Origin of the sequence: Pseudomonas sp. Leaf59 (assembly GCF_920984685.1) — a bacterium.
Classification (GTDB): domain Bacteria; phylum Pseudomonadota; class Gammaproteobacteria; order Pseudomonadales; family Pseudomonadaceae; genus Aquipseudomonas.
The window spans coordinates 1-112,578 of the sequence record NZ_CAKLBR010000018.1 but is presented as its reverse complement, the minus strand read 5'-3'; the positions used below and the strand labels follow the sequence as shown (position 1 = coordinate 112,578).

Here is a 112,578-nt window from a genome sequence, read left to right as displayed (position 1 = left end):
TACTCAGTCGCCAGTCAAATTGCGACTCGGCGCCGACAAAACGCGAGCTGTTGCCATTGCTCGCAATGTATTGGTTGTTGCGTAGCGGCGAGCTGATCATGTCAGTGATTTCGTCATAGAACAGCTTCACGTCCAGGTTCAACCCGAGGTCGGCAAAGAAGCCGTTATAGCCCAGTTCCCGCGATTTCATCAGCTCTTTATCGAGGTTGCCCGGCCCCCGTGTCACCACAAAATATTGCCCGGCGTTCTGCCCATAGGCCGGCGAGCTGAGATGGTTGACGCGGTAGCTCCAGTTGACGTTGTTCTCGAACATGTCCGGCGAGCGGATGGCCTCGGAGTACACCGCGCGCAGGCCGTGGCGCGGGTTGATCAGGTAGTTCAGCGCCATTCGCGGCGTCAGTGAGTGACCGCTCAGGCGCGTGTCTTCATACATGGCGCCGCCCTGCAGCAGCCAGTGTTCGCTGGCACGCCATTCGAGTTGGCCGAACAGGCGCCAGGTGACGTCGTCGAGAGTGCCGTTGAAGTAGGTGTCGGAATCGGCACGGTCATAGCGATAATTCATACCGCTGACCAGGCGCAGGCTGTCGGACAGGCTGAGGGTGTCCTGAATCTCCAGATCGTAGCGGCTTTCGCGGGTGCTCTGGTCGATGTCGCCGCACACGTTCTGGCTGGCACCATTGCGCCATTGGTCCAGCACCTGGTTGCCCAGCGCCTGTTCGGCGGTGCTGCCCGGCGGTGCGCTGCCCTGGCTGTAGGTGTCCATGTGCCGCGCCAGCAGTTCGGCGTAATTGGGATTGAGTTGCCACAGGCGGGTCAGCTCCGGGCTGAACGAGACTTTCGCATCGCAGGCCTTCCAGACCTGGCGGCGCTCCCACTGCTGGGCCGAGCCCTGGATATACAGACTGTGGTCGGGGTTGAAATCGATGTTCCAGCGCAGTGAGCCGGCGTAGTCCCTGGCATTGACGTCGGAGTTATTGCCGCCTTCGGTAATCCCGGCGAACACCGGTGTGTAGGTATAAGGACGCTGGTTGGTGCCCTCCTTGGCGTTCAACTGCCAGTCGAGGCTCTGTTGCGCATTCAGCGTCTGGCTCACGGCCAGGCTGAAGCGGCTCAGGCGGCGACTGTCGCGGCGGTCGGCGCCTGTGGCGTCGCTGTCGAAGCCATCATCCTGCTGGCCGGACATCGACAAGCGCAAATCGCCGGTTTCCCAGCCCAGGCCCTGGCTGGCGTAGACATCGTTGATCCCCCGTTCGCCGCGCTGCACCTTCACCCGTGTGCCCCGGCTGTTGGCCGGTGAGCGCGTGAGGATGTTGACCACCGCCATCAGCGCATTGGCGCCATAGCTGACGGTGTTGGGGCCACGGAACACTTCGATGCGCTCGATATCTTCCATGGCCACCGGAATATCGCTCCAGTCGACGGTGGCGAGGCCCGCGCGGTACACCGAACGGCCGTCGATCAGCACCTGCATGCGCCGCGCATCGCTGGCGCTGGTGCCGTGATAATTCACGGCGGCCTGATTGCCGGTGGTGTAGCCGACCATCATGCCCGGCACCAGCCGCAGCAGCTCGGCGATATCCCGTGCGCCGCTGGCCTTGATCAATTCGCTGTCGATCACCGTCATGCTGCCGGGCACGGCGGCGGCCGATTGTTTGAGACGTGTGGCGGTGAGCACCTGCGGCAACGGCTGGCTGTCGAGGAACAGGTCATCGGCGCATGCAGCAGCGCTGCACAACAGCATCAACAACAGGGATGAGCGGGGAGGAGGGCCCGGATACACGGCACGGCCTTGATCATTGCGGATAGCCGCCCATGTTAACTGAGGTGAGGCCTTATGCCAGTCGTTGAAATTGCAATTCGTTCATCCAATTGTGGCATTTTCCGACAGGCGCACGAATTGACGCGGGGGCTGGCTGCAATTGAGCCGCTCCGTATAATGCGGCCATTGCCACTGGTATGGATTAACGGATTGCATATGACTGAACAGCGCCCTATCGCGGTCCTGGGAGGCGGAAGTTTTGGTACCGCCGTGGCTAACCTGCTGGCCGAGAATGGCCACGCGGTGCGCCAGTGGATGCGAGATCCCGAGCAGGCCGAGGCCATTCGCGTGCACCGGGAAAATCCCCGTTACCTTAAAGGCATCAAAATTCATGAGGCGGTCGAGCCCGTCACCGACCTGCTGGCGACCCTGGAGGCCTGCGACCTGTGTTTTGTCGCGCTGCCCTCCAGCGCCCTGCGCTCGGTGCTGGCCCCCCACGCCGAACGCCTGGCCGGCAAGCTGCTGGTCAGCCTGACCAAGGGCATCGAGGCGCAGACCTTCAAACTGATGAGCGAAATCCTCCAGGAGATCGCTCCACAGGCACGCATCGGCGTGCTGTCCGGGCCGAACCTGGCGCGGGAAGTGGCCGAGCACGCGCTGACCGCCACGGTGGTGGCCAGTGAGGACGAGCACTTGTGCGAACGCGTCCAGGCCGTGCTGCATGGCCGTACGTTTCGCGTGTACGCCAGCGGCGATCGGTTTGGCGTCGAGCTGGGCGGGGCGCTGAAAAACGTCTACGCCATCATCGCCGGCATGGCCGTGGCCCTGGGCATGGGCGAAAACACCAAGAGCATGCTGATCACCCGCGCCCTGGCGGAAATGACCCGCTTTGCGGTCAATCAGGGCGCCAATCCCATGACCTTCCTGGGCCTGGCGGGCGTGGGCGACCTGATCGTCACCTGCTCCTCGCCCAAAAGCCGCAACTATCAGGTCGGCTTCGCGCTGGGCCAGGGCCTGAGCCTGGACGACGCGGTGACGCGCCTGGGTGAGGTGGCCGAAGGGGTCAACACCCTCAAGGTGCTCAAGGCCAAGGCTCAGGAAGTGGGCGTCTATATGCCGCTGGTGGCTGGCTTGCACGCGATTCTGTTCGAGGGTCGCACCCTGGAGCAGGTGATTGAGCTGCTGATGCGCGCCGAGCCGAAAACCGATGTCGACTTTATTTCCACCAGTGGTTTCAACTGAGGAACGCGTCATGAACGATCCCAAAGCAGCCCCCAAGTATGAGTCCATTGTGCTGCGCATCCTTTGGATGCTGGTGTTCGCCCTGGTGTGGCAGGTCGCGCAGTTTCTGCTCGGCGCGCTGGTGGTGGTGCAGATGGTATACCGTCTGGTCTACGGCGCGCCGAACCTGGGCCTGATGAACTTCGGCGACAGCCTCAGCCAGTTCCTGGCGCAGATCGGCCGCTTCGGCAGCTTCCATACCGAGCACAAGCCCTGGCCCTTCGCCGATTGGCCGACCCCGCGCGCACCCGAAGGCGAGGCCGCCCACAGCGTGCCACCGGCGCCGCACCCGGTGCGCGATGAGGAGCCAAAGCTGTGAAGCTGTGGATTCTGCGCCACGGCGAGGCCCAAGCCCACGCGCGCAGCGACGCCGAGCGTAGCCTCACCGAGCACGGCCGTGGCGAAGTGTTGCGCAGTGCTGCGCACCTGATCGGCCAGCCCATCAGCGCCATCATTGCCAGCCCTTACGTACGGGCGCAGCAAACCGCGCAGCTGGTGCGCGAGGCCCTCGGTTTTCAGGCCGATATCCGCACAGTGCCGTGGTTGACGCCGGACGCTAATCCGCCTCAGGTGCTGGAACACCTCGACACCGATGACAATGTGCTGCTGGTCAGCCATCAGCCTCTGGTGGGCAGCCTGATCAGCTTTTTGCAGCACGGCCATCTGCGTCAGTCGCAGCCGATGCACACCGCGAGCCTCGCGGAACTGGAAGGCGATTTTCCGCTGGCGGGGCTGATGAGTCTGGTCAGCGTGAAAAATCCGTAGGCCATCCTGATAACAACAACAGAAAGGACACTCCCAATGAGCCTGTGGCGCACCCAACCGAACATCGAACACCTCAATACCCTGCAGAAAAACACCATCGGTGAACTGCTGGACATCCGCTTCGAAAGCTTCGATGAGCACTCCCTGACTGCAAGCATGGTGGTCGACCACCGCACCCATCAGCCCTACGGCCTGCTGCACGGCGGCGCGTCGGTGGTACTGGCCGAAAGCGTCGGCTCCATGGCCGCCTACCTGTGCATCGATGCCAGCAAGTTCTATTGCGTGGGCCTGGAGGTCAACGCCAACCACCTGCGCGGTGTGCGCAGCGGGCGGGTGACGGCGGTCGCCACGGCGATTCATATCGGACGCACCACCCAGGTATGGGACATTCGCCTGACCAGCGACGAGGGCAAGGCCAGTTGCGTATCGCGTCTGACCATGGCCGTCGTGCCACTGGGCGAGAACCCGCCGGCGCGATAGGCGTGGCGTGAGTGCCATCATTCCTGGCAGTTACGGTCATTGCCGTACACGCCAGGCATGGGGACAATCGCTCCACTGTCTGTGCAGAGGGTTCGGTATGTCGCAGCACGTGTTTTTTGCCCACGCCAATGGTTTCCCGTCGGCCACCTATGGCAAGTTGTTTGCCGGCCTGGCGCCGGAATACGAAGTGGCTCACTTGCCCCAGCACGGTCACGATCCCAGGTTCCCGGTGGATGACAACTGGCAGAATCTGGTGGATGAGTTGATCCATCATGTTGAGCAGCAACCCCAACCGGTGTGGGGCGTGGGCCATTCACTGGGTGGCGTGCTGCATCTGCATGCGGCCATGCGCTGCCCGCAGCTGTATCGCGGGGTGGTGATGCTCGACTCGCCGGTACTCACGCGTGCCGACCGCTGGGTGATCCGCGCGGCCAAGCGTTTTGGCTTTATCGACCGTCTCACGCCAGCCGGGCGCACTCTGGGTCGCCGCGAAGAATTTACCGACCTGGCTGCTGCGCGCAGTTACTTTGCAACCAAGACGCTGTTTCGCGGGTTCGACCCGGACTGCTTCGAGGCTTATCTGCAGCATGGCCTGTACCCGGTGGGCGATCGCCTGCGGCTGCGCTTCGACCCGGCCACCGAAATCAGCATCTACCGCGGCGTGCCCCACACCAGCCCGGGACAGGTGCGTCAATTGCGGGTGCCGTTGGCGATGGTGCGTGGCCGCCAGAGTCGGGTGGTGATGCGTCACCATGCCAGCGGCGTCGACCGCCTGCCCATGGGCGAAACGCTCACCGTGCCTGGTGGCCATATGTTCCCCCTCGAACACCCACAGGACACCGCTGCCTTGATCAAAACCCTGTTCGCCCGCTGGGAAAACCGTGAGCGCAGTTGCGCATGAGCACGCCCGTCGAAGAAGTACGTCTGAGCCTGCCGCATATCGAATTGGCCGCCCATCTGTTCGGCCCCGAGGACGGCTTGCCGGTGATCGCCCTGCATGGCTGGCTGGACAACGCCAACAGCTTTGCGCGTCTGGCGCCGAAACTCACGGGCTTGCGCATCGTCGCCATTGATATGGCCGGCCATGGTCACTCGGCGCATCGCCCGACGGGCGCCGGTTATGCCTTGTGGGATTACGTGTTCGATGTGCTGCAGGTGGCCGAACAACTGGGCTGGAAACGTTTTGCATTACTTGGCCACTCCCTCGGCGCCGTCGTGTCCACCGCCCTGGCCGGGGCTTTGCCGGAACGGGTCACGCACCTGGGCTTGATCGACGGCGTGATCCCGCCAACTGCCGGCGGCGAGCATGCCGCCGAGCGCCTGGGCGTGGCATTGCAGGCGCAACTGAGCCTGCAGGACAAGCGCAAACCGGTCTACACCACCCTGGACCGTGCGGTTGAGGCGCGCATGAAAGGCCTGGTGGCCGTCAGCCGCGAAGCCGCCGAATTGCTGGCCCAGCGGGGCCTGATGCCGGTGCCTGGCGGTTACACCTGGCGCACCGACAGCCGCCTGACCCTGGCTTCGCCGATGCGCCTGACCGACGAGCAGGCGATGGCGTTCGTACGTCGCGTGGCTTGCCCTGCGCAGTTGATCGTGGCGGCAGAGGGCATGCTGGCGAAACATCCCGAATTGCTTTCCCAGCTGCCTTTCTCGGCGACCACGCTGCCGGGCGGCCATCATTTACACCTGAATGATGAGCCCGGCGCGGTTCTTGTTGCAGACTGTTTCAATCGGTTCTTCTCCGCGCCTTGACTTGGTGCGGTCAACTGCCGAGGCTGGGCGGATTGAAAGGGAGTCAACCATGAACAATCCAAACATAACGCCTGCTTGCACTGGCCCAGGCTCACCGATCCGATGAGCCTGGGTAAACGATGTTTCCGTGTTCTGGGGCTGGGTATGTTCAGCCCGCTGGTATTCGCCGCCGATGTACCGGGCAGTCAGGATCTGCCTGCCGTCGCCCGTCAGGTCGACGCGCAGATCGTCGATTACCGCCCGGCTGAAGAGAAAGAGCGCATCTACCCCATGGGCGCGATCCGCAGGATCAGCGGCCAATTGCGTTCCGAGGGCCAGGCCACCGCCCGTGGACAAGCCACGGCCATCACCTATGAACTGCCCGCCGAACACACATCGAGCGCCGCGTTTACCGCCACGCGCGAAGCGTTGCAGGCCAACGGCGCGCAATTGCTGTTCTGGTGCCAGGCCCGTGACTGCGGCGAGAGCAGCCTGTGGGCCAATGAAGTGTTCGGCAACGCCAAGCTGGTGGGCGCCGACGGTCAGCAGGAATACCTGCTGTTGCGCCTGGCAGCCCCGCAGGACAATTCCCTGGTGGCGCTGTATGGCATCACGCGAGGCAATCGCCGCGCCTATCTCCACGTCGAGCAACTCGATTCCGCCACGCCGCTGGGTACGCTGCTGCCCACCTCCGCAACACTGCTGCGTGAGTTGAAAAGCACCGGCGAACTGGACTTTCCCGCGTTGGCCGCCGAGCCGGATGCCACCTGGCTGACGCTGATTTCCCGAGCACTTAACCTCGACACCAACTTGCGCATCAGCTTGAGCGGCGCTTCGGCCGAGGCCTGGCGCCAGGCGCTGGTTGGCAGCGGCGTACGCGCAGCCCGCCTGGAAACCGGCAGCGGTGACACTAAAGGCTTGCACCTGCATCTGATACGCTGAGCGTCCCCGGGCGAACGGACCCGTGCCGTTCGCCTAAGCTATGTTCCTGAGACCTTCCTTTCGAGATTTTCCATGCCCAATAATGATCGCCTGCTGGTGCAAATCCTGCTGCTGGTGCTGTTTGGTGCCAGCTTCTGGGTGATGGCGCCGTTCTGGTCGGCGCTCTTCTGGGGCGCGGTGCTGGCTTTTGCCAGTTGGCCGCTGATGCGTCTGCTGACCCGTGCGCTGGGCGGGCGCGAGTCGCTGGCCGCCGGCATCCTGACCCTGGGCTGGATGCTGTTGGTGGCGCTGCCGCTGGTGTGGCTGGGCTTCAACCTGGCCGACCATGTGCGCGATGCCACGGTATTGATCAAGGATATCCAGGTCGATGGCCTGCCCGAAGCGCCCACCTGGCTGGGTTCTATCCCGCTGGTGGGCGAGCGGCTGGTGGGCATGTGGGACAGCATCGACGAGCAGGGGGCCGCGCTGATGATCAGCATCAAGCCGTACCTTGGCCAGGTGGGCAACTGGCTGCTGGCGCGCAGTGCGCAAATTGGCGGCGGCATTCTCGAACTGACCTTGAGCCTGGTCTTCGTGTTCTTTTTCTACCGCGACGGGCCACGCCTGGCGATGTTCGCCCACCGTCTGCTGGAACGCCTGATCGGTGAGCGGGCCGGCTACTACATCGAACTGGTGGCCGGCACCGTGCAACGGGTGGTCAATGGCGTGATCGGCACGGCCGCCGCCCAGGCGCTGCTGGCGCTGATCGGCTTCCTGATCGCCGGCGTGCCCGGCGCGCTGGTACTGGGCATCGTCACCTTCCTGCTCAGCCTGATTCCCATGGGTCCGCCGCTGGTGTGGATCCCGGCTACGGCATGGCTGGCGTGGAAAGGCGACTACAGCCACGCGATATTCCTCGGCATCTGGGGCACGTTCATCATCAGCGGCGTGGATAACGTGCTCAAACCCTACCTGATCAGCCGCGGCGGCAACCTGCCGTTGGTGATCGTGCTGCTTGGCGTGTTCGGCGGCCTCATCGCCTTTGGCTTTATCGGCCTGTTCATCGGCCCTACCTTGCTGGCAGTGGCGTACAGCCTGCTGATGGACTGGAGCGCGAGCCAGGCCCAGGAGCGGCGGGAAACATAAGTCTGCAAATTACACTGTGGGTGGGGCGCCGTGAGCGAGTTTGTTGTGGCGAGCGAGCTTGCCCCGCGCTGGGGTGCGCAGCAGCCCCAAAACCATGCTCTGCGCAGTGTCAGGTACAGCGCGTTTACCTTGATGGGGGGGCGCCGCGCACCCCAACGCGGGGCTAGCCCTAATGCCGTTCAGTTAAGCCAGCGTGATGCTCGAAGCAATGAGCGGTGCGACTTTTCGGTGTATATATCGGTTTGTGCGGTAACGGCGACTTAGGGTTCCGCCCTTACGGCGGCTCACTTTTGAAAAGCGCAAAAGTAAGCAAAACGCTCTTGCCCCAACACTCGGCACCTCGCCCAGGCTCGGTGTGCCTAAGATCAAGATCAAAAGCGCGGCGGCCTGAGAGCCGACCGGAATGGTTTGCGAACGCTGTACAAAATGTGGGAGGGGGCTTGCTCCCGATGGCGTCGGCCCAGCAAACATTGATGTTGAAGACACACCGCTTTCGCGGGCAAGTCGAATCGTCGCACCGCCGCTTGCACAGGGGAGCTGCGCTTAACTGACTGGCATTAGGGCAAGCCCGTTCGCCACAACAGAGCGGCCTGCCGCAGAGGCTCCCGTTTGCTGCGCCACCTTCCTATCAGGATTCAAGCCCGAGGCAGCCACATCACCGCCGTCAACCCACCTCCCGGGGTTTCCTCCAGGCTCAGGCGGCCGCCGAGGCGTTCGACCGCTTCCCTGGCAATCGTCATGCCCAGGCCGACGCCGCCGGAGTTGCGGTTGCGCGAGCCTTCCAGGCGAAAGAACGGCTCGAACACGGCCTCGCGCTGATCCGCCGCGATCCCCGGGCCGTGGTCGATGACACGAATCATCAGGGCCTCGCGGCTGTCCGTCAGTTCCACGCGTGCGCCGCCGGCGTAGCGCAGCGCGTTGTCGATCAGGTTGTTGAGGCCCGAACGCAGGGCCATCGGTTGTACCTGCAGCGGCGTGCATGAACCCGCGTATTGCACGTCGCAACCCTGGTCCTGGGCGTTTTCGCTCAGTGACTCCACCAGCGCCTGCACATCGAGCCAGTGCCGGGTTTCGCTGGTGCGCTGTTCGTGCAGGTAACTCAGGGTGGCGTCGAGCATGCCGATCATGTCGTCCAGGTCCTGGCGCATCTGGCCTTGCAGGCGGGTGTCTTCGATCTGTTCCAGGCGCAGCTTGAGGCGCGACAGCGGCGTGCGCAGGTCATGGGACACGGCGCCGAGCATGCGCGCGCGCTGGCTCACCTGCTCGCGAATGCGCCGTTGCATGAGGTTGAAGGTCGAGGCCGCCTGTCGTGCCTCGCGGGGGCCGGACTCGTTGAGCGGCGGGCTGTCGAGGTCCAGGCTCAGGCGCTCGGCCGCTTCGCTCAGGCGCTGGATCGGCCGGCTCAGCAGTTTGGCGCCGTACCATGCGGCGATGATCAACGTGATGACCTGAAACGTCAGCGGCACGACCGGGCCGCCAAACCACGGGCGTTGGCGCTTCTGGTGCACGGGCGTGAAACTGCCATCGGCCATCTGCACATACAGGTCGCCGGTGGGCGGCGGGGGCGGGCCATAGTGGTGAAACCAGAAAATCGTCAGCCCGTGGGCCAGCACAATTGCCACCAGCAGCACCCCGAACAGCCGCCCGAACAGCGTGTTGAAGGCGTTGCGCATCAGCCGATATCCCGTGCGTCGAACAGGTAGCCTTCACCGCGCACGGTCTTGATCAACTGCGGCGCTTTTGGATCGTCGCCCAGTTTCTGGCGCAGGCGCGACACCAGCAGGTCGATGCTGCGGTCGAAGGCTTCGATGGAGCGACCGCGCGCAGCGTCCAGCAATTGCTCGCGACTGAGTACGCGACGCGGACGCTCGATGAACACCCACAGCAGGCGGAACTCGGCATTGGACAGCGGCACCACCAGGCCGTCGTCGGCCACCAACTGGCGCAGGACGCTGTTGAGGCGCCAGTTGTCGAAGCGAATATTCGCGCGCTGCTCGGTGCGGTCATCGCGCACCCGGCGCAGGATGGTCTGGATGCGCGCCACCAACTCGCGAGGCTCGAATGGCTTGGACATGTAATCGTCGGCGCCCAGCTCCAGGCCGATGATGCGGTCGGTGGGCTCGCAGCGTGCGGTCAGCATCAGGATCGGGATGTCCGACTCGGCGCGCAGCCAGCGGCACAGCGACAGGCCGTCCTCGCCCGGCAGCATCAGGTCGAGCACCACCACATCGAAGGTGCCGGCCTGCATGGCCACGCGCATCGCGGCGCCGTCATTGACGCCAGTGGCGAGAATATTGAAGCGCGCCAGGTAATCGATCAGCAGTTCGCGGATCGGCACATCATCATCGACAATCAGGGCACGGGTATTCCAGCGCTTGTCGTCGGCAATTACCGCGTCTTTGGGCGCGTCGTTTATGGCGGAGGGGGTCTGCATAGTGCGGTCATCTGCCTGGTGGATACGCTCAGCATAGGCGCCCAGCCCCATGGCTGGAAGTGCTGGACGCTCGGTCGTGGGCGCGAGGCTAGCGCCGGGGCGTGTTGAGGGCATGTCGTGAATGTATCGGCGCCGACACAAATGCAGAAAAGCCAGTACCGTCGGTATTTACCGATCACCGGATCCCGCAACGGCGCCGCTTGCGCTACAATCCGCGCCGATTTCGACTTGCCTGAGAGCCCATGCCAATGTCCGTCTGCCAGACGCCTATCATCGTCGCCCTGGATTACCCTACCCGTGAAGCCGCACTGCAGCTGGCCGACCAGTTGGACCCCAGGCTTTGCCGGGTCAAGGTCGGCAAGGAACTGTTCACCAGTTGTGCGGCAGACATCGTCGGTACCCTGTGCGACAAGGGTTTCGAGGTGTTCCTCGACCTTAAATTCCACGACATTCCCAACACCACCGCCATGGCGGTCAAGGCGGCGGCCGAGATGGGCGTGTGGATGGTCAATGTGCACTGCTCCGGCGGTCTGCGCATGATGAGCGCCTGCCGTGAAGTGCTGGAGCAGCGCAGCGGCGCCAAACCGTTGTTGATCGGCGTGACCGTCCTCACCAGCATGGAGCGTGAAGACCTGGCCGGCATCGGCCTGGATATCGAGCCCCAGGAGCAAGTGCTGCGCCTGGCGGCCCTGGCGCAAAAAGCCGGGCTCGACGGTTTGGTCTGTTCGGCCCTGGAAGCCCAGGCGCTGAAGACGGCGCACCCGTCGCTGCAATTGGTGACGCCAGGGATTCGTCCGGCGGGCAGCGCGCAAGACGACCAGCGGCGCATCCTCACTCCGCGCCAGGCCCTGGACGCGGGCTCGGACTACCTGGTAATCGGCCGTCCGATCAGCCAGGCCGCCGATCCGGCCAAGGCGCTGGCAGCGGTCGTCGCTGAAATAGCCTGATACTCAGGGCAAACACAGAAAAAATGTGGGAGGGGGCTTGCTCCCGATTGCAGTGTGACAGTCGACACAGGCATCGACTGATCCACCGCTATCGGGCGCAAGCCCCCTCCCACAGGTGTACTCAGGTCTCAGAGAGAGTGCCTCAGCTGACCTTGAGCACCAGCTTGCCGAAGTTCTCGCCATTGAACAGCTTCATCAACGTCTCGGGGAATGTCTCCAGCCCCTCGACGATATCCTCCTTGCTCTTGAGCTTGCCCTGAGCCATCCAACCGGCCATTTCCTGCCCGGCGGCGGCGAAGTTGGCGGCATGGTCCATCACCACGAAGCCTTCCATGCGCGCGCGATTGACCAGCAATGACAGGTAGTTGGCCGGGCCTTTCACCGCTTCCTTGTTGTTGTACTGGCTGATGGCGCCGCAAATCACCACCCGCGCTTTCAGCGCCAGACGGCTGAGGACGGCATCGAGAATATCGCCGCCGACATTATCGAAATACACGTCCACGCCTTTGGGGCACTCGCGCTTGAGGGCGGCGGGCACGTCTTCGCTTTTGTAATCGATGGCCGCGTCGAAACCCAGCTCATCCACCAGGAACCTGCACTTGTCGGCGCCACCGGCGATGCCGACCACACGGCAGCCCTTGAGCTTGGCGATCTGCCCGGCAATGCTGCCTACTGCGCCAGCGGCGCCCGAGATCACCACGGTTTCGCCGGCCTTGGGTGCGCCGGTGTCCAGCAGCGCGAAGTAAGCGGTCATGCCGGTCATGCCCAGGGCCGACAGGTAGCGCGGCAATGGTGCCAGGGTCGGATCGACCTTATAGAAGCCACGTGGCTCGCCGACGAAGTAGTCCTGCACACCCAGCGCGCCGTTCACGTAATCGCCGACGGCAAATGTCGGGTTGTTCGAGGCAATCACCTTGCCCACGCCCAACGCGCGCATCACTTCACCAATGCCGACCGGCGGAATGTAGGACTTGCCCTCGTTCATCCAGCCACGCATTGCCGGGTCCAGGGACAGGTATTCGTTGTGTACCAGCACCTGCCCGTCGCCAGGCGTCCCCACCGGGACTTCCTGATAGGTGAAGGTGTCACGCGTGGCCGCGCCGACCGGGCGTTTGGCGAGCAGGAACTGGCGGTTGGTCTGGTCAGTCATGGCAGGGACTCTTGAGAAATGAACCCCGAGTGATAGACCTGCGGTGGCGTGAATGCAAGTGTTTGCCCGACGTGCGAATGCTCGCCGATAGACCGGAATGATAGTGCTGCCGTTGCACTTATCACTGCGATCCATGCAGCCACAACCGGGCTTTTGATAGTGCTGACGCGCCAGGTCTGGCCTTGGCTAGACTCGGCCTACAGTTATCTCTCCCACAGGATCTTTGCCATGAGCATGACATTTTCCGGCCAGGTCGCCCTGGTGACCGGCGCCGCCGCCGGTATCGGCCGCGCCACCGCGCTGGCGTTTGCCGCCGAGGGTTTGCAGGTGGTGGTCGCTGATCTGGATGTGGCGGGCGGCGAGGGTACGGTCACGCTGATTCGTCAGGCCGGTGGTGACGCGGTGTTTGTGCGCTGCAACGTTACCCTCGAAGAGGATGTGCAGCAGTTGATGGCGCGCACCATCGCCGCCTATGGCCGGCTGGATTACGCGTTCAATAATGCCGGCATCGAAATCGAGAAGGGCAAGCTGGCGGACGGTAGCCTGGACGAGTTCGATGCCATCATGGGGGTCAACGTCAAGGGCGTGTGGCTGTGCATGAAGCACCAATTGCCGCTGCTGCTGGCCCAGGGCGGCGGGGCGATCGTCAATACCGCGTCGGTGGCCGGGCTGGGCGCGGCGCCGAAGATGAGCATTTATGCGGCCTCCAAGCATGCGGTGATCGGCCTGACGAAGTCGGCGGCGATTGAGTACGCGAAAAAGAAAATCCGCGTCAACGCGGTGTGCCCGGCGGTGATCGACACCGACATGTTCCGCCGTGCGTGGGAAGCCGACCCACGCAAAGCCGAGTTTGCCGCAGCCATGCACCCGGTGGGGCGCATCGGCAAGGTCGAGGAAATTGCCAGCGCCGTGTTGTACCTGTGCAGTGATGGCGCGGCCTTTACCACGGGGCAGGCCTTGGCGGTGGACGGTGGCGCGACGGCGATCTAGGACGTGATCCCGCCGGCCATTCGAAAACGCCGGGGGTGGTTGTGGGGCGTTTCCAGAACGGACGAACGCCGCTTCGAATGTGTGTCATCAGGTAAATAATTCAATAAAATCAATACTTTAATAAGAATTCAAAAAGGGCCTGAAGGGGCTTCTGTGCTTAACTGCTCGGGTTGAATAACTGACAGTTCAAGTGAGTGGCTCATGGATTTAGGGATCGATCGACAAGCCCTTGTACCGGTGGTGCAGCAAATCGTCAGCGCGGTGGCCGAGTGGATCCGCAGTAATGGAGTCAGCCCCGGCACGCGTCTGCCCTCCATTCGGCAATTGGCCCTCGATAACCTGCTCAGCCAGTCCAACGTGGTCGAGGCGCTTGAGCGGCTGGTGGCTCAGGGGCTGCTGGCCTCCAGCAAAGGCTCCGGGTTTGTGGTGGCGCCGCCGCCGGTATTTTACGAACCTGCGTGGCATGAAGGTGCGGAACGCGAGTGGGGGGCCTTCACCGACAGCCCCCTGGGGGAGCTGAAACTGGGCTGCGGCTGGTTGCCGGACGACTGGCGCGAAAGTGATGACCTCAGTTATGCGATCCGCGAAGTCAGCCGTACCGATACCGCCGGCCTGTTCAACTACAGCACGCCCCTGGGGTTGCCGGCGTTGCGCGAGCAATTGCTCAAGCGCCTGAACCAGATTCAGGTGAGCAGCAACCTGGAGTGCATTCTCACCACCCACGGTGCCAGCCATGCCCAGGACCTGCTCATCCGCACGCTGCTCAAGGCCGGGGATGCGGTGGTGGTCGAGACGCCGGGCTATGGCAACCTTTACCGTCAATTGGCGTTTCACGGCGTCACGCGGCTGGAGGTACCCCGCACCTGTTCCGGCCCGGATATTCCTGCGCTGGAAGCGCTGCTGCAACGTCATCGGCCCAAGTGCCTGTTCACCAGCAGCCTCTATCACAACCCCACCGGGTCCAGCCTGAGCCGCGATGTGGCCGAGCGCTTGCTGGCACTTGCGCGCCGCAACGACTTCCTGATTATCGAGGAGGACGTCTACGGTGACCTGCAACATGCCAGTTGCACACGGCTGGCGGCACTGCCCCATGCTGATCGCGTCATCTATGTATCGAGCTTTTCCAAGACCCTGAGCAGCGCCTTGCGCGTGGGCTATCTGAGCGCGGGCGCCTCGCTCATTGCGCAACTGGCTCACCTCAAGACGCTGACCGGCATCGGCACCTCGCGTTTCGCCGAAGCCGTCGTGACGACGTTGCTGGCCAACGGCACTTACCGAAAGTGGGCGCAACGCTTGCGCAAGCGCTTGAACGCGCAGATGGCCGCCACCCTGCAAGTGCTGGAAGACGAGGAATGGCAAGTGTTCACCGTGCCCGCTGGCGGCATGTTTTTATGGGCGCGGCCAGGGTTGGGCGACCCCTCGCGGGTGCAGGCCTGCGCCCGGCAGTTGGGTGTGCTGTTGACGCCAGGCGCGCTGTTCAATCCGGCGGGTGAGTCCAGCGATTGGCTGCGCATCAATGTGGCCCATGCGGGTGATCAGCGCGCGCTGGCGTTATTCCGCGCGATGGGGCCGGCCAGATCGACCTCGACCATTCTGAAAACGACCAGTACGTAGCTTTTTGCCATTATTGTGGCGTCAATGACTTGTGTTCAGGGCCCTGTGGTTGCCAATCTCGCTGCTGATAAACCGGGCGTGTGGCATCCGCCATTGCTGGAGGGGCAAGTGCAATGATTTCGGGCGTGCAACGACGTTTCGCCAACCTCGGTATGGCGAAGAAGCTGGGCTTGGGTTTTGCGCTGGTATTGCTGCTGACGGCGCTGGTGGCTGCGATTGGCGTGTGGTCCCTGCACGCCGTTGGCCAGCGTTTCGATGGGCTCAAGCGTATGTCGTCACTCAACGACGGCTTGCTCAAGGTGCGTTTGATCGAGCAGGACTACGCGCTGCACGCCGACCCCAAAGCGGTGGATGCCCTGCATGAACGTGTCGATGCACTGGCCGCGCTGGCGGCCAGTCTCAAGGTGCAGTCGGCGGCCAATGGGCCGGTGATGACCGATGTCGAGCAGGCCCTCGGCGCCTACCGCAAGGCATTCGACGAGTTTGTCGAACTGACCCAGACCAAGGACCTGGCGCTGGAAATGGCCAGTTGGTCGGTGTCCAGCGTGGCCAATAACCTCGACGTGTTGCAGTCGGGCCTGGCGGACGATGGCGCCGAAGGCCTCAAGGAGAGTCAGGGCCGCGAAGGCGCCGAGCTGATTCAGCAGGCGGGGCAGATCAGTCAGGTATCGCGCTTGATGCTGCAGGCGATGAACGAAGCCCGGCTGCGTTTGGACCAGAGCCGCCGCGCGGATGCCGAGGACGCCGAGCAGGGCAAGATCGAACAGGCCGAGCAGGCGCTGGCCCAGGTCGAGCAGTTGAAAACGTCGGTCAAGGACGCCGGCTATCAGACTGTACTCAATGAGGTCTCCGGGCATATCGCCGCGTTCAGCGAAAAGCTCGGTGAATACACCGACCTGCTGGCCCAGGAAAAAGGGGTCTACAAACAATTGCATGAGCGCGCCGATCAGGTGGTCAGCCGGGTCAACCAGGCGTATGACGCCGAAGACCAGTCGATGCAGGCGCAGTTGGTCAAAAGCACGCTGCTGATCATCGGCTCGTCTGCGCTGGCATTGCTGGTGGGGCTGATGGCAGCGTGGCTGATTACCCGTTTGATCGTCGCGCCGCTGCGCAGCGTGATCGCAGTGGCCAGACAGATTGCGGCCGGCGACCTGACCGGCCGCATGGAGGTCAGCCGCCGCGATGAAATCGGCCAGTTGATGCAGGCGATGCAGCAGATGGGTAATGGCCTGAGCCAGATGGTCAGCGGGCTACAAGCCGGCATCGAGCAATTGGCCAGTTCGGCGCAGTCGTTGTCCAGCGTTACCGAACAGACCAACATCGAAGTCAGCAGCCAGAAGGAAGAAACCGAGCAGGTCGCCACGGCGATGAACCAGATGACCGCCACCGTGCACGACGTGGCGCGCAATGCCGAAGAGGCTGCGCAAGCCGCGCAGACCGCGGATGAGAAGGTCGACAGCGGCCAGCAGGTGGTACGCCTGAGTCTGCAGCGCATTGAATTGCTCGCCACCTCCAGCACCAGTGCCAGCGCCAGTATCGAAAGCCTCAGTGCCGAGATCCAGCACATCGGCACGGTTCTGAGCGTGATCAAGAGCGTGGCCGAGCAGACCAACCTGCTGGCCCTGAACGCAGCCATCGAAGCCGCCCGCGCCGGTGAGCAGGGGCGGGGTTTTGCGGTGGTGGCCGACGAGGTGCGAGCGTTGGCCAAACGGACCCAGCAATCGACGGAAGAAATCGAGCGGCTGGTGAGTACCCTGCGCAATGCGGCGCAGTCGTCGGTGCAGCAGATCCAGCAGAGTGGCGAACTGGTGAAGCTGGCGGTGAGTGACGCGCTGGAAACCGAAAGTGCCCTGGGCAGTATCGCGACGGCCGTGTCCTTGATCCAGCAGATGAACCAGCAGATTGCCGCTGCCGCCGAGGAGCAAAGCTCGGTGGCCGAAGAGATCAACCGCAGCGTCACCAGCATCCGGGCGAGTGCCGATCAGTCGGCATTGAGCATGCAGGGCAACGCTGCGTCGAGCATCCAGCTGGCGCAGTTGGGGGCCGAACTCAAGGGCATGGTAGGGCACTTCCGCCTTTGATCGCCGCGCAGCACGGCGATTAAAGAGGGAGGGCAGTCAGGCGTGGTTGGCGAGGAACGTCAGCAGCGCTTCATTGACGAAATCCGGGTTCTCCCGACTCGAAATATGCCCGGCATCGGGGATCAGCGTCAGGGCGCAGCCGATCAGCTCGGCCATTTCGGCGGACTCGGCCGGTGGGCGCGGTTTGTCTTGCTCGCCGCACATCACCAGCGTGGTATCTGCATCCAGGCGCGGCAGCTGTTGCAGGATGTCGTCACGGCTGAAGATCAGGCGGCCCAGGGGCACGATGCTGTGTACCAGGCGCTCTCTGGGGAAAGCCTGCAAGGCGCTGCGAAAACCCTGGTAGAGCGCGGATTCGCGGTCGATATCGGCACGAAAGAAGATCGGCGCGACCACATCCAGCAATGGCTCGGGAATGGCGCCGGCGTCTTCGATCATCTTGAACAATGAGAAATAGTACTGGCGGGTGGCTTCCGGTTCGGCACCGAGGTAGGTGTCCATCAGCACCACGCTATTGATGCGCTCCGGGGCCCGCAATGCGAGGCGTGCGCCCCACATGCCGCCGACCGACAGGCCGACGAGGTTGACCTGGGAGATTTCCAGCTGGTCCAGCAGGGCCAGGGTCTGGCGAGCCAGGTCGTCGAGGGACTGGGTTTGCGGGGGCAGCGTGCCTGATTCGCCGTGGCCCCATAGTTCGGGGACGATGACGCGATATTGCTGCGACAGGGCTTCGATCTGGGGTGCCCACATGGTGTAGTCCCAGAGGTAGCTTGAGCCCAGCAGGACGACTGGGCCGGCACCCTGGTCGAGGTAGTGGAGGGGTTGTCCATCAATTATGGCGACAGGCATGTGGGGGCCTCGGGCTGGCGGGAGTTAGGGGACTTTTTTACGCTAGTCGGGGGCGGGGGGATAGGTGCAAAGTGATGGCACTGCGCGGGCTTTTACGGGGAGATTTTGTGGGGCACGGTCGAATGTGGGAGGGGGCTTGCTGCCGATGGCGGCCTATTGTGTATATCTCCGTTGCTGCGGTAACGGCGGACATTGGTTCCGCCCTTAAGGCGGGTCACTTTTGGAAAGCGCCGGAATGCCGGCCCAGGCAAAAGTAGCCAAAGGCTCTTGCCCCACCTCTCGGCACCTCGCTTAGCCACGGATTCAAGCCTGCGTTCGGCCAGCGTGGTTGACGGGGCGCCTGAGATCAAGAGCAATAGCGGATCAGTCGTAGATTGCCTTCTTCTTCCACGCTGCGTCGGCGTCGTCGACTTTCAGGCCTTCGGTCAGTTCGTTGACTTCGTCTTCGGCGGGCTGGCTGTTGGTCAGGACGGTGGAGTTGGCGCGGGCCAGTTGGGATTCGAGCATTTTCAGTTGGGTGCTGTAGAGCGCCGGTTCCGGTTGTTTGCGCAGGTATTGCACGCCGCGCTCGAAGGCCAGGCGTGCCTGGCCGGGTTGGCCTTGCAGCAATGCGTGCTGGCCGAGGTTGTTGAAGAACTCGATATGCAGCAGCACCAGGAGGTGACGAATTTCGCGGATCCAGTGCTTGGCTTCGTTGGCCGGCAGGAACCCATCCTGAGCTGCGCGGGTGACTTGGCCGTGCAAGGCTTCGAGGAGGAAGCGCACGTCCTTGGCCTTGGCTTCGGTCTGGATCGGCGCGGGCGGGTTGGCGACCGGGATTGATTCGCCCTGGGCGATCAGTGCATCGAGTTCGCTGATCCGCGCCTTGAGTGCCGCGCTGGACCTGTTGAGGTTGAGCAGGCGCTGGTTGACGTTGAGCTCCAGGCGGGTGAGCAACAGCTTGAGCGCCGGGGTCATCAACTGGCCGGGGAAGGTCTCGGTGATTTCGCCGCAGCGACGCAACCGGTCGTTGAGTTCGATCTCAGTGCGTTTCTTTTCCAGCTTGTTGTTTTCCACCACGTGGTTCATGTAGCCAATGGCGATCAATATTACGATCCCGACTACTACCAGCAGGGTGATCATGAGTGGTGTCACCGGCGTGACCTCTTAATAGGGGTTTGCTGTGGAGTGTAGTGACTGGGCCGTCCGGCGGATAGGACTGTTCGACCGGTTGCCCAGGTACCTTCTTCTATATAGGTATAGCGCTCGATGAATGGGCGCACATTGCCATCATCTGTTGGAGCGAACTATAGCGCCTTGTCGGGCGCCAGAATATAGGCGCCGGGTTGCGGGGCGGCGCAACGCCCGTGCAGGCGCGTAAACACGGGGGAAGTCATTGATTTAAATAAATTTATCCTTGGGGGTTGACGACCTTTCAATCCATCCATAGAATGCGCGCCACTTACAGCGTAAAGCACACAGCGAAACGCGGTAGGGAGTGAATGTTGTACGTGTGTCCCCTTCGTCTAGTGGCCTAGGACACCGCCCTTTCACGGCGGTAACAGGGGTTCGAGTCCCCTAGGGGACGCCATATGCGGGAATAGCTCAGTTGGTAGAGCACGACCTTGCCAAGGTCGGGGTCGCGAGTTCGAGTCTCGTTTCCCGCTCCAGTTTTTAAGCAGTGTTGCTCTCGGGCGGCACTGAGTGAAACCAGGACCACGTCTTCGGATGCGGCCTCTGGGCACTGAAATACACACCATGTGTTTCAGTAGCGTGTCCCCTTCGTCTAGTGGCCTAGGACACCGCCCTTTCACGGCGGTAACAGGGGTTCGAGTCCCCTAGGGGACGCCATTTGCGGGAATAGCTCAGTTGGTAGAGCACGACCTTGCCAAGGTCGGGGTCGCGAGTTCGAGTCTCGTTTCCCGCTCCATATTCAACGAAAACGCCGATCAGAGATGATCGGCGTTTTTGTTTGTGCGTTTTTTGATCCCATGCATACCAACCTCTGCTTGGGTGGGCTGGAGAGCGAAAAACTTACCCTGCGTGTAGGGTTTTTTGTGAAGTGCGTAAGAACGTTCTGTACTTCGCTTCGGGTAGCTGTGCCCGGGGGGCTGTGTGTCTACTCTGACCGCCCCATTCTCCCCGTTCACTTCAGAGAACTGCCCGGATGTTTCAACTCGACTTTTATTCGACTCTGGTCGCTGCCTCCCTGGTGCTATTGCTGGGGCGCTGGCTGGTGGCTCGCATCGGTTTTTTACGCACCTACAGCATTCCCGAGCCGGTGGCCGGCGGGTTACTGGTGGCCGCGCTATTGGTGGTGTTGCGTTTAATGGCGGGTGTTGAAGTTCGCTTCGATGCATCGCTGCAAGCGCCTTTGATGCTGGCGTTTTTCGCCACCATTGGCCTGAATGCGGACTTCGCCAGCCTGAAGACAGGTGGGCGCATACTCGGCATTTTCCTGTTGGTGGTGACGGGCCTGCTGGTGCTGCAAAATGCCATGGGCATCGCGCTGGCCAAGGTGCTCGGGCTCGACCCACTGATGGGTTTGCTGGCTGGCTCCATCACCCTGTCCGGTGGACACGGCACAGGTGCGGCCTGGAGCGCGGTGTTCAGCGACAAGTACGGCGTGGCCTCGGCCTCCGAGCTGGCGATGGCGTCGGCGACCTTTGGCCTGGTACTGGGCGGCTTGATCGGTGGGCCGGTGGCGAGACTGCTGATCAAGCGGGTCCAGGTGCCTGGCGTCGAGCAGGCGTTGCCGCGCCTGCCCAAGGGCTTTGAACAACCCCATCGCGAACGCATGATTACCTCGTCCTCGTTTATCGAGACCCTGGCGCTGTTGGCGATAAGCCTGCAGGTGGGTACTTTCCTCAGCGGGTTGATCCAGGGCACGGCGTTCGAGTTGCCAACCTTCGTCTGTGTGCTGTTCGTGGGCGTGGTGTTGCGCAACGGCCTGTCGGCGCTGGGTTGGCACCAGGTGTTCGAACGTGAGGTGTCGCTGCTGGGCAATGTCAGCCTGTCGTTGTTCCTGGCGATTGCCTTGATGTCGCTCAAGCTGTGGGACCTGGCTGCCCTGGCCTTGCCGATTGTGATTCTGCTGGCGGTTCAGGCGCTGTTGATGGCGCTGTTCGCGATATTCGTGACCTTCCGCGTGATGGGCAGCAATTACGATGCGGCGGTATTGGCGGCGGGGCACTGCGGGTTCGGCCTGGGCGCCACGCCCACTGCGATTGCCAATATGCAGGCCGTGACTCAACGCTTCGGGCCCTCGCAGATCGCCTTTCTGGTAGTGCCGATGGTGGGCGCGTTTTTCATCGACATCACCAACGCGGTGGTGATCAAGCTGTATCTGGCGCTGCCGTTCCTGGGCGCGGGCGGGTGAGGGGGGCACACTACGTCGCTGACAAAAACGCCGATCAGGATTGATCGGCGTTTTTATTTGTCAGAGTTTTGGCAACTGACCTATGCGGCCCATCATTTCAGTCACGATCTGCAGGTCCAGCAGGAACTGCTCGACGGTCTTGAATTCGCCGTCGGTGTGCCCGGTGTACTTGGTTTCCGGGCGCGCCAGACCAAATTGCACACCATTGGGCAGATCGTGCACGGACGTGGCGCCGGCAGAGGTGCCGAACGTGTGCGCCATGCCGAGGTTTTCGGTGGACACCGCCAGCAGGGCCTTCACCCATTCACCTTCGGGGTTGCGGTACATCGGCGTGTTGAGCGAGCAGGTGAAACTCACGTTGACCTTGGCATGCGCGTTCCAGGCGTTCAACTTCTGCTCGATCTGCGCCTTGAGCGCTTCCGGTGATTTGCCTTTCGGCGCGCGCAGATTCACCGCCAGCTTGAAAGCCTTGTCGTCCTGGCTGACGAAGGTCAGCGAGGTGGTCAGCGGCCCCATGAACGCATCGGAAAAGCCCACCCCCAGCTTGCCACCCAGGTAATCCAGGCCCCAGTTGTCGGCTGCGTACCGCGCGGCGTCGGTGATGTGGTTGTGCTTGAGCGCGATCTTGCCGTCGACGCTGTGGATCAACTCCAGCATGCGCGCCACCGGATTGACCCCGGATTGCGGCGCCGAGGAATGGGCAGACACGCCCGTGACGGTGAGCTTGACGTCCTTGCCGTCGACCTTGGCGCTTACCTGGAAATCACCGCCGTTGCGCTCGGCGTATTGAGTGCCGGCCTGCTGCAGGGCGGCGGCCAGTTCTGCAGGTTTATCGCTGATCAGCGTGGCCACCGACGCTGACGGAATCTGGTTGGTGGCCTTGCCGCCGGTCATGGAGATGATTTCTGCGCCGCTGCCTTCGCCCTTGCGCACCGGGAACGTGGCCATGACGGTGCCCGAGCCTTTCTCGGCAATCACCACCGGGTAGCCGCCGTCCAGTGCCAGGTTGTATTGCGGCACCGGGTTACGCGCGAAGTAGTAGGGGATGGCATCTCCGGCGGTTTCTTCAGTGGTGTCCACCAGCAACTTGAAGGTGCGCGCCAGCGGCAGTTTTTCTTCCTTGATCACTTTCATCGCGTACATCGCCACCACGATGCCGTTCTTGTCATCCTCGGTACCACGACCGTACATGCGGTCACCGATCAGCGTGACCTTGAACGGGTCAAGCCGGGTGCCGTCCTTGAGCACCCAATTCTCCGGCGTCACCGGGACCACATCGGCGTGGGCATGGATGCCCACCAGCTCATCGCCACTGCCTTCCAGGGAGATCTCGTACACCCGGTTGTCAACGTTGCGGAAGGTGAGGTTGAACGACTTGGCCAGCGTCTGGATCCTGTCGGCGATCTTGAGAAATTCGGGGTTTTTGTACTGCGGCAGACCGTCGACGTTGAAGGTTGGAATCTCTACCAGCTCGCGCAGGGTTTCGAGAGCGGCCTTGCCGTATTTCGCACGGGTGTAAATGCCGAGCAGGCGGTGGATTTCGTTTTGTTGGTCGGCGGTGAGGGTTTTGTTGTCGAGAAACGCGTTGATCGCCGGACCTGTGTCAATAGTCTTGCCCAGGTCATCTTTATGCAGAGCACCGAGGAAACTGCGGAAATCAGTGGCCGGCGTTTCGCTGAAATTTTTCAGGATCGCGGCACTTTGCTCGGGAGTGATGTTGGCAAAAGCGGAGGGGGTGACGCTCGAAAGGCTGGCGGCCAGGAGGGTCGCTACGGCCAGTTGCTTGAGTGGAAAGTGCATGGAGAGTCGCATTCCTTTGCAGGTACTGGAGACGTTTCTGACCGATCTGTCAGAAACATTTCCACACATTACCATCACTCAGGCGCAGCGTGCGCTCAAAAGTGCGGGAGGTTTTTGCTCCCACATCGGATTTATCAGACTTGCGACAATCAGTGCTTGCTCTGGTCGTCCGGCATGGCCAGCAGCTGCTTTTCCTGGTTCCAGTCGAACGGTTCATCATTCAGCTCGGCTTCATGACGGCGTTCTTCCAGCGCCTGGTACAGGTCCAGTTCTTCGTCGGGCATGAAGTGCAGACAGTCGCCGCCGAAGAACCACAGCAGGTCGCGTGGCACGAGGTGGGCGATTTGCGGGTAGCGCAGGATGACCTGGCTCATGAGGTCCTGGCCCAGGTACTGGCTTTCGATCGGGTCGATCGGCAGCAGGGCGCGCAGTTCGTCGAAGCGCTCCAGAAACAGGGTGTGGCTTTCCTCGGGCACTTGTTCGGCTTCGCCAACGGCAACCAGGATGCTGCGCAGGTGGTCGAGCAAGACGAGATGATCGGCAACGACGTTGGACACGCGATAAGTCCTCTAAAGCAAAAACGGGCGCGAGAGTATATAGCTCAAGCGCCCGTAATTATATGACCGCAGGTATCAGCGGACCTTGCCTTCAGCCTGGGTCAGCTCTTCCTTGCTGAAATCATCCACGTCGATCACCTTGCGTCGCGCCGCTTCGGCGTCGCGCAGGGTCTGCGCTTCGGCCGGTTGCAGCACGCCCGCTTGCAGGGCGGCGTCGATGGCGTGTTCGCCGGCAGTCGGTTTGACCTGGCCACTTTTCAACGCGCTGTGCAGTTTCTTTTGCAGCGGATGGCTGGCGCCGAGCAGGTCGTAGGCATGCTGCAGGGCGCCGACTGGATCCTGCGCCGATTGCGGGCGGTAGCAGCCTGCAAGAAGCTCTTCAAGCGTCGGGTCGCCCTTGGCGCGGCCAATCACTGCTGCCACTTCTGCATCCAGTGCATCAGATGGCCCGGTGTGGCGCCGTCCGAACGGGAACACGATCACTCGCAACAGGCAGCCCAGCACCTTGTTCGGGAAGTTGCTCAGCAGTTCATCCAGCGCACGCTCCGACTCGCCGAGGCTTTCTTCCATGGCCCAGGCAAACAAGGGCTCCAGGTGATCCGGTGAATCCAGGTCGTGGTAACGCTTGAGCGCCGCCGAGGCCAGGTACATATGGCTCAGCACATCGCCCAGGCGCGCCGACAGGCGTTCGCGGCGTTTGAGCTCGCCACCGAGCAGCATCATGCTCAAGTCGGCAAGCAATGCGAAGGCCGCCGCCTGCCGGTTCAAGGCGCGGAAATAACCCTGGCTCAGGCGGTTGCCCGGGGCTTTCTCGAAGTGGCCAAGGCCCAGGTTCAGCACCAGGGTGCTGGCGGCGTTGCTGACGGCAAAACCGATGTGCTGCATCAGCAGGCCGTCGAACTCCTTGAGGGCCTGGTCACGGTCTTCACGCCCGGCCAGCGCCATTTCCTTGAGCACGAACGGGTGGCAGCGAATCGCGCCCTGGCCGAAGATCATCAGGTTGCGCGAGAGGATGTTGGCGCCTTCCACCGTGATGAAAATCGGCGCGCCCTGCCAGCTGCGGCCCAGGTAGTTGTTGGGGCCCATGATGATGCCCTTGCCGCCGTGCACGTCCATGGCGTGGGTGATGCACTCGCGGCCACGTTCGGTCAGGTGGTACTTGAGGATCGCCGACAGCACCGAGGGCTTTTCCCCCAGGTCGACGGCGTTGGCGGTGAGCATCCGCGCGCTGTCCATCAGCCAGGCGTTACCGCCGATACGTGCCAGGGACTCCTGAATACCTTCGAATGCCGACAGCGGTACATTGAACTGTTCGCGCACCTGGGCGTACTGGCCAGTGACCAGACTGGTGAACTTGGCGGCACCGGTGCCGACGGCCGGCAATGAGATCGAGCGGCCCACCGACAGGCAGTTCATCAGCATCATCCAGCCCTTGCCGAGCATCTCCTGACCACCGATGAGGTATTCCAGGGGAATGAACACGTCCTTGCCCGAGTTGGGCCCGTTCATGAACGCAGCGCCCAGTGGCAGGTGGCGACGGCCGATCTCCACGCCCGGGGTGTCGGTGGGAATCAGCGCGAGGCTGATGCCGAGGTCTTCTTCCTCGCCCAGCAGGTGATCCGGGTCATGGGCCTTGAAGGCCAGGCCCAGCAGGGTCGCCACCGGGCCGAGGGTAATGTAGCGTTTCTCCCAGTTCAGGCGCAGGCCGAGGGTCTCCTTGCCCTCCCATTCACCTTTGCAGATCACCCCGGTGTCGGGCATGGCGCCCGCATCGGAGCCGGCCAGCGGGCCGGTGAGGGCGAAGCACGGGATGTCATCGCCGCGCGCCAGGCGTGGCAGGTAGTGGTTGCGTTGTTCGTCAGTGCCGTAGTGCAGCAGCAGTTCGGCCGGGCCCAGGGAGTTGGGCACCATCACCGTGGACGCGAGGTCGCCGCTGCGGGTGGCGAGTTTCATCGCCACCTGGGAGTGGGCGTAGGCGGAAAAGCCCTTGCCGCCGTACTCCTTGGGAATGATCAGCGCGAAGAAACCGTGGGTCTTGATGTGCTCCCAGGCGGCGGGCGGCAGGTCCATGGCCTGGCCGATTTCCCAGTCGCTGACCATGGCGCAGAGTTCTTCGGTGGGGCCGTCGATAAACGCCTGTTCTTCTTCGGTCAGTTTTACCTTGGGGTAGGCCAGCAACTTGTCCCAGTCGGGGCGGCCGCTGAACAGTTCGCCGTCCCACCACACCGTGCCGGCGTCGATGGCGTCACGCTCGGTTTCGGACATCGGCGGCAAAACTTTCTGGAACCAGCTGAACAGCGGCTTCGTGAAGTATTGCCGGCGCAGGTCGGGCAGCAGCAGGGGCGCGGCCACCAGAGCGATCAACACCCACAAGATCAGCAGCAGCCAACCCGGTGCGTGGCTCCAGGCGCCCATCGCCAGCAGGTAAACGGCAACCACGCCCAGGGCGGGCAGCGGGGCGACGCGGCGGTGTGCCAGGTAGGCAATGCCGACCACCAGCACCAGTATCCACAACAACAGCATATTCAATCCTCCGTGAAACCAGGGGCGAACCACCAGGGAGCTTAGTCGGCATGCGAGCAAGCGGGGTGATCAAGGTGTTACCACGTGTTCAATACAGTTCCAGTCGCTTACTGGGTAGTGACCGTCCGGTGCGGGGGGAGTTCGTATGAAAACGTACCGGAACTCGTGCGGACTTATCTGACCTGGCAGTCATGCAGTACCGTTTTACGACCCAGGCGTCGTATGCTGCGGTTTCTATTACAACATGTTGTCCATTCACCCAATCAGGGAGCGGTCATGCTGAAGATCTGGGGTCGTAAAAATTCGTCAAACGTCAGGAAAGCGCTGTGGTGCGCCGAGGAACTCGGCCTGGACTACGAGGCGATTGATGCAGGCGGGGCATTCGGGGTCGTCGACACGCCGCAATACCGGGCATTGAACCCCAACGGCCGGGTGCCGATGATCGAAGACGGCGACTTTGTGCTGTGGGAATCCAACACCATCGTGCGCTACCTCTGCGCCAAACACGCGTCGGAATTTTACCCGGCTGACCTGCAAGCCCGCGCCAACGCGGAAAAATGGATGGACTGGACCACCTCGACCCTGGCCGATCCGTTCAAAGCGGTGTTCTGGGGCATCGTGCGCACTGCGCCGGAAAAACGAAACCCGGACAGCATCAATGCCGGGCGCGAGGCCTGTATCGATGCGCTCCACACCGTTGAGCAAGCGCTCGCCGGGCAACCTTATCTGTCCGGCAACGCGTTCGGCATGGGCGATATTCCCCTCGGCTGCTTCATCTACGCCTGGTTCGAAATGCCCATCGAGCGCCCGGCCATGCCGCACCTGGAGGCCTGGTACCAGCGCCTGCAACAGCGCCCGGCCTTCCGCAAGGCAGTGATGACTGCGTTGACTTAATACCCACTATTAATGCGCTTGACTGTACTTGTGTGACGCGGGCACTCACCATGCCCGCCATGCACCCCGGTTGAACTACCTGCGGTGCGCCTTCATCTACCCTTTCCATTCCCTTCTTTTGGTGCGTATTCCGATATGAGTTCCGCTCTGTCCATCCGGCAGCTAACCAAAACCTACGGCAACGGTTTCCAGGCCTTGAGTGGTATCGATCTGGACGTTGCCGAAGGTGATTTCTTCGCCTTGCTCGGCCCCAACGGTGCCGGCAAATCCACCACCATCGGTATTCTCTCCACCCTGGTCAACAAGACCAGCGGCACGGTGAACATCTTCGGTCACGACCTGGACAAATCCCCGGCGGCGCTCAAGCGCTCCATTGGCGTGGTGCCCCAGGAATTCAACTTCAACCAGTTCGAAAAAACCTTCGACATCGTTGTGACCCAGGCCGGTTACTACGGCATCCCGTCGAAAGTCGCCAAGGAGCGCGCCGAGCAGTACCTGACCCAACTGGGCCTTTGGGACAAACGTGACGTGCCGTCGCGCTCGCTGTCCGGCGGCATGAAACGCCGTCTGATGATCGCCCGCGCACTGGTGCATGAGCCGCGCCTGCTGATCCTCGACGAGCCCACTGCCGGCGTTGACATCGAACTGCGCCGCTCCATGTGGACCTTCCTCACCGAGTTGAACGAGAAGGGCATCACCATCATCCTCACCACTCACTATCTGGAAGAGGCCGAGCAACTGTGCCGCAACATCGGCATCATCGACCACGGCACCATCGTCGAGAACACCAGCATGCGTAATCTGCTGGGCCAACTGCACGTGGAAACGTTCCTGCTCGACCTGAAAAACCCGTTGTCGGCGCCGCCGCAGTTGCTGGGCTACCCGAGCCGCCTGGTGGACAGTCGCACCCTGGAAGTCCAGGTGGACAAGGCCATGGGCATCACCGCGCTGTTCACGCAGTTGGCGACCCAGAACATCGAAGTGCTGAGCCTGCGTAATAAAACCAATCGCCTTGAGGAGTTGTTCGTGTCCCTGGTGGAGAAAAATCTGGCGAAGGTGGCGGTATGAGCTCCGAACTGCAACCCAACCTCGTCGCGCTGCAAACCATCGTCTATCGCGAAGTGAAGCGCTTCACCCGGATCTGGCCGCAGACGCTGCTGCCGCCGGCGATCACCATGGTCCTGTACTTCGTGATCTTCGGTAACCTGATCGGTCGGCAGATCGGTGACATGGGTGGTTTCACCTACATGGAGTACATCGTGCCGGGCCTGATCATGATGTCGGTGATCACCAACTCCTACGGCAACGTGGTCTCCAGCTTCTTCGGCAGCAAATTCCAGCGCTCCATCGAAGAGCTGATGGTGTCGCCGGTTTCGCCGCACACCATCCTGATCGGCTACACCGCAGGCGGCGTTCTGCGCGGCTTGATGGTCGGCGTGATCGTGACCCTGCTGTCGCTGTTCTTCACTCACCTGCAGGTGCACCATCTGGGCGTCACCATTCTGGTGGTGGTGCTGACGGCGACGATCTTTTCGCTGCTGGGGTTTATCAACGCGGTGTTTGCACGCAATTTCGATGATATCTCCATCATCCCGACCTTCGTGCTCACGCCGCTGACCTACCTGGGCGGGGTGTTCTACTCCATTACCCTGCTGCCGCCATTCTGGCAGACCGTGTCGCTGGCCAACCCGGTGTTGCATATGGTCAATGCTTTCCGCTACGGCATTCTGGGTGTGTCGGATATCAGGATCAGCGTGGCGATCACCTTCATGATCGTTGCCACTATTGTCTTGTACTTCGGCTGTGCACGGTTGCTGGTGAGCGGGCGCGGGATGCGTACATAACTGCTGACCTTAACCAGGCCAAAAATGTGGGAAGGGGCAAGCCCCCTCCCACTTTTGGATTTGGGTAGGGCCTCTACTTTTTCAATGCCAGCTCGATCAGGGCGTGCAGCTCTTGCACGGTGAGCGGCGCCGCTGAAAACAGAATTCGAAATACCGTCGGCGCCGCGATCAGATTGATCAAGTGGGCCACGCTCGGTGGGTTGCTGTCGGGATAGCGATCGACAATCACTTGAAGCTGCCCGCTGAGGATGCTCACGCAGCAGCCCGGGGTCACGCTGCATTGCAGGTCGCGCATCATGTTGCGCCCTGGCTCGGAGCTCATCTCATCCAGATACTGCTCGGCCCAGGCCTGCACATCGCCGCGCAGGCTGCCGGTGTTGGCCGGCTCACTGTCCGGGCGCATGCGGGCCAGGGCCACATCCGCGAGCAACACACCAAGGTCACCCCAACGCCGGTAGATGGTCGAGGGCGTGACACCTGCACGTGCGGCGATCATCGGCACCGTAACACTGGAACGCTCATGGGTTTCCAGCAGTTCACGCGCCGCCGAATGAACGGATTCTTGTACCCGGGCACTACGGCCCCCCGGGCGGAGGCCTTCTTTTATCGCCATGGTTGCGACCTTAACACAAAGAATTTGCTTTAAGAGCCAGCCGGTAGCACACTCCGCAAAAGCAAAATATTAGCTTTAGCGGAGCGTGCCCATGTCCAGTCCCACCTCTCATCGTCCCAGCCTGGTGTTCCTCGCGATCACCTTGCTGACGTTCCTGGCCGCTTCCAGTGCGCCGACGCCGCTGTATCACCTCTATCAGGAAGGTCTGCATTTTTCGGCGGGCATGCTCACGCTGATCTTCGGGGTGTACGCCATGAGCCTGCTGGCAGCGTTGTTGACCGTGGGTTCGTTGTCGGACTACCTCGGACGCAAGCCGGTGATTTTTGCCGCGCTGGTCCTGAATATGCTGGCGATGTTGCTGTTTATCAATGAAGGCAGTGTGGCCTGGCTGATTGCTGCGCGCACCCTGCAAGGGTTTGCCACCGGCATGGCCACCGCGGTGTTGGGCGCGGCGCTGCTCGACAGCGACCGCCAGCAGGGCCCGTTGGTCAACAGTGTGGCGCCGTTGCTGGGCATGGCGTGTGGGGCGATGGGCAGCAGTTTGCTGGTGGAGTTCGCGCCGCTGCCGACCCAGTTGATCTACTGCACATTGTTGCTGCTGATGGTATTGCAGGCCGTGTATGTGTGGCGTCTGCCGGAAAGCGTGAGCCGTATCCCGGGTGCATTGGCCTCGTTGCGTCCGACCCTGCATGTGCCGCCTCAGGCACGCCGGGCGTTGTGGCTGTCGTTGCCGGTGGATGTGGCGGTGTGGGCGATGGGCGGGTTCTACCTCTCCCTGGCGCCGTCGCTGGTGCGGGCGGCCACCGGCTCGACGTCCAACCTGATCGGTGGCGGCCTGGTGGCGGTGCTGACCTTGAGTGGCGCGCTGATGATCCTCACCCTGCGCAATCGACCCGCGGACAAGGTGCTGCGCCTCGGCGCCGGGTTGCTGGCCATCGGCGTGGCCCTGATCCTTACGGCGGTGCATAGCGCCAGCCTGCCGCTGTTTTTCATCGCCACCCTGATCGCCGGCAGCGGCTTTGGCGCAGGCTTTCTGGGCGCCTTGCGCAGTGTGGTACCGCTGGCCTTGCCCCATGAGCGGGCGGGCTTGATGTCGGCATTTTATGTGCTGAGTTACCTGGCGTTCTGTTTGCCGTCGTTATTGGCGGGCAACCTGATTCGACGTTTTGGCTTGATCGCGACCACCGACGGTTATGGCGCGGTGCTGATCCTGCTGGCGTTGGGTGCCCTGGCTGCGCTGATGTGGCAGAACCGGCAGTCGGTGCATATTGGTAAAACAGATAACAGTTAGAGATATTACCCGTTATATAGATATTCGCTCAGCTTCTATGATGGCCTCCACCTCATACGAGGAAGAGGATCGCCAGCATGACCTGCCCGAATACCATCAGCTACAAGCCGTTCAGCCACCTGACCCGACCCCGGGAAGTGATTCGCCAGTTCACCCCCAACTGGTTCGCCGCCACCATGGGCACCGGCGTGCTCGCGCTGGCCCTGGCCCAATTGCCGGTCAACCTGCCCGCGCTGCGCACGCTGGGTGAAGGGTTATGGCTGTTCACCAGCGGCCTGTTCATCCTGTTCAGCGTGTTGTATGCCGCGCGCTGGGTGATGTTTTTCAACGAGGCGCGGCGCATTTTCGGGCACTCCACGGTGTCGATGTTCTTCGGCACGATCCCCATGGGCCTGGCGACCATTCTCAACGGCCTGCTGGTGTTCGGCCTGCCGCGCTGGGGCGGCGATGTGATCGCGGTGGCCGAAGTCATCTGGTGGCTCGATGTGGCGATGGCCCTGGCTTGCGGCGTATTGATCCCATTCATGATGTTCACCCGCCAGGAGCACAGCATCGACCAGATGACGGCCGTCTGGCTGTTGCCGGTGGTCGCTGCTGAAGTCGCGGCGGCGAGCGGTGGGCTGCTGGCGCCGCACCTGGCGGATGCGCATTCGCAGTGGGTGATGCTGGTGACCAGCTATGTATTGTGGGCGTTTTCCCTGCCGGTGGCGTTCAGCATCCTGACCATCCTGATGCTGCGCATGGCCCTGCACAAATTGCCACACGCGAACATGGCCGCCTCGAGCTGGCTGGCGCTTGGACCCATCGGCACCGGCGCCCTGGGCATGTTGCTGCTGGGTGGCGACGCGCCAGCGATTTTTGCTGCCAACGGCTTGCCCGGAGTCGGCGAGATGGCCAACGGCCTGGGCCTGGTGGCGGGCATCACGCTGTGGGGCTTCGGTTTGTGGTGGATGCTGATTGCCGTGTTGATCACCCTGCGTTACCTGCGCGCCGGTATTCCGTTCAACCTCGGCTGGTGGGGTTTTACCTTTCCATTGGGGGTGTATGCGCTGGCAACGTTGAAGTTGGCGAATCTGCTGCACTTGGGCTTCTTCAGCGTATTTGGCAGCGCACTGGTGTTGGCGTTGGCGCTGATGTGGCTGATCGTGGCCAGGCGTACCGTGCAGGGCGCCTATAAAGGTGAGCTTTTTGTTTCACCTTGCATTGCAGGGTTAGCGAATAAGTAGGCAGAGTTAGGTAAAGTCGTGGCCTGACTCGATAACAGGCCACGCAGGAACACGGACGATGAGCCACCCCTCGCAATTCACCTTGCTGCGCACCCGGCGTTTCCTGCCGTTTTTCATCACCCAGTTGCTGGGCGCATTCAACGACAACATCTTCAAGCAATCGCTGATCCTGGCGATTCTCTACAAGCTGACCCTCGACGGTGATCGCTCGATCTGGGTCAACCTCTGCGCCTTGCTGTTTATCCTGCCGTTCTTCCTGTTCTCGGCACTGGCCGGGCAGTTTGGCGAGAAATTCAACAAGGACGCGTTGATCCGCGCGATCAAGATCGGCGAAATCGTGATCATGGCCGTGGGCGCCACTGGCTTTCTGATCAATCACCTCGAGCTTATGTTGCTGGCGCTGTTCGCCATGGGCACGCACTCGGCGCTGTTCGGCCCGGTGAAGTATTCGATCATGCCCCAGGCCCTGCACGACGATGAACTGGTGGGCGGCAACGGTCTGGTGGAGATGGGCACCTTCCTCGCCATCCTCGCCGGCACCATTGGCGCGGGCATCATGATGTCATCCGCCCATTACGCACCGTTGGTGGCCAACGCGATTGTTGGCGTGGCGGTGCTGGGCTATCTGGCCAGCCGCAGCATTCCACGGGCGGCGGCGTCCACCCCGCAGTTGCGCCTGGACTGGAACATTTTCACCCAGTCGTGGGCCACCTTGCGCATGGGGCTTGGGCAGACGCCGGCGGTGTCGCGCTCGATCGTCGGTAACTCATGGTTCTGGTTTGTCGGGGCAATCTACCTCACGCAGATCCCGGCCTACGCCAAGGAGTGGCTGTACGGCGACGAAACCGTGGTGACGCTGATCCTCACGGTGTTCTCGGTGGGCATCGCGCTGGGCTCGATGCTCTGCGAAAAACTCTCCGGGCGTAAGGTGGAGATCGGCCTGGTGCCGTTCGGTTCGTTCGGCCTGACGGTGTTCGGCCTGCTGCTGTGGTGGCATTCCGGCGGCTTCCCGCAGAACGTCCAGCCCAACGACTGGCTGGCGGTGCTCGGCTACGGCCAGGCGTGGTGGGTGCTGTTCGATATTCTCGGCCTGGGCGTGTTCGGCGGTTTCTACATCGTGCCGCTGTATGCGCTGATCCAGTCGCGCACTGCCGAAAACGAACGTGCGCGGGTGATTGCCGCCAACAACATTCTCAACGCGTTGTTCATGGTGGTGTCGGCCATCGTGTCGATCCTGCTGCTGAGCGTGGCCAAGCTGTCGATCCCCGAATTGTTCCTGGTGGTGTCGCTGCTCAATATCGCGGTCAACACCTACATCTTCAGGATCGTCCCCGAGTTCACCATGCGTTTCATGATCTGGCTGCTCAGCCATTCCATGTACCGCGTGGAGCATCGCAACCTTGAACAGATCCCGGACGAAGGCGCCGCCTTGCTTGTGTGCAACCATGTGTCGTTTGTCGACGCGCTGTTGATCGGCGGCGCGGTGCGTCGGCCGATCCGGTTCGTGATGTATTACAAGATCTACCGCCTGCCGGTGCTGAACTTCATCTTCCGCACCGCGGGTGCTATCCCGATTGCCGGGCGGCATGAAGATATCCAGATCTATGAACAGGCCTTCACGCGCATTGCGCGGTATCTGCAGGAGGGCGAACTGGTGTGCATCTTCCCCGAGGGCAAGTTGACCGCTGACGGCGCGATGAATGAGTTTCGCGGTGGGCTGACGCGCATTCTCGAGGAGACGCCGGTGCCGGTGATTCCGATGGCGTTGCAGGGGTTGTGGGGCAGCTTTTTCAGCCGTGATCCGCACAAGGGGTTCTTTCATCGCATCTGGTCGCGGGTGGTGCTGGTGGCGGGCGAGCCGGTATCGGTCGAGTCGGCAACGCCTGCGCACTTGCAGGCGGTGGTGGGTGGGTTGCGCGGGAGTATCAGGTAGTTTTGTGTCGGCAGTGAGGGCCTCATCGCAGGCCAGCCAGCTCCCACATTTGAAATGCATTCCACGTGTGGGAGGGGGCTTGCTCCCGATAGCGGCAATGGCTTAGGTGGAGATCTTGAGGCCAATGAGCCCGCAGATAATCAATGCCACACTCGCCAGCCGAAACAGCGCCATGGATTCCCCAAACAGGATAATCCCGGCAATCACCGTGCCCACCGCACCCACTCCGGTCCAGATGGCGTAGGCAGTGCCCAGCGGCAGTTCCTTCATGGCCAGGCCCAGCAAGCCAAGGCTGATGGCCATGGCGGCAATCGTCAGGGCAGTGGGCAGTGGTTTGCTGAAACCGTCGGTGTACTTCAACCCGACGGCCCAGCCGACTTCAAACAGGCCGGCAAAAAACAGGATGATCCAGGACATGATGACCTCGCTTTCTCAGGCGGGGTCGTCCCCGGATTCGGCGCTTTGACAGCGTCGCGAGGTCGTCCCCGCGAAGCTCGGTAGAGTGCCGAAGATTGATCGATCGATCAAGTTTGCGGCGCGTCCTCCAGCAGACGACGGTCTTCTTTCTCGCTCATGCGGCGGAAGTAGGTCGACAGCAACGCCCCGGAAATATTGTGCCAGACGCTGAACAACGCGCTCGGTACCGCCGCCAGTGGCGAGAAGTGCGCGCTGGCCAGTGCCGCGCCCAGCCCGGAATTCTGCATGCCCACTTCCAGTGCCAGCGATTTTCGTTGCGCCAACGGCAGCTTGAACACGCGCGCGGTAAAGTAGCCCAGCAGGTAGCCGAAACTGTTGTGCAGTATCACCACGGCCATGATCAGCAGGCCCGACTCGGCGATCTTCGCCTGGCTGGCAGCCACCACTGCGGCGACGATGATCACGATACTGATCACCGACACCAGCGGCAGCACGTCAACCGCATGGCGCACCCGCGCGCCGAGCACGCGTTGCGCCAGCACGCCGAGTATGATCGGCAGCAGCACCACCTGCAGGATCGACCAGAACAGCTCCATGAACGACACCGGCAGCCAGGCCGAGGCCAGCAGCCAGATCAGCGCCGGCGTGAGCAGCGGGGCGAGGAGGGTGGTGACGGCGGCAATCGCCACCGACAACGCCAGGTCGCCCCGGGCCAGCCAGGTCATCACGTTGGACGAGGTGCCGCTCGGGCAGCAGCCGACCAGGATCACGCCGACGGCAATTTCCGCTGGCAGGTTGAAGGCCCGGCACAGCAACCAGGCTACGCCCGGCATGATTACAAAATGCGCGACCACGCCCAGGGCGACGCGCCACGGGTGGCGAGCGACCTCGGCGAAGTCTTCGAGTTTGAGGGTCAGCCCCATGCCGAACATCACCAGGCCCAGCAGCGGGACGATGGCGCTTTTCAGGCCGATGAACCAGCCGGGTTCGAGGAAGGCGAGCACCGCGAAGATCAACACCCAGTAAGCGAAGGTATTGCCGACGAAGCGGCTCAGTGCGGCGAGTGCGCGCATGGGGATGTCCTTGTTATTGGATTCTTGAAGTGTCAACACACATCAAAGGTGGGAGCGGGTTTGCTCGCGAAAGCGGAGGATCAGTCAGCCAATATATTGACTGGCTCACCGCCTTCGCGAGCAAGCCCGCTCCCACATTTGATCTTCACATGGCTTTAGATGCCCTGTGGGCTCTCTTCGCCGCCCAACGCTTCGATCAGCGCCGGCAGGAAATCACCGAACGTCAGCATCATCAGGGTAAAGCTGGCGTCGAGTTGACCCAGGGCTTCGTCGCCGCCGTCCTGTTCGGCCTGGTCCTGCAGCAGGTCTTCGAACTTCAGGCGCTTGACGGTCATCTTGTCGTCGAGCATGAACGACAGCTTGTCCTGCCAGGCCAGCGACAACTGGGTCACCACTTTGCCGGTGGTCAGGTGCAGCTGGATCTCTTCGCTGGTCAGGTCCTGGCGCTTGCAGCGCACGATGCCGCCGTCTTCGTGGGTGTCGCGCAGTTCGCATTCGTCGAGCACGAAGAAATCGTCGGCCGGCTTCTGGGTGGTGACCCAGTCGGTCATGATCGCGGTCGGTGCGGTTTTCACCGTGAGCGGGCGTACCGGCAGGGTGCCGATCACTTCGCGCAGGGTCGACAGCAGGTCTTCGGCGCGTTTCGGGCTGGCCGAGTTGACCAGGATCAGGCCCTGTTTCGGCGCGATGGCGGCGAAGGTCGACGAGCGACGAATGAAGGCCCGGGGCAGGAACGCCTGGATGATTTCATCCTTGATCTGATCGCGTTCCTTCTTGTAGACCTTGCGCATCTGCTCGGCCTCGATCTCTTCGACTTTCTCCTTGACCGCATCACGTACCACGCTGCCCGGCAGGATACGTTCTTCCTTGCGCGCAGCGATCAGCAGGAAGTCGCCGCTGACGTGAACCAGAGGCGCGTCCTCACCTTTACCGAAAGGGGCGACGAAACCGTAAGTGGTCAGCTCCTGGCTTGCACACGGGCGCGCCAGTTTGGTGGCCATGGCCGCTTCCAACGCCTCGGCATCAACAGGCAGATCTTGGGTCAGGCGATAGATAAGCAGGTTCTTGAACCACATGGGGTGAGTCTCTCCTCTATACAAAGGAGGGCATTATTCTCTTGATATGGCCGCAGGCCAACCCTGCGTAAGCCATTGGAAGCGCTGAAAAAAAAGATTCAAGAAAGTGCTTGCCAGACCCAGGGTCGCTCCGTAGAATGCGCGCCACACCGAAACGAAGGGTGATTAGCTCAGCTGGGAGAGCATCTGCCTTACAAGCAGAGGGTCGGCGGTTCGATCCCGTCATCACCCACCATTCGCTTTACGTGTTACGCGCAGCGGTAGTTCAGTCGGTTAGAATACCGGCCTGTCACGCCGGGGGTCGCGGGTTCGAGTCCCGTCCGCTGCGCCATATTCGGTTACCTGGAATGCTGAACGCCAGGTAGCCACGGAAAGCCCGCTTAATCGCGGGCTTTTTATTGTCCGAAATATGGCAAACAGTCGTGAATGAATCTTTTTTTAAATAAAGTGCATTTAAATCAAGACATTACGATTTTTTGGTGTATGATGCGCCCACACCGAAACGAAGGGTGATTAGCTCAGCTGGGAGAGCATCTGCCTTACAAGCAGAGGGTCGGCGGTTCGATCCCGTCATCACCCACCATTCGCTTCATGTGTTACGCGCAGCGGTAGTTCAGTCGGTTAGAATACCGGCCTGTCACGCCGGGGGTCGCGGGTTCGAGTCCCGTCCGCTGCGCCATATTCGCTTCCACTAAGGCCAACAGAGCGCCTGGAAGCCACGGAAATAGCGGCCTTGTGCCGCTTTTTTCGTTTCTGAAGTCCACTGGACTTCCTCTCCAGCCACGGTTTTCACGTACACCGCTGGCATAGCCTTTTGCGATTTCCTGTGTCATGTGTCGAGCACCTGCTGTCTGGCAATTTCCTGATTGCGCAGAATGAACCGCTGCAACTTGCCACTGGGGGTCTTGGGCAGGTGTTCGACGAACTCGATTTCCCGTGGGTAAGCATGTGCGGCCAGGCGCTGTCGCACATGCAGGCGCAGTTCTTCAGCCAACTCGGCGCTGGGCGGATACTGGCTGCTCAGCACCACAAACGCCTTGATCAGCTCGGTGCGTTGCGGGTCGGGTTTGCCGATCACGGCGGTTTCGACCACCGCCGGGTGTTCGATCAGTGCGCTTTCCACATCGAAAGGCCCGACGCGGTAGCCGGACGTGGTGATCACGTCATCGGTACGCCCGACGAAGCTGATACTGCCGTCGTCATTGAGCTCGACGATATCTCCGCTCAAGTAATAACGGCCGACAAAGGCTTTGGTCGGCATACCCAGGTACCCGCCGAACCAGCACAGGGGCGAGCGCTCGCGATCGACTGCCAGTGTCCCAGGCTGGCCGGTCGGCAGTTCCCGATGAGTTTTATCCAGCACGACAATACGGTAACCGGGCACCGCATAACCGGCCGAGCCCTCGCGTATCGGATGGCGCAGCGCGTGGTGATTGCACAGCACCATGCCGATTTCGGTCTGGCCATAGTGATCGTGAATGACCACCCCGAGTTCTTCGGCAAACCAGCGGATGACCTGCGGGTTGAGCGGCTCGCCGGCGCTGCTCACCACCCGCAGTTGGCCACGCACGGCGTCGGCGAACTCAGCCCCCGCCGCGATCAGCAGGCGATAGGCCGTCGGCGAGCCTGCCAGGTTGTTGATGGCGTACCTGGCAATGACGTGTTGGGTACTTTGCACCGTGAACGGGCCGTCATAGAACAACGTGGCGTGTCCAAGCGCCAGCGGGCCGGTCACGGCGTAATACAGGCCATAGGCCCAGCCGGGGTCGGCAAGGTTCCAGAATCGGTCTCCCTCACGCAGATCAATCGCATCACGCATGTAACCCTTGAAGGCAAGGATGGCGCTCAACGGTACCTCCAGCGGTTTGGCCGGCCCTGTGGTACCCGATGTGCACATCAGCAGGAAGGGTGCACTGGCGTCCAGCATTACAGGGGCGCAATCCTCAGGCTGGCGGCCAACAATGCCCCAGAAGTCGTGGTCACCCGCGTTGATCGAGACATCACCGGCCACGACGATGTTGGGGCAGTCAGCAATGTCGTCCAGCTTGGCGCGGTTGTGCGTGTCGGTCACGATCCAGCGGGCGCCGGAGCAGCCCAGCCGCTGTTCGATCGCCTTGGGGCCGAAGGCGGTAAACAGCGGCTGGTAAACAGCGCCGATGCGCCAGGTCCCTAACACAGCAATCAACAGTTCAACCGTGCGTGGCATCAGGCCGGCCACGCGGTCCCCGGGCTTGACCCCTTGCTCGCGCAGAAAGTTGCCGAAGCCTGCCGCGTGGGCTTGCAGCTCGCAAAACGTATAGCGCGCGGCACGGCCATCCTGCGCTTCGCAATACAGCGCCACTGCATCGCCCTCGGCGTGCCGGTCGCAGCATTCGATACAGGCATTCATGGCAGTGAGCTCACCCTGCAGCTCCCGAGCGGCGAGCTGCAGATAATCGAAAGAGGTAACGACGGATTCATAATCACGCATAACGACACCTGGTTTTTATTGTTGGAAGAGGGTCTGCAAACACATTGGCCTGGCAGGCGATTTCAGCGGTTCAGCTCTCGATCATGTCGGCGGCTTGCTGGGTGGCCTGGCTGGTGCGGGTGGCCAGCTTGCGCACCTCATCGGCGACCACCGCAAACCCGCGCCCGGCGTCACCTGCTCGCGCTGCTTCGATGGCGGCGTTGAGCGCCAGCAGGTTGGTCTGGCTGGCAATGCCCTGGATGGTGGCGACAATGTGCGTCAGCTTGCTGAGGGTTTCTTGCATGACCTGGTGCTGTTGCTCCTGAGCCTCGCGCATCGCACTTTCTTCATGCCTGGCGTGGATGTCGGTGATGGCGCCCACCACCCGTTGCGGTGAGCCATCCGCTGCGCGGCGCGTCTGGCCACGCCCGCGAAACCAGCGGTAGGTGCCGTTTTGGTGCTTGAGCCGATAGTCCACATCGAACGGGGTTTTGCCGCTGCGGTCCTCGACATGCGCCACAAATGCCGCGATGGCCCGTGCGCTATCCTCGGGATGCAGGCGCGAGGTCCAGCTTTCCAGGGTGTTGGGAAACTCCTCGACCGTGGAGCAGCCCAGCAGCCGGCGCATTTGCGAAGACCACCAGATGACATTGTTCGGGTTCGCCGGATCGCCGGCCACCACCTCGATATCCCACAGCCCGTCATGCAGCATTTCGCGGGAGATCTCGAAACGCGCAGCCGTCAGTTCGAGTTCCGCGTGCCGGGTGTACTGTTCGTGAATGTCCTGCAGGCTTCCGCCCACGGCGACCGCCACGCCTTGCGCATCGCGGCGCGAATGACCGCGCAGCCTGCGCCAGCGATAGTCGTCTCCCGGAACGGGCGCCATGCGCACGTCCAAGGCAAAACCTGTACGCCCGCTGCGATCGGCCAGGTGCCGCTCCAGGGCTGCCGGAAAGCGTTGCCGGTCAGCCGGATGCAGCTGTTCAATCCACCGCGCCAATGAGTCAATCGATGGGGGCTCGGGCGAGCAGCATCCGCTCCAGCGCACCGTACAGGTCGGTGCAAGTGTGTTCCCGTCCAGCTCAAGCTCCCAAAACAAAGCATCAGCCCCTTGGGTGATCAGCGCCAGGCGGTTTTCCAGTTGCTGCAACAGCTTTTCGCGCGCGGCAAGGCCTGTGCTCAATTCGGCGACATCCAGTGTCAGCGTGCGCGCCTGCTCCTGCAGGGCGCGCCGTTCCTGCAGCAGGTGCTCGACGCCTGCCAGGATGCGTCGCAACAGCGGGTTGCTCGACGATAAAGGTGTGCTCGCCTGGTCCGGCTGGTCGAGTCTGTCGGCGAGCGGCGCCAATACCCAGCGGCTGGTCCGGTTGAAAAAAATCATGCAGCACCTCCTTGAATGGGATCCACCGCCGGGGCGACTGCGGACATGGCAGCGGCATCAAATGCGGCCGCCCCCGGCAGTGCCTGCCAGGCCGGTGGGCCGGCGGCGATTTCTTCGACGCTCAGCAGGCAGTTGTCGAGTTCGCGCTGCAACCTGTCCGTGTCCATGCCCTGGCCAATGAAGACCAACTCCTGCCGGCAGTCGCCGACAATGCTGTCCCACTTGGTCATGAGGCTCTGCAGGCGGTATTCGTCTCGCGGCCATTGCGCCGGTTCGACGAAGTGCCACCAACGGCCGACATAGTCCCACTGGAACTGCCTGGCGCTTTGCACCAGCAGGCCGGTTTCCAGGTGACGGCTGGCCAGCCAGAAATAGCCCTTGCTGCGCAGCAAGCGACCGTTGCACCAGGGCCGCTGGAGAAAGTCGAGCAAGCGCTGCGGATGAAAAGGCGCGCGCTCGCGGTACACCCAGGACGTCACGCCATAGGTATCCGCCTCGGAAGCCGCTGCGTCGACAGCGCCCATTTTCTTCATCCAGCCCGGCGATGCCGCCAGGCTGGGCAAATCGAACAGATGGGTGCCGAGGAGGGCGGCCAACGCCACCCGACCGTGGGCCATCGGCAGGATGCGTGCGGACGGGTTGAGGCTGGCGAGGATCGAGCGCAATGCCAGGTAATCCTGCTCACCGATCAGGTCCCGTTTGTTGACGAGAATGACGTTGGCGTATTCCACCTGTTCGATCAGCAGGTCTGCCAGCGGGCGTGCAGGCGCGCCCTCGGTATTGTCTTGCGCAACGCTGTCGCTCGATTCCAGCAGTGCTTGAAACTGGCTACCGTCGACTACCGTCACCAGGGTGTCGAGCCGCGCCAGTTCGCTGAGGCTGAAGCCTTCTGTGTCGAGGAAGGCGAAGGTCTCCGCGACCGGCATCGGCTCGGAAATCCCGGTGGATTCAATCAGCAGGTAATCGAAACGCTGCTGGCGTGCCAGGGCGCTGATCTGCTCAAGCAAATCGGCGCGCAGCGTGCAGCAGATACAGCCATTGCTCATCTCGATCAGTTCATCGCTGCCACGCTGCAGCGATACGTCGCGCTGCACTTCCTGGGCATCGATATTGACGTCGCTCATGTCGTTGACGATCACCGCCACTCTCAGGCCTTCGCGATTGCGCAGAATATGGTTGAGCAGGGTGGTTTTTCCGGCGCCGAGGAAGCCCGAAAGTACCGTCACCGGTAGTCGGCCCGACTGGGCGCCGGTCATCATGCGTTCACCGCTTGTGCAGGGCTGGCCTTGTCCAGGTAGCCTTCGAAAAGGTCGACCACCACGAACCCATCATCCGCCGCGTCCCCCCAGAGGTCTTTCACGCGGAACTCGACGTGGTAGGTGGGCTGATGCGCCGCGCTCGTATCGCCATGGCCAATTGCGTCGGGGAACGGCCACTTCGCCGATGTGCGGTGCAGCACCACACCCTCTTTGCCACGCACGTAAGCCGGCATGCGCACATGCCCTGCCACGTACTCGTCGCGAACCACCACACGGTCGCCCACGTCGAACGGCGGCCGCCCGGTCAGCGCCGCGCGACCTTTGGCATGGGCGGGGTTGGCCAGCTTGAAGTGCGAGCCCAGCGCCTGATCGAGCTCCGCCTGGGTGATCACGCCGGTTTCGACCAGCAGGGTGGCGGTGGCAATGACATAGCGTTCGTAGTATTGGGTGCCCACGTGTTGACGCACGTCCAGGCGTTCGACGGCGTGACGCACTTCGTCCACGCTGAACTTCTTCAAGTGATCGACGCCGATGAACATCAAGCTGTAGGCCAGGTGCTCCCAGTCCTGTTTGAACACCGGTGTGTAGCTCAGGCTGTTGATGGTGTGGGGGATTTTGCCAAAGCCCTGGAAACCGCCAAGATCATGAAAGCCATCCATTGTGCATACCTCTGAAAAGTTAACGGAACAACGCGTCTCGGCTACGCTACGTGGGGCAGCGCGACACCGATCAGCACATCCTTGGTGATCAGTTTTTGCAGCGCCTCTTCATCCATGGCCTCGCTGCCCTGGGGCCTTACCGGCAATACCAGGTAGCGGGTTTCGGCGCTGGTGTCCCACACCTTGACGGTGACTTCATGGGGCAGCTCGGTGCCCAGTTCGCGCAGGACAGTGCGGCCTTCACGGACCAGTCGGGCACGGAATTCGAAGCCCTTGTACCACTCCGGCGGCAGGCCGAGGACGGGCCAATTGGTGCAGGAACACAGGCTGCAGACGATGACGTTTTTCAGTGTCGGGGTGTCTTCAAGGGCGACGATGTATTCGCCCTGTGGGCCGGTGTAGCCGAACTGCGCGCAGGCGGCGGTGCCGTCGCGTAGCAGCAGCTCGCGAAACACCGGGTCCACCCACGCCTTGGCCACCACCCGTGCGCCGTTCTCCGGGCTCCATTCGTGTGCCATCAGCTGTGTCATCTGTTCTATGTAACCGTCGGGAATCAGCTCCTTTTGCTTGAGCACCTGAAGTAACGCCTGTGCTCGCTCGCCTGGGGTCGAAGTGGTGTGGTCATGGGTTTTCATCGTTGGACTCCTCATCATTGAGCTTCGAAGCAGCGACTGATGGCTTTATTGTTTTTGCGCTTCACGGGGGCGAATCGATTACAGGGTTTTCCAGTCGACGGACGCCTCGAAGGCGGCGGCTGCCTGGTAGATCGTGCCTTCGGCGTAATGCTTGCCCACCAGCATCATCCCGACCGGCAGGCCGTCCACCCGGCCGCAGGGAATCGACATGGCCGGATGGCCGGTGATGTCCTGGGCTGAGGCATTGCCGATCATTTCCAGCGCGCGGGCCACGTATTCGGTGATCGAGCAATCGGCGTGCGGATGGGGCTGGGCAACGATCGGCACGGTCGGCAATACCAGCAGGTCATAGCGCGCCAGTGCCGCGTCATAACCGGCCCGCGCCATGCGCCGCAGGTTTTGCGACTTGGCATAGAAACGCCCGTTGTAGCGATCCAGGCCATATTGGCCGATGAACATGCACATCTTCAGGGACGCCGACAACGTATCGGCCTGCTCGCGCCATTGCGCCTGTTTGTCGAGCAACGCGACGTCATACAGACCTTGCCAGTTAAAGCCGGCCCCATTGCCGTGCATCATCTGCATGGTCAGGCCTTCACAGCCGATGGGCAGCCACAGCGAACCGGCGATGGCGTGTTCGGGCACCGACACCTCTTCGACCTCTGCGCCCAGCCGCGCAAGTTGGGCGATGGCGTTGCGTACCGAGGCGGCGACGCGCGGGTCCTGGTTCGCCAGTGCGAAGCCTTCCTGCAGAATGCCGATCCGCAGCCCTTGCACCCCGCGCTGCAGATAGTCGCTGTAGCTGTCGACCCGGGGCGCGGCCTGGCGTGGATCGAGCCCATCCGCGCCGGCCATGACCTCCAGCATCAACGCGTTGTCGCGCACCGTGGCGGTGATGGGGCCGGCATGGTCGATCGTCGCTTCGATGGCCATGATGCCGGTGTAAGGCACCAGGCCATGGGTCGGCTTCATCCCGTAGGTGCCGCAGAATGCCGACGGAATCCGGATGGACCCGCCCTGATCGCCGCCGACCGCCAGATCGGCTTCGCCCGTGGCAACCAGCGCCGCGCTGCCGGACGACGAGCCGCCCGACGAAAAGCCCTGGCGGTAGGGGTTATGCACCGGCGCGGGGTCGGAGGTATGACTGCCACCGGACACGCAATAATGCTCGCACGTCGCTTTGCCAATGATGGTTGCCCCCGCATCCAGTAAGCGGGTGACGACCGTGGCGTCGAACGACGGCACGAAGCCCTCCAGCGGCTTGGCACCATTCATCATGGGCACGCCGGCCAGCGAGATATTGTCCTTGAGGACGACCGTTTTGCCCGCCAGCTTGCCGGTGCGGGCACCGTTGACTTCGGTGCGTACATACCAGGCATTGAGCGGGTTGTGCGCCGCCGAGGGGCGATAGCCCGGCGTGCGCTCGTAGCGTATCGGCGGGATGCAGTCAGGCAGCGAATCGATCAGGTCGTAGGCGTCGAAACTCGGTTGCATCAGGGCCAGGTATTCGCTGGCCTGTGCGTGGTCGAGCTGCATGTGCAGGTTACCGGCGATATCCAGTAGCTGCTCCAGGGTGGGGCGAACGATTGCCATAGTGAGGCTTTCCTTATCGTAAAGGCCTGTGAGCACGGCGTGCTCGGCAAAAAAAATCAGTGGGCCTGGAAGCCAGGATAATCCCGGCCGACCCACTCGGGCTTGGCTGAAAAAGACAGCGGCTTGGTTGAAACGGACAGCTCTCTGTCTGTCTCAAAACACGCGCGCGTAACGCAGGTTCATCCGAAAGTTTTCCCTGGGGCCGTTCTCCACCGAAAGGTCCTTGCCCAACTGCAGTTGGATCTGGTCCTGGGCGGTAAAGAATTTGGTGGCCGTCACGCGAAAGTTGGTCGTGCCCATTTCGTTGTCCTGGTTGACGTGTTCGATATGGGTCTCGCCGGCCCAGGTACGCCCAAAGCCTAAGCCGAACGCGGTCGTGGCGTCAGGCATGTAGCGTCCCATCACCTGCGCCGCGTAGGACACGTCCTGCTTGAGGCGGTCGCCATTGGCACCGAAATCGGTGTTATCGCCATACCAGGTCGCGCCGCCTACCAGGTCCATCGCCCAGTGTTCAGTGAAGTGCTTGACGTAGGCGCTCTGCAATTCGAACTTCCAGCGGTTCTCACCGATGTTCAGCGCGTCGTCCTTGTCGTAAGTGCCGGTGGGCACATACACATAGGGCGCGATGCTGAGGGTGTCGCGGGCGTCGTTGAGCCGCCACTTGAGCGGCGCCGTCAGGATCAGGTCGCCGATGCCGCGCGTGCTGCCCAGCGCCGAGGCATCGCCGCCGGTGGATACGTGGCCGAACGGCAACAGGAATTGCGGGTCGATGGTGAGCGTGTCGCTCAACGCGTAAACATGCAGCAGACGCAGGATGCCAACGTCCGAGTTCAGGTTGAAGTCCGAGCTGGCCTTATGGCCGTTGGTATAGGCCGAGTTCGTGGTGGAGTGCTGGTAGTAAATCGCACCGATGGTCGCGCCGACGGGGTATTGCTCGTAATCGCCGGGGGCCACCTCGACGGCGTGCGCCTGCAGCGTGGGCAATACGGTGGTGAGTGTCAGCAGACGGATCTTGTTGTTCATCGCGTATTCCTTGCAAAGGGGGGCCGTGCCGCCTGAAAAAGGCGGCAAGCGAGCTGAAGTCCGGGTGGGCTGTAACGCCGCTGGGGCTTAGGCTGACGCCGCTTGCGCGTCGCGCAGCATGCCGGTACACGGGTGGCAGTTGATGTACTCGAACACCTGGCTTTTGGCGTCCGACACCGACACTTCGTGGTACAGGCGCAACTTTTTCAAACCGGCGGCCACGCGGAAAAACGTCACGAAAATGCGCAGGTGGGTGGGGTGGGATTCGGCCCAGCGTTCGAGTTTTTCGAGTGAGCGCCAATGGCCGATGTTGTAGCTGACGTCGAGGAAATTGCCGTCCATATCGATATTGCGCACGAACCGATTGCTGTAGCAGCCAAGGGGTTGGCCGTTGTCGCGCAGGAAGTCCATGCCGTCCTGCAGCGTCGGCAGGATTTCATCGAGGTACAGTGAACGTTCATCCGCCTCGGCATCCTCCCAGTCCTGGCCCGAACGAATCAGCGCAATGTTGTCATGGCCCAGCACCACGACGCGCCCGCCTTTGACAGGGTCGCCTGCGACGATGCGCAGTTCATCGGACGGCTTCATCCAGTCCGTTTGAGAGATCGGAAAACGATCGCGCATCGAGCCCCAATAACCATGCTCTTCGATTTCCCCACTGGTGGCGTCCATGACCGCGCCGACACCCGGAAGGTTTTCCTGGAAGGCATACAGGGTTTCGAACTGCTCGGCACGTGGTGCGGTGATCTCACGGAAGTAACCCAGGCCCTCACCGAGACGCTCCGGCGCCGCCCACCAGCCATTCACCTCGGCTGAACGCAGCCAGCGGCAGTGGGCGGCCGGGTCTTTCCAGTAACCCACGACAATCAGATTATCGAAGCCGCTGCTGTCGGTGTGGTGGGTCAAATCGTGGGTCTGCGGGCCATCGGGCAGGCTGAAGCTGTTCACGATATGCCGCATGGCCTGCAATGCAGCCTCGCGTTGCGCCTCGCCTCGATATTGCACACCCAGGTAAGCCATCACCACTTGTTGCAACTGCTCGTCAGCGCGTGCCACCCACATCGGAAACGGCGGCTGGTACTCCTCGGGCACGCGGCGAGACAGGGTGCGCGGACATTTGAGATGTTTGTCGATTGCAGATTCCATGTTGAGCTCCTGGTTATTATCGTTCAGGCATACGGTTCAGGCTTGGCGGTCCCGCGGTTGTCCGCGCTCGGTGACCTGCCGGCGATGCAGCAGCTGCATGACGCCCCATTCGATCCACCAGCAGGTCGACTCTTCCGGCACGAGGTCGCGCTGGTGCAGAAGCCAGGATGAGTCAGACAATCGTTGCGCAGAGTGTGGATGCATGGTGTGCCTCATCAGCGGGGGTATGAGCGGCTGTGAGGCAGAAATTAGGCTGGCTGGCGATAGGCCGCTTTGTTCGTCAGGACAACTGTTTGGCTGGCAGGGACAACACGGCATTGACGGCTCGCCACGAACGGTTTTGGTGCGCGCACGGCCAAAGCCTGAAGACCTTTGCGTCCAAATGGGGAGGGTTTGCTTTTCACCCACCCTGCCGCGTGGCGGTGACTTGCAGAGGAGTGACGCGCTTGACGCTCTGCGGGGCCAGGTGATTTCGCCTGGCCTGTTAATTGCTTGATTGCTTGCGTTCAAAAACCAATGACAACTTATCGAACGCTTACTGCACCGGTACCGAGGGACGTGCCATGAACTCAACCACTCAGTATTCGACCCTTGCCGTTTCGGCACCTCGTCGCTTCGATTATTGGAAAGAAGTGGTGTGCCGCCATTGCCTGGCGGCCGATAGCCAGCCCATGTCCCAGAGCAGTTTTGACGGTGCGCTCGCAGTCAATCCCATGGGCGCTCTGGATATCTGTTCGTTGTCCTCACCCCTGCATTATTGGGAGCGCTCCGCCGGGCATTTGCGCAGCGGTCCGGCTGAAGATATATGGCTGGGTTTCTCTCGAAACGGCTATGGCCAACTTGAGCAGGGCGGGCGCAAAACAACCCTGTCGCCTGGCAATTTGTTTCTTTATGACGCAAATCAGGCATTCCGATTCAGCTTTGGTGGTACCGAAAACCACCTGGTCCGAATCCCGCGAGCGCTGCTCACCGAGCGCCTGCCACGCATCGCCGACTACACGGCCATGGTCCTTGATGACCGGCGCCCCGGCGTCATCCCATTGCGTGAAATGCTGCGACAGGCGTCAAATACGTCGGCTTCGTTGCAGGATGCGAATATCTCCACCCGTTACTCAAGTGCCATGCTCGATCTGCTCGTTATCAGCCTTGAACTCCAGGACCTCAAGACGACTCACGAGGAACTGGATCTCTACGGCCGCATCATGCAGTACATCCAGCGGCACCTGACCGAGCCGGATCTTTCGATTGAAGTCATTGCCCAGGCCCACCACGTGTCGACCAGAACCGTCACCCGCGCCTTCGCTCGCTATCAGAAAACGCCGGTCGCAGAGATCTGGAAAGAACGCCTGAATGCCAGTCGCGAAGCGATTGAGCGCGGCCAGGTACGCAGCGTTTCCCAGGCAGCGCTGGACTTCGGCTTTTCCGATTTCTCGCACTTCAGTCATGCGTTTCGAAAGGCATTTGGGGTTGCGCCCAATACCCTGCTGCATCGAACGTAAGGCGGCGGTGTTAACCGACTCCACCCGTGCAGGCATCCATGATCGCTGCCCGGCGTTTCTCGCCTGCTGAAAAGCCCCCCGCGCTTTATTTGCGACCCGCCAGCAATTTGGATACGGTGCACGTCTGCCCACAAGGACGTCCCCATGATCAAACCTGCCCCCAAGACCCGCCGCGCGCCCAAAGGTGAAAAACGCCGCGAAGAGCTGCTCGACGCTGCCTTGCAGGTGTTTTCCCTGGAAGGCTACAGCGGTGCATCCGTGGCCCGGGTGGCGGCGATTGCCGGCATCTCAGTGGCCGGCCTGCTGCATCATTTTCCCAGCAAGATTTCATTATTGATGGGCGTACTGCAGCGCCGCGACGAGGTGAATCAACGGATTGCCGACGAGGTGCGGGCGGAGAAATCGCTGTCTGGATTGCTTGGCAGCCTGCGCGCGATCAACCGCTCCAATGCCAGTGCGCCGGGCGTGGTGCGGGCCTTCACGATTTTGAATGCGGAAAATCTGCTCGACACTCAACCCGCCTGGACCTGGTTCCAGGAGCGTTATGCGGGCATTCAGCAGCGACTGCACGGGCAGTTTGCCGATCTGGTAGCGATGGGGGAGGTGCGTGGGGATGTGGACCTTGCCGGGCTCACCGAAGAGATCCTGGCCATGATGGACGGCCTGCAGATCCAATGGCTGCGCTTTCCCGGGCAGGTGGACCTGGTGGCGCGGTTTGATACTTACATCGCGCGGGTCGATGCAGCCATCAGGTTCGTCCCTGAACCGTGATCTATCCCTGAATCAGCCGATCAATTGCCGGCTGCGCTGCCCTGGCTGCTGTCATCGGACATGTCGTAGCCATCACCTTCGCTGGTGTCGCTGTCGGTATTTTCGTTCTGCTTGAGCACGCCACCGGTCTTCACCTTTGGCGCTTCACGCAGCGTTGAATTGAGCGCCGAACGCGGCAACGGGTTGCTGCTGGTGGTCGACAGTTCCTGGCGGAACGAGTTGACCAGTTTGGCGTTCAGACGGATGTCCTGGGACGATCCACCCACCGACAGGTTGAAGCTGTCGGCGTCCACCACCCACTGCTTGCTGGCCTCGTCAAAGTAGGCCAGTGAGCGGTCGTTCAGCTCGATGGTCACGCGCTTGCTTTCGCCCGGCTTGAGGAACACTTTCTTGTAGCCCTTGAGCTCTTTGGGTGCGCGTTCAACCTTGGGATTGTTCTGCCCCACATACAGCTCGGCCACCTCGGCACCGGCGACCTTGCCGGTGTTGGCCAGGTCGAACGACACCTTGATCGGTGCGCCGGCCACCGCGACCCCAGGGGTCACGCTGATGTTGCTGTAGCCGAAGGTGGTGTACGACAGGCCGTAGCCGAACGGGTAGAGTGGCTTGATGCCTTTTTTCTCGTAACCGCGATAGCCGACGAACAGGTCATCCTTGTAGCTCATCTCGGCCAGGGTTTCCTGGTTGTCGAACTTGGGGAAGGTCGCGTAGATCGGGTTGTCTTCGATGTTGCGTTCAATACTGATCGGCAGCTTGGCCGATGGATTGACCTTGCCCAGCAGGATTTCCGCCAGGGCCTGGCCGCCGTTCTGGCCAGGGTAGAACGCATGCAGCGCGGCCGGCACCTGGTCGATCCAGTCGCTCATTTTCAGCCCGGTGCCGCCGTGCAGGGTCACCACGGTGTTCGGGTTGACCTTGGCGATGCTCTGGATCAACTGACCCTGGAACTCCGGCAGGTCGAAGCTGTGGTCGAAGCCTTCACCTTCGTATTCACTGCTGTTGCCGGCGGCTACCAGCACGGCGTCGTACTTGGCCAGGTCCTGCGGCGCAACCAGCGACGCCCAGCTCATCTGCACGCCCACCAGGCCGCCCATGGTCGAGAGGTAGCCGTTGCGGCGCGAGTACTCGAGCTTGATGTCCACCGGCTTGCCGGCTTCCAGGTTGACCTTGGCGAACACGGGGATGGTCGGCGGGATGCTGTTGTTCGGCAGCGGCTTGCCGTCGCCGTTGTCGAGCACCTTCTTGCCGTTGACGTAGAGGCGTACCGCACCGTCGGCGCGAATCTTGAACACCTGTTCGCCGCTGACGGTCGGGGTGATCTGGCCGCTGTAGCGGATCGACGTGGCCGCCGTATCGCCGTTCACCGGCAGGCTGTCGGTCGACCAGTCCAGGTCAACGTGCTGATCGGTGCGGCTGGCCGCCGGGTCGCCGGACCAGTTGGTGTTGCTGAAGAACTCGGTCTTCACGCCTTTGACGCTGTTGCCGTTGCCGTCCAGATGGGTCCAGTTCGAGGCGGTCGGGTCCAGGGACAGACCGTCGATGAACTCGACCTTGGCACCCGGTGCCAGTTGCTGCAGGCCGCTCAGTTCGCTGACGTAGTTGGCCGCCATCACGTTCGCGCTGCCGAAACCGGTCGGCGGTGCGTACTTGGCGAGGTTGCCCACCACGGCGATGGTCTTGACCTTTTTCGCGTCCAGCGGCAGCAGGTTGTTCTGGTTCTTCAGCAGCACGATACCTTCGCGCGCGGCGTTCAGCGCCACGCGGTTGCTGGTGGCGCTGTTCATGTTGTGGCTGGTCAACGGCGCCTTGCTGTCGAATTTGTACAGGTAGATCTGCTTGAGGATGCGGCGCACCTTGTCATCGATGGTTGCGCTGCTGAGCTCGCCACTGTCCAGGAACGGCTTGAGCACCGTGCTGTTCATCTGGTAGCCCATCATGTCCAGGTCGGTGCCGGCCTGTGCGGCAGGCAGGCCGTTGACCACGGCGTTGTAGTCGCTCTGGACGAAGCCCGGATAGCCCCATTCGGTTTTCAGGATGTCGTGGATCAGGTGCGAGTTTTCGCAGGCGAATTCGCCGTTCACCTTCTGGAACGCACACATCATCATCGCCACCTTGCTGTTCTTCGAGGCGGACTCGAAAGGCGGCAGGGTCATCTCGCGCAGCACGCGCTCGCTGATGGTTTCGTTGAGGTGGAAGCGGTTGCTTTCCTGGTCATTGGCCGCGTAGTGCTTGGCGTTGGCCCACACCCCGCGTGACTGGATACCATTGATCAGCGCCGGGCCGAGGCTGGCGCCGAGGAACGGGTCTTCACCGGACAGGTACTCGAACGCACGGCCGCTGTAGGGCATGCGGTACAGGTTCATGCCGGGGCCGGTGACGAACTGGTAACCACCGCTGGCGGTGTCGTAGCCCAGGGCGCGACCCACGTCGATGGCGCGGCGCGGGTTCCAGCTGGCTGCCAGGTTCGGGCCGGACGGGTACACCACGCCCTGGGCATTGCCCTCGCTGGTGTAACGCACGCCCACGCCGCCATCGGCGCCGTGAATCTGCGGGATGCCGTACTGGCTCAACGGCTTGACGTCCCAGCCACCGGTGCCGCCGATGTAGGCGAGTTTTTCTTCCATGGTCATTTTGGCCAGGGTTTTATCCGCGGCCTTTTCCGCGCGGCTCACGCGGCCTTCATCCAGCGCCGGGCTGGTCGCCGCGTGCACCTGGGATACCGCCAGTGCCAGCAGGGCAAAAGCCGACTGCGCACCGATCATCTTGCGTTTACTCATGGGTCTCTCCAGTCACTGTTTATTGAACATGGCGCTGCAGCAAGTGTGTTCCAGCGCACACGCTCGTCACTTTTTCACAGGCAATAGTTGGCCATTAACGCAATTTTTAGCCGATGGCTAATTGCAATTACTTGGCAAGTTTCACTGTTTTATTAGTGTAATAATTGTATGAGTTATTAGTATGAATGGTGTCTATGCGACATCACGATGTGGCATTTTGAATCGCAAAAACCCCGTAATTAAGACAATTCTTGCGCTTGTAAGTCAAACAAAAGCTAATCTTTGCGTAAAATTAGAAATATTCTCTTACGATGTTGAACTTTGACTAAACCTACAAGTCGATTGGTTTAAGAAAATGTCTGCCGGGGTGGCGAACTAATGGCTCTGTCCAGTAGTTCTAAAAGGCCATGCCCTAAACAGGCTGTCATATACACGGCTTTGGTGTAGGGTCTTGAGCGAGTTCAAGGCGCCACTCGAGCTAATCGCTGTTGTTGATCTGGAGAAAGTTGATGAAGATTTCCCTGTTGAGTGCTGGTGTTGTGCTGGGCGTTGCACTGAGTGGCGCGGCCATGGCTGCTGAGTCCACCGATGCCGACGCCAAGTCCGGCGCCACCGATTCCACCGTGCTGACCCAGGCCCACGACGCCAAGGCAGCCAAAAAACAGAAGGCCGAAACCACCAAGGGCGGCCGCCCGCAGAACAGTTCGGGCACGCCGAAAACGTCCAACTAAGCGCAACCCTTTGCAGGAGCGAGCTTCTGGCTCCTGCAAACTACTCCTCTCAGACAGTCGCCCATGCCCAGCCCGTCAACGCCCCTCAATGCCTGCCAGATGCACATTCCGGATACCGACCAGGTATGCGCGTGGCTGATGCAGCAGGCCGGGTTGAAAACCGTTGACCTGGAGCGCGCCCGGCGCCTGTCCCAGGAATCCGACGACACCGAATTGCTCGGCCTGCTCACCCGCCTCGGGCTGGTCTCGGAACTAGAGCTGGCCCGCGCCTGGGCCGACCTGCTCGGTGCACCGCTGGTGCTGGCCGATGCGGCGCCGCCGTTGCTCGACCCACTGCCGGCCCTGACCGAGCGTTTCATGCGCCATTACCAGGTGGTGCCCGTGGGCTGGAGCCAGGGTGGTGTGCGCGTGCTGGCCGCCAACCCCGCGCAGGCCTATCCGTTCCAGGCCATGGCCTATGCCTGCGGCGTACCGGTGTGGCTGGCGGTGGGCCCGCGCAATGAGGTCGAAACGCTGATCGAGCGGTACTACGGCCAGGGCCGCTCGGCCATGGGCACCCTGATCGAAAACCTCGATGAGCAGGGCGGCACGCTGGAAGACATCGAACACCTCAAGGACATGGCCTCCGAAGCGCCGGTGATTCGCCTGGTCAACCTGATCCTGCAGCGCGCGGTGGAACATCGCGCCTCCGACATCCATATCGAACCCTTCGAAAACCAGCTCAAGGTGCGCTACCGCATCGATGGCGTGCTGCACGAAGCCGAGGCGCCGCCGTCCAGCTCATCGGCGGCGGTGATCTCGCGGGTAAAGATCATGGCGCGGCTGGACATCGCCGAGCGGCGCCTGCCCCAGGATGGCCGCATCATGCTGCGCATCCAGGGCAAGGAACTCGACTTGCGGGTGTCCACCGTGCCCACCAGTTTTGGCGAATCGGTGGTGATGCGCCTGCTCGACCGCCAGACCGTGCAGTTCGATTTCCAGAGCCTGGGCTTCGACGGCCAGCGACTGGAAACCTTCCTTGAAGTGCTGGAGCGTCCCCACGGCATCCTGCTGGTCACCGGCCCCACCGGCTCGGGCAAGACCACCACGCTGTACACCGCGCTGTCACGGCTCAACACCGCCGAGCGCAAGATCATCACCGTAGAAGACCCGGTGGAATACCAGCTCGAAGGCATCAACCAGATCCAGGTCAAACCGGCCATCGGCCTCGACTTTGCCGGCGCGCTGCGCTCCATCGTGCGTCAGGACCCGGACGTGATCATGATCGGTGAAATCCGCGACCTCGAAACCTGCCGCATCGCCATCCAGTCTTCGCTGACCGGCCACCTGGTGCTTTCGACCCTGCACACCAACAGTGCGGCGGCGAGTATCACGCGCCTGTTGGACATGGGCGTCGAAAGCTACCTGATCGCCTCGACGGTCAACGGCATCCTCGCCCAGCGCCTGGTGCGCCGTCTCGACCCGGCGACGCGTGAAGCCTTCGAAGCGCCGCCGGAACTGATCGCCGAACACGGCCTGGACCGCTTTACCGAACAACGCCCGATCCTGCTTTACCGCCCCCGCGCCGACGCGCCGGGCGGCGGCTATCATGGGCGCAGCGCAATCACCGAATTGCTGGTGATGAACGACGAACTGCGCAGCCTGCTGATGCGCCAGGCCGACGCCGCCACCCTCGAGCAGGCCGCCCGCCGTGGTGGCTTGCGCACCTTGCATGAAGAGGGCTTGCGCCAGGCCGTGGCGGGGGTCACCTCGCTGGAAGAAGTGCTGCGCGTCACCCGTGGAGACGGCGCGTGAGCCTGTTCAAATACCGCGCCCTCGACAGCCAGGGCCAGCCGCAAAACGGCACCCTGGAAGCCAGGGACCAGGACGCCGCCGTCGCCGCGCTGCACAAGCGCGGCCTGCTGTTGTTGCACATCGATGTGGCCGGTGCCCAGGGCCTGCGCAAGGCCTTCGGCCGTGGCCAGTTGAACGGCGCGGCGCTGGTCAGTTTCACCCAGCAACTGGCAACCCTGCTCGGCGCCGGGCAACCCCTGGAACGTTCCCTGGGCATCCTGCTCAAACAGCCTGGCCAGCCGCAGACCCGCGCGCTGATCGAGCGCATTCGCGAACACGTCAAGGCCGGCCAGCCATTATCCAAAGCGCTGGAGGAGGAGGGCAGCCAGTTCTCGCCGCTGTACCTGAGCATGGTGCGCGCCGGCGAGGCCGGTGGCGCCCTGGAAAATACCCTGCGTCAGCTCAGTGATTACCTGGAGCGCAGCCAGCTGTTGAGAGGCGAAGTGATCAACGCGCTGATTTACCCCGCGTTTCTGGTGGTCGGCGTGCTCGGTTCGCTGGCCCTTCTGCTGGCGTACGTGGTGCCGCAATTCGTGCCGATCTTCAAAGACCTGGGCGTGCCGATCCCGTTGATCACCGAAGTGATCCTCGGCCTCGGGCAGTTTCTGGGGGCGTATGGGCTGGCCGTGCTGGCCGGCCTGATCGTCGCCTGCTGGACAATGGCTGCGCGCCTGCGCGACCCGCAGCGGCGTGAGCGTTACGACCGGCGCCTGCTCGGCATCCGTGTGATCGGCCCGCTGTTGCAACGCGTCGAGGCGGCCCGCTTGACGCGCACCCTCGGCACCTTGCTCAGCAATGGCGTGGCGCTGCTGCAAGCGCTGGTCATCGCGCGGCAGGTCTGCACCAACCGCGCGCTGCAGGCCCAGGTCGCCGACGCCGCCGATTCGGTCAAGGGCGGCGGCACCCTGGCCAGCGCCTTTGGCGCGCAGCCGCTGCTGCCCGACCTGGCCCTGCAAATGATTGAAGTCGGCGAACAGGCCGGCGAACTCGACAGCATGCTGCTCAAGGTCGCCGACGTGTTCGACGTGGAGGCCAAACGCGGCATCGACCGCCTGCTGGCCGCCCTGGTGCCGTCCCTGACCGTGGTCATGGCGGTGCTGGTGGCGGTGATCATGCTGGCGATCATGCTGCCGCTGATGAGCCTGACCAGCAATATATGAACCCTTGAGGAAGCAACCCATGCGTCACACCCGATTCAAGCCTGCCCGCCGCCAGGGCGGTTTCACCCTGCTGGAAATGCTCGCCGTGATCGTGCTGCTGGGCATCGTCGCCACCATCGTGGTGCGCCAGGTCGGCGGCAACGTCGACAAGGGCAAGTACGGCGCCGGCAAGGCGCAACTGGCCAGCCTGGGCATGAAGATCGAAAGCTACGGACTGGACGTCGGCTCGCCGCCCAAGTCCCTGCAGCAACTGGTCGAAAAGCCGGGCAACACCGCCGGTTGGGCCGGCCCGTACGCCAAGCAGTCGGACCTCAAGGACCCGTTCGGCCATGCCTTCGGCTATCGCTTCCCCGGCGAGCACGGCGCGTTCGACCTGATCTTCTACGGCCAGGACGGCCAGCCCGGCGGCGAAGGCTACAGCGCCGACCTGGGCAACTGGGAATAAACCTGCGCCCATGCCCAACCTCCAACGCGGCTTTACCTTGCTCGAAATGCTGGTGGTGATCGTGCTGATCAGCATCGCGGCCGGCCTGGTGGGGTTTGGCCTGCAACAAGGCCTGCGCGCGGCAAAAGAACGCCAGGTGGTCGGGCAGATGGTCGAAGCGCTGCGCAGCACGCGGGCGCGGGCGATTGTCAGCGGCACCGCGCAACACACCGTGTTCGACTTGCGCAGGCTGAGCTTTGCCGCGCCGGGCCGGCCAACAAAATATTGGCCGGCCGATCTGCAGGTCACCTTGCACACCGCCGAACAGGCGGGTTCCACCGTGGAGTTCTACCCGGATGGCAGTTCCACCGGCGGCAACCTGCTGTTGGCCAATGGCACTCGGCGCTGGCGCATCGACGTTGGCTGGCTGACCGGCAGCGTAGAATCCAGGGCCTTGCCATGAAGCGCCAGCGCGGTTTTACCCTGCTGGAAATGCTCGCCGCGCTGACGCTCATGGCCATCTGCAGCACGGTGTTGCTGGTCGCTTTCGGCCAGAGCGCGCGCTCGTTGCTGCAGGTCAATCGCAGTGATCGCCTGACCCTCGCGGCGCAGAGCCTGCTGGACCAGGAAACCATGGGCCCGTTGGCCAGCGAGGTGCGCCAGGGCGAGTTCGATGGCATCCATTGGCAACTGAACATCGCCCAGCAGCCGACCCGCATGGGCCAGCCTCACCTGTTTCGCCTCGACTTGACCGTCAGCGAGGGCGCGCGTCAGGCGCACTTCAGCACGTTGAAACTGCGTGCCGCCGGGGCCGGTTTGTGACGCGGCGGCAGCAGGGCTTCACCCTGCTTGAAATCATGATCGTGCTCAGCCTGCTCGGCGTGTTGCTGACCCTGGTCGGCGGTGCCTTGCTCGGCGCCAATCGCGCGGTGCTCAAGGCCCAGCGCTACACGGTCAGCCTGGATGAAATGCGCGCCGCCCAGCAGTTTTTGCGCACCGCCATCAGCGAGGCGCTGCCGCTGGACGTGACCGAGGACGACAGCCAGGCCGACGGTTTTTTCAGCGGCACCGCGCAGCGCATGCAGTTTGTCGCGACCTTGCCCGGTGTGCTGGGCGGCGGCATCCAACGCTTTACCCTGCAACTGAGCGGCCCCGAGGCCGCACGTGATTTGCAGGTGGCGTTCGCGCGGTTCGAGTCGGCGGCGCAGGTCAGCGTGCCGGCCTCGCGCGGCGAACCGCAGGTGCTGCTCAAAGGTGTCGAGGACTTGCAGTTCAGCTATCGCGGCGTGTCGCCCAAGGGCCAGGCCACCGGCTGGATCAACGAGTGGCCGTGGAGCAAGCGCCTGCCCTATGCGGTGCGCATCGACGCACGGGTAAACGGGCCGGTGCCGTGGGTCACCCAGGTGGTTGCGCTACGGCTGAACCTGTCGGGCGGGGCGCCGGAATGATCAAGCAGCAACGCGGTGTCGCGCTGTTATTGGTGCTGTGGGTGCTGGCCTTGCTCAGCCTGCTGCTGGGCGGGCTGGCCGGCTGGGTACAACTGCAGACCCGCCAGGCTGCCTGGCATCGCCAGCACACCCAGGCGCTGCTGGCCGCCGAGGCGGGTGTGGCATTGACCCTGCAGGCCCTGGCTGACCCGACGCAGCGCAAGCAATGGGTGGCCGATGGCCGTGAGGTCCCGCTGACGTTCGATGATGCGCAATTGCGCGTCAGCGTTCGCAGCGACCTCGGCAAGCTGTACCTCAACAGCGCCGACGTGGGCGATTTTGCGCGCCTGGCCCTGGCCTGCGGTGCCACCCAGGCCCAGGCCGACCAGTTGGCCAGAGCCCTGGAGGTGCGGCGCAACCAGGGCCATGCGCCGTTTCGCGTGGTGGAAGAACTGCGCCAGTTGCCGGGCATGAGTCGCGCGCTGTACAGCGAAATGGTGCCGGAGATCAGCCTGTGGAACGGGCTGGACCGGCCCGACCCGGCGTTCGCCAGCCCGTTGATGCGCCGTGCCCTGAACCTGCCGCGTCAAAGCGCGGTGGGCGCCAACGCCGGTGATGTGCTGGTGATCGACAGCCGCGCACAACGCCCCGGCGGTTATCACGCGCAGTTGCAAATCACGGTTTTATTGAGTCCCGCGCAAGGCAGCGCACAACCTTATCGAGTCCTACGTTGGCAAGAATGAATGAACATCTGGCCGCCCGCCTGCAGGGGCTGACCGAACCGGTCACACGCCGCTGGCACGGCAGCGTCCTGCAACAGGGCTGGCGGCTTTGGCTCAAGGAGCTGCGCGGCTGCGTGCCGGCATGGCTGCTGGTGCAGGATGCCGCCGAGCAGGTTTACCGCTGGCCGCTGACCGCGCCGGTGCAAACCCTCGCGGGCGACGCGCGCCAGGTACTGCTGCTGGGCCGCGACGCGGTGCTGCGCCAGACCCTGCAATTGCCGCTGGCCGCCGCGCGCAACCTGTCGACGGTGGTCGGCTATGAACTTGACCGCTTTACGCCGTTCGACGCCACGCAGGTGTACTTCGTCGCGCGCCAGGAGCGCCGCACAGCGACCCATGTTGAGGTGACGCTGGTGGCGATCCTGCGCGAGCGCCTGGACCGGATTCTCGAAGAGTGTGCCGCCCTCGGCCTGCGTCCCCATGCGGTGGACGTGGACGATGGCGCGGGGCAGTCGATGGGCATCGATCTGCTGCCGGCGCCGCTGCGTCCACGCCAGCGCCCTGCCGGCAAGGGTTTGCAGCGCAGCCTGCCGTGGCTGTGCGGCGCTCTGCTGATGGCGGCGATGCTGCTGTGGCTCAACGACCGCCAGCGTGTGCTCGACGCCATGCATCAGCGTGTGCGCGAGCAAAAAGCCGAGGTGGCGCAGGTGCAGGCGCTGCGTCAGCAATTGCTCAATACCCGTGGCGCCGCGCAGTACCTGATCCGCCGCAAAATGGCGCAACCGCCGCTGGCGGCGCTGCTCAATGAACTGACCGCGTGCCTGCCGTCCGACACCTGGATCGACCAGTTGGAAGTCAACGACGGCGCCGACGTTTCGTTCTCCGGGCAAAGCGCCAAGGCCAGTGCCTTGATCACCCGCATCAAGGCCTGTCGCAGCCTGGAAAATGCCCAGTTCGAAGGGGTGATCCAGCCCGATGCGCAAACCGGCAAGGATCAGTTTTCCTTGCGCGCCCACCTGCACCAGGAGGCTGCCGATGCGCCGTCCACTGACACCCCGTGAACGCCGTGGCGCGGCCTTGATTGCCCTCGCGCTGGTGCTCGGCGCCGCGTACTGGCTGTTGATCGACAGCTGGTTCGCCGGGCCGTTGCGCGCTATGGGCGAGCAGGCCGAACAACTGCGCGAGCAGCAGCAGCGTTACGCCGGCGTGTTGCGCCAGCGCGACAGCCTGCGCGAACAACTGGAGCAGGCGCGCCAGGACCCGGCGAGCAGCACCAGCCTGCTGCCGGGGGACGATCCCAGCGCCGTGGCGGCGGACCTGATGCAACGCCTCGCCGACCTGATCAACAGCCGCGCCAGCCTCGGCGGCGGCTGCAGCCTGACCCAGCGCATGCCCATCACCCCGGAGCAGGACGAGGCCGAGCCGTATCGCCAGGTCAAAGTCAGCCTGACCCTCGATTGCGCGATTGAACCGCTGACGGCGATCCTGCATGAACTGGAATATCAGCGCCCGTTTCTGTTCGTCGATGAAATGAGCATTCGCCGTGGCCCCAATGCCCCCGCCAGCGGCTCCGCTGGCAAACTGGTGGTGCACCTGCTGGTGCGCGGCTACTTGCAACCGGCCGCTGCCGTGCAGGTGCGCCGATGATCAATCCATTGCGTCCTCTGGAGTGGGGCCTGCTCGGCGTGGCCGGGCTGCTGGGTGTTTTGATGGTCGGCATTCTCAGCAACCTCGGCGATGCGCCGCAGTGGTTGCCGCCGCCCGCGCCGGATGCGCGGGCCAACGCCGCGGCCACGGTGCTGGTGGCGCCGAGCGCGACCCTCGACAGCCTGGCCGGCACCTGGCAGGCACCGCTGTTCAGCCCCGACCGCAGCCCCGACCGCGCCGTCGGCCAGGCCGAGACCTCCAGCCTGTCGAGCCTGACGCTGACCGGCATCGTGCTCGACGGCGACCTGCGCGTGGCGCTGCTCAAGCGTGCCGACGGCCCCGCGCTGAAAGTCCGCCAGGGCCAGACCCTGCCCAATGGCTGGGTGTTGGAACACCTCGACGCCCGTACTGCCCGTTTCGTGCTTGATGGCCGCACGCAAACCCTGAGCCTGCGGGCCCTGCGTTTGCCGCCGCCGTCCAGCACACCTCCGATTACCCTTCCTCACGAGTCATCCCCTTGATCGATACCTACCCCGGCGCCTTGCGCACCACCGTGTTTTGCCTGGCCACCGCCGTTGCCCTTGGCGGCTGCGGGTCATTCCCCAAGCACCCAGCGCCTGACGAGTCCCTGTTGCATGAGGCGCTGCAGGGCACCGGTTCGCAGCGCCCGGCCGTGGACCCGGCCAGTGAACAGGCGTCGCCCGGCAGCAGCCAGCCCCAGGCAAGCACGCCGCCGCAGCGCCAGTTGATTCGCGGCAACCAGCAGTTCGTGCGTCAGCCGGCCGCGAGCCGCGCCGGCAAGGAGGAAGCCGGCGGCGACATCGTGTTCAACTTCGCCGACCAGCCCATCGAGGCGGTCATCAACAGCGTGATGGGCGACCTGCTGCACGAGAGCTACAGCATTGCCCAGGGTGTGAAAGGCAACGTCAGCTTTTCCACCTCCAAACCGGTGAACAAGCAGCAGGCGCTGTCGATTCTCGAAACCCTGTTGTCGTGGACCGACAACGCCATGATCAAGCAGGGCAACCGCTATGTGATCCTGCCGGCCAACCAGGCGGTGGCGGGCAAGCTGGTGCCGCAGATGCGCGTGTCGCAACCGTCCAGCGGCCTGTCGGCGCGGCTGTTTCCGTTGCGCTACATCTCGGCCACCGAGATGCAGAAACTGCTCAAACCGTTCGCCCGGGAAAATGCATTTTTGCTGGTGGACCCGGCGCGCAACGTGCTCAGCCTGGCCGGCACCCCCGAGGAATTGGCCAACTACCAGGACACCATCGACACCTTCGATGTGGACTGGCTCAAGGGCATGTCGGTGGGCGTGTTCGGCCTGCAACGCGCGTCCGTGGCCGAGCTGATGCCCGAGCTGCAAAAGATGTTCGGCCCCGACAGCGGCATGCCCCTGGCGGGCATGGTGCGCTTTTTGCCCATCGAGCGGACCAATTCGGTGGTCGCGATCTCGTCCCAGCCGCAGTACCTCAGCGAGGTCGGCGACTGGATACACACCATCGACGAAGGCGGCGGCAACGAGCCGCAGATGTACGTCTACGACGTGCGCAACATGAAGGCCACTGACCTCGCCAAATACCTGCGGCAGATCTACGGCAGTGGCGCGATCAAGGACGATGCGCCGGCGAAAGTCGCCCCCGGTCTGCGCACCGCGACCTTGTCATCGCCCGGCACCAACAGCACCTCCGGCAGCATGCCCGGCGGCCTCAATGGCAACGGCAACGGCAATGGCATGGGCAATAGCCCGCTCGCCTCTGCCGAGCAAGAGGAGCAGGAACCCGACACTGAGGCTGACCAGGGCAGCGAGAGCGCCGAGCAGGGCGCCGGCGAAGCAGAAGGCGCACCGGCCAAAAGCCTCGACGCCGGCACGCGCATCACCGCGCAAAAAAGCAGTAACCAGTTGCTGGTGCGCACGCGCCCGGTGCAGTGGAAGGAGATCGAATCGGCGATCAAGCGCCTCGACAATCCGCCGCTGCAGGTGCAGATCGAAACGCGCATTCTGGAGGTCAAGCTCACCGGCGAACTGGACCTCGGCGTGCAATGGTACCTGGGTCGCCTGGCGGGCAATTCCACCAGCAACACGGTGGCCAATGCGGCCGGCAGCCAGGGCGCATTGGGCGCCGGCGGTGCCGGCCTGGGCGCCGATTCGTTGTTCTATTCGTTCGTCAGCACCAACCTGCAAGTGGCCCTGCACGCGCTGGAAACCAACGGCCGCACCCAAGTGCTGTCGGCGCCGTCGCTGGTGGTGATGAACAACCAGCCGGCGCAGATCCAGGTGGGCGACAACATTCCCATCAGCCAGACCACGGTCAACACCGGCGCCTCCGACACCACCTTGAGCAGTGTCGAATACGTACAGACCGGGGTGATCCTCGACGTGGTGCCGCGCATCAATCCGGGGGGCCTGGTGTACATGGACATTCAGCAGCAAGTCAGCGATGCCCAGGACCAGCCGTCCAACAACGACCCGCAAAACAACCCGCGTATTTCCACGCGTTCGGTGTCCACCCAGGTGGCCGTGCAAAGCGGGCAGACCGTGTTGCTCGGCGGCCTGATCAAGCAGGACAACGCCGAGAGCGTCAGCGCTGTGCCGTATCTGGGCAGGATCCCCGGATTGCGCTGGCTGTTCGGTAACACCAGTAAATCCAAGGACCGCACCGAGTTGATCGTGCTGATCACGCCGCGGGTCATCACCAGCAGCAGCCAGGCACGGCAGGTGACCGATGATTACCGCCAGCAGATGCAGTTGCTGCGGCCGGCAAAATGACCACGCTCGGGTTCAACCGCGCCGGAACAATTGCTCGACCTCGGGGTTGAGCTGATTGTTGGCGCCCAGGTACTCGATCAACTGCGCCGTCCTGCTGCCGCGCAGTCCGGCGGTGGTCAGCGTTTTGTCGTTGACGTAGGTGTAGAGGCCGGACACCGCGAAGGCCTTGAGCTGGGCGATGTGTCGGGCCTGACCTGCGAGGGTGCGCTGGAACGTCTCGCTGGCAAAGAACGCGCGGCGCGTCAGCGGGCTGGCGAAGGCGATTTCCATGATGGCCAGTTCTTCCCGCGCCGGACTGGCATGGTGCGCGACATTCGGCGCCGGCGGATGCATGCCGTCATTGTTGAAGCGCGACGTCAGGTGCAGCGTGAGTTTCAGCACGTCATCGGCGCTGCCGAGCACGTCGGCCAGCTCATGGCTGAGGTAGTCGTGCAGTTCGGCGAGGCTGCCGCGCGGGCTGCAATGCACATGGAGGCGGTCGACGCTGTCCGTGCCGTTGAAGGTGCTGTCATGCAAGCGATTGACGCGCTTTTGCGAGCCGTGCGGCAGGTCATAGGCGAGGGTTTCCTCGAACATGTTTTGTTCGTCGGAAAACAGCAGTGAGGCGGCCTCCTGGAACCGCTTCTGGTCATCAGCGTTGGCGAAGCCAATCTCGACCCCACCGTCCAGCTCGTAGTGTTCGATCTCGCTGATGCCGTCGGCCAGCGGCCACAGGTGCGCGTCCTGGTTACGGTCGAAGTGATGCTGAATGTACAAACCGAGCCCGGGCAAGCGCGCGCACAGCGGCCCGTGTGCGTCGCGCCAGTAGGTGGCGAAGATGTCGTGGGGGACGCGCTCGCGACGTTTCACGGTGGTGTAGCTGTTTAGCTGGATCATCACTGGCTTCCTTCAAGACTGTGTTCAAGAAGGTTGTGATCCAGCTGGCGTCCCCGTCGTTCAAGATTTCTCCTCAATCGACGGCTCCGGTGCCTCAGCCGGTTGCCGCTGGTGTTTCTTCAGCCGGTAGGCAAATTGCGCGCGGCTCAGCCCCACCAGCCTGGCGGCGGCGGCCAGGTTGCCGGCGTTGCGTTGCAGCGCTTCGTTGATCAGGCGGGCTTCCAGGCCGTCGATGGAAAACCCCTGGTCCAGTTGGCCTAGGGTGTCGAGCAGGGCAGGGCGCACCACCGCAGTGGCATTGGACAGGCTGCCTTGCCCGTCGAGGCTGTACGGGTCCGCCGGCATGGGTTCGTTGCGAAACAGGTGCACCAGGTCGATGGCCTGACCTTCGTCGCTGGCGATCAGGCCGCGCTCGATCAGGTTCTGCAGCTCGCGCACATTGCCGGCGAAGTCGTAGCGCAGCAGCACTTTGAGCGCGCGCATGGTCAGGCCGGCGGGCGTGCGCCCGTAGTCCTGGCAGAAGCGTGTGAGGAATGCGTTGATCAGCAGCGGAATGTCATCACGGCGTTCGCGCAGGGGCGGCAGCGCGATGGGGTAGACGTTGAGCCGGTAGAACAGGTCTTCGCGAAACGTGCCGTCGGCGACAGCCTTGCGCAGATCGATATTGGTGGCGGCCACCACCCGCACATCCACCTGGATGGCGCGCACGCCGCCGACCCGTTCGATTTCCCGCTCCTGCAGGGCGCGCAGCAGCTTGCTTTGCCCGGCCAGGCTGAGGCTGGTGATTTCATCCAGGAACAGCGTGCCGCCCTGGGCGCGCTCGAAGCGGCCGGGGCGCGCATGGGTGGCGCCGGTATAGGCACCGCGCTCGACGCCAAACAGTTCGGACTCGATCAGGTTGTCCGGGATGGCCGCGCAATTGAGCGCCACGAACGCGCCGTCACGGCGTGGGCTGAGCTGGTGCAACTGGCGGGCGAACATCTCCTTGCCCACCCCGGATTCGCCGCTGATCAGCACCGTCGCCGGGGTCGATGCGACGCGCGCCAGGGCTTGCGTGGCGGCGTTGAAGGTGGCGCTGGCGCCGATCAACGTGTCACGCGCGTTACTGCCGGGCAGGCTGTCGGGCGTGGACGCGAGCGGCGGGGTGCCGGGCATCTGCGACACATTCAGGTAGCGCAGGTCTTGCTCGACGTCACCCCATTGCGCGGCCGTCTTGCCCACCACGCGGCAACTGCCGTGGCCCATGCCGCGGCATTCGACTTCACGAAAAATCACCATCTGCCCGAACAGCCCGCTGACGAAGCCCATGGCGTAGCCGGTTTCGGTCCAGCACACCGGGTCCTGGCCGATGCCGTACGCATTCACATGCTCATCGGCCTCGCACGAGTGGTGCCAGAGAAATTCGCCTTCGTAGAAACCGGAGTCGGCGTCGAACTTGAAATGTACGGGCTCGACCTTGGTCATGCCTTCCAGCGTGTGCAGGTGGGTGCCGGCGCGAAACACGGCGGCAGCATCGGCCTGGGGCCAGCGCTCGCGGATCAGGCGCGCGTCCCGTGCACCGGAGGCAAAGCCGGTGCGGGTGAACAGCCCGCGCGCCTGTTCCAGCCCCAGGCGCTCGATGATCTCTGCGCGCAGCGCGCCGAATGACGAACCGTGCAGCAGCACCATGCGCTGGTCGTTGAGCCAGATGCGCCCGTCTTCGGGCGAAAAGAACAGGCAGTCGGCAAGCTCCGCCGGGGTGGGCGAGCTGCTGTCGCTGAGCTGGCGGCTGTCGCCGCGCGGGTGATAAGGCGTGGTGGTCGCCTGGACGTTGGGGTGTGCGCTGAAGGGATGAGTCATTGTTATGCCCTGATGCCGTTCAGTTAAGGAAAATGTGTGGGCTTATTGTGGCGAGCGGGCTTGCCCCGCGTTGGGGTGCGAAGCGCCCCCAATCGAGCAAAACGCGGTGTACCTGATACGGCTCAGCGCCTGGTTTTGGGGCTGCTGCGCAGCCCAACGCAGGACAAGCCTGCTCGCCACAGGGAATCTGCGCTTAACTGAACGGCGTTGTGGTTATGCCCCTGCAAAGCGTGTGATCGATATGAGTAACCGCCGAGATAGTTATTAAACATAACCTTATCAATTGAACAAGTGGCAGCGAGGCGGTTTTTGCTGACGTTCCTGTGCGTGTGCCTGAGCCGTGAACGGCAAGCCCCGACGCAGAGCCTTCGAGGCGTTATGTCAGCGCCTGGGCCTTTAAACGGCACAGCCTTTGCTCAAGGCTTGAGGCGGCGTTTGCCTCTGTGCAGACGATGACAATTACAAGAACCGGGAGTCACCATGTCAGTGTCTGAAACCATCCCCCTGTTACAGCGGGCCATCGAGTCCGAATGCCTGTTCGACGGCGACTGGAGCAAAGCGTCTGAAGCGGTGCTCCCGGTGATCGAGCCGGCCACCGGCGAAACCCTGATGCAATGCGCCATGGCCAGCCCGGCCGAGGTTGCCGTTGCCTGTCGCAGCGCGGCGTTGGCCCAGCCGGCCTGGGCCGCGCTGGGCCCACGGCAACGCGCCGAGGTGTTTCGCAAGGCGGCGGATGTGGCACAGCGCTCGTTCGACGAACTGGCGCTGTATGTCGCCCGCGAAACCGGCGGCGCGCTGTACAAGGGTGAGCACGAAGTGCGCGAGGCGATTGTGCTGTTGCATCAGGCGGCGGGCCTGTTGTCCCAACCCCACGGGCTGGTACTGCCCAGCGAGGCCGGGCGGTTGTCCTATGCGCGGCGCCAGCCCCATGGCGTGGTGGGGGTGATTTCACCGTTCAATTTCCCCCTGGTGCTGTCGATGCGCTCGGTGGCGCCGGCCCTGGCCGCCGGCAATGCGGTGGTGCTCAAGCCCGACCCGCAAACACCGGTCAGTGGCGGTTTTCTTATCGCGCGGCTGTTCGAAGAGGCGGGCCTGCCCAAAGGGTTGCTGCACGTGCTGCCAGGGGCGGCGCCGGCGGGTGAAGCGCTGTGCCGCGACGCCAATGTGCGCATGATCGCCTTCACCGGTTCCACGGCGGCGGGGCGCAAGGTCGCCGAGGTGGCCGGGCGGCACCTGAAAAAAGTCGCGCTGGAACTGGGCGGCAAGAACGCGCTGATCATTCTCGAAGACGCCGACCTGGACCTGGCCGCGAGCAACGCGGCCTGGGGCGCGTGGCTGCACCAGGGGCAGATCTGCATGGCGACAGGGTTGATTCTGGCCCATGAATCCATCGCCGCCAGCCTCACGCGCAAACTGGTGGAAAAGGCCCGCGCGCTGAGCGTGGGCAATGCCGCCCGGGGCGAGGCGGCGCTGGGGCCGTTGATCAATGAGCGGCAATTGCAGCGCGTGCACGCCATCGTCAGCGACAGCCTGCAGGCCGGTGCGCGGCTGGAGGCGGGGGGCGAGTACGACCGGTTGTTCTATCAGCCCACCGTGCTCAGTGGCGTGCGTCCCGGCATGCGCGCCTTCGAGGAGGAGGTCTTCGGGCCGGTGGCCACGGTGGTCAGTTTTGCCACGGACGAGCAGGCCATCGAATTGGCCAACCGCAGCGAGTACGGGCTCAGCGCCGCCATCATCTCACCGTCGGTTGGCCGCGCCATGGCCATTGGCGAGCGACTTGACTGTGGCCTGCTGCACATCAACGACCAGACCGTGGCCGACGAATGCATCAACCCGTTCGGCGGGCGCGGTGCCTCCGGCAATGGCGGCAACGTCGGCGGGCCGGCCGACTGGGACGAGTACACCCAGTGGCAGTGGGTCACGGTAAAAAACACGCCACCGACCTATCCCTTCTGAGTCCTGGCTCAGGGGTTTGAAACACGCACGCCTACACAAAAACAAGAGGGCTGAACATGAACCTGCATAACAAAACCTTGATTGTCACCGGCGTCGCCTCCGGCATTGGCGCCGAAGTGGCGCGGCTGGCGCGGTTCCAGGGCGCGACGGTGATCGGTGTCGATCGCGCGGAGCCGCACCTGACCCTGGATGGCTTCCTGCATGCCGACCTCGGCGATGCGGCGAGCATCGACGCGCTGGTGGCGCGCTTGCCGGCGCGGGTCGACGCGCTGTGCAACATTGCCGGCGTGCCCGGCACGGCGCCGGCGCACACGGTGGCGCAGGTCAATTACCTGGGGGTGCGCCACCTCACCCAGGCGCTGCTGCCGCGTATGCCGGCGGGTGCCAGTGTGGTCAATGTCGCCTCGATCCTTGGCGCGCAATGGCCGCAGCGCCTGGAGCAGCACACGTCGCTGGCCGCCACCGACAGCTTTGCCGCCGGGCAGCAGTGGCTGGCGGCCAATCCGGTGGAACAGGCCACCTGTTATCAGTATTTCAAGGAAGCGCTGATTGTCTGGAGTTACCAGCAGGCCCAAGGCTGGTTTCGCGATCTTGGGGTGCGCATCAACTGCGTGGCGCCGGGGCCGGTGTTTACGCCGATCCTTGGCGATTTCGTCAGCATGCTCGGCCCGGAGCGCGTGGCCCGCGACAACCAGCGCATGACCCGTCCAGCCCTGGCCGATGAGGTGGCGGCGGTGATCGCCTTCCTCTGTTCGGATGCTTCGCGCTGGGTCAATGGGGTCAACCTGCCGGTGGATGGCGGGCTGGCAGCCACCTACGTATAAGCGCAGCCAACCCCGGTGTGGAACCCTGCACCGGGGGTCTTGAACAACAACAAAAATACAGGACATACAAGATGCTCAAGCCTATCTTGCGGGCGGCTGCGGCCGTGACGTTGATCGCCGTGTCGGCGGCGACCCATGCCTATGACTTGCCCGGGCTCAACCTGGGCACCACCAGTTTCTACGACGGCTCCCCGGCCCCGGCGGGCCCCGGCTGGTACCTGGAGGAATACCTGACTTACAGCCGTGCCAGTCGCTTCAATGACGCCAACGGCAACAAACTGGCCCTGCCGCGACAGGACGTGGAAGTGGTGGCGCCGACCACGCAGATCATCTACGTCGGTAAGCCCCTGGCCAACGGCGCAATGCCCGGCTTCACCCTGATCAACACCTCCCTGGCCCACGCCGAGGTGAACGATGGCTTGAACAACGCGGCGCTGAGTTCGCGCGCAGGCTTTGGCGACCTGACGCTCGGCGCGTTTGTGCAACTGCCGACCCTGAGCCGGGCCGATGGCAGCCCCTTGCTGACCCAGCGCGTGGAGGCCGATGTGTCGATACCGGTGGGCGCCTATGACCGCACGCGCTCGATCAACCCGGGCAGCAACTTCTGGTCATTCAACCCGTACTACGCGGCGACCTACTGGTTCAGCCCCGCGTGGTCGGCCAGCGGGCGTTTCATGTACCTGTGGAACGGCAAAAACGACGAGCCGCAGGCAGGCTTCGGCGACGTCTCCAACACCCAGGCCGGCCAGGCGCTGCATGCCAACCTGACCCTGCAATATGCCGTGAGCGAGCAACTGAGCGTGGGCCTCAACGGCTACTGGCTCAAACAGATCACCGACACCGAGGTGGACGGCCATGCCGTCAGCGGGCGGCGGGAAAAGGTCTGGGCCATCGGCCCGGGGCTGGTCTATGGGTTCAGCAAGGAGAATGTGCTGTCGGTGAACGCCTACTTCGAGCAGCAGGCCGAGAACCGCACCCAGGGCAACAAGCTGGTGCTCAACTGGCTGCACAAGTTCTAGGGGCATTCAGTCCTGATACACCTTCTTCAGCAGGCGCAGCAGGGTGGCGCGTTCCTCGCTGTCCAGCGCGGCGGTGGCGTCCAGGTCGCTCTGGGCGGCGATGTCCTTGAGCGTTTTGAGCAGGGTTTCGCCGCTCTTGCTGAGGAAGATTCCGTAGGAGCGCTTGTCCGGCTTGCAGCGCAGGCGCACGGCGAGGGCGCGGCTTTCGAGCTTGTTCAGCAGCGGCACCACTTGCGGCGGTTCGATGGCCAGCGCGCGGGCGAGGTCGGTCTGCATCAGGCCGGGGTTCTGTTCGATGATCGCCAGGGCCGAGAACTGCGCGGGACGCAGGTCGTGTTCGGCCAGCCGGCCGATCAGGTTCTGGAACAGCTTGAGCTGGGCGCGGCGGATGGCGTAGCCGATCAGGTCGTCCAGCGCCGAATCCAGCGGCGGCGGCATGTCGGCGATGGGGGAGGGCTTGGCCATTGCGATGCAATCCTCGGAAGGGTGGTTATGAAGGCTATGCAGTTTGCCGGGGTTGGCGCGCCGTGGCTATGCCGGCGTTATACAAAGGCAAAAAAGCAGGCAATATTTGGATTAATAGTTAATTGACATAACTATATTTGCGGTTTAGTTTCGAAGCATCTTCACTCCCAGAACAAGAGCGTACCGCCATGAGCAATTACGAAGGTCGTTGGAGCACTGTCAAGGTTGAGATCGAGCAAGGCATCGCCTGGGTCATCCTCAATCGTCCGGAAAAACGCAATGCGATGAGCCCCACCCTCAACCGGGAAATGATCGATGTGCTGGAAACCCTGGAGCAGGATCCAGACGCCGGTGTGCTGGTGCTGACCGGTGCCGGCGAGGCGTGGACCGCCGGCATGGACCTCAAGGAATATTTTCGCGAGGTGGATGCCGGCCCGGAAATCCTCCAGGAAAAAATCCGCCGCGAAGCCTCGCAATGGCAATGGAAACTGCTGCGCATGTACGCCAAGCCCACCATTGCCATGGTCAACGGCTGGTGCTTCGGCGGTGGCTTCAGCCCGCTGGTGGCTTGCGACCTGGCGATCTGCGCCGACGAAGCCACCTTCGGTCTCTCGGAAATCAACTGGGGCATCCCGCCGGGCAACCTGGTGAGCAAGGCCATGGCCGACACCGTGGGCCATCGCCAGTCGCTGTACTACATCATGACCGGCAAGACGTTCGGCGGGCAGAAAGCCGCCGAAATGGGCCTGGTCAACGAGAGCGTGCCGCTGGCGCAACTGCGGGAAGTTACCCTCGAACTGGCGCGCAACCTGCTGGAGAAAAACCCGGTGGTGCTGCGTGCGGCCAAGCATGGCTTCAAGCGGTGCCGCGAACTGACCTGGGAGCAGAACGAGGATTACCTCTATGCCAAGCTCGATCAGTCGCGTTTGCTCGATACCGAAGGCGGCCGCGAGCAGGGCATGAAACAGTTCCTCGACGACAAGAGCATCAAGCCTGGCCTGCAGACCTATAAACGCTGAGCGCAGCGGCCACCGGCCGCCCCTCGCAAACCTGCTTGAACGTATTCCCGATAACGACAAAAAGAGGAATCAGCATGCTGGATGTGCCCCTGTTGATCGGCGGCCAGTCGCGTCCTGCCAGCGACGGCCGAACCTTCGAACGCTGTAACCCGGTGACCGGCGACGTCGTGTCGCGGGTCGCCGCCGCCACCCTGGAAGATGCCGACGCGGCTGTCGCCGCCGCCCAGGCCGCGTTCCCCGCGTGGGCGGCGCTGGCGCCCAACGAGCGTCGCACCCGCCTGCTCAACGCCGCCGAACAGCTGCAGGCGCGCAGCGCCGAATTCATCGCCGCCGCTGGCGAAACCGGCGCCATGGCCAACTGGTACGCGTTCAACGTGCGCCTGGCCGCCAACATGCTGCGCGAAGCGGCGTCGATGACCACCCAGATCACCGGCGACGTAATCCCCTCCGATGTGCCCGGCAGTTTCGCCATGGCCTTGCGTCAGCCCTGCGGCGTGGTGCTGGGCATTGCACCGTGGAATGCGCCGGTGATCCTCGCCACGCGGGCCATCGCCATGCCGCTGGCCTGCGGCAATACCGTGGTGCTCAAGGCTTCCGAGTTGAGCCCGGCGGTGCACCGCCTGATCGGCCAGGTGCTGCAGGACGCCGGGCTGGGCGATGGCGTGGTCAATGTGATCAGCAACGCCCCCGCCGATGCCGCCGCGATTGTCGAGCGGTTGATCGCCAACCCGGCTGTGCGCCGGGTTAATTTCACCGGCTCGACCCATGTGGGGCGAATCGTCGGCGAACTGTCGGCGCGGCACCTCAAGCCGGCGCTGCTGGAGCTGGGCGGCAAGGCGCCGCTGCTGGTGCTCGATGACGCCGACCTCGACGCCGCCGTGGCGGCGGCGGCCTTTGGCGCGTATTTCAATCAGGGGCAGATCTGCATGTCGACCGAGCGCCTGATTGTCGACGCCAGCGTCGCCGACCGTTTCGTGACCCAGCTGGCGGCCAAGCTCGCGACCTTGCCGGCCGGCGACCCCGCCGCGGCGGATTCGGTGCTCGGCTCGCTGGTGGATGCCAGCGCCGGCACGCGCATCAAGGCGCTGATCGACGATGCCCTGGCCAAGGGCGCGCGGCTGGTGGCAGGTGGGCAACTGCAGGGCAGCATTTTGCAGCCGACCCTGATCGATGGGGTCACCGACGCGATGCGCCTGTACCGCGAAGAGTCGTTCGGCCCGGTGGCGGTGCTGTTGCGCGGTGACGGTGACGAGGCGCTGCTGCGCCTGGCCAACGACTCCGAGTTCGGGCTGTCGGCGGCGATCTTCAGCCGTGACACCGGGCGTGCGCTGGCGCTCGCGCAACGGGTGGAATCGGGCATCTGCCATATCAACGGCCCCACCGTGCACGACGAGGCGCAGATGCCTTTCGGTGGCGTCAAGTCCAGTGGCTACGGCAGTTTTGGCGGCAAGGCCGCGATCGAGCACTTCACCCAGTTGCGCTGGGTGACGTTGCAGAACGGCCCACGGCATTACCCGATCTGAGCCGGCGCCGCCGCGTTGCGGTGGCCCTGTACATCCCCAAAAAAGGCAGAGGACATCCCCCGTGAGTTCCGAATTCAGATCGCAATCCCAGCCCGCACCGCGCTACCGCGACGTGTCCATCGGCCAAGCGCCGGTGGCGATCACTGAAGAACACGGCGTGCTGCACATGCGCTCGCTCGAACCCCTGGCGCCGCTGCCGCCGCGCCTGCTTGACCGGCTGGTGCACTGGGCGCAGGTGCGCCCCGCGCAGACGTTTATCGCGGCGCGCCAGGCCGGCGGTGACTGGCGCCACGTCAGCTACAGGGAAATGCTCGACAGCGTGCGCGCGATTGCCCAGAGCCTGCTCGGTTACGGGCTGTCGGCGCAGAAGCCGCTGGCGTTGCTTTCGGGCAACGACATCGAGCACCTGCAGATGGCGCTCGGCGCGATGTATGCCGGCATTCCCTACAGCCCGGTGTCGCCGGCGTACGCGTTGTTGTCCCAGGATTTCGCCAAGCTGCGGCACGTGTGCGATCTGCTGCAACCGGGGCTGGTGTTCGTCAGCGATGCCGCCGCCTACCGGCGCGCGATCGAGGCGGTATTGCCGGCCACGACGCCGCTGATCACGGTGCGCGGCGAGGTGCCGGGGCGTCCCTGCACGGCGTTCGCCAGCCTGCTGCAAACCTCGGGCGGGCAGGCGGCCGAGGCGGCGTTCGAGGCCACGGGGCCGGACAGCATCGCCAAGTTCCTGTTCACCTCCGGCTCCACCAAGCTGCCCAAGGCGGTGGTCACCACCCAGCGCATGCTCTGCGCCAACCAGCAAATGCTGTTGCAGACCTTTCCGGTGTTTGGCGAGGAGCCGCCGGTGCTGGTGGACTGGCTGCCGTGGAACCACACCTTTGGCGGCAGCCACAACGTCGGCATCGTGCTCTACAACGGCGGCACCTTTTACCTCGATGACGGCAAGCCCACGGCCCAGGGTTTCGCCCAGACCCTGCTCAACCTCAAGGAGGTGTCGCCCACGGCCTACCTCACCGTGCCCAAGGGCTGGGAAGAACTGGTCAATGCCCTGGAGCAGGACGGCGAACTGCGCGAGCGGTTTTTTGCGCGCATGAAACTGTTCTTCTTTGCCGCCGCCGGCCTGTCGCAAAGTATCTGGGATCGCCTCGACCGCGTGGCCGAACAACACTGCGGTGAGCGCATCCGCATGATGGCCGGGCTGGGCATGACCGAAGCCGCGCCGTCCTGCACCTTCACCACCGGGCCGTTGTCCATGGCCGGCTACATCGGTTTGCCCGCGCCGGGCTGCGAAGTATGCCTGGTGCCGGTGGACGGCAAGCTGGAAGGGCGCTTTCGCGGGCCGCACATCATGCCGGGCTACTGGCGCGCGCCGGAGCAGACCGCCGAGGTGTTCGACGAGCGAGGTTTTTACTGTTCGGGGGACGCGATCAAGCTCGCGGATGCGCAGCAGCCGCAGTTGGGGTTGATGTTCGACGGGCGCATCGCCGAGGATTTCAAGCTGTCTTCCGGGGTGTTCGTCAGCGTCGGGCCGTTGCGCAATCGCGCGGTGCTCGAAGGCTCGCCCTATGTGCAGGACCTGGTGATCACCGCGCCGGACCGCGAGTGCCTCGGCGCGCTGGTCTTCCCCAGGCTCTACGAGTGCCGGCGGCTGGCAGGTTTGCACGCCGACGCCAGCGACGCCCAAGTGCTGGCCAGCGCGGCGGTGCGCCAGTGGTTCGGCGACTGGCTGCAGCGGCTCAATCGCGAAGCGACCGGCAACGCCAGCCGCGTAGAGTGGATTGCCTTGCTCGACGAGCCGGCGTCCATCGACCGAGGGGAGATCACCGACAAGGGCTCGATCAACCAGCGTGCGGTGCTGCAATGGCGCGCGGCGCGGGTCGAGGCGCTGTATCGCGGCGAAGACCCCACAGTCCTGCGCGCCTGACGCGCGCTGCGGTACTGCGCTGCGGTACTATGGCAGCCCGTGTTTTTCTGGAAGCTGCCTGGATGAGCAAGCCCGGTCAATTGGTGCTGGTTGCACTGCGCAAGATGATTGCCAGCGGAGAGCTGGCGGCGGGCGAACGGCTGCTGGAAGTGCCCACCGCGCAGCGCTTCGGCGTGTCGCGCATGCCGGTGCGCATGGCCTTTCGCACCCTCGAACAGGAAGGGCTGCTGGTGCCCTTTGGCGGGCGCGGGTATCAGGTGCGTTCGGTCAGCCCCAGCGATATCGCCGGCGCCGTCGAAGTGCGTGGCGTGCTTGAGGGGCTCGCGGCGCGTCAGGCCGCCGAGCATGGGCTGTCCGATGAGGCGCGGCGCGCGCTGGAGCGCTGCCTGGTGGAGGGCGATCAACTGTTCGAGAAGGGCTATGTCACCGAGGACGACCTGGAGGTCTATCACGACCTGAACATGCGTTTTCATCAGGTCATCGTCGCCGGCAGCCACAACCCGGCAATCACCGACGCGCTGGCACGCAACGATCATCTGCCGTTCGCTTCCGTCACCGCGCTGGCCATCGACCGCGAGGACATGGCGCGCGAGTACCGCCGTTTCAACTACGCCCACCTGCAGCATCACTCGGTGTTCGATGCGCTGGTCAATCGCCAGGGCGCGCGGGCCGAGGCGATCATGCGCGAGCATGCCAACGCGACCTTGCGCTATGCCGAGATCTTCAGCGCCGCCACCGCCCGCGAGCGGATCAAGGTCATTGTGCCGTCGGCCTGAGGCGGGTCAGATATCCAGCACCAGCAGCGCGGTTTTCGCGCGCGAGCAGCACGGCGTGAACTGATCGTTCAACGCCTGCTCCTGCTCGGTGAGAAACAGGTCGCGGTGCTCGGGAATGCCGTCGAGCACGCGGGTCAGACAGGTGCCACAAATCCCTTGTTCGCAGGACACGGCAATCTCGATGCCGTGGCTTTGCAGGACCTGCACCACGCTCTTGTCGGCCGGTATGTCGAACACCTCACCGCTGCTGGCGACCTGCACCGCAAACGCGCCGTCAAGACCTCCGTCCACAGCCGGCGCCGAGAAATACTCGCGGTGCAGGCAGTCCTCCTGCCAGCCCTGGGCGCGTGCGCTGTCGAGCACATGCTGCATGAAGCCGCCGGGCCCGCACACGTACAGATGCACATCATCGGCCGGGGTGGCGAGCACCTCGGCAGCGTTGAGGGCGGTGTGCGGTTGTGCGTCAAAATGCAGGAATACCCGCTCGGCAAATGCCGATGCCTTGAGCCGCTGCACAAACGCTGCGCGCTCACTGGCGCGGGCGCAGTAATGCAGTTCGAAGTCGGCGCCGGCCTCGGCCAGCTGTTCGGCCATGCACAGGATCGGGGTGATGCCGATGCCGCCGGCAAACAGCAGGCTGCGTCGCGCCTGTAAGGCGAGGGGGAACAGGTTGCGCGGTTCGCTGATGCTCAGGTGCGTGCCGACCTGCACCTGCTCGTGCAGGCCGCGCGAGCCGCCGCGCGTGGCAGGATCCTTGAGCACGCCGATCTGGTAACGGTGGCGCTCCCGAGGGGGATTGCACAGCGAATACTGACGCACCAGGCCGCCTGGCAAGTGCACGTCGATGTGGGACCCGGCGCTGAACGCCGGCAGCGGCGTGCCGTCGACGCGGGTCAGCTCATAGCTGCAAATGTCCAGCGCCTCGTCGTTGCGGGACGTCACCACGACCTCGATCATGTCGGTTCTCCGGCGCGTTCCCTGGCGATCAGGCGTTCGAGAATCTTGCGTGACTGCACGCCTCCGGCATCGATATTCAGCTTGAGCAGGTTGCGCGTGGGGTGTGCCAGCAGGTTCTGTTGCTGGCGTTCGAGCATCTCCAGGTCTTCGCTGAAAATCTTGCCCTGGCCTTCGCGGATACTGGCGGTCAGCGCCTCGTCGTGGGGCTGGAAATTGCGCGCCATGCCCCAGAAATACCAGATCGAGGTGTCGGTCTGCGGGGTGATGAAATCCACCACGATGCTCGCCGCCTTGTGTTCCGGCGCGGCGTGGTAGCCACCCTTGCCGGCGTGGGCCACGCCGACTTCGATCATCACGTGGCTGGGCGGGGTGAAGCGGCAGATCTGCCAGCGGTCCACGGGCACATCGTCGGCCAGCTGGTTGCCGCGCAGCGCCATGCGCCAGAAGGGCGGCGCCATGATGTTCTGCATGTGCCGGGCGGTCACCACCTCATCGCCCTCTACGGTGGTCACGGGTGGCGCTTCGTCGATTTCCTTCTGGCCGATGCTGGAGGCGTGCACGTAGGTTTCGTGGGTCAGGTCCATCAGGTTGTCGATCATCAAGCGGTAGTCGCACTGGATGTCGAACAGCCCGCCGCCGTAAGCCCATTGGTCGCTGTCGGCCCATTCCAGGTGCGGAATCAGCGCGGGGTCGGCCTGCTCCTGATCGCCGGGCCACACCCAGATAAAGCCGTGACGCTCAACGGCGGCGAACGCCTTGTTGCAGGGAAAACCGCGTACCCGCTGGCCGGGCATTTCCACGGTTTTGCCATCGCCGCCCATCACCAGGCCGTGATAGCCGCACACCAGGTTTCCGTTTTCGACATAGCCCAGAGAGAGCGGCGCACCACGGTGGGGACAGAAGTCTTCAAGGGCTCTGACCTGATTCGTCTGGTCTCGATAAAACACCAGCTTTTCCCCGCAGATGTGCCGGCCGAGGGGTTTGTGTACCAGTTCATCGGGGGTGCAGGCGACATACCACGTGTTTTTTGGGTACATGACGGTTCTCCAGGCTGGTCGTTGTTTTTATTTAATGGATCCATTAGAGGCGCGGTAGGTTTTCCGGTCAATTCTGTATTTTAAGGTTTCATGGAAAATACGGGCGATTATCGGCCAATTTTTTATGTCTTATTGGATCCATAAAAGTCCAGCTTTTATGAAATATCTGTTAAATATTTTATTGACTAAAATAATTAATAAGCGTAATTATTTTCCTGCATCTGCTCTCACGCAGAGTCATTTCCAGGATCACAGAGATGAGCCAGAACGCCGTCCCTTTACTCGTCAGGCTGTATGTCGAGGCCAATGAATCTTCACCGACCGAGCCACCCGCACCGCGCCTGATGCAGGGGTTTCCCGCCGCGCCGGAGCAGCGCGTGACCTGGGATAACTGGATGCGCCCGCCGTTCAACCGCTGGGGGTTTCGTCACCTGGCGCGCTTGCGTCCCTCGATCGATGTGCAGGCCGGGCGTGGCCCGTGCGCGCCGCTGATCGAAGCGCCCCAGACGCTGGACGCGCTGCACTTTGACAGCGTCTGCGGCCTGAGCATCAGCGTGCTCGACCACCTCAAGGCCAGTCACACCGACGGCCTGCTGGTGCTGCAGGGCGATCAGGTGCTGTTCGAGCGTTACTTCAACGGCCAGCGGCCGGACGATCGGCACATCATGTTTTCGGTGACCAAGTCGCTGATCGGCGTGCTCGGCGAACAGCTGGTCAGCGAGACCGTGCTCGACCCGACGCGATTGGTCGGCAGCTACGTGCCGGAGCTTGCGTGCAGCGCCTTCGGGGATGCGACGGTGCGCCAGCTGTTCGACATGGCCGTGGGCATCGACTACCGCGAGGTGTACGACGACCCGACGTCCGAGAGTTCGCAATACGGCTACGCCTGCGGCTTCAACCCGGCGCCGAGCCAGTTTCGCGAGTTTGAATCCCTCTACCAATACCTGCCGTCGCTGCGCAAACGCGGCGAGCACGGCGGGTTCTTCCACTACGTGACCGCTGCCACCGAGGCGCTGGCCTGGGTCATGGAGCGTGCCTCGGGCGTGCCCTGCGCGCAGCTGTTGCAAAGGGTCTGGAGCCAACTGGGTTGCGAGCGCGACGGCTACTTCATGGCCGACCCCTGGGGCCGCAGCGTGGCCGGCGCCGGCTTCAGCGCGACCCTGCGCGACATGGCGCGTTTCGGCCGATTGCTGGCCAATGACGGCCGCCACAACGGCGACCAGTTGCTGCCAAGCGAGGCCATCGCGCGCATCGCCAGGGGCGCGGACCCGGCGATCTACGCGGCCAATCCGGAGTTCGCCGAGTGGGCCCCCGGCGCGTCCTACCGCAGCCAGTGGTACGTGTTCAATGACCACAGTCAGGCGCTGATGGCGGGCGGCATCCATGGCCAATACCTGTTCATCGACAAACCGTCCCGTGTGGTGATCGTCAAGCAGTCATCGCTGCCCGAGGCGGTCGGCCCGGTCGATGCCGACAGCGTGCGCATGCTGCGCGCCATCGCGGCGCACCTGACGCGCTGAGACCCTTTCAACAATAACGATCCAGCGTCTGGATTCCACCTGGCTTGCCCAGGTGTTGGCGGCGTACTGCGCCGCCTGCAACTGCCCTGTACAACAATAACGACACAGGAGCTTCACGATGTATTTCACGACGCGTTTTACCCGCGCGCTGGTGGCGGTGAGTCTGCCCCTGAGCGCCCAGGTCGCCCTTGCGGGCTATACCTTCGAGGACGGCGACCTCAAGGGCGAGGTCAACCTCACCGCCGGCGGCGCCAGCATCACCACGCGCAACGTCAACTTCGGCAGCGGCCGGGTCGACCAGCGCAACGGACGCAATGACGGCAGTTCGATTGGCTGGCAGGAGTTCTACGTCAAGCCCGGTATCACCTTCAACTACGCGCTGAACCCCGACGTCAGCCTGCTCGGCGGCGCGTCGGTGGTGGCCGCCACCACCTTCGGCGATGGCGACGCCGGCGGCTTTAGCCGCAGCTCCGATGGCCGGGTGGCCACCGAAGAGCTGTTCGGCGGGGTGCGGGTCGGCGAGTGGACATTCACTGCCGGGCGCCAGAACTACAAGGTCGGCACCGGTTTCATCGTGATGGATGGCAACCTCGACCAGTTCAAGGACGGCGCCTATTGGCTCAGCCCGCGCACCGCGTTCAAGGACTCGGCGATCCTCGCCTGGGACCATGGCGCGCTGAAGAGCCAGGTGTTCAGCCTGCGCACCGACGATGACCTGGGCGACTTTCGCATGACCGGGGTCAACCTCGACTACAACCTCGATGACCAGGTGACCCTGGGTGCAATGGCGCTCAAGGTCAACGCCCTCGGCCCACGGGGCAGCACCTTGCCAAGGCGCCGCGACGGCATGCAGGTGTACAACCTGCGCGCGCTGAATGCCAGGGTGCCGGGCATCGCGCCGCTGACCCTGAACGCCGAATACGCGGTGGAACGCGGCAGCGGCGAGGGCGTCGACTACGCGGCCAACGCCTGGTACGCCCAGGCCGACTACGCCTTTGGCGACCTGCCGCTGACGCCGATCCTCGGCTATCGCTACGCAAGCTTTTCCGGGGACGACAACCTGGGCGACAACCGGCAGAAGGCCTGGGACCCGTTGAGCAAGGGCTTCATCGACTGGGGCACCTGGCTGGTGGGCGATGTGGTCGGCAACTACCTGTTGTTCAACAGCAATGAAAACGTCCAGCAGTTCTCGCTCAAGACGCACCTGAGCCAGACCCTTACCCTGGGCGCGATCCACTATCAGTTCTGGCTCGACGAGAAAAACTACATGGGCGCGGCGGTCAACGACCGGCGCTTTGCCGATGAAAGCGTGGTGTTTCTCGACTGGACCCCCACGCCGTCCTTCTACACCTCACTCTCCTACAACTGGGTCAAACCGCTGGCGGCGGCCAGGCAAGTGTTCGGCGATGACCAGAAATTCAGTGCCCTGGAACTCTACTTCACCTACCGTTATTGAGCGCCGCGAGCCATTGCGGCCGCGCAGGAGTGTGTGCATGAACAAGTCTTTGCGTAATACCGTGCTGGGCGTCGCCATCGCCTGGCTGTGCAGCGGCTGGTGCCTGGCCGAGGAGCGCACGGTGCGCATCTATAACTGGATCGAGTACCTGCCGCCTGAAATCCTCAAGAACTTCGAACAAGAGACCGGCATTCACCCGATCTACGATGTGTTCGACAGTGTCGAGACGCTGCAAGCCAAATTGCTGACCGGCAACTCCGGCTACGACGTGGTATTTCCCGGCAGCTCCTACATCAGCAATCTGATCACCGCTGGCGCCATCCAGCCGCTGGACCGCAGCCAGTTGCCCAACTGGAAACACCTCGACCCGCAATTCATGACCTCTCTGGAGGCGGTGGGTGACCCCGGCAATCGTTACGCCGTGCCTTACCTGTGGGGCACCACGCTGATTGGTTACAACGTCGACAAGATTCAGAAAATCTTCGGCGCGGATGTGCAGATGAACACCTGGGACATGATCTTCAAGGAAGAGAACCTGAAAAAAATGACCGGCTGCGGCGTCGGCTTCCTCGACGCCGGCAATGAGATTCTGCCCATCGCCTTGCACTATCTGGGTCTGGATCCCAACAGCCAGAAGCGTGAGGACTACACCCAGGCGCAGCAGTTGATGCTCAAGATCCGCCCCTATGTCACCTACTTCAACTCCTCGCGATACGGCATGGACCTGGCCAACGATGATGTCTGTGTGGCGGTGGGCTGGTCCGGCGGTGTGGCCCTGGCCAAGCGACTGGCGGACGCGGCAGGCAAGGGCGTCAAGGTGGCGATGGCGTTGCCCATGGAGGGCGCGCCGATGTGGTCGGACGTGATGACGGTGCCGAAAAATGCGCCGCATGCGGCAGAGGCCTACGCGTTTATCAACTATATCCTGCGTCCGGAAGTGATCGCTCTGATCAGCAACCGAATCGGTTACCCGAACCCCAACAAGGACTCGACGGAAATGGTCAACGCCGAGATTCGCAACGACCCGAACATGTACATTCCCGACGCGGCGCGCAAAACCCTGTTCCCCCTGCAACCGATGCCGGCGGCGATCGAGCGTGTCCGCACCCGCGTATGGACCACCATCAAGACCAACCGCTGAACAGCGCAACGGTCGGCTGCACTGGCTGACGCGACTTCAGGTGCGCATGCCCTGGAACAGCAGGTCAGTGATGCGGCGCACCTGGCTGGAGTGGGATTCGATGTCTGGCGGGGTCTGGCTGACCAGGCGCAACAACTGCAGGTGCGCGTAGTCGTTGAGCAGGAACGCCGCGAGGTCGACGTCCAAATCACCGCGCAGCTTGCCGGCCTGTTGCAGCTCGCGCAGCAGGCCACTGATTTGCCCACGCAACGCATCGTTCATGGTGCGGTAGCCGGCGGGCAATTCGCTTTCGCCGCCGAACAGGATCAACGGCAGCAGCTCGCGCCACAGGTTGGGGTGCATGACCTCGAGCGCATAGTTGGTGAGCAGTTTTTCCAGGTAGCAGAGCGCGTCCACCGGGTCGTCCATGGCCGGCATCAGGCGCCGTGTGTCGTGCAGGGCGCGGCGGTCGGCCTCGTGCAGGATTTCCAGGATGATTTCCTGCTTGTTGCCGAAGTATTTGAACACCGTGGGCGCCGAAACGCCCGCCTGGTTGGCGATCTGTTCGATGGTGGTGTTCTGGTAACCCTGGCGTTCGAACAGTTCGATCGCCGCTGTACTGATGGCTTGGCGGCGTTCGAGCCGTTGCCGTTCACGCAGTCCGCTCACGCAAGATCCTTGTCGGGTAAAGAGCGGGGCAGTCGGCCCCGGCAGTGCTGTGAAAATACTTTACGGGGTAAAAACTTTAAAGCGCTCATTTTTTTGCGGAGGCACTAGCCGATTTCGGCACAGCGTGCCTGCGGGCGCTCCAGGGGGAATGGAAATTGCCAATTGACCCCGGGGCGCTTTGACGGCGAACTGATCACGTTGCGCGCCGGCTGGATGCAACTGGTGCGCGACCGTGCCAACCAGTCGATGCTCAAAAGCGGCCGCGCGTGGAAAGGCGCGATCACCTGTGACTGGTGCCTTTGCGCCTGCAACTTGACCTTGCCATCCCTTAGGGTGAAGTGTTGCGGCTGTGGCGGTAATCGCTGACGGCTTCGTACACGGCTTTGCGCAGCCGGTTGATGCCGCCGATGGGGCGGTGTGCTTCCACGCCGAACCAGGGGTTGAACGACTGGTTGTCGCACGCCAGATTCAACGCCGGGGTGTCGAAATCCTGCGCGGGAATCCGCACGTTGGCCACGGTCTCGTAGGGCGCGTCGCTTTCCTTCCACTCGATGCTGGTGTCCTCGATCGGCATGAACTTCTGCGGGTTCTGCCGCTGGATCTGCAACACAAAGCAGGCCGCCACACGGTCGGTGGACAACTGCTGGTTGAGGGCGCTGCGCAGGAAGTTCGGCAGGTCCTCGTTCTGCTTGGGCAGCGCGTATTGCGGGCAACTGTGCGGGTCGGGCGCCACGCGGAATTTGGCGTTGGCCGCGCCGAATTTATACGGTGAAACAGAGAAATAGGTGGTCTGCGTGGGGCTGGCCGGCGCGGGGGCCAGGGTCGCCAGGGCGATGAACAGGTGGCGCACCTGCCAACTGCGCGGGTCGAGGCTGGGGAAGAATGCCTGGATTTTCTTGCCGTCCGCCTGGGCGCCGATATTCTGTGCGTATTCGGCCACGTCACTGACGAAGAAGTTCGGATGGCTGAACATCACGAAGTCCTGCTCCGTGCGCGCCTGCTGATCGGCCATCAACTGCTTGCCCGGAACGTCCAACAACTTGAGGGCCATGCCTCGCGCGTCGCGGATGCTGTCGAACTGCGGGTAGGCGTTGCCGTTGGACAGGCGGATCGTCGCTTGCCAGGTTTTGCCGGGTTCGGCAAATACGCCCTGGCGCAAGGCCGGGTCAAGGTCGGCCAGCACGCTGACTTCGGCCTTCACGCAGCCGTGGGCCTTGGCATGGGCGTCGCGCAGGTAGCGCGTGCCTTCGCGGTGCTGGTCGACGATGCGCACGGCGGTCTGGATGATGCCCTGGGTCATCGCCGCCTCGCCGGGCGGAATCTGCTCGTTCGGTGACACCGGGCCGCTGTGCTGCCAGGCGTACCAGGCGGTTGCCGCCAGCCAGCCCAGCAGTCCCAGCCCCACCAGCCACAGCAGGGTTTTGCCGAGCAAGGCGCCCAGGCGCAGCCAGAGGCGGGCGAGCAGTGAACGTTGGTTGTATTGCGATCGGATAATCATGGCAGTTGTTGCTCCAGCGGGCCGCCCAGCACTTTCAGGTATTCCAGCAGCGCCCAGCGTTCCTGCGGCAGCAGGCCACGGCCGATAACGCCGTCGCCACGCTTGCCGTCACGAAATTCGTGGCCGCTGTTGTGGTTGCCGGTGATGTTGGTATCGAACAGGAAGGCATTCTTGAATGCGCCGGTTTCAAACCCGAGATGGCGCGGGTCATAGGCGAAGGTGCCTTTATAGAAGGTGACGCTGCGCTCGTCCTGGGGCGAGAGCAGTTGGTAGAGCGTGGGCACCGAGCCGTTGTGCAGGAACGGCGGGGTGGCCCACACACCGGCCAGTGGCCGCGCCTTGTAGGCACGCAGTTCGCGCACGCCGATGGGTTGATCGAAACCGTCCAGGTTCGGGCGCTCGGCCGGGGTGACGCCGGCGGCACGGTAGGCGTGGTCTTCGACGTAGGCGGTGACGTAGGCCAGACCCTTGGCCACGGACATGCTTTTCAGGTCCAGCGGTTCGCTTTGCCTGGGGTGCAGTTGCACATTGAGTGCGGCCAGTTCTGCGCTGTCCCATTGCAGCGCGCTGAGGTCGTAGCGCTGGTCGGCGATGTTAGTGGCGGCGGTGGGATCGGTGCCGATGTAGTCGACGGTGAGCATTTGCAGGTGCTGCACCGCCCGGCCCGGTTCCTGGGTGACGGTGGGCACGTGGCAGGCGGCGCAGTTTTCGGCAAAGAGCGCGCGGCCCTGGGCGGCGAGCGGTTTGTCGATGGCGCCGAACAGGTCTTGCGGCCAGGTGGGCGGCTTGAGGCGTTGCAGGGTTTCTTCGATCAGGTGCAGGTCGCGCACGCGTACGCTGGACGGGTAACGGGCCTGGCCCTGCAGCGGCTGGCCGGCGCTGTCGAAAAAGTCCAGGGTCGCGCCCACGCCCAGGGCTTCGCCGATATTGCGCGCCATGGGTTGTTGGGCCGAGCCGTTCCATTGCACCCAGTCGAAGGTCCAGATGTCCCACAGCTGCGGGTAGTCCACGGGCGCATTGGCGATGCGGTAGTTGTCCGGGGAAAGCGCATCGCCAAAGCTGGCATTGGCGATGCGGCCGAACGCATCGGTACGGCCGGGGCCTTCCTGGGTGGGGTAGAGGCCGCGATGGGTGTCGTTCCAGGCGACCGTGATAAACCGGTTGAGGGACTGTTTGAAGGCCTCGCGCAGTTGGCGGTGTTCGGCTTCATAACGATCCCCCAGCACCTGACGGGCGAAGCGTTCGAATTTCCACGGGTTGTAATAGGTGGCCGCAAGGCTTGCCACCAGGGCCTGGCCGAAACTGCCGCCGCGCAGGGTGGGTACGCTGGAGGGCAACACGTGTTGCGCCGAGCCGCCGTCGATGCGCAGGGCCTGGCCTTTGAAATGCAGCTCGCCGGTGTGGCAGGCGGCGCAGGTGATGTCCAGGTATTCAACGTTGCTGTCAGCGTTTTTATGCCGGGCGAAACCGACTGGCAGGTTGCCGGGGTTCTGCGCGGTGGGCACTTGTTTGGGGTCCACGAGGAAGCCGAAGCGCGCCAGGTACTCGGGGGCGGCAAAGCGCTGTTCGGAGAACGGCAGTTCGAGGGCGGTGAACCAGTCGTAATGCAGGCCCTTGACCTGGGTGCCCTGGGGCGTGAAGTAGTAGGTCTGGCGGTCGGTGGCGCTCCATTGGTCCTGGTAGCGCACCTGCTCCACGGGCACGTAATCGGGCAGCCTGGGGTTGACGATGTAGTAGAGCACCACGCCCAGGAGCAGGCCCAGGGCGATAAGAAGCAGAAGTAAGGCACGGGAGAAAATGCGCAAGAGGGCTATCCTTGTCTCGGTCTTGTCGAACGGTAGCGCTGTTATGCCACTACGCCACAGGTGCGGCAAGTGGCCATGAATGTGCGTCAGGGCGCTCCGCGATCCGTCGCGGGCCCGCATCATGAATGAAAATGCTTTTAAACACGTGAACTTATCAGGCGATTCCCGCTCACATGCCGGTAGCCATTGGTCGTGGCCGGCTGATAAGCTCGCGACTTTATTCAAATGCCCTATTGGCGCATGAACAAGGAAATAGCATGAAACAGCATCGGTTGGCGGCGGCGGTGGCCCTGGTTGGCCTGGTACTTGCGGGTTGTGATTCGCAGACCAGCGTAGAGCTGAAAACCCCGGCGCAGAAAGCTTCCTACGGCATCGGCCTGAACATGGGCAAGAGTCTCGCCCAGGAAGGCATGGATGACCTGGATTCCAAAGCCGTAGCCCAGGGCATCGAAGATGCCGTCGGCAAGAAAGAACAGAAGCTCAAAGACGACGAACTGGTTGAAGCGTTTGCCGCTCTGCAAAAGCGCGCTGAAGAACGCATGACCAAGATGAGCGAAGAGTCGGCAACCGCCGGCAAGAAATTCCTCGAAGAAAACGCCAAGAAAGACGGCGTGGTGACCACCGCTTCCGGTCTGCAGTACAAGATCGTGAAAAAGGCCGACGGTCCTCAGCCCAAGCCGACCGACGTGGTGACTGTGCACTACACCGGCAAGCTCACCAACGGCACCACCTTTGACAGCTCCGTGGATCGCGGCAGCCCGATTGACCTGCCGGTCAGCGGCGTGATTCCGGGTTGGGTCGAAGGCCTGCAATTGATGCACGTTGGCGAGAAGGTCGAGTTGTACATTCCGTCCGACCTGGCCTACGGCGCCCAGAGCCCGAGCCCGGCTATCCCGGCCAACTCGGTGCTGGTATTCGACCTGGAGCTGCTGGGTATCAAAGACCCGGCCAAGGCTGAAGCGCCTGCCGCACCTGCTGCACCTGCCGCCAAGAAGTAATCGGCGTCTGAACAGACAACGCCCCGTTTCGACGGGGCGTTGTCGTTTCTGCCGATTGGAAAATGCTGCGGCTGTAAATCTGATCGAACCCGGGCTCTGGCGCACAGTCACACGTAAGACCCGAGCAGGGGTAACCGCACATCACCACCAAGTCAATGAAATCTTGGGGTTTTTTATGTGCGCAAAAAACGCCCGATCTGACTGCGAGCCTTGCGGGGCGTGGCTTTGAGCCGAAAAAAAAGGCTCTGTTCACAAGGTTATCCACAATTTGTGTGGATAACCTTTCATTCGCATGGAACTGGAGTGACACATGAGACCACCCTTCAACTTCACCCGTTTCCTGCCCATCGCCGCGCGGCTGCTGGGCCGTGGCCGTCTGCCCACGTTGTTGTTTGCCGTCGCCGCCAAAGGCTCAAGCCAGGGCAATCGTCTGGGCAAGCTCAAGGATGACCTGAAACTGCTGCAGGGTCTGTGCCTGGCATACTGGCGCGGCGAGTACCGCGCAATCAGCCCCAAGGCGTTGATCTCGGTGGTGGCGGGGCTGATGTACTTCCTCAGCCCGATTGATGCGATCCCGGACTTTATCCCGATGTTCGGCATGTTCGATGACATTGCCGTGCTGGCGTGGGTCATGAAGACCCTGGACGGCGAACTGAGCGCCTTTCGCGCGTGGCGTGACGCCCAGCGTCCGGAAAAGCTCGCGGTGGTTGAGCGGCTTCCGGCGACCGCTGCGCTGCTGGCCAGCGAGCAGCGGCAAAAAAACGCCTGAGGCGGTGATCCCCCGGCGACCTTTACGGCAGTTAGGATTACACTCCCCGGGAAGGTACTTAAGGAAAGTGCTTACCTGGTAAGTGTTTTTATCCTACGGGGCAGTCATGGATATTCAGATAATTTCACGCAATGGCGAGCCCGAATACGCGGTCTTGCCTTGGGATCAGTACCAGGCGCTGTTAGCCGCCGCCGGTTCGCAGCGACCCACGCCAGCGCCGCTCTCGTCCAATCCCCAGGCCGCTCCCGCAGAGGACCAGCGCGCGCTTGCCGACCTGCGCGGTCTGCGCGAAACCAAGGGCCTGGCCATTGAAACCCTGGCGCGCACCGTGGGCATCAGCCCGTCATACCTTGGTTTGATCGAAAGTGGCGAGCGCCAGCCCGATGCCGCAATCCGCCGCAGTCTTGCCTGGGAATTGGGCGTTGCCGGCTGGAGAGATGAATCGTGAGCCTGCGTATCAGCCGTCAACACTGGGACGGGCTACTCAACGAACTCGACCAGGCGCGCCGCCAGCGTCACCTGCTGACCTACCGCGCGCTGCTCGAGCGTCTGCAATTTCCTTCGCCGGCCATGCAGACCCTGGCCGCCGCCCTGGAGCATCTGGCCGCTCTCGACGCCAAGGCCGATCAGCCATTGCGCAGTTCCCTGGTGATCAGCCAGGGCGCCAGCCGTCTGCCGCGCACCGGGTTCTTCGAGTGCGCCGAGCGTCTCGGGCGTTTCAGCGGGCCCTCCGATGGCGTGGCGGCTGCCTCCTGGCATGCGTCGGAAGTGGTGCGGGTGTTCGAGTATCAATACCCGGAGTCCGCCGAGGCCTGAGGCGTCTGCGCCAGCGCGTCCATGCTGTTGATCACATGGATGCTGTAGCCCGCCACGTCCTTGGCGTGGTGCTTGGCCTGGGACGCCAGTTCCGCCAACCGGCTTGCATCCAGTTGCGCACAGGCCTGTGGGTATAAGTGCACCACGCCGATGGACAGCGACAACAGCGCAAATTCCTGCCGCACGCCCTGGCGGTTGAGGGCCACGAAGCAGCCCGCATCAAGGTGTTCGGCGCGGTAAAAGCGCCGGCATTGGGTGTGGAAGTCATCCAGCAGTTGATTGAGCCGCTTGCGCCAGTCCTGCGGGCCCAGCACCAGCAAAAAATCATCACCGCCGATATGCCCGACAAAATCACGGCTGGGGTCGACCCGATCGTTGAGGCATTGCGCCAGGCACAGCAACACTTCATCCCCGCGTCCATAACCATAGATATCGTTGAATGGCTTGAAGCTGTCGATATCCACGTAGCAGATCACCGACTCACGCTGCTGATGCAGCAACCGCGTCAGGCATTGCTGGATCGGCACATTGCCGGGTAGCAGGGTCAGCGGGTTGGCATGGCGCGCCTGCTGGATTTTCAACTCGGTGATCAGCTTGAGCACATCGATCACTCGACCCAGGCCCAGGTAGTCGCCGTTCAGGGTGATGATGAAGTCTTCTTCGATGCGTTGCCGCGCGCGGCTGGTGAGCAAGCGACTGACCTGCTGCAAGGACTGGCTCAGTTCCACCGCCAGAAAGTCTGCGCTCATCAGCCGGCTGATCGGCTTGCGCGCGAACAGATCGGTGGCAAACGGCTTGAGCAGCGCGTCCGACAGCGAATGCCGGTGCACGATGCCAATCGGTTGACCCAGCCCATTGAGCACGGCCAGGGAATTGAGGTTGGCCTGGCGGCGAAAGGCCTCGAGCACCTTTGCGGTCGCGGTGTCCTGATGCACGGCCGGCTGCTCGTTGAGCAATGCGCTGAGGTCGCCGGCCTCTTCATTGAGGGCGACGTTGGCATTGTCCGGCTTGGGCAGCATCAGGCGCGCTTCCTGCGGCGGATGTTCCTGAGGCCTGCAGAGCAAGTAGCCCTGGACCAGGTCGACGCCCATTTCCGTCAGCACCGCCAATTCTTCCGGCAGTTCAATGCCCTCGGCAATCACCTGGGCACGGGACGCCCTGGCGATCTGCAATATCGAGCCGACGAACTCGCGCTTGAGCGCATCCTGGTGAATGCCGTCGATAAAGTGCCGGTCGATCTTCACGTAGTCCGGGCGCAGTTCCGACCACAGGCGCAGGCTGGAATAGCCGGCGCCGAGGTCGTCGAGCGCGATGGCAAAGCCCATGTCGCGATAATGATGCAGCGCCTTCTGCAGCAGGTCGAAATCGTCGGTGGGCGTCTGCTCGGTGAGTTCGATCACCACCTGGCTCGGCGGGATACCGAATTCGCGCAGCAGTTGCAGGGTGCGCCCAGGCTGGTGCGCCGTCTCCATCAGCGAGTGCGGTGAGATATTCAGGAACAGCTTGCCCGGCAACTTCTGCTCGCTGAAGCGCCGACAGGCACTCGTGCGGCAGGCCATTTCCAGTTCGCTGAGGCGCCCGGCCTGGCCGGCCACGGCGAACAGGGCGACGGGGGAGTGCAGCGTGCTGTTGGACGGGCCACGGCTCAAGGCTTCATAGCCGAGGATGCGTCGTTCGGAGAGGCAGACAATCGGTTGGAACAAGCTGTGCAAACTGCCTTGAGCCAGGATAGCGCCCAGTGCATTCAGCTGTTCGATCATGGTCATGGCGATCTCGGTCAAAAAAAAGGACCGCATGCGGTGAGCATGCAGTCCTTCATTTCACGACAGAATGATGTCTATATGATGACACTCCGAGGAGCGATCACCTTAAATCGCCATCCTTTACTGCTTGGCCACCTGTTTGCTGATTTTCAGGTAGTCCAGCAGGATCCGGCCGGTCTCGGCCAGGTAAGCGTCGTCTTCCGGCTTGGTTTTTTCCGCCTCGGTCGGCAACGCGTCTTCGTCTTCTTTCTTCAGTTCCTTGAGTGGGTCTTCGCCCTTGGCCTTGCGGCGCACGTTCTCCAGGGCCAGTTGCTGGCTCTCGATGTCGGCGTGCTGCTTGCGACGGTCCACTTCGTTGAGGCTGACGGTTTTCTCTTCCATCAGCTTCTTGGCCAGGGCCAGCTTGTCGCGGATGAACACGAACTCGGCATCCTTGGCGGAGCGGGTGTCGTGGTCAGCCTTCAACTGCGCCAGGAACGGTTTGAACGGGTCCGACGCCGGCTTGATCGCAGGACGGATGGTGTCCCACGGCATGGCTTCGGGCAGGGCGCTTTCGCCGATTTCCTTGGTGTCGATGATCGACGGGAAATCGATGTCCGGCAGTACGCCCTGATGCTGGGTGCTCTGCCCGGAAACCCGGTAGAACTTGGCCAGGGTCAGCTTCAGCTCGCCATGGTTGAGCGGCTGGATGGTCTGCACGGTGCCCTTGCCGAAGGTCTGGCCGCCGACGATCAACGCACGGTGGTAGTCCTGCATGGCGCCAGCGAAAATCTCCGAGGCCGAGGCCGAAAGGCGGTTGACCAGCAACGCCATAGGGCCTTTGTAGAAGGCGCCCGGGTTCTCGTCTTCCAGTACGTCGACACGGCCGTCGGCATTGCGCACCAGCACGGTCGGGCCCTTGTCGATGAACAGGCTGGTCAGCTCGGTGGCTTCCTGCAGGGAACCGCCGCCGTTGTTGCGCAGGTCGATGACCACGCCGTCGACTTTTTCTTTCTGCAGTTCGGTGAGGATTTTCTTCACGTCACGGGTGGTGGACTTGTAGTCCGGGTCACCGGCACGGAACGCCTTGAAGTCGAGGTAGAAGGCCGGGATCTCAATCACGCCCAGTTTGTAGTCCTTGCCATCCTGCTTGAGGTTGAGGACTTTCTTCTGCACGGCCTGGTCTTCGAGCTTCACCGCTTCGCGGGTGATGGACACGATCTTGCTGGTCTGGTCGTTCGGTGCGTTGGTGTGCGGAATCACTTCCAGGCGCACTACGCTGCCTTTGGGGCCGCGGATCAGCTTGACCACTTCGTCCAGGCGCCAGCCCACCACGTCGACCATCTCTTTGTCAGCCTGGGCTACGCCGATGATCTTGTCCGCCGGAGCGACCTGCTTGGTCTTGTCTGCCGGACCTGCCGGCACCAGGCGCACGATCTTGACCTGGTCGTTGTCGCTTTGCAGGACGGCACCGATGCCTTCCAGCGACAGACTCATGTTGATATCGAAATTTTCCGCGTTATCCGGCGACAGATAATTGGTGTGCGGGTCGTAGGACATTGCGAAGGTGTTGATGTAAGCCTGGAAGATATCTTCGGCACGGGTCTGGTCCAGACGTGCCAGCTGATTCTTGTAGCGCTTGGTCAGCAGCTCTTGAATGGCCTTGGGCTCTTTGCCGGCGATCTTCAGGCGCAGCACTTCGTCCTTGACGCGTTTGCGCCACAGGTCGTCGAGGGCGGCGGTGCTGGTCAGCCAGGGGGCGTCCTTGCGGTCCACCAGAAGGGTTTCCTTCTGGGTGAAGTCGAGCTTGTCGACGCCTTTGTTCAACTCACCGAGGGCGAAGTCCAGACGCGCTTTGACGCGGTCCAGATAGCGCTTGTAGATGGTGAAGCCGGGCTGCAGGTCGCCGCTCTTGAGGAAGTCGTCGAACTGCGTCTTCCATTTGTCGAACTCAGCGATATCGCTGGCCAGGAAGTAGCTGCGCGACGGGTCCAGCAGCTTGAGGTAGCTGTCGTAGATGATCACCGAGCGTGCGTCGTCCAGCGGCGGCTTGCTGTAGTGATGACGCTTGAGCAACTCGACGACGTTAAGGCTGGCAATTACCTCATCGCGATCAGGCTGAAGGTTGTCCCAGCTGTTGGCTGCGAACGTATTGGTCGACATCGACGCGAAGCCGAGACCAATGAAAAGAGCGAGGGCGGTGCTGGGGAACAGATGCTTCATGCTGATTCGACGCGGGGGCAATTGATAACGCATATTAGGCCGTCTTTGAGGGAGCCGGTTCCATATGGTCCGGTCGCATAATGCAAAAAGCCCGGCGCTACTGCTACGGGCTCAGTCCGGACTCACTATGGAGGCACTGTGAGAGCATTGCAAGGCGTTGACGGTGATGGGGTGGCCTGGAACAACCCGCTCCTACACCCTGTGTAGGCCCGATCGACTAACGCCCGCCCTGTTACCGGATTGAAATGCCGTCACTGTGGGAGGGGGCTTGCTCCCGATTGCGGTATGTCAGTGAAGACTTTTTCATCTGATACACCGCAATCGGGAGCAAGCCCCTCCCACCGTTGATCAATGTCAGACCCAGTGATGGATCGGCCAGCCGGCCTGTTCGGCGTGGGCACGCAATACCGGATCAGGGTTCACCACCTGCGGGTGATCGACCTTCAGCAGCAGCGGCAGGTCATTGCGCGAGTCCGAATAGAAGTACGCGCCCTCCAGCGTTTCACCTGTCTGCTCGAGCCACTCCAGCAAACGCGTGATCTTGCCTTCGCGGTAGGTCAGCACCCCCACGGTCTGACCGCTGTACACGCCATGGCTCACGTCCAGGTCAATCCCCAGCACTTCATCAATGCCGATACGCGCCGCAATCGGCGTGACCAGGTGCGTGCCCGATGCGGATATCACCAGGATGCGATCGCCGTTCGCACGGTGGCGGGCGATGGTTTTGGTCGCGTCGCTGTAGATCAACGGCTCGATCACGTCCTCGACCCAGGGGTCGACCAGGTGTTCGATTTCTGCCGGCGTGCGCCCGATCATCGGCTCCAGGCTGAAGTCCATGAAGTCTTCCATGCGTAACTCGCCTCGGCTGTAGGCGTCCATCAGCTCGGTGTTGCGGCGCATGAACGACTCGGGGTCGACCCAGCCCAGGCGGCCCATCTGCTCGCTCCACAGGGTGGCGCAGTCACCGTGGATCAGGGTGTCGTCCAGATCAAAAATTACCAATGCCATCCGTGATGCTCTCTCTTTCGTCAGTCAGTGCCGGTCAGGCTACTTCACACAGTGCGGCTGGGTCGATGGAAAGTGCCAGGCGCTGGCCGTCCGGGTAGAGGTCTTGCGCCGAGCGGTTGAGCACGTCCACCACCAGTTCCACGCCTCGGGCTTCGATGCGGTAACGGATCACGTTGCCCAGCAGGCTGTGGCTGCGCACCAGCGCGTCGAGTTCGCCGCTGAGGCTCAGTTCGATGGCCTCGGGGCGGATCGCGATGCGCCCGTGGATCGGCCGCTGCAACAGCTGGCTGGCTTTGCCGGCGTCGAGCAGGTTGTAGTTGCCGATGAAGCCGGCGGCAAAGGCATCCACCGGCGCGGTGTAGAGGGTCTCGGCGTCGCCGCTCTGCACGATTTTGCCCTGGTTCATCAGGAAGATGCGGTCGGACATGGTCAGCGCTTCCTCCTGGTCGTGGGTCACAAAAATCGTGGTCAGCCCGAGCTCGCGCTGGATCTGGCGGATCTGTTCGCGCAGGTGCTTGCGAATCCGCGCATCCAGCGCCGACAGCGGCTCGTCCAGCAGCAACAGGCGCGGGCGGGTGACCAGGGAGCGGGCCAGCGCGACGCGCTGGCACTGCCCGCCGGACAGCTGGTGCGGGTAGCGCCCGGCGAACTCGCGCAGCTCCACCAGTTGCAGCACATCCTGCACGCGCCGGTGACTGTCGTCGGTGTTGACCTTCTGCATGCGCAGGCCGAAGGCGACGTTCTGTTCCACGGTCATGTTGGGGAACAGCGCGTAGCTCTGGAACACCATGCCGATGTGACGTTTCTGCGGGCTCAGCGGGACAATGTCCTGGCCATCCAGCAGGATTTTCCCACTGTCCACCGAGGTCAGGCCGGCGATGCAGCGCAACAGCGTTGACTTGCCGCAGCCGGAGGGGCCGAGCAGGGTGACGAATTCACCCTTGGCGATCTCGCAGCTGATGTCGCTGAACACTGGCGTACCGGAATAACCTTTTTGCAGATGTTGGACGCTGACGAAGCTCATTGGCTTTTGTCCTTGTTCAAGATATTGGCGGCCCAGGTCAGCACCAGCACAAAGAAAAAGTAGGAAATGACGATGGCGCTGGTGAAGTGGCCGCTGCTGTTGCGCATGTTGTTCAGGTACACCTGCAGGGTCTCGTATTGAGTGCCCACGAGGATATTGGCGAACACGAACTCGCCAAACAGGAACGAGAACGACAGCAGCAGCGCCACCATCAGGCCCTTGCGCAGGTTGGGCAGCACCACCAGGATCGCCGCCTGCCAGGTGCTGGCACCGAGCAGTTGCGAGGCGTCCATCAGGTCGCGCAGGTTGATGGCCTGCAGGTTGTTGGTGATCGCGCGGTACATGAATGGCAGCGCCACGGTGAAGTAGCAGCCGATCAGAATCCACGGTGTGCCCACCATCGCCAGCGGCCCGGAACCATACAGCTGCAACAGCCCCACCGACGACACCACCGGCGGCACCGCGAAGGGCAGCAGGATCAGAATGTTCATCAGCGCATCGAGCCTTGGGAAGTGGTAGTGCACCACAAACAGCAGCGGCAGAATCAGCACCACCGACAGCGCCAGCGCGCCGACGCACACCAGCAGCGATTGCCCGAAGGCCATCAGAAAGCGCGGGTCACTCCACAGTTGCACGTACCATTTCACGGTAAAGCCGGCGGGCAGGATGGTTGCCGACCAACTGCTGGCAATCGAGTAGACAAAGGTGCCGATCAGCGGCAGCACGAGGATCGCAAACAGCAGGTACACCACTGCGCGGTGGTAGAGGGAGGCCGGGCCGGCGTCAGCGCGAGACATGGTAGCTCCTCTTGAGCAGCAGTTGATGGACCGCCGTGACCACGGTCATCAGCGCCACCAGCACCACGGCCAGGGCACTGGCCATGTTCGGGTCGAGCGAAACATCACCAGAGACCAGGCCTGCGATGCGGATCGGCAGCACGTTGAAGTTGCCGGTGGTCAGCGCGTAGACCGTGGCGTACGCACCGAGGGCGTTGGCCAGCAGGATCACGAACGTGCCCAGCAGCGCAGGCGTGAGCACCGGCAGGCCGATATGCCGCCAGAACTGCCAGCCATTGGCCCCCAGCAGCGCGGCCGATTCACGCCAGTCTTCGCGCAATGCATCGAAGGCTGGGTACAGCAGCAGCACGCCCAACGGAATCTGGAAGTAGGTGTAGAGGATGATCAGGCCGGTTTTGGAATAGAGGTTGAAGTCCTGAATGATCCCGGCCTGCTTGAGCATGATGGTGATGCTGCCATTGAAACCGAGCAGGATGATGAACGCGAAGGCCAGGGGCACGCCGGCGAAGTTGCTGGTCATGTTGGTGAAGGCGGTGACGAAGTTGCGCAGCGGTGAGTCCACCCGGCGCAACGAGTAGCTGCCAAGGGTGGCGATGAGGATGCCGAACACGCTGGAGTAGAAGCTGATTTCCAGGCTGAGCTGGATGGCCTGCAGGTAGAACTTGGAGCTGAAGATACGGGTGAAATTTTCCAGGCTCCAGCCGGCTTCTTCGGTTTGCACGCTGTTGATCAGCACCCACACCAGCGGGGCGATTTCGAACACCATGAAGAACAGGGCGAAGGGCACCAGGCAGAGCAGGGCCAGCCATTTGCCGCGGGTCAGTGAGTTCACGCGAGCAGCTCCCGGCAGACAGGTTTGTCGTGGGGCACGCCGAGCAGTTCGCAGACCGTGCCGCACAGCTCGGTCTGTGTTGGCGCAGCGTCAGGGTTGAGGCTGAAGGCGTCGCCGAGGACAAACAGCGGCACTTCACGTTCTTCCGGCAGCAGGCCGTTGTGGGAGCGGTCGTTGTTCATGCCGTGATCGGCGGTGACCAGCACCTGGTAGCCCGCGTCGAGCCAGCCTTGCAGGTAGTCGGCCAGGATGATGTCGGCCGAGCGCGCGCTGTTGCGGTATTGCGCGGTGTCGAGGCCGTGCTTGTGGCCGGCGTCGTCGATGTTCATCGGGTGTATCAGCAGAAAGTCCGGTGCGTGCTTGAGCCGCAGGCTCTCGGCGTCGGCAAACAGATGGGAGTCGGGGTAATGGTCATTCCAGTAGAAATGCCCGTGCTGGATCGACAATGTCGCGTCGTCTGTGTGGCGGTCGCGGGCGGCGAGGAAGGGCGTGCGGTTATACAGCTCGCTGATCCAGTGATAGGCCGCCGCCGCCGTGGTCAGGCCGGCATCGGTGGCGTAGTGGAAAATGCTGCGCTGGTTGGACAGGCGCGCGACCTGGTTGTGCACGATGCCGCTCTGGATCGGCGGCACACCGGTGAGGATGCATTCATACAGCGGGCGGGACAGGGCGGGCAGTTCACATTCCACTGTGTAGAGGGCTGCGCGTCCTGCGCCGACATAGGCCTGCAAGTGTCCCATGGCGTGCCTCGCAACCTCGACGTTCAGGCCGTCGAGCACGACAAGGATGACAGTGTGCTTCATGGGGGCTGGCGCTCCGCAACAGAGGGGTTGACTCGATACTGGCTGTAGGACCGGACTCAGTGTGGGAGGGGGCTTGCTCCCGATAGCAGTGTGTCATTCAACAGATTCATTGACTGACCTGCTGCTATCGGGAGCAAGCCCCCTCCCACAGACACCGATTGCGGGCTTACTTCATCTCTACGATGACCTGCTCGTTCCACAGCTGTGGCAGCTTCTTGGAGGTCGCTTCCCAGGCATCCGCGTCCTTGATCGGCTGCGGGTTGGCCTTGGTGTACTGCTCGGCGGGGATCAGGTTTTTGGCGATATCGGCCGGCAGTTTCAGGTCGGTTTCGGCACGGATCGGACGCGCATTGCCCTTGGCCAGGGCGAGCTGGCCGGCATCGCTGAACACGTATTCGCGGGTCAGCTTGGCGGCGTTGGGGTGCTTGGCGTATTTGTTGATGATGGTGGTGTAGCCGGATTTCACCGAACCGTCCGATGGGATCAGCACCACGTAGTCATCCGGGTTGGCCATCTTGGCTTTGTAGCTCAGGCCGTTGAAGTCCCAGACGATGCCCACCTCGACTTCGCCCTTTTCCATGGTGGCAATGGTCGGGTTGGACAGCGACAGGCGACCTTGCTGGGCAATCTTGGTGAAGAACAGCAGGCCGGGCGCGATGTTCTTTTCATCGCCCTTGTTGGCGATGGCTGCGGCGAGTACCGCGTTGGACGCCTGGGCCGCAGTGCTTACGTCACCCACCGACACCTTGTACTTGCCGGTTTGCAGGTCTGACCAACTGGTCGGCACTTCGGAGCCGTGCAGCAGTTTCTTGTTGACCACAAACGCGATGGTGCCGGTGTAGGCCAGGGCCCAGTGACCGTCCTTGTCTTTCGCCCAATCCGGCACCGAAGCCCAGTTGGACGGTTTGTACGGCTGCGTCACGCCTTGCTTGACCGCGAGTGGGCCGAAGGCTGCGCCCACGTCGCCGATATCCCCGCTGGCGTTGTCTTTTTCGGCTTTGAACTTGGCAATTTCCTGGGCCGAGCTCATGTCGGTGTCCATGTGCTTGAGGCCGTAGAGCCGGGTCATGTCCGCCCAGATGCCTCCCCAGTTGGCCCAATCGTCGGGCATGCCGAGGCTGTTGACGGCGCCTTCACTCCTGGCGGCCGCTTCAAGGGTTTTCAAATCGGTATCAGCGGCCATGGCGGTGGTGCACAGGGCAATGGTCGAGCCTAACAGTGATGCCAGGAAAAGCTGTTTCATCCGAAGCTCCTTTGGGCGTATTCAACGCGGCGTTGTAGCGGGCGGTGTTGTTGGTCTAGGTCAGAGCAATACCTGAGCCAATCTAGACGCGATGGATGACAGTTTCGTGTCGATGTCGTTTTTGAAACGCCAATGTCGTCTGGCGCTGACTGAGCGTAGACCATGCTCAAATGCCCGCAGGCCCGGGATTTGGCCGATGTATTGCAAGGTTTGCTGGCGGGCCGTGCAGCGGCTGTCATCTGTCGGTCATCTGCACTGCCTAGGCTGATACGGCAAGAAACAGGAGCGGTTATGCGGGGTTTTGTGCCCCCCAATGGTGCTGGTCTAGTCCAGATAGGTAACGTTGATGCGGGATGAGGCAATCAAGGCGGTAACTTCCATTGGCCTGGCGCTGCAGGAGCAGATCAACCACGGCCTGCTGGCGCCGGCGAGCAAGCTGCCGGCCGAGCGCAAGCTCAGCGAGCTGTTCGGCACCACACGTATTACGGTGCGCGAAGCCTTGTTGCAGTTGGAGGCTCAAGGGCAGATTTACCGCGAGGAGCGCCGTGGCTGGTTTGTCTCGCCGCCACGACTGGCCTACAACCTGATACAGCGCAGCCACTTTCACGCCATGGTGGCCGACCAGGGCCGGGTAGCCTCCACCGAAGTGATTTCTGCGCGCCTGCAACCGGCGTCGGCGGCGGTGTGTGCGTGGTTGCAACTGCCGGCGTTGTCCAGCGTGATCCAGATCTGCCGCAGCCGGCGGATCGATGGCCGGCTGGTGCTGTACGTGGAGCACTACCTGAACCCGCAGTACTTTCCGGGGATTCTCGAGTGCGACCTGAATCAGTCGATGACCGAGTTGTATGCGCGCATTTACGACCTGCATTACGGTCGCGTGCGCTTTGAGATTGTGCCGACATCACTGCCGGTGGAGGCCGCCGCTGCGTTGCGCGTGTCGGCGGGCAGCCCGGGCTTGCGCATTGCCCGGGTCAATTATGACCAGCACCAACGGTTGATCGACTGCGACCTGGAGTTCTGGCGGCATGATGCGATTCATGTGGGGGTTGATGTGGTGTGAGAGACAAAGTGCGGGAGGGAGCAAGCCCCTCCCGCAGGTTAGGTGTCAGTCGGTGGAGAGGGTCTTGATCACCTGAGCAACATTGGTTTCCAGCTCTGCCACCGGATCGGCACCGTCGACGTTCAGCACCAGCAACTTCGCGCCGCCTTCGGTGATGGCAGCCTTCACCGGCTCACTCGGCTGGCGATGATGCAGCACCACCGCCACATCGTTTTCCTTCAGCTCAGCGCTGAGTTTTTGCAAATCCTCGGGCGTCCACTGGGCGTCGGGGCGGGCGTCTGTGCGCAATGCTTCCAGGTTCAGGCTGCTGACCAGATAAGCGAAATGATCGCTCAGGCTGACCACGCTCAGGTTGTCCGCCTTGGCCAGCCGTGCCTCGCTGTCGGCGCTGAGCTGGAGCAGGCGGTGTTTGAGTGCGGCCAGATTGGCGTCGATCTTCGCCTTGGCGCCGGGTGCCAGACGGCTGAGGTCGGCGGCCATCACATCGGCCATGCGTCCCATATTGTTGCTGGACTGCCAGGGCTGGCTGTTCAGCCCATCGGCGGCACCCGGCTGCAGGGCGATGCCCGGCAAGCCACCGTCCACCGGTCGCCCGGCATCGACCTCGACAATCCGGATGTTGCTGCGGCGCGCCACCGGGTAAAGCGGGTCGTCCGGCCACAGTGAGCGCAGCCCGATGGCCGCGTCGGCGTCCTGGGCAAGCGTGCCCAGCGCCTGGGCGCCGCGCCCGGTGAAGTAGGACACCTGCCGCGAGCCGGGCAGGTTGGCCGGCGCGGCGCGCTCCAGTTGCACATCGGTGCCGTCGAGCAGCACCTCGGCGAGGCCGTAGGTGATGGGCAGTGAAGCCAGCACCTTGACCGGCTTGACGGATTTGGCCTTGATCAGTGCGGCATGGCCGAGCCCGTGATTGGCGACGAAATCCTTGGTGTGGAAGCCATCCACCACGGCCAGCGCCGGTGTACTGAGCAAGCAAGCGATGGCCAGAGCCAATGGGCGACATACAGGGCGCATTTATCCAAGATTCCCTTTGAGGCTGGGCACGGTGCCGCGCGCGATGGCTGCCACGGCGAAAGCGATACCGGCCACCAGAATGATCGCGGCGCCGGACGGAACAGGCAGGTCGAAGATGATCGGCAGCAGGATGCCGCACAGGGTGCTGACGGTGGCGATCAGCACCGAGATCCAGAAGAACCCTTTGAGCGACTGGCTCAACAAACGCGCCGCCGCCGCCGGAATCACCAGCAGCGCACCCACCAGAATGGCGCCGATCACCTTGACCGCCGCCACGGTGATCAGCGTCACCAGGATCACGAACAGGTAGTCCAGGGTCTTCACCGCCACCCCGCGCACTGCCGCCAGCTGCGGGTTGAAGCTGGCGAGCATGATGCGGTTGTACAGCGGCAATGCCAGCGCCATCACCAGCGCACCGACAATCGCCAGCACCAGCAGGTCATTGCCGTTGACCGTCAGCACCGAGCCGAACAGCACGTTCTCGAGAATGTGCACGTTGATCTTGCCGGCCAGGATCAGCAGCAGGCTCGCACCCAGTGCCAGGGACACCGAGAGAAAGACGCCGATCAAGGTATCCGGCGCCAGGCCGGTGCGGTTGCGCAGGTAGTTGAGCAGGATGCCGAACAGCAGGCAGTAGCCGAACAGGCTGCCATAGGGCCCGGTGTAGGGCTCGCCGAGCAGGATGCCCACGGCCACGCCGGTCAGCGCGGCGTGACCGACTGCCTCGGAGAAAAACGCAAAGCGCTTGACCACCACCAGGGTGCCGAGGCCGCCCAGCACCGGGCCGATCAGCAGGCCGGCAAGCAGGGCGTTGACCACAAAACCGTAGGCCAGTGCTTCCGGCAGGTAGCCGGACGAGGCCCAGCCCTGAACCATCAGGCGAAACGCTTCATAACTCATTGCGCCGGGCTCCGAGGATGGGTGGAAAACAGCGTCAGCAGGCGATCCGGGGTGAGCGCCTCTTTCGGGGCGGCGTCGAACAGCACGCGGCGGTTCAGGCCGGTGACGCGATCCGCCAGGCGGCCAACGGCCTCCAGGTCGTGCTCGATCCACAGCACGGTGATGCCGGCCAGGCGCCAGTCGTGCAGCAGGCGCTCGAACACCTGGATGCCCGCCTCATCGAGGGCCGCCATCGGTTCGTCCAGCACCAGCAAGTGCGGGCCCGGAATCAGGCCCTGGGCCAGCAGCACGCGTTGGCGTTCACCGCCAGACAGCGCGCCCATGCGCCGCTTGCGTTTATCCTGCATGCCGACGCGCTCCAGCGCCTCGCCGATCGCCGCCGCGTAATGTCGGGACAGGCCGAGAAACGCAGGGCGGCGCTGGCACATGGCGGCCATGAAATCGTCCACCGTCATCGGCAGGCCGCGGTCGAATTCCAGCGCCTGTGGCACGTAGCCGATGGTGCCGGGGCTGTGCGGCCACGCCAGGCTCAAACGGCCCTGGTGCGGCGTCTGCCCCAGCAGGGTCTTGATCAGCGAGCTTTTGCCGCCGCCGTTGGGGCCCACCAGTGCATGGATGCTGCCTGGCTGCACCTGGAAACTCACGCTGTCCAGAATCAGCGTGCGGCCCAGGGTAAGGCATACCTTGTCGAAATCGATGGTCGGGCCGACGCTGGCAACGTTGAGCTGTTCGGCCGCCGTCATGCCCCCGACTCCTGAATCGCGCGCACCACCGTGTTGAGGTTGCCGGTCATTTCCACTTCATACTTTTCGGCGCTGTAGTCGCCGTAGGAAATATGCGACAGCGGATACAGTTTGACGCCCGACTCACGCTGGATGGTGTCGACATAGGTGGATGGGAAATCCATCTCGGAGAAGATCACCTTCACGTCCAGTGCACGCAGCTCATCGATGGTCTTCTTCAACTGGCTGGGGCTCGGCTCGATGCCATGGGCCGGTTCGACCACGGCGGTGACTTCCAGGCCGAACTCGCGCAGCAGGTAGTCGTAGGCTGCGTGCACAGTGGCCACGCGCAAATCCGGGTTGGGTGCGCGGGTGAGCTTGGCCAGGGCGTCGGCGCGCATCTGGCGCAGGCGTTTGCCGTAGGCGCGGGCGTTCTGTGTGTAGGTCCTGGCGTTGTCCGGGTCGAGCTTGCCCAGCTCGCGGGCGATGTTGTTGACCTGGGCAATCGACGCGCTGATCGACAGGAAGGTGTGCGGGTTGACCACCTTGCCCGCACCGCGCGCGGCGTTGCCGGTGGCAGCCAGCAGTGGCACGTTGGCGTTGGCCTCGATCACGGGAATGTCCGGGCGCTCGCTGGTGGCGATCATGCGGTCGGCGAAGTCGTCATGGCCGACGCCGTTGAGCACGATCACGTCGAGGGTGCCGATGCGTTTGATGTCTTCGGCACGCGGTTCGTAGGCGTGGGGGTTGAAGCCGGCCGGGATCAACGGCACCACGTCGGCCTTGTCGCCGACAATGTTCGCCACGTAGCTGTAATAAGGGTGCAGGGTGATGCCGATGCTCAGGCGTTTGGCCGCCTCGGCGTTGGCGAGGGGCGCCAGCAGCAGACTGAGCAGGCCAACCAGTAACAGGCGCAACAGGGGAGATGAAATGGACATAAGCAATCGGTCTTCTCGTTCAGTGACGGTGCTGGCGGGTGACGCCGGCATCGAATTGCGCAACCACCTGCCGCCAGCCGGCGGCGATCAGCGCCTGGTCAGTAAGGTCGGAGGGTGCGGCGAGGTTGGCGTTGCGGTTGAGCCAGATATCCGGCTCGCTGCCCTGCACGCGCATCAGCAGTGAACCGCTGGTGGTCGGTGCCTGGCTCAGGCCCAGGTAGGCCGCCGGCGCCAGCAACTGCCAGCGATGGTCGCCACGGCTGACCGAACTTGCGTCCTGGGCAAATGGCGCGAACCCTTCTTCGGCCAGTTGCTCAGGCGTTGGCAGCGCGCTTTGCTCCTGTTGCAGCAGATGGATTTCATCCAGGGTCACCCGCAGGTCGGCGTAGATGCCTTGCTCGGCGGCGCTGAGGTCGCGGCGGGCATCCCACTGATGGCTGGGCACGGCGGCCACTTCGCGGGATTCACCATGCACCGCCACCACGCTGCCCGCCACCGCCAGAATGATCAGGCACAGCAGCAGCACGTAGAGGGTTTCGTGGCCGGCCCCCGCGGGGCGTACAACCTGTGTGGTACTCATTGCGGCTGGATATCCGCTTGGTCGATTTCCACCACATGGCCGGGGCCCGCGTCGAACAGCACATAGAACTCGGCCGAAGGCTTCTTGAAGGTCAGGGTCGAATCCTCGCCGAGCTTGCCCGGCACCAGGATAGTCTCGTCGTAGCCGATCACGTCCAGGGTCACGCCGGGTGCGCCGCTGCCGTCGGAAAATCCGCCTTTGCACTGGATCTGCTCGCCGGGGATTTCCTTGCATTCGCACATCGGGTTGTGAGCCAGCGCCGGGCTACTGAAGCCGGCGCACAGCAGCAGCGCTGCGGCGACGCGGGCCGGATGCATCATGTTCATGGTTTGACTCCTTGCTTGTTCAGCCAGGCGATGGTGGCAGGCGAGGCCTGGCTCAGCGGGATGGAACCCTGGTGCATCGTGCCGTCCCAGCCTTCCATGGTGACCCACAGTTCAGCGTCGGCCGGCGTGCGTTCCGGCACGGGCAGGGCGGCACCCATGCGGTACGGCGTACCGAAGAAGATCACCCCGGCGGCGCGCAGGCTGCGGGGTTTGCCGATACGCAGGTAGGTGGCCTTGACCTGTTCGGCGCAGTTGTCGCACAGGGCGGCGTTGAAGAACTTCATCGGGCCGGCCGGGTCCGGGCTTGGGCCCTCGTTGCGAAATTCGGCGAGTGTCAGGCTCCAGGGCCCGACCTGCACCTGGCCGGCCACCCGTTCGCCCAGGCCGGTGTCGCCGCGAAACAGCGCGGCGTCGGCAAAGTACTTGGGCATGAAACCCAGGGGGATCAGCAGCAGCAGGACATTGATGTGGAAGCGCCATTTGAGCCAAAAGGCGCGCAGTGGCGAAAGCGGTACGGCAGCGACTTTGCTCATGAGTGGACCTGCGAGGAGTCGATCGGTTTTGCAATCTGCGCCCGCTGCCCTTTGGCTTCGCGCTTGAGGGCGTTGAGCGTGGCCAGCGCCGTGCGCTTGGTCCAGATCAACAGGCCGCTCAACACCATCATGCTCAGTACGAGGCCGAAGAAGGCCCAGATCAATTTGATCCACAGCCCGCCAAAATCACCGGTGTGCAGCGGACGCATGGATTCGGTGACGAACTCCAGCGTGCTGCGGTCGGACAACAGGTGCGACACGGCGATTTCGCCGTTATAGGGGTTCAGTTGCGCGGTCTGGAACATCAGCGGGTACCAGCCCCGGCCGCCGATCTGCAGGTGGCTATAGGCATTGAGCGGCAGGAAGGCGAAGGTGGCATCCAGCCCGGGAATGCGCTGGGTGGCGATTTTGATCGCCTCGTCCAGCGCAATCATGGGCACCGGCACGCCGGGGGCCGACAACGGCACCTTGTCGCGGGCTATCACCGGCACGATGGGCTCGCTGGAGATGGATATCTGGTTGTCGCCCAGGATCGCCTGGATCAGGAACCAGGTGCCGGTGATGGAGATCACTGCGATGAACCAGATCGACCAGATCCCGCTGAGGCGGTGAAAGTCGCCCCAGAAAATGCGCGCGCCATGGCGGATGCGCAGGGTCGGGCGCAGGAAGCCTTTCCAGAAGCGCTTGTACACCACCAGCCCGGTGATCAGGGACGCCAGCAGCGGCAGACCGAGCAGCGACACCAGGTACCAGCCCCAGCTGTAGCCATGGGTGAACGGCACCAGCCACCAGCCGTGCAGAGCGCGGGTGAATTGCTGGAAGTTGAACGACGGGCTGATGCCCTGGATCGTTCCGGTGTATGGGTTGGCGTAGGCCTCCACTGTGCGGCCGTCGGGGTAGCTGAGGCCGACGGTCAGGGCAAAGTGCGATTCATCGGGGCGGATGATCGATCGCACGATCGCCTTGGGCTCGTCGCGCCCGATGGCAGCGATCACCTGGTCGAAGCTCAGCGGTTGGGCATCATCCGACGGTTTGCTCGCACGGATGTCCGGGTTGGCCAGCCACACGATTTCCTGGCTGACCACTGCCAGGGTGCCGGTGACGCAAACGATCAGCACAAAGAACCAGATGGGCAATGCCAGCCAGCTGTGTACGAGAAACCAGAGTTTTGAACGTGACTTCTTCGACATGTCAATGCGGGTCTTGATGGGGGAGGGCGATGCAGGCCCGGGAAAGGCCGGTCGTAGCTTTTGCTGACGCGACAGGCTGTATCTAAGTTAAGACGGATGAGGATAAGAAATCCCCAAGGCGCAAATGAAAGAAAATGTTTCAGGCGGTCACGCGGATGCCCTTGTGGGAACGGGCAAGCCCGCGCCCACATGAGTTCGTCCTATATTTATCGGGGGGGGGAGAGGGGCGACGCGTTGCACCGCCGCCTAAACGGACAGGTGCAGTACTCGTTCGCCCTGCATGTTTTCGCCGGGCCGCCGTTTGTTCACCGCCAATTCGCCGATCTTGATCAAGCGCGTGCGCGTCACATTACGGCTCAGGCCCAGCAGACTGGCGGTGTGCACCTGGTTGTAATGGCTGAAGCGGTAGGCGGCGCGCAGCAGCGCGTCTTCGACTTTTTCATGCAGGGCGCCGGCCTGCTCTTCGAACAACTTTTGAAAGGCGCGGGCCAGCAGGGCTTCGGCACTGTTGTCGATGTGCTGGCTGTCGTCCTGGCGCTCGATGCGCAGGTTCGACAGGCGCAGGTCGTCGCGTTCGATCACGCGGTTACGGCAGATCAGCAGGGTGTGATGGATGACGTTTTCCAGCTCACGGATGTTGCCCGGCCAGCTGTAGCTCTTGAGTTTCTGCTCGGCCTCACGGCTGATGCTGATCGAACCGTAGCCCAGGCGCCGGCTGTAGGCTTCGATAAAGTGCCGCACCAGCGGCATGATATCGCCGGGGCGTTCGCGCAACGGGCTGAGCTCCAGGCTGACCACGTCGAGTCGATAATAAAGGTCCTCGCGAAAGTGCCCGGCGTTGATGGCTTTTTCCAGTTGCACGTTGGTGGCCGCGAGCACGCGCACATCGATCGGGATGCTCTTGCGCGATCCCAGGCGCACCACTTCGCGCTCCTGCAATACGCGTAATAACTTGACCTGGATCGCCATCGGCAAATCGCCGATCTCATCCAGGAACAGCGTGCCGCCATCCGCCTCTTCGAACCAGCCAGCCTTGGCGCCAAGGGCGCCGGTAAACGCGCCTTTTTCATGGCCGAACAGTTCGGCTTCCACCAGCGATTCGGAAAACGCGCCGCAGTTGACCGCCACAAATGGCCGGTTGCGTCGCGCGCTGAGGTTGTGGATATGGCGCGCCACCAGCTCTTTACCGGTGCCGGTCTCGCCGATGATCAGCACACTGGCTTCGCTGGGCGCCACTTGCTGAATATGGTCGAGCAGCGCTTGGGATTTGGGATCTTCGAACACCTGGGCCGTGGCGCGGATCGAGGTGGCGAGGGCGGGCGAGGGCGGTAGGGTCAAAAGCTGCATGGTTTGCTCACTCTTTTTGTTTGGCGAAGATCTCAGGTCTTGGCGGGCAGTACATCGTTGGCAATCATTTCGCCAAACGGTCCCGTCAGGTTGGTAACGCCGCGGCCGGCCAGGCTGGCGTACGGTTCCGGCAGCAGGGGAAAGACCAGCTCGGCGAACCGATAGGCCTCTTCCAGGTGCGGATAGCCGGAGAAAATAAAGCTCTCGATCCCGAGGTCGGCGTATGCCTTGATGCGTTCGGCCACCTGCTGGGGGTTGCCCACCAGTGCGGTGCCGGCGCCGCCACGTACCAGGCCGACGCCAGCCCACAGGTTGGGCGCGATTTCCAGGTTGTCGCGACGCCCATCGTGCAAGGCGGCCATGCGGCGTTGGCCTTCGGAGTCGAAGCGCGAGAAGGATTTTTGCGCGGCGGCAATGGTCTCGTCGCTGATGTGTTCGATCAGTTTGTCGGCGGCTTTCCAGGCCTCTTCTGCGGTTTCGCGCACGATCACATGCAGGCGGATGCCGAACTTCACCGTTCGGCCATGGCGCGCGGCGCGCTCGCGGACGTCAGCGAGTTTTTCTGCGACAGCGGCCGGCGGCTCGCCCCAGGTGAGGTATACGTCAACCTGTTCGGCGGCGAGGTCGTGGGCGGCGTCGGAGGAGCCACCGAAGTACAGCGGTGGATAGGGCTTTTGCACCGGTGGGTAGAGCGCCTTGGCGTTTTGCACGCGCAGGTGTTTGCCTTCGAAATTGACCGATTCGCCCTGCAAGACGCGGCGCCAGATTCTGAGAAACTCGTCAGAGACTTCGTAGCGTTCGGCGTGGTCGAGAAAGCTGCCGTCACCACGGTTTTCATCCGGATCGCCGCCGGTGACCACGTTGATCAGCAAGCGACCGTTGGACAGGCGATCCAGAGTGGCAGCCATGCGTGCCGAGACAGTGGGCGAGATGATGCCAGGGCGAATCGCTACCAGATAACGCAGGCGTTCCGTCAGCGGTACCAGCGCCGAGGCGATGACCCAGGAGTCTTCGCACGAGCGACCGGTAGGAATCAACACGCCGTAGTAACCCAGGCTGTCGGCCGCCTGGGCGACCTGCTTCAGGTAATTGAGCGTGACCGGGCGAGCACCCTGGGTAGTGCCCAGGTAATGACCGTCGCCATGTGTTGGCAGAAACCAGAAAACATCCATGACAGATCCTTGAGCGATATTCAGCAGGGAGATGGCGCATGCGCTTTAAAGGCGGCATTAGTTATAGAAGGTTATGTTTATTCCGTAAATGAACGTATTTCTCTATTTATAGAACATAATTGAATATTAGTGTTTTTCTGTCGAAGCGGCCGAAACGGTTGATAGCGACTATCACGGGCGGTGATTTTTCACCTGGAGGGGTCGGGAGTAGCCTGTGTTCATTGACTCGCAACCGACTTCCAGGGCCATTGCCATGAACCGTTCACTCGCCGTTTTGCTACTGCTCGTTACCTCTGTGCTGGCCGGATGTGCGACACATCCGGCGCCTCAATTGCGTCCCTATACTGCTGAAGAAACCCGCCAGTTGGCGCTGGAAGCGTTGAGCCGTCGCAGTTTGTCGTTTGATGATTATCAGCAGCAGCGCGCCGCACTGACCCGGCAGTCGCCCAAGCCGATCGGTTTTGATCGCCAGGGCGAAATGAATGCAGAGCGCAGCGTCAAGTTGTTGGGTCGTCCCAGTTGAGCGTGCAGCCGGCGGCAAAAAGCCCGAGGTTTCCAGGGAGGAATCTCGGGCTTTTTGTTTGCCATGGGATCACTTCAGCCTGTTAAGCTGATTTTCAGGACCGTTCCTACGCACATTTACACACAGTGGCCCTTCTTCAATGGCACTTGATCGGTTAAACCTGACGAACTCTGTTCTGGTCAATGCCCCGGGATGTTGCTCTCGGTAATACGCTCTGCGAGTTTTTAACGTCATGAATAAACGTCCGTTGTATTTCGACTACGCCGCCACCACACCGGTGGATGAGCGCGTGATCCAGGTGATGGTCGAGTGCCTGGGCTTGAATGCCAACTTCGGCAACCCCGCGTCCAGTTCCCATGCGTTTGGCCAGGCGGCCCGGCATACGGTTGAGCAGGCACGTGGCCAGGTGGCCGAGTTGGTGGGTGCCCGGCCCGAGCAGATCGTCTGGACCTCCGGCGCCACTGAGTCCAGCAACCTTGCGATCAAGGGTGTGGCCCAGGCGCGTGGAGTGCCGGGTGGGCATGTCATCACCAGCCAGATCGAGCACAAGGCCACGCTGGATACCGCTCGGCAACTGCAGGACACCGGCGTGGCGGTGACCTACCTGGTGCCGGACGCCGATGGCCTGATCAGTGCCGATGCGGTCAGCGAAGCGTTGCGCGAAGACACTTTTCTGGTCTCGCTGATGCTGGTGAACAACGAGCTGGGCACCCTCAACGACATCCCGGCCATCGGCGCGCGCGTGCGAGCGCATGGCGCGTTGTTCCATGTGGATGCGGCGCAGGGTGCGGGCAAGGTGGCTATCGACCTGGCCCAGTGGCCAGTGGATCTGATGTCATTTTCCGCTCACAAGCTTTACGGTCCCAAGGGGATCGGCGCGTTGTATGTCGGGCCCCGTGCGCAGCAGAAGGTGCTGGCGCAGATTCACGGTGGCGGTCACGAGGGTGGTCTGCGTTCGGGCACTTTGCCCACGCACCAGATTGCCGGCATGGGCACGGCATTCGCCTTGGCGGCGCGGTCTTTTGCTGAAGAGAAGGCACAGATCGCGGCCTTGCGTCAGCGCTTGCTGGATCAACTGCAGTCGATTGCCGGCGTGCGCCTCAATGGCAGCCCCACGCAGCGTATTCCCCACACGTTGAGCCTCACGTTCAGTGAAGGCGAATTCAATTCCGCTGCACTGAGTGCGGGCATTGCGTTTTCAGCGACGTCGGCGTGCAACTCGGCAAGCAACGCGCCGTCCCACGTTCTTCTAGCGTTGGGGCATGATGCGCGTGCTGCCGGTCGTACCATTCGCTTGAGCCTCGGTCGGTTTACCACCGAGCAGGATATCGATGAAGCCGTGCAACTGATCAAGGCAGCAGTCGCCAGTGCACCGGCATTCTGGGCTGTCTGAGTTTTGATTCGCACACATAATAATGATGAGTGGTTAGCAGGAGACACAATGAGTACGCAGCCTTTGACCCATGGCACGGTGCCCCGGCGCCTGGCAGTTACCCGTGAACTGATGAGCCGCGAGGGCATTCATGCTCTGCTGGTGCCCTCGGCCGACCCGCACTTGTCCGAATACCTGCCGGGTTACTGGCAGGGCCGCCAATGGTTGTCGGGGTTTCATGGCTCGGTGGGAACGCTGATCGTCACTGCGGATTTTGCCGGCGTATGGGCAGACAGTCGCTACTGGGAACAGGCGACCAAGGAGCTCAAGGGCAGCGGCATCGAGCTGGTCAAGCTGCAACCGGGTCAACCCGGCCCACTGGAATGGCTGGCCGAACAGACTCCCGAAGGCGGTGTGGTGGCAGTGGATGGCGCAGTAATGGCCGTGGCCTCGGCGCGTACCCTGGGCGGCAGGCTGGCCGAGCGGGGCGCGCGCTTGCGCACCGATATCGATGTGCTCAGTGAAGCCTGGCAGGACCGACCGCCGCTGCCGAATCAGCCGATTTACCAGCATCTGCCGCCGCAGGCGACCGTCAGCCGTGGCGAGAAGCTTGCCGCTCTGCGCGCCAGCCTGGCAGAAAAGGATGCCGATTGGCATTTCATCGCGACCCTGGATGACATTGCCTGGTTGTTCAACCTGCGCGGCGGCGACGTGTCGTTCAACCCGGTGTTTGTGTCCTTTGCCTTGATCAGCCAGCAACAGGCCACCTTGTTTGTGGCCCTGAGCAAGGTCGATGCCGAGCTGCGTGCCGTGCTCGAGCAGGATGGCGTGACCCTGCGTGATTACAGTGAGGTGGCCGATGCGCTGCGTGCAGTGCCGTCAGGTGCGAGCTTGCAGATTGATCCGGCACGGGTGACGGCGGGTTTGCTGGAAAACCTCGATGCTGACGTCAAGTTGGTGGAAGGCCTCAACCCGACCACGCTTGCCAAATCCCGCAAGAGTCTGGCCGACGCGGAACATATCCGTCAGGCGATGGAGCAGGATGGTGCGGCCTTGTGCGAATTTTTCGCCTGGCTGGACAGCGCTCTGGGGCGTGAGCGTATTACCGAGTTGACGATTGATGAGCACCTGACCGCTGCGCGTGCGCGTCGCCCGGGTTATGTGTCGCTGAGTTTCAACACCATTGCCGCGTTCAACGCCAATGGCGCGATGCCGCACTACCACGCGACTGAAGAAGAGCATGCGTTGATCGAGGGTGATGGCTTGCTGCTGATCGACTCGGGCGGCCAATACCTGGGGGGCACCACGGATATCACGCGGATGGTGCCTATCGGTACGCCGAGTGAAGAGCAGAAGCGCGACTGCACGCGGGTGCTCAAGGGCGTGGTTGCCTTGTCACAGGCGCATTTTCCCAAGGGCATTCTGTCGCCGTTGCTGGACGCCATCGCACGCGCGCCGATCTGGGCTGAAGGTGTGGATTACGGTCACGGCACTGGTCACGGTGTAGGTTATTTCCTCAATGTGCACGAAGGTCCTCAGGTGATTGCCTATCAGGCCGCCGCCGCGCCACAGACGGCGATGCAACCGGGGATGATTACGTCCATTGAACCTGGCACGTATCGTCCGGGCCGCTGGGGGGTGCGCATCGAGAACCTGGTGTTGAACCGTGAGGCGGGTAAAACCGAGTTCGGTGAGTTCCTCAGGTTTGAAACCCTGACCCTGTGTCCGATTGATACGCGTTGTCTGGAGGCGTCGTTGCTGACGGTTGACGAGCGCGCATGGCTCAATGCTTACCATGCCGAGGTGCGTGAACGTTTGAGCCCATTGCTCAATGGCGCCGCGCTGGAGTGGTTGCTGGTGCGTACCTTGGCTATTTGAGAGGTTGCGGTTGGGGCGCCCGGGTAAGGGCGCCGTTGCGGCGATGGTCGAGTGGGCTAGGCTATACAGAAGCAGTCATGGGCGGACTGCTCAGGCGATTACTTGCAGATGACGATCATGCTGCGACTGGTGTAACCCGCAGGGTTGAGGCCGAACGGATAGTCCCCGGGTTCTTCGGAGTTTTCGCCGGACTTGGCGATCACCCGGTAGCCCTTGGCGCCGCATGCGTTGGCCGCACTGGTGTAGCACTGGTCCCAGGAGGAGGACAGGCCGGAACAGTTGATATGCAGCCCTTTTTTGCCCCGCTTAACTTCTGTCTTGGTGGTCGCGGCACAGCCTGAAACGGCCACGATCACTAACAGTATCAAAATTCGCTTCATTCGCATCCTTAATAGCCGCTTGGCAAAACTGCTTGAAGCAGGCTGTGTTCGCTCTCGATTGTGCGTCCGCGCTGTCCTTGTCGAAACTCTCCATGAATGCTATTCGTTTACGCCCTAAACATGGCCTAAAAGAGCAGTAAATACCATCCCCGGTGTTGAAAGATGATCAGTCGACAGGCACCAGCGGTTTGGCTTGGTTACGCATCGTCAGGGTTGCGCCTGTGGACGCCAGGATGATGCAGGTGATGGCCATCCATTGCGCGAAGGAGAGGTGTTCATGCAGAAAGAGCAAACCCGACAGCGCGCCGAATGCGGGTTCGATGCTCATCAGTGTGCCGAATGTGCGGGCAGGAAGACGGGTGAGCGCGACCATCTCGAGGGTGTAGGGCAGGGCGGTTGAGAGAATAGCCACGGCGATGGCGACGGGTATCAAGGCTGGCGTCAACAGTGCGCTGCCGGCGTGCACGATACCGATCGGTGCGACGAACAGGGCAGCGATCATTACACCCAGCGCTGCGGTCTGGACGCCATTGTCATTACCGGCCTTTTGCCCGAACAGTATGTAGAGCGCCCAGCACGCGCCTGCGCTCAGCGCGTAGGCAGCACCTGTCAGGTCAATGCTATTGCTGGCTTCGCCGGTTGGTATGAGCAAGAGCAGGCCGATAATCGCTAGCGCGATCCATAGAAAATCTATTGCCCTGCGCGAGGCGTAGATCGCCACAGCGAGAGGGCCGGTGAACTCAAGGGCTACCGCAATACCCAGGGGGACGGTGCGCAGCGACATATAGAAGAGGAAGTTCATGCCGCCCAGCGCTATCCCGTAGATGAACACGGTGCGCAGCGATCTCGCCGTAAACGTGGCGCGCCACGGACGTAATATGAGCAGCATGATAATGCTGGCGAAAATCAGGCGCAAAGTGGTGGTGCCTTGTGCGCCAACGACCGGGAACATGCTTTTGGCCAGCGAGGCACCGGTTTGGATCGAGGCCATGGCTATTAACAGGAGGCCTACCGGGAACAGCGTCGATGCCAGGCTGCGGGGTGCGGTGATCATTAAGGAAGTTTGTCCAGGGTTATTAACGGCAGAGGACGCTATGATGCTCAAGTGTGGCTTGATGAGCAATATATTGCTCAACGCAACGTGCCTATGCTTATAAAGAGTGGCCTGCTCAAATTGGTATGGATTGATAGAAAATCAAAATTAAGGGTTGACGGCAGATTCTGGATATCTATAATTCGCCCCACTTCCGGCGCAGTCGAAACGGAAAACTCCTTGGTAAACAAGTAGTTATGCAAGATTCGACAGCGAGTTGCTTCAGTTCATCGAAGTCCAGAAGAAGTTGATAGTGCGGTGTTGTTTGGCGCTATTAACGTTTCGATCTTCTCGGTCGAAAGCGGAGAAAAAGAGGTGTTGACAGCAGCGTGTAACGCTGTAGAATTCGCCTCCCG

The 112,578-nt window shown here is 62.7% G+C and carries 100 protein-coding genes, 8 tRNA genes and 2 pseudogenes (1 of these 110 only partly in view); 59 read left to right on the top strand and 51 right to left on the bottom strand.

Going from position 1 to position 112,578, the window contains the following annotated elements; genetic code table 11:
- Positions 1-1,780 carry the 5' portion of a TonB-dependent receptor plug domain-containing protein gene (locus LUB09_RS18565; RefSeq protein ID WP_331282170.1) on the bottom strand. 341 nt of this gene lie to the left of the window's left edge, so 1,780 of the gene's 2,121 nt are visible here — the first part of the coding sequence; the start codon lies at positions 1,778-1,780; its stop codon lies off the left edge, out of view.
- A 195-nt stretch (positions 1,781-1,975) separates the two neighbouring features.
- Here LUB09_RS18565 and LUB09_RS18560 point away from each other — a divergent pair, with 195 nt between their 5' ends.
- From LUB09_RS18560 to LUB09_RS18525, 8 genes are all read left to right on the top strand, one after another.
- Entirely contained in the window at positions 1,976-3,001 is a 1,026-nt protein-coding gene (locus LUB09_RS18560; protein WP_209980646.1) for an NAD(P)H-dependent glycerol-3-phosphate dehydrogenase, read from the top strand.
- 10 nt (positions 3,002-3,011) lie between these two features.
- Entirely contained in the window at positions 3,012-3,359 is a 348-nt protein-coding gene (locus tag LUB09_RS18555; RefSeq protein WP_231423322.1) for a DUF4389 domain-containing protein, read from the top strand.
- Positions 3,356-3,805: a phosphohistidine phosphatase SixA gene (gene sixA / locus LUB09_RS18550; RefSeq protein WP_231423321.1), complete on the top strand. Its 450-nt coding sequence runs from the start codon at positions 3,356-3,358 to the stop codon at positions 3,803-3,805. The genes LUB09_RS18555 and sixA overlap by 4 nt, the downstream gene beginning before the upstream one ends.
- A 36-nt stretch (positions 3,806-3,841) precedes the next feature.
- Positions 3,842-4,285 (top strand): hotdog fold thioesterase, encoded by a 444-nt coding sequence (locus LUB09_RS18545; protein ID WP_209980654.1) that lies wholly within the window; start codon positions 3,842-3,844, stop codon positions 4,283-4,285.
- Between the two features lie 97 nt (positions 4,286-4,382).
- Positions 4,383-5,186, top strand: coding sequence for an alpha/beta fold hydrolase (locus LUB09_RS18540; protein WP_209980656.1), 804 nt, complete (start codon positions 4,383-4,385; stop codon positions 5,184-5,186).
- Positions 5,183-6,037 (top strand): alpha/beta hydrolase, encoded by an 855-nt coding sequence (locus LUB09_RS18535; protein ID WP_231423320.1) that lies wholly within the window; start codon positions 5,183-5,185, stop codon positions 6,035-6,037. The genes LUB09_RS18540 and LUB09_RS18535 overlap by 4 nt, the downstream gene beginning before the upstream one ends.
- Before the next feature lie 102 nt (positions 6,038-6,139).
- Positions 6,140-6,958, top strand: a complete 819-nt coding sequence (locus LUB09_RS18530; protein ID WP_209980662.1) for a DUF4892 domain-containing protein — start codon at positions 6,140-6,142, stop codon at positions 6,956-6,958.
- Positions 6,959-7,030: 72 nt separating this feature from the next.
- Positions 7,031-8,083, top strand: coding sequence for an AI-2E family transporter (locus LUB09_RS18525; protein WP_209980664.1), 1,053 nt, complete (start codon positions 7,031-7,033; stop codon positions 8,081-8,083).
- Between the two features lie 635 nt (positions 8,084-8,718).
- On the opposite strand, the gene LUB09_RS18520 is transcribed toward LUB09_RS18525, so the two are convergent.
- Together LUB09_RS18520 and LUB09_RS18515 are read right to left on the bottom strand one after the other, a co-directional pair.
- Positions 8,719-9,756, bottom strand: coding sequence for a sensor histidine kinase (locus LUB09_RS18520; protein ID WP_209980666.1), 1,038 nt, complete (start codon positions 9,754-9,756; stop codon positions 8,719-8,721).
- Entirely contained in the window at positions 9,756-10,517 is a 762-nt protein-coding gene (locus LUB09_RS18515; protein ID WP_209980668.1) for a response regulator, read from the bottom strand. Before LUB09_RS18515 ends, LUB09_RS18520 begins: the two co-directional genes overlap by 1 nt.
- A gap of 248 nt (positions 10,518-10,765) precedes the next feature.
- Between LUB09_RS18515 and pyrF the strand changes: the two genes are divergently transcribed.
- A complete protein-coding gene (pyrF, locus tag LUB09_RS18510; protein WP_231423330.1) occupies positions 10,766-11,464 on the top strand; it encodes an orotidine-5'-phosphate decarboxylase in 699 nt (232 codons plus the stop codon).
- 142 nt (positions 11,465-11,606) lie between these two features.
- Here the strand turns inward: pyrF and LUB09_RS18505 are convergent, their stop codons facing one another.
- On the bottom strand, positions 11,607-12,614 hold the full coding sequence (locus tag LUB09_RS18505) for an NADP-dependent oxidoreductase (RefSeq protein WP_231423319.1): 1,008 nt from the start codon (positions 12,612-12,614) through the stop codon (positions 11,607-11,609).
- Between the two features lie 228 nt (positions 12,615-12,842).
- Between LUB09_RS18505 and LUB09_RS18500 the strand changes: the two genes are divergently transcribed.
- From LUB09_RS18500 to LUB09_RS18490, 3 genes are all read left to right on the top strand, one after another.
- Positions 12,843-13,604: an SDR family oxidoreductase gene (locus tag LUB09_RS18500; protein WP_231423318.1), complete on the top strand. Its 762-nt coding sequence runs from the start codon at positions 12,843-12,845 to the stop codon at positions 13,602-13,604.
- A 201-nt stretch (positions 13,605-13,805) separates the two neighbouring features.
- Positions 13,806-15,218, top strand: a complete 1,413-nt coding sequence (locus LUB09_RS18495) for an aminotransferase-like domain-containing protein (RefSeq protein WP_231423316.1) — start codon at positions 13,806-13,808, stop codon at positions 15,216-15,218.
- Between the two features lie 113 nt (positions 15,219-15,331).
- A complete protein-coding gene (locus tag LUB09_RS18490; RefSeq protein ID WP_231423315.1) occupies positions 15,332-17,299 on the top strand; it encodes a methyl-accepting chemotaxis protein in 1,968 nt (655 codons plus the stop codon).
- A gap of 36 nt (positions 17,300-17,335) precedes the next feature.
- Here LUB09_RS18490 and LUB09_RS18485 read toward each other — a convergent pair whose 3' ends face one another.
- Positions 17,336-18,148 carry an alpha/beta fold hydrolase gene (locus LUB09_RS18485; protein WP_231423312.1) on the bottom strand — a complete coding sequence of 271 codons (813 nt, stop codon included), beginning with the start codon at positions 18,146-18,148 and terminating at the stop codon, positions 17,336-17,338.
- A gap of 363 nt (positions 18,149-18,511) precedes the next feature.
- The gene (locus LUB09_RS18480) at positions 18,512-19,270 is read right to left on the bottom strand and encodes a hypothetical protein (protein WP_231423310.1); all 759 of its coding nucleotides are present in this window, start codon (positions 19,268-19,270) and stop codon (positions 18,512-18,514) included.
- A gap of 372 nt (positions 19,271-19,642) precedes the next feature.
- Here LUB09_RS18480 and LUB09_RS18475 point away from each other — a divergent pair.
- The 5 genes from LUB09_RS18475 to gltS all read left to right on the top strand — a co-directional run bounded on the left by LUB09_RS18475 (position 19,643) and on the right by gltS (position 21,506).
- A tRNA-Glu gene (locus LUB09_RS18475) sits at positions 19,643-19,718 on the top strand.
- Positions 19,719-19,721: 3 nt separating this feature from the next.
- A tRNA-Gly gene (locus tag LUB09_RS18470) sits at positions 19,722-19,797 on the top strand.
- 105 nt (positions 19,798-19,902) lie between these two features.
- Positions 19,903-19,978, top strand: a tRNA-Glu gene (locus LUB09_RS18465).
- A gap of 3 nt (positions 19,979-19,981) precedes the next feature.
- Positions 19,982-20,057 (top strand) — tRNA-Gly (locus LUB09_RS18460).
- A 237-nt stretch (positions 20,058-20,294) separates the two neighbouring features.
- The gene (gene gltS / locus LUB09_RS18455) at positions 20,295-21,506 is read left to right on the top strand and encodes a sodium/glutamate symporter (protein ID WP_231423308.1); all 1,212 of its coding nucleotides are present in this window, start codon (positions 20,295-20,297) and stop codon (positions 21,504-21,506) included.
- Between the two features lie 60 nt (positions 21,507-21,566).
- Here the strand turns inward: gltS and LUB09_RS18450 are convergent, their stop codons facing one another.
- The 3 genes from LUB09_RS18450 to LUB09_RS18440 all read right to left on the bottom strand — a co-directional run bounded on the left by LUB09_RS18450 (position 21,567) and on the right by LUB09_RS18440 (position 26,386).
- A complete protein-coding gene (locus LUB09_RS18450) occupies positions 21,567-23,306 on the bottom strand; it encodes a dipeptidase (RefSeq protein WP_231423306.1) in 1,740 nt (579 codons plus the stop codon).
- 149 nt (positions 23,307-23,455) lie between these two features.
- Positions 23,456-23,863, bottom strand: coding sequence for a PA2817 family protein (locus LUB09_RS18445; RefSeq protein WP_003237131.1), 408 nt, complete (start codon positions 23,861-23,863; stop codon positions 23,456-23,458).
- 75 nt (positions 23,864-23,938) lie between these two features.
- Positions 23,939-26,386, bottom strand: coding sequence for an acyl-CoA dehydrogenase (locus tag LUB09_RS18440; RefSeq protein ID WP_231423304.1), 2,448 nt, complete (start codon positions 26,384-26,386; stop codon positions 23,939-23,941).
- Positions 26,387-26,662: 276 nt separating this feature from the next.
- On the opposite strand from LUB09_RS18440, the gene LUB09_RS18435 reads away from it, so the two are divergent.
- From LUB09_RS18435 to LUB09_RS18425, 3 genes are all read left to right on the top strand, one after another.
- On the top strand, positions 26,663-27,280 hold the full coding sequence (locus LUB09_RS18435; RefSeq protein WP_209980688.1) for a glutathione S-transferase family protein: 618 nt from the start codon (positions 26,663-26,665) through the stop codon (positions 27,278-27,280).
- A gap of 135 nt (positions 27,281-27,415) precedes the next feature.
- On the top strand, positions 27,416-28,348 hold the full coding sequence (locus tag LUB09_RS18430) for an ABC transporter ATP-binding protein (RefSeq protein WP_057008301.1): 933 nt from the start codon (positions 27,416-27,418) through the stop codon (positions 28,346-28,348).
- Positions 28,345-29,124 carry an ABC transporter permease gene (locus LUB09_RS18425; RefSeq protein WP_209980690.1) on the top strand — a complete coding sequence of 260 codons (780 nt, stop codon included), beginning with the start codon at positions 28,345-28,347 and terminating at the stop codon, positions 29,122-29,124. The genes LUB09_RS18430 and LUB09_RS18425 overlap by 4 nt, the downstream gene beginning before the upstream one ends.
- A gap of 73 nt (positions 29,125-29,197) precedes the next feature.
- On the opposite strand, the gene LUB09_RS18420 is transcribed toward LUB09_RS18425, so the two are convergent.
- A complete protein-coding gene (locus LUB09_RS18420; protein WP_231423303.1) occupies positions 29,198-29,737 on the bottom strand; it encodes a TetR/AcrR family transcriptional regulator in 540 nt (179 codons plus the stop codon).
- 91 nt (positions 29,738-29,828) lie between these two features.
- On the opposite strand from LUB09_RS18420, the gene LUB09_RS18415 reads away from it, so the two are divergent.
- The 3 genes from LUB09_RS18415 (at position 29,829) to LUB09_RS18405 (ending at position 34,187) form a co-directional block, all read left to right on the top strand.
- Complete coding sequence (locus LUB09_RS18415) at positions 29,829-31,028, top strand: MFS transporter (protein ID WP_231423302.1); 1,200 nt, start codon at positions 29,829-29,831, stop codon at positions 31,026-31,028.
- Positions 31,029-31,105: 77 nt separating this feature from the next.
- On the top strand, positions 31,106-32,254 hold the full coding sequence (locus LUB09_RS18410) for a TDT family transporter (protein WP_231423301.1): 1,149 nt from the start codon (positions 31,106-31,108) through the stop codon (positions 32,252-32,254).
- A gap of 58 nt (positions 32,255-32,312) precedes the next feature.
- The gene (locus LUB09_RS18405; RefSeq protein WP_231423300.1) at positions 32,313-34,187 is read left to right on the top strand and encodes an MFS transporter; all 1,875 of its coding nucleotides are present in this window, start codon (positions 32,313-32,315) and stop codon (positions 34,185-34,187) included.
- Between the two features lie 102 nt (positions 34,188-34,289).
- Here the strand turns inward: LUB09_RS18405 and sugE are convergent, their stop codons facing one another.
- From sugE to rdgC, 3 genes are all read right to left on the bottom strand, one after another.
- The gene (sugE, locus tag LUB09_RS18400) at positions 34,290-34,604 is read right to left on the bottom strand and encodes a quaternary ammonium compound efflux SMR transporter SugE (RefSeq protein ID WP_003237114.1); all 315 of its coding nucleotides are present in this window, start codon (positions 34,602-34,604) and stop codon (positions 34,290-34,292) included.
- Positions 34,605-34,711: 107 nt separating this feature from the next.
- Positions 34,712-35,677 (bottom strand): bile acid:sodium symporter family protein, encoded by a 966-nt coding sequence (locus tag LUB09_RS18395; RefSeq protein ID WP_231423299.1) that lies wholly within the window; start codon positions 35,675-35,677, stop codon positions 34,712-34,714.
- A 155-nt stretch (positions 35,678-35,832) separates the two neighbouring features.
- On the bottom strand, positions 35,833-36,753 hold the full coding sequence (gene rdgC, locus LUB09_RS18390; protein WP_231423298.1) for a recombination-associated protein RdgC: 921 nt from the start codon (positions 36,751-36,753) through the stop codon (positions 35,833-35,835).
- Positions 36,754-36,912: 159 nt separating this feature from the next.
- Between rdgC and LUB09_RS18385 the strand changes: the two genes are divergently transcribed.
- From LUB09_RS18385 to LUB09_RS18370, 4 genes are all read left to right on the top strand, one after another.
- Positions 36,913-36,988: transfer RNA gene (locus LUB09_RS18385), tRNA-Val, on the top strand.
- 19 nt (positions 36,989-37,007) lie between these two features.
- Positions 37,008-37,084 (top strand) — tRNA-Asp (locus LUB09_RS18380).
- 176 nt (positions 37,085-37,260) lie between these two features.
- Positions 37,261-37,336: transfer RNA gene (locus tag LUB09_RS18375), tRNA-Val, on the top strand.
- A 19-nt stretch (positions 37,337-37,355) separates the two neighbouring features.
- Positions 37,356-37,432: transfer RNA gene (locus LUB09_RS18370), tRNA-Asp, on the top strand.
- Positions 37,433-37,582: 150 nt separating this feature from the next.
- Here LUB09_RS18370 and LUB09_RS18365 read toward each other — a convergent pair.
- The 9 genes and pseudogenes from LUB09_RS18365 to oxdA form a co-directional block, all read right to left on the bottom strand.
- A complete protein-coding gene (locus tag LUB09_RS18365) occupies positions 37,583-39,223 on the bottom strand; it encodes an AMP-binding protein (RefSeq protein ID WP_231423296.1) in 1,641 nt (546 codons plus the stop codon).
- A 79-nt stretch (positions 39,224-39,302) separates the two neighbouring features.
- Positions 39,303-39,584 (bottom strand): annotated as a pseudogene (locus LUB09_RS24115) (methyl-accepting chemotaxis protein); the annotation flags it as partial.
- A 3-nt stretch (positions 39,585-39,587) separates the two neighbouring features.
- Positions 39,588-39,914: pseudogene (locus LUB09_RS24110) on the bottom strand (PAS domain-containing protein); the annotation flags it as partial.
- Between the two features lie 665 nt (positions 39,915-40,579).
- Positions 40,580-41,842, bottom strand: coding sequence for a GTP-binding protein (locus LUB09_RS18350; protein WP_231423294.1), 1,263 nt, complete (start codon positions 41,840-41,842; stop codon positions 40,580-40,582).
- The gene (gene nthB / locus LUB09_RS18345; RefSeq protein WP_209980711.1) at positions 41,839-42,501 is read right to left on the bottom strand and encodes a nitrile hydratase subunit beta; all 663 of its coding nucleotides are present in this window, start codon (positions 42,499-42,501) and stop codon (positions 41,839-41,841) included. The genes LUB09_RS18350 and nthB overlap by 4 nt, the downstream gene beginning before the upstream one ends.
- A gap of 41 nt (positions 42,502-42,542) precedes the next feature.
- Entirely contained in the window at positions 42,543-43,136 is a 594-nt protein-coding gene (nthA, locus tag LUB09_RS18340) for a nitrile hydratase subunit alpha (RefSeq protein ID WP_231423292.1), read from the bottom strand.
- A gap of 78 nt (positions 43,137-43,214) precedes the next feature.
- Positions 43,215-44,729 (bottom strand): amidase, encoded by a 1,515-nt coding sequence (locus LUB09_RS18335; protein WP_231423291.1) that lies wholly within the window; start codon positions 44,727-44,729, stop codon positions 43,215-43,217.
- Positions 44,730-44,882: 153 nt separating this feature from the next.
- Positions 44,883-45,752 (bottom strand): transporter, encoded by an 870-nt coding sequence (locus tag LUB09_RS18330; protein WP_209980717.1) that lies wholly within the window; start codon positions 45,750-45,752, stop codon positions 44,883-44,885.
- Positions 45,753-45,839: 87 nt separating this feature from the next.
- On the bottom strand, positions 45,840-46,898 hold the full coding sequence (oxdA, locus tag LUB09_RS18325; protein WP_209980719.1) for an aliphatic aldoxime dehydratase: 1,059 nt from the start codon (positions 46,896-46,898) through the stop codon (positions 45,840-45,842).
- Between the two features lie 563 nt (positions 46,899-47,461).
- On the opposite strand from oxdA, the gene LUB09_RS18320 reads away from it, so the two are divergent.
- Complete coding sequence (locus tag LUB09_RS18320) at positions 47,462-48,397, top strand: helix-turn-helix domain-containing protein (protein ID WP_209980721.1); 936 nt, start codon at positions 47,462-47,464, stop codon at positions 48,395-48,397.
- A gap of 144 nt (positions 48,398-48,541) precedes the next feature.
- Complete coding sequence (locus tag LUB09_RS18315) at positions 48,542-49,168, top strand: TetR/AcrR family transcriptional regulator (protein WP_209980723.1); 627 nt, start codon at positions 48,542-48,544, stop codon at positions 49,166-49,168.
- A gap of 20 nt (positions 49,169-49,188) precedes the next feature.
- Here the strand turns inward: LUB09_RS18315 and LUB09_RS18310 are convergent, their stop codons facing one another.
- Positions 49,189-51,945: a beta-glucosidase gene (locus LUB09_RS18310; RefSeq protein WP_209980725.1), complete on the bottom strand. Its 2,757-nt coding sequence runs from the start codon at positions 51,943-51,945 to the stop codon at positions 49,189-49,191.
- Between the two features lie 509 nt (positions 51,946-52,454).
- On the opposite strand from LUB09_RS18310, the gene LUB09_RS18305 reads away from it, so the two are divergent.
- The 12 genes from LUB09_RS18305 to gspD all read left to right on the top strand — a co-directional run bounded on the left by LUB09_RS18305 (position 52,455) and on the right by gspD (position 62,659).
- The gene (locus tag LUB09_RS18305) at positions 52,455-52,676 is read left to right on the top strand and encodes a hypothetical protein (RefSeq protein ID WP_057008267.1); all 222 of its coding nucleotides are present in this window, start codon (positions 52,455-52,457) and stop codon (positions 52,674-52,676) included.
- Between the two features lie 63 nt (positions 52,677-52,739).
- Entirely contained in the window at positions 52,740-54,470 is a 1,731-nt protein-coding gene (gene gspE / locus LUB09_RS18300; RefSeq protein ID WP_209980727.1) for a type II secretion system ATPase GspE, read from the top strand.
- Positions 54,467-55,669, top strand: coding sequence for a type II secretion system inner membrane protein GspF (gene gspF, locus LUB09_RS18295; protein WP_231423288.1), 1,203 nt, complete (start codon positions 54,467-54,469; stop codon positions 55,667-55,669). The genes gspE and gspF overlap by 4 nt, the downstream gene beginning before the upstream one ends.
- A 19-nt stretch (positions 55,670-55,688) precedes the next feature.
- Positions 55,689-56,114, top strand: coding sequence for a type II secretion system major pseudopilin GspG (gspG, locus tag LUB09_RS18290; RefSeq protein WP_003231965.1), 426 nt, complete (start codon positions 55,689-55,691; stop codon positions 56,112-56,114).
- A 10-nt stretch (positions 56,115-56,124) separates the two neighbouring features.
- On the top strand, positions 56,125-56,556 hold the full coding sequence (locus tag LUB09_RS18285) for a type II secretion system protein (RefSeq protein ID WP_057008264.1): 432 nt from the start codon (positions 56,125-56,127) through the stop codon (positions 56,554-56,556).
- Positions 56,553-56,915, top strand: coding sequence for a type II secretion system protein (locus LUB09_RS18280; protein ID WP_231423286.1), 363 nt, complete (start codon positions 56,553-56,555; stop codon positions 56,913-56,915). The genes LUB09_RS18285 and LUB09_RS18280 overlap by 4 nt, the downstream gene beginning before the upstream one ends.
- The gene (locus LUB09_RS18275; protein WP_209980731.1) at positions 56,912-57,541 is read left to right on the top strand and encodes a prepilin-type N-terminal cleavage/methylation domain-containing protein; all 630 of its coding nucleotides are present in this window, start codon (positions 56,912-56,914) and stop codon (positions 57,539-57,541) included. The genes LUB09_RS18280 and LUB09_RS18275 overlap by 4 nt, the downstream gene beginning before the upstream one ends.
- On the top strand, positions 57,538-58,263 hold the full coding sequence (locus LUB09_RS18270) for a general secretion pathway protein GspK (protein WP_231423284.1): 726 nt from the start codon (positions 57,538-57,540) through the stop codon (positions 58,261-58,263). The genes LUB09_RS18275 and LUB09_RS18270 overlap by 4 nt, the downstream gene beginning before the upstream one ends.
- A complete protein-coding gene (locus LUB09_RS18265; protein ID WP_209980735.1) occupies positions 58,260-59,303 on the top strand; it encodes a PilN domain-containing protein in 1,044 nt (347 codons plus the stop codon). The genes LUB09_RS18270 and LUB09_RS18265 overlap by 4 nt, the downstream gene beginning before the upstream one ends.
- The gene (gspM, locus tag LUB09_RS18260) at positions 59,278-59,889 is read left to right on the top strand and encodes a type II secretion system protein GspM (RefSeq protein WP_231423283.1); all 612 of its coding nucleotides are present in this window, start codon (positions 59,278-59,280) and stop codon (positions 59,887-59,889) included. The genes LUB09_RS18265 and gspM overlap by 26 nt, the downstream gene beginning before the upstream one ends.
- Positions 59,886-60,410, top strand: coding sequence for a general secretion pathway protein GspN (locus tag LUB09_RS18255; RefSeq protein ID WP_209980740.1), 525 nt, complete (start codon positions 59,886-59,888; stop codon positions 60,408-60,410). The genes gspM and LUB09_RS18255 overlap by 4 nt, the downstream gene beginning before the upstream one ends.
- Positions 60,407-62,659 (top strand): type II secretion system secretin GspD, encoded by a 2,253-nt coding sequence (gene gspD, locus LUB09_RS18250; RefSeq protein ID WP_231423282.1) that lies wholly within the window; start codon positions 60,407-60,409, stop codon positions 62,657-62,659. Before LUB09_RS18255 ends, gspD begins: the two co-directional genes overlap by 4 nt.
- Before the next feature lie 12 nt (positions 62,660-62,671).
- Here the strand turns inward: gspD and LUB09_RS18245 are convergent, their stop codons facing one another.
- Together LUB09_RS18245 and LUB09_RS18240 are read right to left on the bottom strand one after the other, a co-directional pair.
- Positions 62,672-63,535, bottom strand: coding sequence for an EthD domain-containing protein (locus LUB09_RS18245; protein ID WP_209980744.1), 864 nt, complete (start codon positions 63,533-63,535; stop codon positions 62,672-62,674).
- Positions 63,536-63,595: 60 nt separating this feature from the next.
- A complete protein-coding gene (locus LUB09_RS18240) occupies positions 63,596-65,374 on the bottom strand; it encodes a sigma-54-dependent Fis family transcriptional regulator (protein ID WP_231423281.1) in 1,779 nt (592 codons plus the stop codon).
- A gap of 480 nt (positions 65,375-65,854) precedes the next feature.
- On the opposite strand from LUB09_RS18240, the gene LUB09_RS18235 reads away from it, so the two are divergent.
- The 3 genes from LUB09_RS18235 (at position 65,855) to LUB09_RS18225 (ending at position 69,173) form a co-directional block, all read left to right on the top strand.
- Positions 65,855-67,330: a benzaldehyde dehydrogenase gene (locus tag LUB09_RS18235; protein ID WP_231423280.1), complete on the top strand. Its 1,476-nt coding sequence runs from the start codon at positions 65,855-65,857 to the stop codon at positions 67,328-67,330.
- A gap of 56 nt (positions 67,331-67,386) precedes the next feature.
- Positions 67,387-68,154, top strand: coding sequence for a coniferyl-alcohol dehydrogenase (locus tag LUB09_RS18230; RefSeq protein WP_209980752.1), 768 nt, complete (start codon positions 67,387-67,389; stop codon positions 68,152-68,154).
- A gap of 71 nt (positions 68,155-68,225) precedes the next feature.
- Positions 68,226-69,173: a SphA family protein gene (locus LUB09_RS18225; protein ID WP_231423279.1), complete on the top strand. Its 948-nt coding sequence runs from the start codon at positions 68,226-68,228 to the stop codon at positions 69,171-69,173.
- Positions 69,174-69,179: 6 nt separating this feature from the next.
- Here LUB09_RS18225 and LUB09_RS18220 read toward each other — a convergent pair whose 3' ends face one another.
- Positions 69,180-69,638: a MarR family winged helix-turn-helix transcriptional regulator gene (locus LUB09_RS18220; RefSeq protein WP_209980757.1), complete on the bottom strand. Its 459-nt coding sequence runs from the start codon at positions 69,636-69,638 to the stop codon at positions 69,180-69,182.
- Positions 69,639-69,826: 188 nt separating this feature from the next.
- Here LUB09_RS18220 and LUB09_RS18215 point away from each other — a divergent pair, with 188 nt between their 5' ends.
- The 4 genes from LUB09_RS18215 to LUB09_RS18200 all read left to right on the top strand — a co-directional run bounded on the left by LUB09_RS18215 (position 69,827) and on the right by LUB09_RS18200 (position 74,880).
- On the top strand, positions 69,827-70,657 hold the full coding sequence (locus tag LUB09_RS18215; RefSeq protein ID WP_003231934.1) for a p-hydroxycinnamoyl CoA hydratase/lyase: 831 nt from the start codon (positions 69,827-69,829) through the stop codon (positions 70,655-70,657).
- A gap of 74 nt (positions 70,658-70,731) precedes the next feature.
- Positions 70,732-72,180, top strand: coding sequence for an aldehyde dehydrogenase (locus LUB09_RS18210; protein ID WP_231423278.1), 1,449 nt, complete (start codon positions 70,732-70,734; stop codon positions 72,178-72,180).
- 61 nt (positions 72,181-72,241) lie between these two features.
- Complete coding sequence (locus tag LUB09_RS18205) at positions 72,242-74,104, top strand: feruloyl-CoA synthase (protein ID WP_231423277.1); 1,863 nt, start codon at positions 72,242-72,244, stop codon at positions 74,102-74,104.
- Positions 74,105-74,166: 62 nt separating this feature from the next.
- A complete protein-coding gene (locus tag LUB09_RS18200) occupies positions 74,167-74,880 on the top strand; it encodes a GntR family transcriptional regulator (protein ID WP_057008247.1) in 714 nt (237 codons plus the stop codon).
- A gap of 6 nt (positions 74,881-74,886) precedes the next feature.
- On the opposite strand, the gene LUB09_RS18195 is transcribed toward LUB09_RS18200, so the two are convergent.
- Both LUB09_RS18195 and LUB09_RS18190 read right to left on the bottom strand, forming a co-directional pair.
- Positions 74,887-75,837: a PDR/VanB family oxidoreductase gene (locus tag LUB09_RS18195; protein ID WP_231423274.1), complete on the bottom strand. Its 951-nt coding sequence runs from the start codon at positions 75,835-75,837 to the stop codon at positions 74,887-74,889.
- A complete protein-coding gene (locus LUB09_RS18190; RefSeq protein ID WP_231423272.1) occupies positions 75,834-76,874 on the bottom strand; it encodes an aromatic ring-hydroxylating dioxygenase subunit alpha in 1,041 nt (346 codons plus the stop codon). Before LUB09_RS18190 ends, LUB09_RS18195 begins: the two co-directional genes overlap by 4 nt.
- Positions 76,875-77,131: 257 nt before the next feature.
- Between LUB09_RS18190 and LUB09_RS18185 the strand changes: the two genes are divergently transcribed.
- The 3 genes from LUB09_RS18185 to LUB09_RS18175 all read left to right on the top strand — a co-directional run bounded on the left by LUB09_RS18185 (position 77,132) and on the right by LUB09_RS18175 (position 80,991).
- The gene (locus LUB09_RS18185) at positions 77,132-78,394 is read left to right on the top strand and encodes a serine hydrolase domain-containing protein (protein ID WP_231423269.1); all 1,263 of its coding nucleotides are present in this window, start codon (positions 77,132-77,134) and stop codon (positions 78,392-78,394) included.
- A gap of 118 nt (positions 78,395-78,512) precedes the next feature.
- Positions 78,513-79,850, top strand: coding sequence for an alginate export family protein (locus LUB09_RS18180; RefSeq protein ID WP_231423267.1), 1,338 nt, complete (start codon positions 78,513-78,515; stop codon positions 79,848-79,850).
- 37 nt (positions 79,851-79,887) lie between these two features.
- Positions 79,888-80,991, top strand: coding sequence for a polyamine ABC transporter substrate-binding protein (locus tag LUB09_RS18175; protein WP_231423266.1), 1,104 nt, complete (start codon positions 79,888-79,890; stop codon positions 80,989-80,991).
- A gap of 36 nt (positions 80,992-81,027) precedes the next feature.
- On the opposite strand, the gene LUB09_RS18170 is transcribed toward LUB09_RS18175, so the two are convergent.
- The 3 genes from LUB09_RS18170 to LUB09_RS18160 all read right to left on the bottom strand — a co-directional run bounded on the left by LUB09_RS18170 (position 81,028) and on the right by LUB09_RS18160 (position 84,942).
- Positions 81,028-81,639 (bottom strand): TetR/AcrR family transcriptional regulator, encoded by a 612-nt coding sequence (locus LUB09_RS18170; RefSeq protein WP_231423265.1) that lies wholly within the window; start codon positions 81,637-81,639, stop codon positions 81,028-81,030.
- Between the two features lie 328 nt (positions 81,640-81,967).
- Entirely contained in the window at positions 81,968-83,137 is a 1,170-nt protein-coding gene (locus tag LUB09_RS18165; protein WP_231423264.1) for a catalase family protein, read from the bottom strand.
- Positions 83,134-84,942: a c-type cytochrome gene (locus LUB09_RS18160; protein WP_231423263.1), complete on the bottom strand. Its 1,809-nt coding sequence runs from the start codon at positions 84,940-84,942 to the stop codon at positions 83,134-83,136. Before LUB09_RS18160 ends, LUB09_RS18165 begins: the two co-directional genes overlap by 4 nt.
- A 257-nt stretch (positions 84,943-85,199) precedes the next feature.
- Between LUB09_RS18160 and LUB09_RS18155 the strand changes: the two genes are divergently transcribed.
- From LUB09_RS18155 to LUB09_RS18140, 4 genes are all read left to right on the top strand, one after another.
- Complete coding sequence (locus LUB09_RS18155; RefSeq protein ID WP_057008231.1) at positions 85,200-85,940, top strand: FKBP-type peptidyl-prolyl cis-trans isomerase; 741 nt, start codon at positions 85,200-85,202, stop codon at positions 85,938-85,940.
- A 310-nt stretch (positions 85,941-86,250) separates the two neighbouring features.
- Entirely contained in the window at positions 86,251-86,709 is a 459-nt protein-coding gene (locus tag LUB09_RS18150; RefSeq protein ID WP_209980778.1) for a YkvA family protein, read from the top strand.
- A 106-nt stretch (positions 86,710-86,815) separates the two neighbouring features.
- On the top strand, positions 86,816-87,157 hold the full coding sequence (locus tag LUB09_RS18145; RefSeq protein ID WP_231423262.1) for a helix-turn-helix domain-containing protein: 342 nt from the start codon (positions 86,816-86,818) through the stop codon (positions 87,155-87,157).
- A complete protein-coding gene (locus LUB09_RS18140; RefSeq protein ID WP_209980783.1) occupies positions 87,154-87,525 on the top strand; it encodes a hypothetical protein in 372 nt (123 codons plus the stop codon). The genes LUB09_RS18145 and LUB09_RS18140 overlap by 4 nt, the downstream gene beginning before the upstream one ends.
- Here LUB09_RS18140 and LUB09_RS18135 read toward each other — a convergent pair.
- The 8 genes from LUB09_RS18135 to LUB09_RS18100 all read right to left on the bottom strand — a co-directional run bounded on the left by LUB09_RS18135 (position 87,498) and on the right by LUB09_RS18100 (position 97,197).
- A complete protein-coding gene (locus LUB09_RS18135) occupies positions 87,498-89,291 on the bottom strand; it encodes a bifunctional diguanylate cyclase/phosphodiesterase (RefSeq protein ID WP_231423329.1) in 1,794 nt (597 codons plus the stop codon). The genes LUB09_RS18140 and LUB09_RS18135 overlap by 28 nt on opposite strands.
- Positions 89,292-89,408: 117 nt before the next feature.
- Positions 89,409-91,490, bottom strand: coding sequence for a carboxy terminal-processing peptidase (locus LUB09_RS18130; RefSeq protein ID WP_209980785.1), 2,082 nt, complete (start codon positions 91,488-91,490; stop codon positions 89,409-89,411).
- A gap of 354 nt (positions 91,491-91,844) precedes the next feature.
- Positions 91,845-92,498, bottom strand: a complete 654-nt coding sequence (locus LUB09_RS18125) for an HAD family hydrolase (RefSeq protein WP_209980787.1) — start codon at positions 92,496-92,498, stop codon at positions 91,845-91,847.
- A gap of 34 nt (positions 92,499-92,532) precedes the next feature.
- Positions 92,533-93,522: an ABC transporter ATP-binding protein gene (locus LUB09_RS18120; protein ID WP_231423260.1), complete on the bottom strand. Its 990-nt coding sequence runs from the start codon at positions 93,520-93,522 to the stop codon at positions 92,533-92,535.
- Positions 93,519-94,319, bottom strand: a complete 801-nt coding sequence (locus LUB09_RS18115; RefSeq protein ID WP_209980791.1) for an ABC transporter permease — start codon at positions 94,317-94,319, stop codon at positions 93,519-93,521. The genes LUB09_RS18120 and LUB09_RS18115 overlap by 4 nt, the downstream gene beginning before the upstream one ends.
- Positions 94,306-95,085 carry an ABC transporter permease gene (locus tag LUB09_RS18110; protein WP_231423328.1) on the bottom strand — a complete coding sequence of 260 codons (780 nt, stop codon included), beginning with the start codon at positions 95,083-95,085 and terminating at the stop codon, positions 94,306-94,308. The genes LUB09_RS18115 and LUB09_RS18110 overlap by 14 nt, the downstream gene beginning before the upstream one ends.
- Before the next feature lie 62 nt (positions 95,086-95,147).
- Positions 95,148-95,954, bottom strand: coding sequence for an alkaline phosphatase family protein (locus LUB09_RS18105; protein ID WP_231423257.1), 807 nt, complete (start codon positions 95,952-95,954; stop codon positions 95,148-95,150).
- Positions 95,955-96,120: 166 nt separating this feature from the next.
- On the bottom strand, positions 96,121-97,197 hold the full coding sequence (locus LUB09_RS18100; protein WP_231423255.1) for an ABC transporter substrate-binding protein: 1,077 nt from the start codon (positions 97,195-97,197) through the stop codon (positions 96,121-96,123).
- Between the two features lie 346 nt (positions 97,198-97,543).
- On the opposite strand from LUB09_RS18100, the gene LUB09_RS18095 reads away from it, so the two are divergent.
- The gene (locus LUB09_RS18095) at positions 97,544-98,257 is read left to right on the top strand and encodes a UTRA domain-containing protein (protein ID WP_057008221.1); all 714 of its coding nucleotides are present in this window, start codon (positions 97,544-97,546) and stop codon (positions 98,255-98,257) included.
- Positions 98,258-98,302: 45 nt separating this feature from the next.
- Here the strand turns inward: LUB09_RS18095 and LUB09_RS18090 are convergent, their stop codons facing one another.
- The 10 genes from LUB09_RS18090 to ssuD form a co-directional block, all read right to left on the bottom strand.
- The gene (locus LUB09_RS18090; protein ID WP_231423253.1) at positions 98,303-99,268 is read right to left on the bottom strand and encodes a metal ABC transporter solute-binding protein, Zn/Mn family; all 966 of its coding nucleotides are present in this window, start codon (positions 99,266-99,268) and stop codon (positions 98,303-98,305) included.
- The gene (locus LUB09_RS18085) at positions 99,269-100,168 is read right to left on the bottom strand and encodes a metal ABC transporter permease (protein ID WP_003231872.1); all 900 of its coding nucleotides are present in this window, start codon (positions 100,166-100,168) and stop codon (positions 99,269-99,271) included.
- Positions 100,165-100,911: a metal ABC transporter ATP-binding protein gene (locus tag LUB09_RS18080; RefSeq protein WP_231423252.1), complete on the bottom strand. Its 747-nt coding sequence runs from the start codon at positions 100,909-100,911 to the stop codon at positions 100,165-100,167. Before LUB09_RS18080 ends, LUB09_RS18085 begins: the two co-directional genes overlap by 4 nt.
- Complete coding sequence (locus tag LUB09_RS18075) at positions 100,908-101,828, bottom strand: metal ABC transporter substrate-binding protein (protein WP_231423251.1); 921 nt, start codon at positions 101,826-101,828, stop codon at positions 100,908-100,910. Before LUB09_RS18075 ends, LUB09_RS18080 begins: the two co-directional genes overlap by 4 nt.
- 19 nt (positions 101,829-101,847) lie before the next feature.
- On the bottom strand, positions 101,848-102,408 hold the full coding sequence (locus tag LUB09_RS18070) for a DUF6162 family protein (protein ID WP_209980804.1): 561 nt from the start codon (positions 102,406-102,408) through the stop codon (positions 101,848-101,850).
- Positions 102,405-102,734 (bottom strand): hypothetical protein, encoded by a 330-nt coding sequence (locus LUB09_RS18065; protein ID WP_231423250.1) that lies wholly within the window; start codon positions 102,732-102,734, stop codon positions 102,405-102,407. Before LUB09_RS18065 ends, LUB09_RS18070 begins: the two co-directional genes overlap by 4 nt.
- Positions 102,731-103,267 carry a thiamine pyrophosphate-binding protein gene (locus LUB09_RS18060; RefSeq protein WP_231423249.1) on the bottom strand — a complete coding sequence of 179 codons (537 nt, stop codon included), beginning with the start codon at positions 103,265-103,267 and terminating at the stop codon, positions 102,731-102,733. Before LUB09_RS18060 ends, LUB09_RS18065 begins: the two co-directional genes overlap by 4 nt.
- Positions 103,264-104,457, bottom strand: coding sequence for a PepSY-associated TM helix domain-containing protein (locus tag LUB09_RS18055; RefSeq protein ID WP_209980809.1), 1,194 nt, complete (start codon positions 104,455-104,457; stop codon positions 103,264-103,266). Before LUB09_RS18055 ends, LUB09_RS18060 begins: the two co-directional genes overlap by 4 nt.
- Before the next feature lie 246 nt (positions 104,458-104,703).
- Positions 104,704-105,804, bottom strand: a complete 1,101-nt coding sequence (locus LUB09_RS18050) for a sigma-54 interaction domain-containing protein (protein ID WP_231423248.1) — start codon at positions 105,802-105,804, stop codon at positions 104,704-104,706.
- Between the two features lie 32 nt (positions 105,805-105,836).
- A complete protein-coding gene (ssuD, locus tag LUB09_RS18045) occupies positions 105,837-106,976 on the bottom strand; it encodes an FMNH2-dependent alkanesulfonate monooxygenase (protein WP_209980813.1) in 1,140 nt (379 codons plus the stop codon).
- 253 nt (positions 106,977-107,229) lie between these two features.
- Here ssuD and LUB09_RS18040 point away from each other — a divergent pair, with 253 nt between their 5' ends.
- From LUB09_RS18040 to LUB09_RS18030, 3 genes are all read left to right on the top strand, one after another.
- Positions 107,230-107,499, top strand: a complete 270-nt coding sequence (locus LUB09_RS18040; RefSeq protein WP_209980815.1) for a hypothetical protein — start codon at positions 107,230-107,232, stop codon at positions 107,497-107,499.
- Between the two features lie 232 nt (positions 107,500-107,731).
- A complete protein-coding gene (locus LUB09_RS18035; protein WP_231423246.1) occupies positions 107,732-108,892 on the top strand; it encodes a cysteine desulfurase family protein in 1,161 nt (386 codons plus the stop codon).
- Between the two features lie 48 nt (positions 108,893-108,940).
- Entirely contained in the window at positions 108,941-110,749 is a 1,809-nt protein-coding gene (locus tag LUB09_RS18030) for an aminopeptidase P family protein (protein ID WP_231423244.1), read from the top strand.
- Between the two features lie 98 nt (positions 110,750-110,847).
- Here LUB09_RS18030 and LUB09_RS18025 read toward each other — a convergent pair whose 3' ends face one another.
- Positions 110,848-111,129 carry a hypothetical protein gene (locus LUB09_RS18025; RefSeq protein WP_209980821.1) on the bottom strand — a complete coding sequence of 94 codons (282 nt, stop codon included), beginning with the start codon at positions 111,127-111,129 and terminating at the stop codon, positions 110,848-110,850.
- Positions 111,130-111,295: 166 nt separating this feature from the next.
- Positions 111,296-112,183, bottom strand: a complete 888-nt coding sequence (rhtA, locus tag LUB09_RS18020; RefSeq protein WP_209980823.1) for a threonine/homoserine exporter RhtA — start codon at positions 112,181-112,183, stop codon at positions 111,296-111,298.
- Between the last annotated feature and the right edge of the window lie 395 nt (positions 112,184-112,578).

What these genes read in the sequence shown, in the direction of transcription:
- LUB09_RS18560 (WP_209980646.1), top strand. Translation starts at nt 1,976, where the DNA reads ATGACTGAACAGCGCCCTATCGCGGTCCTGGGAGGCGGAAGTTTTGGT.
- LUB09_RS18555 (WP_231423322.1), top strand. Translation starts at nt 3,012, where the DNA reads ATGAACGATCCCAAAGCAGCCCCCAAGTATGAGTCCATTGTGCTGCGC.
- LUB09_RS18545 (WP_209980654.1), top strand. Translation starts at nt 3,842, where the DNA reads ATGAGCCTGTGGCGCACCCAACCGAACATCGAACACCTCAATACCCTG.
- LUB09_RS18540 (WP_209980656.1), top strand. Translation starts at nt 4,383, where the DNA reads ATGTCGCAGCACGTGTTTTTTGCCCACGCCAATGGTTTCCCGTCGGCC.
- LUB09_RS18535 (WP_231423320.1), top strand. Translation starts at nt 5,183, where the DNA reads ATGAGCACGCCCGTCGAAGAAGTACGTCTGAGCCTGCCGCATATCGAA.
- LUB09_RS18530 (WP_209980662.1), top strand. Translation starts at nt 6,140, where the DNA reads ATGAGCCTGGGTAAACGATGTTTCCGTGTTCTGGGGCTGGGTATGTTC.
- LUB09_RS18525 (WP_209980664.1), top strand. Translation starts at nt 7,031, where the DNA reads ATGCCCAATAATGATCGCCTGCTGGTGCAAATCCTGCTGCTGGTGCTG.
- LUB09_RS18520 (WP_209980666.1), bottom strand. Translation starts at nt 9,756, where the DNA reads ATGCGCAACGCCTTCAACACGCTGTTCGGGCGGCTGTTCGGGGTGCTG.
- LUB09_RS18515 (WP_209980668.1), bottom strand. Translation starts at nt 10,517, where the DNA reads ATGCAGACCCCCTCCGCCATAAACGACGCGCCCAAAGACGCGGTAATT.
- pyrF (WP_231423330.1), top strand. Translation starts at nt 10,766, where the DNA reads ATGTCCGTCTGCCAGACGCCTATCATCGTCGCCCTGGATTACCCTACC.
- LUB09_RS18505 (WP_231423319.1), bottom strand. Translation starts at nt 12,614, where the DNA reads ATGACTGACCAGACCAACCGCCAGTTCCTGCTCGCCAAACGCCCGGTC.
- LUB09_RS18500 (WP_231423318.1), top strand. Translation starts at nt 12,843, where the DNA reads ATGAGCATGACATTTTCCGGCCAGGTCGCCCTGGTGACCGGCGCCGCC.
- LUB09_RS18495 (WP_231423316.1), top strand. Translation starts at nt 13,806, where the DNA reads ATGGATTTAGGGATCGATCGACAAGCCCTTGTACCGGTGGTGCAGCAA.
- LUB09_RS18490 (WP_231423315.1), top strand. Translation starts at nt 15,332, where the DNA reads ATGATTTCGGGCGTGCAACGACGTTTCGCCAACCTCGGTATGGCGAAG.
- LUB09_RS18485 (WP_231423312.1), bottom strand. Translation starts at nt 18,148, where the DNA reads ATGCCTGTCGCCATAATTGATGGACAACCCCTCCACTACCTCGACCAG.
- LUB09_RS18480 (WP_231423310.1), bottom strand. Translation starts at nt 19,270, where the DNA reads ATGATCACCCTGCTGGTAGTAGTCGGGATCGTAATATTGATCGCCATT.
- gltS (WP_231423308.1), top strand. Translation starts at nt 20,295, where the DNA reads ATGTTTCAACTCGACTTTTATTCGACTCTGGTCGCTGCCTCCCTGGTG.
- LUB09_RS18450 (WP_231423306.1), bottom strand. Translation starts at nt 23,306, where the DNA reads ATGCACTTTCCACTCAAGCAACTGGCCGTAGCGACCCTCCTGGCCGCC.
- LUB09_RS18440 (WP_231423304.1), bottom strand. Translation starts at nt 26,386, where the DNA reads ATGCTGTTGTTGTGGATACTGGTGCTGGTGGTCGGCATTGCCTACCTG.
- LUB09_RS18435 (WP_209980688.1), top strand. Translation starts at nt 26,663, where the DNA reads ATGCTGAAGATCTGGGGTCGTAAAAATTCGTCAAACGTCAGGAAAGCG.
- LUB09_RS18430 (WP_057008301.1), top strand. Translation starts at nt 27,416, where the DNA reads ATGAGTTCCGCTCTGTCCATCCGGCAGCTAACCAAAACCTACGGCAAC.
- LUB09_RS18425 (WP_209980690.1), top strand. Translation starts at nt 28,345, where the DNA reads ATGAGCTCCGAACTGCAACCCAACCTCGTCGCGCTGCAAACCATCGTC.
- LUB09_RS18420 (WP_231423303.1), bottom strand. Translation starts at nt 29,737, where the DNA reads ATGGCGATAAAAGAAGGCCTCCGCCCGGGGGGCCGTAGTGCCCGGGTA.
- LUB09_RS18415 (WP_231423302.1), top strand. Translation starts at nt 29,829, where the DNA reads ATGTCCAGTCCCACCTCTCATCGTCCCAGCCTGGTGTTCCTCGCGATC.
- LUB09_RS18410 (WP_231423301.1), top strand. Translation starts at nt 31,106, where the DNA reads ATGACCTGCCCGAATACCATCAGCTACAAGCCGTTCAGCCACCTGACC.
- LUB09_RS18405 (WP_231423300.1), top strand. Translation starts at nt 32,313, where the DNA reads ATGAGCCACCCCTCGCAATTCACCTTGCTGCGCACCCGGCGTTTCCTG.
- sugE (WP_003237114.1), bottom strand. Translation starts at nt 34,604, where the DNA reads ATGTCCTGGATCATCCTGTTTTTTGCCGGCCTGTTTGAAGTCGGCTGG.
- LUB09_RS18395 (WP_231423299.1), bottom strand. Translation starts at nt 35,677, where the DNA reads ATGCGCGCACTCGCCGCACTGAGCCGCTTCGTCGGCAATACCTTCGCT.
- rdgC (WP_231423298.1), bottom strand. Translation starts at nt 36,753, where the DNA reads ATGTGGTTCAAGAACCTGCTTATCTATCGCCTGACCCAAGATCTGCCT.
- LUB09_RS18365 (WP_231423296.1), bottom strand. Translation starts at nt 39,223, where the DNA reads ATGCGTGATTATGAATCCGTCGTTACCTCTTTCGATTATCTGCAGCTC.
- LUB09_RS18350 (WP_231423294.1), bottom strand. Translation starts at nt 41,842, where the DNA reads ATGATGACCGGCGCCCAGTCGGGCCGACTACCGGTGACGGTACTTTCG.
- nthB (WP_209980711.1), bottom strand. Translation starts at nt 42,501, where the DNA reads ATGGATGGCTTTCATGATCTTGGCGGTTTCCAGGGCTTTGGCAAAATC.
- nthA (WP_231423292.1), bottom strand. Translation starts at nt 43,136, where the DNA reads ATGAAAACCCATGACCACACCACTTCGACCCCAGGCGAGCGAGCACAG.
- LUB09_RS18335 (WP_231423291.1), bottom strand. Translation starts at nt 44,729, where the DNA reads ATGGCAATCGTTCGCCCCACCCTGGAGCAGCTACTGGATATCGCCGGT.
- LUB09_RS18330 (WP_209980717.1), bottom strand. Translation starts at nt 45,752, where the DNA reads ATGAACAACAAGATCCGTCTGCTGACACTCACCACCGTATTGCCCACG.
- oxdA (WP_209980719.1), bottom strand. Translation starts at nt 46,898, where the DNA reads ATGGAATCTGCAATCGACAAACATCTCAAATGTCCGCGCACCCTGTCT.
- LUB09_RS18320 (WP_209980721.1), top strand. Translation starts at nt 47,462, where the DNA reads ATGAACTCAACCACTCAGTATTCGACCCTTGCCGTTTCGGCACCTCGT.
- LUB09_RS18315 (WP_209980723.1), top strand. Translation starts at nt 48,542, where the DNA reads ATGATCAAACCTGCCCCCAAGACCCGCCGCGCGCCCAAAGGTGAAAAA.
- LUB09_RS18310 (WP_209980725.1), bottom strand. Translation starts at nt 51,945, where the DNA reads ATGAGTAAACGCAAGATGATCGGTGCGCAGTCGGCTTTTGCCCTGCTG.
- LUB09_RS18305 (WP_057008267.1), top strand. Translation starts at nt 52,455, where the DNA reads ATGAAGATTTCCCTGTTGAGTGCTGGTGTTGTGCTGGGCGTTGCACTG.
- gspE (WP_209980727.1), top strand. Translation starts at nt 52,740, where the DNA reads ATGCCCAGCCCGTCAACGCCCCTCAATGCCTGCCAGATGCACATTCCG.
- gspG (WP_003231965.1), top strand. Translation starts at nt 55,689, where the DNA reads ATGCGTCACACCCGATTCAAGCCTGCCCGCCGCCAGGGCGGTTTCACC.
- LUB09_RS18285 (WP_057008264.1), top strand. Translation starts at nt 56,125, where the DNA reads ATGCCCAACCTCCAACGCGGCTTTACCTTGCTCGAAATGCTGGTGGTG.
- LUB09_RS18280 (WP_231423286.1), top strand. Translation starts at nt 56,553, where the DNA reads ATGAAGCGCCAGCGCGGTTTTACCCTGCTGGAAATGCTCGCCGCGCTG.
- LUB09_RS18270 (WP_231423284.1), top strand. Translation starts at nt 57,538, where the DNA reads ATGATCAAGCAGCAACGCGGTGTCGCGCTGTTATTGGTGCTGTGGGTG.
- LUB09_RS18265 (WP_209980735.1), top strand. Translation starts at nt 58,260, where the DNA reads ATGAATGAACATCTGGCCGCCCGCCTGCAGGGGCTGACCGAACCGGTC.
- gspM (WP_231423283.1), top strand. Translation starts at nt 59,278, where the DNA reads ATGCGCCGTCCACTGACACCCCGTGAACGCCGTGGCGCGGCCTTGATT.
- LUB09_RS18255 (WP_209980740.1), top strand. Translation starts at nt 59,886, where the DNA reads ATGATCAATCCATTGCGTCCTCTGGAGTGGGGCCTGCTCGGCGTGGCC.
- LUB09_RS18245 (WP_209980744.1), bottom strand. Translation starts at nt 63,535, where the DNA reads ATGATCCAGCTAAACAGCTACACCACCGTGAAACGTCGCGAGCGCGTC.
- LUB09_RS18240 (WP_231423281.1), bottom strand. Translation starts at nt 65,374, where the DNA reads ATGACTCATCCCTTCAGCGCACACCCCAACGTCCAGGCGACCACCACG.
- LUB09_RS18235 (WP_231423280.1), top strand. Translation starts at nt 65,855, where the DNA reads ATGTCAGTGTCTGAAACCATCCCCCTGTTACAGCGGGCCATCGAGTCC.
- LUB09_RS18230 (WP_209980752.1), top strand. Translation starts at nt 67,387, where the DNA reads ATGAACCTGCATAACAAAACCTTGATTGTCACCGGCGTCGCCTCCGGC.
- LUB09_RS18225 (WP_231423279.1), top strand. Translation starts at nt 68,226, where the DNA reads ATGCTCAAGCCTATCTTGCGGGCGGCTGCGGCCGTGACGTTGATCGCC.
- LUB09_RS18220 (WP_209980757.1), bottom strand. Translation starts at nt 69,638, where the DNA reads ATGGCCAAGCCCTCCCCCATCGCCGACATGCCGCCGCCGCTGGATTCG.
- LUB09_RS18215 (WP_003231934.1), top strand. Translation starts at nt 69,827, where the DNA reads ATGAGCAATTACGAAGGTCGTTGGAGCACTGTCAAGGTTGAGATCGAG.
- LUB09_RS18210 (WP_231423278.1), top strand. Translation starts at nt 70,732, where the DNA reads ATGCTGGATGTGCCCCTGTTGATCGGCGGCCAGTCGCGTCCTGCCAGC.
- LUB09_RS18200 (WP_057008247.1), top strand. Translation starts at nt 74,167, where the DNA reads ATGAGCAAGCCCGGTCAATTGGTGCTGGTTGCACTGCGCAAGATGATT.
- LUB09_RS18195 (WP_231423274.1), bottom strand. Translation starts at nt 75,837, where the DNA reads ATGATCGAGGTCGTGGTGACGTCCCGCAACGACGAGGCGCTGGACATT.
- LUB09_RS18190 (WP_231423272.1), bottom strand. Translation starts at nt 76,874, where the DNA reads ATGTACCCAAAAAACACGTGGTATGTCGCCTGCACCCCCGATGAACTG.
- LUB09_RS18185 (WP_231423269.1), top strand. Translation starts at nt 77,132, where the DNA reads ATGAGCCAGAACGCCGTCCCTTTACTCGTCAGGCTGTATGTCGAGGCC.
- LUB09_RS18180 (WP_231423267.1), top strand. Translation starts at nt 78,513, where the DNA reads ATGTATTTCACGACGCGTTTTACCCGCGCGCTGGTGGCGGTGAGTCTG.
- LUB09_RS18175 (WP_231423266.1), top strand. Translation starts at nt 79,888, where the DNA reads ATGAACAAGTCTTTGCGTAATACCGTGCTGGGCGTCGCCATCGCCTGG.
- LUB09_RS18165 (WP_231423264.1), bottom strand. Translation starts at nt 83,137, where the DNA reads ATGATTATCCGATCGCAATACAACCAACGTTCACTGCTCGCCCGCCTC.
- LUB09_RS18155 (WP_057008231.1), top strand. Translation starts at nt 85,200, where the DNA reads ATGAAACAGCATCGGTTGGCGGCGGCGGTGGCCCTGGTTGGCCTGGTA.
- LUB09_RS18150 (WP_209980778.1), top strand. Translation starts at nt 86,251, where the DNA reads ATGAGACCACCCTTCAACTTCACCCGTTTCCTGCCCATCGCCGCGCGG.
- LUB09_RS18145 (WP_231423262.1), top strand. Translation starts at nt 86,816, where the DNA reads ATGGATATTCAGATAATTTCACGCAATGGCGAGCCCGAATACGCGGTC.
- LUB09_RS18135 (WP_231423329.1), bottom strand. Translation starts at nt 89,291, where the DNA reads ATGACCATGATCGAACAGCTGAATGCACTGGGCGCTATCCTGGCTCAA.
- LUB09_RS18130 (WP_209980785.1), bottom strand. Translation starts at nt 91,490, where the DNA reads ATGAAGCATCTGTTCCCCAGCACCGCCCTCGCTCTTTTCATTGGTCTC.
- LUB09_RS18125 (WP_209980787.1), bottom strand. Translation starts at nt 92,498, where the DNA reads ATGGCATTGGTAATTTTTGATCTGGACGACACCCTGATCCACGGTGAC.
- LUB09_RS18120 (WP_231423260.1), bottom strand. Translation starts at nt 93,522, where the DNA reads ATGAGCTTCGTCAGCGTCCAACATCTGCAAAAAGGTTATTCCGGTACG.
- LUB09_RS18115 (WP_209980791.1), bottom strand. Translation starts at nt 94,319, where the DNA reads ATGTCTCGCGCTGACGCCGGCCCGGCCTCCCTCTACCACCGCGCAGTG.
- LUB09_RS18110 (WP_231423328.1), bottom strand. Translation starts at nt 95,085, where the DNA reads ATGGTGTTCGAAATCGCCCCGCTGGTGTGGGTGCTGATCAACAGCGTG.
- LUB09_RS18105 (WP_231423257.1), bottom strand. Translation starts at nt 95,954, where the DNA reads ATGAAGCACACTGTCATCCTTGTCGTGCTCGACGGCCTGAACGTCGAG.
- LUB09_RS18100 (WP_231423255.1), bottom strand. Translation starts at nt 97,197, where the DNA reads ATGAAACAGCTTTTCCTGGCATCACTGTTAGGCTCGACCATTGCCCTG.
- LUB09_RS18095 (WP_057008221.1), top strand. Translation starts at nt 97,544, where the DNA reads ATGCGGGATGAGGCAATCAAGGCGGTAACTTCCATTGGCCTGGCGCTG.
- LUB09_RS18090 (WP_231423253.1), bottom strand. Translation starts at nt 99,268, where the DNA reads ATGCGCCCTGTATGTCGCCCATTGGCTCTGGCCATCGCTTGCTTGCTC.
- LUB09_RS18085 (WP_003231872.1), bottom strand. Translation starts at nt 100,168, where the DNA reads ATGAGTTATGAAGCGTTTCGCCTGATGGTTCAGGGCTGGGCCTCGTCC.
- LUB09_RS18080 (WP_231423252.1), bottom strand. Translation starts at nt 100,911, where the DNA reads ATGACGGCGGCCGAACAGCTCAACGTTGCCAGCGTCGGCCCGACCATC.
- LUB09_RS18075 (WP_231423251.1), bottom strand. Translation starts at nt 101,828, where the DNA reads ATGTCCATTTCATCTCCCCTGTTGCGCCTGTTACTGGTTGGCCTGCTC.
- LUB09_RS18070 (WP_209980804.1), bottom strand. Translation starts at nt 102,408, where the DNA reads ATGAGTACCACACAGGTTGTACGCCCCGCGGGGGCCGGCCACGAAACC.
- LUB09_RS18065 (WP_231423250.1), bottom strand. Translation starts at nt 102,734, where the DNA reads ATGAACATGATGCATCCGGCCCGCGTCGCCGCAGCGCTGCTGCTGTGC.
- LUB09_RS18060 (WP_231423249.1), bottom strand. Translation starts at nt 103,267, where the DNA reads ATGAGCAAAGTCGCTGCCGTACCGCTTTCGCCACTGCGCGCCTTTTGG.
- LUB09_RS18055 (WP_209980809.1), bottom strand. Translation starts at nt 104,457, where the DNA reads ATGTCGAAGAAGTCACGTTCAAAACTCTGGTTTCTCGTACACAGCTGG.
- LUB09_RS18050 (WP_231423248.1), bottom strand. Translation starts at nt 105,804, where the DNA reads ATGCAGCTTTTGACCCTACCGCCCTCGCCCGCCCTCGCCACCTCGATC.
- ssuD (WP_209980813.1), bottom strand. Translation starts at nt 106,976, where the DNA reads ATGGATGTTTTCTGGTTTCTGCCAACACATGGCGACGGTCATTACCTG.
- LUB09_RS18040 (WP_209980815.1), top strand. Translation starts at nt 107,230, where the DNA reads ATGAACCGTTCACTCGCCGTTTTGCTACTGCTCGTTACCTCTGTGCTG.
- LUB09_RS18035 (WP_231423246.1), top strand. Translation starts at nt 107,732, where the DNA reads ATGAATAAACGTCCGTTGTATTTCGACTACGCCGCCACCACACCGGTG.
- LUB09_RS18030 (WP_231423244.1), top strand. Translation starts at nt 108,941, where the DNA reads ATGAGTACGCAGCCTTTGACCCATGGCACGGTGCCCCGGCGCCTGGCA.
- LUB09_RS18025 (WP_209980821.1), bottom strand. Translation starts at nt 111,129, where the DNA reads ATGAAGCGAATTTTGATACTGTTAGTGATCGTGGCCGTTTCAGGCTGT.
- rhtA (WP_209980823.1), bottom strand. Translation starts at nt 112,183, where the DNA reads ATGATCACCGCACCCCGCAGCCTGGCATCGACGCTGTTCCCGGTAGGC.